Annotated in this window: 113 protein-coding genes (1 of these 113 only partly in view); 52 read left to right on the top strand and 61 right to left on the bottom strand. The window is 68.5% G+C overall.

Going from position 1 to position 112,757, the window contains the following annotated elements; all coding sequences use genetic code 11:
- The 5 genes from ACZ3HV_RS14285 to ACZ3HV_RS14265 all read right to left on the bottom strand — a co-directional run.
- A protein-coding gene (locus tag ACZ3HV_RS14285; RefSeq protein WP_465684307.1) for an ATP-dependent helicase crosses the window boundary here: on the bottom strand, positions 1–230 show its 5' end (the start). Its footprint begins 2,986 nt before the window's first position; 230 of the gene's 3,216 nt are visible here — the first part of the coding sequence; it begins with the start codon at positions 228–230; its stop codon lies off the left edge, out of view.
- Positions 231–365: 135 nt separating this feature from the next.
- On the bottom strand, positions 366–662 hold the full coding sequence (locus tag ACZ3HV_RS14280) for an MGMT family protein (protein WP_465684305.1): 297 nt from the start codon (positions 660–662) through the stop codon (positions 366–368).
- Positions 663–692: 30 nt separating this feature from the next.
- On the bottom strand, positions 693–1,532 hold the full coding sequence (locus ACZ3HV_RS14275) for a TIGR03560 family F420-dependent LLM class oxidoreductase (RefSeq protein WP_465684303.1): 840 nt from the start codon (positions 1,530–1,532) through the stop codon (positions 693–695).
- A gap of 48 nt (positions 1,533–1,580) precedes the next feature.
- Positions 1,581–1,937, bottom strand: coding sequence for a hypothetical protein (locus ACZ3HV_RS14270; protein WP_465684301.1), 357 nt, complete (start codon positions 1,935–1,937; stop codon positions 1,581–1,583).
- Between the two features lie 9 nt (positions 1,938–1,946).
- Positions 1,947–2,213, bottom strand: a complete 267-nt coding sequence (locus ACZ3HV_RS14265; protein WP_360365895.1) for a DUF2277 domain-containing protein — start codon at positions 2,211–2,213, stop codon at positions 1,947–1,949.
- 88 nt (positions 2,214–2,301) lie between these two features.
- On the opposite strand from ACZ3HV_RS14265, the gene ACZ3HV_RS14260 reads away from it, so the two are divergent.
- Together ACZ3HV_RS14260 and ACZ3HV_RS14255 are read left to right on the top strand one after the other, a co-directional pair.
- Positions 2,302–2,943 (top strand): TetR/AcrR family transcriptional regulator, encoded by a 642-nt coding sequence (locus tag ACZ3HV_RS14260; protein WP_465684299.1) that lies wholly within the window; start codon positions 2,302–2,304, stop codon positions 2,941–2,943.
- Positions 2,940–3,233 (top strand): maleylpyruvate isomerase N-terminal domain-containing protein, encoded by a 294-nt coding sequence (locus tag ACZ3HV_RS14255; RefSeq protein WP_465684297.1) that lies wholly within the window; start codon positions 2,940–2,942, stop codon positions 3,231–3,233. Before ACZ3HV_RS14260 ends, ACZ3HV_RS14255 begins: the two co-directional genes overlap by 4 nt.
- A 165-nt stretch (positions 3,234–3,398) precedes the next feature.
- Here ACZ3HV_RS14255 and moeZ read toward each other — a convergent pair whose 3' ends face one another.
- The 3 genes from moeZ to ACZ3HV_RS14240 all read right to left on the bottom strand — a co-directional run bounded on the left by moeZ (position 3,399) and on the right by ACZ3HV_RS14240 (position 8,654).
- Positions 3,399–4,589, bottom strand: coding sequence for an adenylyltransferase/sulfurtransferase MoeZ (moeZ, locus tag ACZ3HV_RS14250; protein WP_360365890.1), 1,191 nt, complete (start codon positions 4,587–4,589; stop codon positions 3,399–3,401).
- A gap of 272 nt (positions 4,590–4,861) precedes the next feature.
- Positions 4,862–7,663 carry a Calx-beta domain-containing protein gene (locus tag ACZ3HV_RS14245; protein WP_465684295.1) on the bottom strand — a complete coding sequence of 934 codons (2,802 nt, stop codon included), beginning with the start codon at positions 7,661–7,663 and terminating at the stop codon, positions 4,862–4,864.
- Between the two features lie 76 nt (positions 7,664–7,739).
- The gene (locus ACZ3HV_RS14240) at positions 7,740–8,654 is read right to left on the bottom strand and encodes an alpha/beta fold hydrolase (protein WP_465684293.1); all 915 of its coding nucleotides are present in this window, start codon (positions 8,652–8,654) and stop codon (positions 7,740–7,742) included.
- A gap of 42 nt (positions 8,655–8,696) precedes the next feature.
- Between ACZ3HV_RS14240 and ligD the strand changes: the two genes are divergently transcribed.
- The 5 genes from ligD to ACZ3HV_RS14215 all read left to right on the top strand — a co-directional run bounded on the left by ligD (position 8,697) and on the right by ACZ3HV_RS14215 (position 11,410).
- Positions 8,697–9,623, top strand: coding sequence for a non-homologous end-joining DNA ligase (gene ligD / locus ACZ3HV_RS14235; protein WP_465684292.1), 927 nt, complete (start codon positions 8,697–8,699; stop codon positions 9,621–9,623).
- Positions 9,624–9,662: 39 nt separating this feature from the next.
- Positions 9,663–9,869: a hypothetical protein gene (locus tag ACZ3HV_RS14230; protein WP_360365882.1), complete on the top strand. Its 207-nt coding sequence runs from the start codon at positions 9,663–9,665 to the stop codon at positions 9,867–9,869.
- A 126-nt stretch (positions 9,870–9,995) separates the two neighbouring features.
- Positions 9,996–10,625: a TetR/AcrR family transcriptional regulator gene (locus tag ACZ3HV_RS14225; protein WP_465684290.1), complete on the top strand. Its 630-nt coding sequence runs from the start codon at positions 9,996–9,998 to the stop codon at positions 10,623–10,625.
- 136 nt (positions 10,626–10,761) lie between these two features.
- Complete coding sequence (locus ACZ3HV_RS14220) at positions 10,762–10,989, top strand: DUF3107 domain-containing protein (RefSeq protein ID WP_132326680.1); 228 nt, start codon at positions 10,762–10,764, stop codon at positions 10,987–10,989.
- A 145-nt stretch (positions 10,990–11,134) separates the two neighbouring features.
- On the top strand, positions 11,135–11,410 hold the full coding sequence (locus ACZ3HV_RS14215) for a GlsB/YeaQ/YmgE family stress response membrane protein (RefSeq protein WP_465684288.1): 276 nt from the start codon (positions 11,135–11,137) through the stop codon (positions 11,408–11,410).
- A gap of 81 nt (positions 11,411–11,491) precedes the next feature.
- On the opposite strand, the gene ACZ3HV_RS14210 is transcribed toward ACZ3HV_RS14215, so the two are convergent.
- On the bottom strand, positions 11,492–12,172 hold the full coding sequence (locus ACZ3HV_RS14210) for a ferritin-like fold-containing protein (protein ID WP_465684286.1): 681 nt from the start codon (positions 12,170–12,172) through the stop codon (positions 11,492–11,494).
- A gap of 320 nt (positions 12,173–12,492) precedes the next feature.
- Between ACZ3HV_RS14210 and ACZ3HV_RS14205 the strand changes: the two genes are divergently transcribed.
- Positions 12,493–14,082, top strand: a complete 1,590-nt coding sequence (locus ACZ3HV_RS14205; protein ID WP_465684284.1) for a DEAD/DEAH box helicase — start codon at positions 12,493–12,495, stop codon at positions 14,080–14,082.
- An 87-nt stretch (positions 14,083–14,169) separates the two neighbouring features.
- Positions 14,170–15,078, top strand: coding sequence for a DUF4349 domain-containing protein (locus tag ACZ3HV_RS14200; RefSeq protein WP_465684282.1), 909 nt, complete (start codon positions 14,170–14,172; stop codon positions 15,076–15,078).
- A 1-nt stretch (position 15,079) separates the two neighbouring features.
- Here ACZ3HV_RS14200 and ACZ3HV_RS14195 read toward each other — a convergent pair whose 3' ends face one another.
- Entirely contained in the window at positions 15,080–15,829 is a 750-nt protein-coding gene (locus ACZ3HV_RS14195; protein ID WP_465684280.1) for a ParA family protein, read from the bottom strand.
- Positions 15,830–15,926: 97 nt separating this feature from the next.
- On the opposite strand from ACZ3HV_RS14195, the gene ACZ3HV_RS14190 reads away from it, so the two are divergent.
- Together ACZ3HV_RS14190 and ACZ3HV_RS14185 are read left to right on the top strand one after the other, a co-directional pair.
- Complete coding sequence (locus ACZ3HV_RS14190) at positions 15,927–17,447, top strand: MFS transporter (RefSeq protein ID WP_465684278.1); 1,521 nt, start codon at positions 15,927–15,929, stop codon at positions 17,445–17,447.
- Positions 17,448–17,466: 19 nt separating this feature from the next.
- Positions 17,467–18,342: an alpha/beta fold hydrolase gene (locus ACZ3HV_RS14185; protein ID WP_465684276.1), complete on the top strand. Its 876-nt coding sequence runs from the start codon at positions 17,467–17,469 to the stop codon at positions 18,340–18,342.
- A 3-nt stretch (positions 18,343–18,345) separates the two neighbouring features.
- Here ACZ3HV_RS14185 and ACZ3HV_RS14180 read toward each other — a convergent pair whose 3' ends face one another.
- Positions 18,346–19,392 carry a hypothetical protein gene (locus ACZ3HV_RS14180; protein ID WP_465684274.1) on the bottom strand — a complete coding sequence of 349 codons (1,047 nt, stop codon included), beginning with the start codon at positions 19,390–19,392 and terminating at the stop codon, positions 18,346–18,348.
- A complete protein-coding gene (locus tag ACZ3HV_RS14175) occupies positions 19,389–19,901 on the bottom strand; it encodes an RNA polymerase sigma factor (protein ID WP_465684272.1) in 513 nt (170 codons plus the stop codon). The genes ACZ3HV_RS14180 and ACZ3HV_RS14175 overlap by 4 nt, the downstream gene beginning before the upstream one ends.
- A 192-nt stretch (positions 19,902–20,093) precedes the next feature.
- Between ACZ3HV_RS14175 and ACZ3HV_RS14170 the strand changes: the two genes are divergently transcribed.
- Together ACZ3HV_RS14170 and ACZ3HV_RS14165 are read left to right on the top strand one after the other, a co-directional pair.
- Positions 20,094–20,924: a hypothetical protein gene (locus ACZ3HV_RS14170; RefSeq protein WP_465684270.1), complete on the top strand. Its 831-nt coding sequence runs from the start codon at positions 20,094–20,096 to the stop codon at positions 20,922–20,924.
- Positions 20,921–21,235 carry a hypothetical protein gene (locus ACZ3HV_RS14165; RefSeq protein ID WP_465684268.1) on the top strand — a complete coding sequence of 105 codons (315 nt, stop codon included), beginning with the start codon at positions 20,921–20,923 and terminating at the stop codon, positions 21,233–21,235. Before ACZ3HV_RS14170 ends, ACZ3HV_RS14165 begins: the two co-directional genes overlap by 4 nt.
- Before the next feature lie 11 nt (positions 21,236–21,246).
- On the opposite strand, the gene ACZ3HV_RS14160 is transcribed toward ACZ3HV_RS14165, so the two are convergent.
- From ACZ3HV_RS14160 to ACZ3HV_RS14130, 7 genes are all read right to left on the bottom strand, one after another.
- Positions 21,247–22,197 (bottom strand): ABC transporter ATP-binding protein, encoded by a 951-nt coding sequence (locus ACZ3HV_RS14160; RefSeq protein ID WP_465684266.1) that lies wholly within the window; start codon positions 22,195–22,197, stop codon positions 21,247–21,249.
- A 2-nt stretch (positions 22,198–22,199) separates the two neighbouring features.
- Positions 22,200–23,015, bottom strand: a complete 816-nt coding sequence (locus tag ACZ3HV_RS14155; RefSeq protein ID WP_465684264.1) for an ABC transporter permease — start codon at positions 23,013–23,015, stop codon at positions 22,200–22,202.
- Positions 23,008–23,805, bottom strand: a complete 798-nt coding sequence (locus ACZ3HV_RS14150; RefSeq protein WP_465684262.1) for an ABC transporter permease — start codon at positions 23,803–23,805, stop codon at positions 23,008–23,010. Before ACZ3HV_RS14150 ends, ACZ3HV_RS14155 begins: the two co-directional genes overlap by 8 nt.
- 236 nt (positions 23,806–24,041) lie before the next feature.
- A complete protein-coding gene (locus tag ACZ3HV_RS14145; RefSeq protein WP_465684260.1) occupies positions 24,042–24,881 on the bottom strand; it encodes an alpha/beta fold hydrolase in 840 nt (279 codons plus the stop codon).
- A gap of 77 nt (positions 24,882–24,958) precedes the next feature.
- Positions 24,959–25,840, bottom strand: coding sequence for a RecB family exonuclease (locus tag ACZ3HV_RS14140; protein WP_465684768.1), 882 nt, complete (start codon positions 25,838–25,840; stop codon positions 24,959–24,961).
- A 10-nt stretch (positions 25,841–25,850) separates the two neighbouring features.
- Positions 25,851–26,468, bottom strand: coding sequence for a MarC family protein (locus tag ACZ3HV_RS14135; protein ID WP_465684258.1), 618 nt, complete (start codon positions 26,466–26,468; stop codon positions 25,851–25,853).
- Positions 26,465–27,349, bottom strand: a complete 885-nt coding sequence (locus ACZ3HV_RS14130) for a PHP domain-containing protein (RefSeq protein WP_465684256.1) — start codon at positions 27,347–27,349, stop codon at positions 26,465–26,467. Before ACZ3HV_RS14130 ends, ACZ3HV_RS14135 begins: the two co-directional genes overlap by 4 nt.
- A 103-nt stretch (positions 27,350–27,452) precedes the next feature.
- Here ACZ3HV_RS14130 and ACZ3HV_RS14125 point away from each other — a divergent pair, with 103 nt between their 5' ends.
- Positions 27,453–27,857 (top strand): NUDIX hydrolase, encoded by a 405-nt coding sequence (locus ACZ3HV_RS14125; protein WP_465684254.1) that lies wholly within the window; start codon positions 27,453–27,455, stop codon positions 27,855–27,857.
- 15 nt (positions 27,858–27,872) lie between these two features.
- A complete protein-coding gene (locus ACZ3HV_RS14120; RefSeq protein WP_465684252.1) occupies positions 27,873–28,643 on the top strand; it encodes a GNAT family N-acetyltransferase in 771 nt (256 codons plus the stop codon).
- On the opposite strand, the gene ACZ3HV_RS14115 is transcribed toward ACZ3HV_RS14120, so the two are convergent.
- Complete coding sequence (locus tag ACZ3HV_RS14115) at positions 28,619–29,026, bottom strand: DUF4267 domain-containing protein (protein ID WP_465684250.1); 408 nt, start codon at positions 29,024–29,026, stop codon at positions 28,619–28,621. The genes ACZ3HV_RS14120 and ACZ3HV_RS14115 overlap by 25 nt on opposite strands.
- A gap of 90 nt (positions 29,027–29,116) precedes the next feature.
- Here ACZ3HV_RS14115 and ACZ3HV_RS14110 point away from each other — a divergent pair, with 90 nt between their 5' ends.
- Complete coding sequence (locus ACZ3HV_RS14110; RefSeq protein ID WP_465684248.1) at positions 29,117–29,674, top strand: TetR/AcrR family transcriptional regulator; 558 nt, start codon at positions 29,117–29,119, stop codon at positions 29,672–29,674.
- A gap of 142 nt (positions 29,675–29,816) precedes the next feature.
- Positions 29,817–30,773, top strand: coding sequence for a hypothetical protein (locus ACZ3HV_RS14105; protein WP_465684246.1), 957 nt, complete (start codon positions 29,817–29,819; stop codon positions 30,771–30,773).
- A gap of 50 nt (positions 30,774–30,823) precedes the next feature.
- Here the strand turns inward: ACZ3HV_RS14105 and ACZ3HV_RS14100 are convergent, their stop codons facing one another.
- The gene (locus ACZ3HV_RS14100; RefSeq protein ID WP_465684244.1) at positions 30,824–31,399 is read right to left on the bottom strand and encodes a histidine phosphatase family protein; all 576 of its coding nucleotides are present in this window, start codon (positions 31,397–31,399) and stop codon (positions 30,824–30,826) included.
- A 128-nt stretch (positions 31,400–31,527) separates the two neighbouring features.
- Here ACZ3HV_RS14100 and ACZ3HV_RS14095 point away from each other — a divergent pair, with 128 nt between their 5' ends.
- Genes ACZ3HV_RS14095 through ACZ3HV_RS14070 form a run of 6 tightly spaced genes read left to right on the top strand, consistent with a single transcriptional unit; the run spans position 31,528 to position 39,043 of the window.
- On the top strand, positions 31,528–32,550 hold the full coding sequence (locus ACZ3HV_RS14095; protein WP_360365836.1) for a LacI family DNA-binding transcriptional regulator: 1,023 nt from the start codon (positions 31,528–31,530) through the stop codon (positions 32,548–32,550).
- A 21-nt stretch (positions 32,551–32,571) separates the two neighbouring features.
- Complete coding sequence (locus tag ACZ3HV_RS14090; protein ID WP_360365834.1) at positions 32,572–33,867, top strand: sugar ABC transporter substrate-binding protein; 1,296 nt, start codon at positions 32,572–32,574, stop codon at positions 33,865–33,867.
- A 5-nt stretch (positions 33,868–33,872) separates the two neighbouring features.
- Entirely contained in the window at positions 33,873–34,814 is a 942-nt protein-coding gene (locus ACZ3HV_RS14085) for a carbohydrate ABC transporter permease (protein ID WP_465684241.1), read from the top strand.
- Positions 34,814–35,626, top strand: coding sequence for a carbohydrate ABC transporter permease (locus ACZ3HV_RS14080; RefSeq protein ID WP_465684239.1), 813 nt, complete (start codon positions 34,814–34,816; stop codon positions 35,624–35,626). Before ACZ3HV_RS14085 ends, ACZ3HV_RS14080 begins: the two co-directional genes overlap by 1 nt.
- 16 nt (positions 35,627–35,642) lie before the next feature.
- Positions 35,643–37,217, top strand: a complete 1,575-nt coding sequence (locus ACZ3HV_RS14075; protein WP_465684237.1) for a glucoamylase family protein — start codon at positions 35,643–35,645, stop codon at positions 37,215–37,217.
- A gap of 17 nt (positions 37,218–37,234) precedes the next feature.
- Positions 37,235–39,043 (top strand): GH39 family glycosyl hydrolase, encoded by a 1,809-nt coding sequence (locus tag ACZ3HV_RS14070; RefSeq protein ID WP_465684235.1) that lies wholly within the window; start codon positions 37,235–37,237, stop codon positions 39,041–39,043.
- Here ACZ3HV_RS14070 and ACZ3HV_RS14065 read toward each other — a convergent pair.
- Positions 38,946–39,710 (bottom strand): FadR/GntR family transcriptional regulator, encoded by a 765-nt coding sequence (locus ACZ3HV_RS14065; protein WP_465684233.1) that lies wholly within the window; start codon positions 39,708–39,710, stop codon positions 38,946–38,948. The two genes, ACZ3HV_RS14070 and ACZ3HV_RS14065, sit on opposite strands and share 98 nt — an antisense overlap.
- A gap of 196 nt (positions 39,711–39,906) precedes the next feature.
- On the opposite strand from ACZ3HV_RS14065, the gene ACZ3HV_RS14060 reads away from it, so the two are divergent.
- From ACZ3HV_RS14060 to ACZ3HV_RS14045, 4 genes are all read left to right on the top strand, one after another.
- Positions 39,907–41,178, top strand: a complete 1,272-nt coding sequence (locus ACZ3HV_RS14060; RefSeq protein WP_465684231.1) for an ABC transporter substrate-binding protein — start codon at positions 39,907–39,909, stop codon at positions 41,176–41,178.
- Between the two features lie 121 nt (positions 41,179–41,299).
- Positions 41,300–42,247, top strand: coding sequence for a carbohydrate ABC transporter permease (locus ACZ3HV_RS14055; protein ID WP_465684229.1), 948 nt, complete (start codon positions 41,300–41,302; stop codon positions 42,245–42,247).
- On the top strand, positions 42,237–43,091 hold the full coding sequence (locus ACZ3HV_RS14050) for a carbohydrate ABC transporter permease (RefSeq protein WP_465684227.1): 855 nt from the start codon (positions 42,237–42,239) through the stop codon (positions 43,089–43,091). The genes ACZ3HV_RS14055 and ACZ3HV_RS14050 overlap by 11 nt, the downstream gene beginning before the upstream one ends.
- Before the next feature lie 18 nt (positions 43,092–43,109).
- Positions 43,110–44,417 (top strand): alpha-L-fucosidase, encoded by a 1,308-nt coding sequence (locus tag ACZ3HV_RS14045; RefSeq protein ID WP_465684225.1) that lies wholly within the window; start codon positions 43,110–43,112, stop codon positions 44,415–44,417.
- A 61-nt stretch (positions 44,418–44,478) separates the two neighbouring features.
- On the opposite strand, the gene ACZ3HV_RS14040 is transcribed toward ACZ3HV_RS14045, so the two are convergent.
- The gene (locus ACZ3HV_RS14040; protein ID WP_465684766.1) at positions 44,479–45,006 is read right to left on the bottom strand and encodes a MaoC family dehydratase; all 528 of its coding nucleotides are present in this window, start codon (positions 45,004–45,006) and stop codon (positions 44,479–44,481) included.
- Positions 45,007–45,105: 99 nt separating this feature from the next.
- Positions 45,106–45,657, bottom strand: a complete 552-nt coding sequence (locus ACZ3HV_RS14035) for a YflT domain-containing protein (RefSeq protein ID WP_360372594.1) — start codon at positions 45,655–45,657, stop codon at positions 45,106–45,108.
- A gap of 76 nt (positions 45,658–45,733) precedes the next feature.
- Here ACZ3HV_RS14035 and ACZ3HV_RS14030 point away from each other — a divergent pair, with 76 nt between their 5' ends.
- Complete coding sequence (locus tag ACZ3HV_RS14030) at positions 45,734–46,843, top strand: magnesium and cobalt transport protein CorA (protein WP_465684223.1); 1,110 nt, start codon at positions 45,734–45,736, stop codon at positions 46,841–46,843.
- Between the two features lie 514 nt (positions 46,844–47,357).
- Complete coding sequence (locus tag ACZ3HV_RS14025; protein WP_465684221.1) at positions 47,358–48,059, top strand: ArsR/SmtB family transcription factor; 702 nt, start codon at positions 47,358–47,360, stop codon at positions 48,057–48,059.
- Positions 48,060–48,129: 70 nt separating this feature from the next.
- Here ACZ3HV_RS14025 and ACZ3HV_RS14020 read toward each other — a convergent pair whose 3' ends face one another.
- Positions 48,130–49,329: an acyl-CoA dehydrogenase family protein gene (locus tag ACZ3HV_RS14020; RefSeq protein ID WP_465684219.1), complete on the bottom strand. Its 1,200-nt coding sequence runs from the start codon at positions 49,327–49,329 to the stop codon at positions 48,130–48,132.
- Between the two features lie 112 nt (positions 49,330–49,441).
- Entirely contained in the window at positions 49,442–50,884 is a 1,443-nt protein-coding gene (locus ACZ3HV_RS14015) for a serine/threonine-protein kinase (protein WP_465684217.1), read from the bottom strand.
- Between the two features lie 120 nt (positions 50,885–51,004).
- On the opposite strand from ACZ3HV_RS14015, the gene ACZ3HV_RS14010 reads away from it, so the two are divergent.
- Positions 51,005–51,655: a peptidylprolyl isomerase gene (locus tag ACZ3HV_RS14010; protein WP_465684215.1), complete on the top strand. Its 651-nt coding sequence runs from the start codon at positions 51,005–51,007 to the stop codon at positions 51,653–51,655.
- 40 nt (positions 51,656–51,695) lie between these two features.
- Complete coding sequence (locus ACZ3HV_RS14005; RefSeq protein ID WP_465684213.1) at positions 51,696–52,316, top strand: VOC family protein; 621 nt, start codon at positions 51,696–51,698, stop codon at positions 52,314–52,316.
- Here the strand turns inward: ACZ3HV_RS14005 and ACZ3HV_RS14000 are convergent.
- Positions 52,313–53,272, bottom strand: a complete 960-nt coding sequence (locus ACZ3HV_RS14000) for an HpcH/HpaI aldolase/citrate lyase family protein (RefSeq protein WP_360372614.1) — start codon at positions 53,270–53,272, stop codon at positions 52,313–52,315. The two genes, ACZ3HV_RS14005 and ACZ3HV_RS14000, sit on opposite strands and share 4 nt — an antisense overlap.
- 100 nt (positions 53,273–53,372) lie before the next feature.
- Here ACZ3HV_RS14000 and ACZ3HV_RS13995 point away from each other — a divergent pair, with 100 nt between their 5' ends.
- Positions 53,373–53,900 carry a hypothetical protein gene (locus ACZ3HV_RS13995; RefSeq protein ID WP_465684211.1) on the top strand — a complete coding sequence of 176 codons (528 nt, stop codon included), beginning with the start codon at positions 53,373–53,375 and terminating at the stop codon, positions 53,898–53,900.
- 21 nt (positions 53,901–53,921) lie between these two features.
- Here ACZ3HV_RS13995 and ACZ3HV_RS13990 read toward each other — a convergent pair whose 3' ends face one another.
- Together ACZ3HV_RS13990 and ACZ3HV_RS13985 are read right to left on the bottom strand one after the other, a co-directional pair.
- Positions 53,922–57,602, bottom strand: a complete 3,681-nt coding sequence (locus ACZ3HV_RS13990) for a S8 family serine peptidase (RefSeq protein ID WP_465684209.1) — start codon at positions 57,600–57,602, stop codon at positions 53,922–53,924.
- A 116-nt stretch (positions 57,603–57,718) separates the two neighbouring features.
- Positions 57,719–58,687, bottom strand: coding sequence for a helix-turn-helix domain-containing protein (locus ACZ3HV_RS13985; RefSeq protein WP_465684207.1), 969 nt, complete (start codon positions 58,685–58,687; stop codon positions 57,719–57,721).
- Between the two features lie 102 nt (positions 58,688–58,789).
- Here ACZ3HV_RS13985 and ACZ3HV_RS13980 point away from each other — a divergent pair, with 102 nt between their 5' ends.
- From ACZ3HV_RS13980 to ACZ3HV_RS13955, 6 genes are all read left to right on the top strand, one after another.
- Complete coding sequence (locus ACZ3HV_RS13980) at positions 58,790–60,064, top strand: magnesium transporter MgtE N-terminal domain-containing protein (protein WP_360372624.1); 1,275 nt, start codon at positions 58,790–58,792, stop codon at positions 60,062–60,064.
- The gene (locus ACZ3HV_RS13975; protein ID WP_465684204.1) at positions 60,054–60,584 is read left to right on the top strand and encodes a DUF1003 domain-containing protein; all 531 of its coding nucleotides are present in this window, start codon (positions 60,054–60,056) and stop codon (positions 60,582–60,584) included. The genes ACZ3HV_RS13980 and ACZ3HV_RS13975 overlap by 11 nt, the downstream gene beginning before the upstream one ends.
- A gap of 49 nt (positions 60,585–60,633) precedes the next feature.
- Complete coding sequence (gene htpX / locus ACZ3HV_RS13970; RefSeq protein ID WP_465684202.1) at positions 60,634–61,533, top strand: zinc metalloprotease HtpX; 900 nt, start codon at positions 60,634–60,636, stop codon at positions 61,531–61,533.
- A gap of 4 nt (positions 61,534–61,537) precedes the next feature.
- Entirely contained in the window at positions 61,538–62,101 is a 564-nt protein-coding gene (gene pspAB, locus ACZ3HV_RS13965) for a PspA-associated protein PspAB (protein ID WP_465684200.1), read from the top strand.
- A 116-nt stretch (positions 62,102–62,217) separates the two neighbouring features.
- Positions 62,218–63,363, top strand: a complete 1,146-nt coding sequence (locus tag ACZ3HV_RS13960) for an Mrp/NBP35 family ATP-binding protein (protein ID WP_465684198.1) — start codon at positions 62,218–62,220, stop codon at positions 63,361–63,363.
- Between the two features lie 69 nt (positions 63,364–63,432).
- Positions 63,433–64,527, top strand: coding sequence for a GNAT family N-acetyltransferase (locus ACZ3HV_RS13955; protein ID WP_465684196.1), 1,095 nt, complete (start codon positions 63,433–63,435; stop codon positions 64,525–64,527).
- On the opposite strand, the gene ACZ3HV_RS13950 is transcribed toward ACZ3HV_RS13955, so the two are convergent.
- Positions 64,500–64,949 (bottom strand): hypothetical protein, encoded by a 450-nt coding sequence (locus ACZ3HV_RS13950; protein ID WP_465684194.1) that lies wholly within the window; start codon positions 64,947–64,949, stop codon positions 64,500–64,502. The genes ACZ3HV_RS13955 and ACZ3HV_RS13950 overlap by 28 nt on opposite strands.
- 91 nt (positions 64,950–65,040) lie before the next feature.
- On the opposite strand from ACZ3HV_RS13950, the gene ACZ3HV_RS13945 reads away from it, so the two are divergent.
- On the top strand, positions 65,041–65,628 hold the full coding sequence (locus tag ACZ3HV_RS13945) for a TetR/AcrR family transcriptional regulator (RefSeq protein WP_465684192.1): 588 nt from the start codon (positions 65,041–65,043) through the stop codon (positions 65,626–65,628).
- Here the strand turns inward: ACZ3HV_RS13945 and ACZ3HV_RS13940 are convergent.
- From ACZ3HV_RS13940 to ACZ3HV_RS13910, 7 genes are all read right to left on the bottom strand, one after another.
- Positions 65,625–65,963 carry a sec-independent translocase gene (locus tag ACZ3HV_RS13940; RefSeq protein ID WP_465684190.1) on the bottom strand — a complete coding sequence of 113 codons (339 nt, stop codon included), beginning with the start codon at positions 65,961–65,963 and terminating at the stop codon, positions 65,625–65,627. The two genes, ACZ3HV_RS13945 and ACZ3HV_RS13940, sit on opposite strands and share 4 nt — an antisense overlap.
- A gap of 101 nt (positions 65,964–66,064) precedes the next feature.
- Positions 66,065–67,537 (bottom strand): S1C family serine protease, encoded by a 1,473-nt coding sequence (locus ACZ3HV_RS13935; RefSeq protein ID WP_465684188.1) that lies wholly within the window; start codon positions 67,535–67,537, stop codon positions 66,065–66,067.
- A gap of 75 nt (positions 67,538–67,612) precedes the next feature.
- Complete coding sequence (locus ACZ3HV_RS13930; protein WP_465684186.1) at positions 67,613–68,668, bottom strand: sigma-E factor regulatory protein RseB domain-containing protein; 1,056 nt, start codon at positions 68,666–68,668, stop codon at positions 67,613–67,615.
- 3 nt (positions 68,669–68,671) lie between these two features.
- On the bottom strand, positions 68,672–69,283 hold the full coding sequence (locus ACZ3HV_RS13925) for an anti-sigma factor family protein (RefSeq protein ID WP_465684184.1): 612 nt from the start codon (positions 69,281–69,283) through the stop codon (positions 68,672–68,674).
- On the bottom strand, positions 69,280–69,948 hold the full coding sequence (gene sigE / locus ACZ3HV_RS13920; protein WP_465684182.1) for an RNA polymerase sigma factor SigE: 669 nt from the start codon (positions 69,946–69,948) through the stop codon (positions 69,280–69,282). The genes ACZ3HV_RS13925 and sigE overlap by 4 nt, the downstream gene beginning before the upstream one ends.
- Positions 69,949–70,098: 150 nt before the next feature.
- On the bottom strand, positions 70,099–70,320 hold the full coding sequence (locus tag ACZ3HV_RS13915; protein WP_360372662.1) for a biotin/lipoyl-binding carrier protein: 222 nt from the start codon (positions 70,318–70,320) through the stop codon (positions 70,099–70,101).
- 105 nt (positions 70,321–70,425) lie between these two features.
- A complete protein-coding gene (locus tag ACZ3HV_RS13910) occupies positions 70,426–73,503 on the bottom strand; it encodes a sugar-binding protein (protein WP_465684179.1) in 3,078 nt (1,025 codons plus the stop codon).
- 99 nt (positions 73,504–73,602) lie between these two features.
- Between ACZ3HV_RS13910 and ACZ3HV_RS13905 the strand changes: the two genes are divergently transcribed.
- Positions 73,603–74,598 (top strand): LacI family DNA-binding transcriptional regulator, encoded by a 996-nt coding sequence (locus ACZ3HV_RS13905; RefSeq protein ID WP_465684177.1) that lies wholly within the window; start codon positions 73,603–73,605, stop codon positions 74,596–74,598.
- On the opposite strand, the gene ACZ3HV_RS13900 is transcribed toward ACZ3HV_RS13905, so the two are convergent.
- From ACZ3HV_RS13900 to ACZ3HV_RS13880, 5 genes are all read right to left on the bottom strand, one after another.
- Positions 74,571–75,440 carry an NAD-dependent epimerase/dehydratase family protein gene (locus tag ACZ3HV_RS13900; RefSeq protein WP_465684175.1) on the bottom strand — a complete coding sequence of 290 codons (870 nt, stop codon included), beginning with the start codon at positions 75,438–75,440 and terminating at the stop codon, positions 74,571–74,573. The two genes, ACZ3HV_RS13905 and ACZ3HV_RS13900, sit on opposite strands and share 28 nt — an antisense overlap.
- Complete coding sequence (locus ACZ3HV_RS13895) at positions 75,437–76,321, bottom strand: carbohydrate ABC transporter permease (RefSeq protein WP_465684173.1); 885 nt, start codon at positions 76,319–76,321, stop codon at positions 75,437–75,439. The genes ACZ3HV_RS13900 and ACZ3HV_RS13895 overlap by 4 nt, the downstream gene beginning before the upstream one ends.
- Positions 76,318–77,268 carry a carbohydrate ABC transporter permease gene (locus ACZ3HV_RS13890; protein WP_360372677.1) on the bottom strand — a complete coding sequence of 317 codons (951 nt, stop codon included), beginning with the start codon at positions 77,266–77,268 and terminating at the stop codon, positions 76,318–76,320. The genes ACZ3HV_RS13895 and ACZ3HV_RS13890 overlap by 4 nt, the downstream gene beginning before the upstream one ends.
- A 1-nt stretch (position 77,269) precedes the next feature.
- Complete coding sequence (locus ACZ3HV_RS13885; RefSeq protein WP_465684171.1) at positions 77,270–78,643, bottom strand: extracellular solute-binding protein; 1,374 nt, start codon at positions 78,641–78,643, stop codon at positions 77,270–77,272.
- Between the two features lie 720 nt (positions 78,644–79,363).
- The gene (locus tag ACZ3HV_RS13880; RefSeq protein WP_465684169.1) at positions 79,364–80,227 is read right to left on the bottom strand and encodes an SIS domain-containing protein; all 864 of its coding nucleotides are present in this window, start codon (positions 80,225–80,227) and stop codon (positions 79,364–79,366) included.
- Between the two features lie 119 nt (positions 80,228–80,346).
- Between ACZ3HV_RS13880 and ACZ3HV_RS13875 the strand changes: the two genes are divergently transcribed.
- The 5 genes from ACZ3HV_RS13875 to ACZ3HV_RS13855 all read left to right on the top strand — a co-directional run bounded on the left by ACZ3HV_RS13875 (position 80,347) and on the right by ACZ3HV_RS13855 (position 85,061).
- On the top strand, positions 80,347–81,129 hold the full coding sequence (locus ACZ3HV_RS13875) for a DeoR/GlpR family DNA-binding transcription regulator (RefSeq protein WP_134108530.1): 783 nt from the start codon (positions 80,347–80,349) through the stop codon (positions 81,127–81,129).
- A 148-nt stretch (positions 81,130–81,277) separates the two neighbouring features.
- Entirely contained in the window at positions 81,278–81,967 is a 690-nt protein-coding gene (locus tag ACZ3HV_RS13870; RefSeq protein ID WP_465684167.1) for an O-methyltransferase, read from the top strand.
- A gap of 128 nt (positions 81,968–82,095) precedes the next feature.
- The gene (locus ACZ3HV_RS13865) at positions 82,096–83,154 is read left to right on the top strand and encodes a Fic family protein (protein WP_465684165.1); all 1,059 of its coding nucleotides are present in this window, start codon (positions 82,096–82,098) and stop codon (positions 83,152–83,154) included.
- Positions 83,155–83,186: 32 nt separating this feature from the next.
- Positions 83,187–83,987 carry a helix-turn-helix transcriptional regulator gene (locus ACZ3HV_RS13860; protein WP_465684163.1) on the top strand — a complete coding sequence of 267 codons (801 nt, stop codon included), beginning with the start codon at positions 83,187–83,189 and terminating at the stop codon, positions 83,985–83,987.
- A 69-nt stretch (positions 83,988–84,056) separates the two neighbouring features.
- Positions 84,057–85,061 carry an SDR family oxidoreductase gene (locus tag ACZ3HV_RS13855; protein WP_465684161.1) on the top strand — a complete coding sequence of 335 codons (1,005 nt, stop codon included), beginning with the start codon at positions 84,057–84,059 and terminating at the stop codon, positions 85,059–85,061.
- A gap of 101 nt (positions 85,062–85,162) precedes the next feature.
- On the opposite strand, the gene ACZ3HV_RS13850 is transcribed toward ACZ3HV_RS13855, so the two are convergent.
- The 9 genes from ACZ3HV_RS13850 to glgC form a co-directional block, all read right to left on the bottom strand.
- The gene (locus ACZ3HV_RS13850; RefSeq protein ID WP_465684160.1) at positions 85,163–85,702 is read right to left on the bottom strand and encodes a GNAT family N-acetyltransferase; all 540 of its coding nucleotides are present in this window, start codon (positions 85,700–85,702) and stop codon (positions 85,163–85,165) included.
- Positions 85,703–85,707: 5 nt separating this feature from the next.
- Positions 85,708–86,430: an alpha/beta hydrolase family protein gene (locus ACZ3HV_RS13845; RefSeq protein ID WP_465684158.1), complete on the bottom strand. Its 723-nt coding sequence runs from the start codon at positions 86,428–86,430 to the stop codon at positions 85,708–85,710.
- Entirely contained in the window at positions 86,423–87,421 is a 999-nt protein-coding gene (locus ACZ3HV_RS13840) for an amidohydrolase family protein (RefSeq protein WP_465684156.1), read from the bottom strand. The genes ACZ3HV_RS13845 and ACZ3HV_RS13840 overlap by 8 nt, the downstream gene beginning before the upstream one ends.
- Positions 87,421–87,939 (bottom strand): 3-hydroxyanthranilate 3,4-dioxygenase, encoded by a 519-nt coding sequence (locus ACZ3HV_RS13835; protein ID WP_360372713.1) that lies wholly within the window; start codon positions 87,937–87,939, stop codon positions 87,421–87,423. Before ACZ3HV_RS13835 ends, ACZ3HV_RS13840 begins: the two co-directional genes overlap by 1 nt.
- Positions 87,939–88,367, bottom strand: a complete 429-nt coding sequence (locus tag ACZ3HV_RS13830; protein WP_465684153.1) for a RidA family protein — start codon at positions 88,365–88,367, stop codon at positions 87,939–87,941. Before ACZ3HV_RS13830 ends, ACZ3HV_RS13835 begins: the two co-directional genes overlap by 1 nt.
- Positions 88,368–88,485: 118 nt before the next feature.
- A complete protein-coding gene (locus ACZ3HV_RS13825; protein ID WP_465684151.1) occupies positions 88,486–89,988 on the bottom strand; it encodes a 2-hydroxymuconic semialdehyde dehydrogenase in 1,503 nt (500 codons plus the stop codon).
- The gene (locus tag ACZ3HV_RS13820) at positions 89,985–91,286 is read right to left on the bottom strand and encodes an FAD-dependent oxidoreductase (RefSeq protein WP_465684149.1); all 1,302 of its coding nucleotides are present in this window, start codon (positions 91,284–91,286) and stop codon (positions 89,985–89,987) included. Before ACZ3HV_RS13820 ends, ACZ3HV_RS13825 begins: the two co-directional genes overlap by 4 nt.
- Positions 91,283–92,530 (bottom strand): kynureninase, encoded by a 1,248-nt coding sequence (kynU, locus tag ACZ3HV_RS13815; protein WP_465684147.1) that lies wholly within the window; start codon positions 92,528–92,530, stop codon positions 91,283–91,285. Before kynU ends, ACZ3HV_RS13820 begins: the two co-directional genes overlap by 4 nt.
- The gene (glgC, locus tag ACZ3HV_RS13810; RefSeq protein WP_465684145.1) at positions 92,527–93,798 is read right to left on the bottom strand and encodes a glucose-1-phosphate adenylyltransferase; all 1,272 of its coding nucleotides are present in this window, start codon (positions 93,796–93,798) and stop codon (positions 92,527–92,529) included. The genes kynU and glgC overlap by 4 nt, the downstream gene beginning before the upstream one ends.
- Before the next feature lie 230 nt (positions 93,799–94,028).
- On the opposite strand from glgC, the gene ACZ3HV_RS13805 reads away from it, so the two are divergent.
- Both ACZ3HV_RS13805 and glgA read left to right on the top strand, forming a co-directional pair.
- The gene (locus ACZ3HV_RS13805; protein WP_465684143.1) at positions 94,029–94,574 is read left to right on the top strand and encodes a GNAT family N-acetyltransferase; all 546 of its coding nucleotides are present in this window, start codon (positions 94,029–94,031) and stop codon (positions 94,572–94,574) included.
- Positions 94,575–94,592: 18 nt separating this feature from the next.
- Positions 94,593–95,750 (top strand): glycogen synthase, encoded by a 1,158-nt coding sequence (gene glgA / locus ACZ3HV_RS13800; RefSeq protein WP_465684141.1) that lies wholly within the window; start codon positions 94,593–94,595, stop codon positions 95,748–95,750.
- A 347-nt stretch (positions 95,751–96,097) separates the two neighbouring features.
- On the opposite strand, the gene ACZ3HV_RS13795 is transcribed toward glgA, so the two are convergent.
- Positions 96,098–96,958, bottom strand: coding sequence for a helix-turn-helix domain-containing protein (locus ACZ3HV_RS13795; protein ID WP_465684139.1), 861 nt, complete (start codon positions 96,956–96,958; stop codon positions 96,098–96,100).
- Positions 96,959–97,061: 103 nt separating this feature from the next.
- Between ACZ3HV_RS13795 and ACZ3HV_RS13790 the strand changes: the two genes are divergently transcribed.
- Entirely contained in the window at positions 97,062–97,922 is an 861-nt protein-coding gene (locus tag ACZ3HV_RS13790) for an oxidoreductase (protein ID WP_465684137.1), read from the top strand.
- A 132-nt stretch (positions 97,923–98,054) separates the two neighbouring features.
- Here the strand turns inward: ACZ3HV_RS13790 and ACZ3HV_RS13785 are convergent, their stop codons facing one another.
- Together ACZ3HV_RS13785 and ACZ3HV_RS13780 are read right to left on the bottom strand one after the other, a co-directional pair.
- On the bottom strand, positions 98,055–99,572 hold the full coding sequence (locus tag ACZ3HV_RS13785; RefSeq protein WP_465684135.1) for a leucyl aminopeptidase family protein: 1,518 nt from the start codon (positions 99,570–99,572) through the stop codon (positions 98,055–98,057).
- 138 nt (positions 99,573–99,710) lie between these two features.
- Positions 99,711–99,878, bottom strand: a complete 168-nt coding sequence (locus ACZ3HV_RS13780; protein ID WP_012923066.1) for a DUF3117 domain-containing protein — start codon at positions 99,876–99,878, stop codon at positions 99,711–99,713.
- Between the two features lie 165 nt (positions 99,879–100,043).
- On the opposite strand from ACZ3HV_RS13780, the gene ACZ3HV_RS13775 reads away from it, so the two are divergent.
- The 3 genes from ACZ3HV_RS13775 (at position 100,044) to ACZ3HV_RS13765 (ending at position 103,915) form a co-directional block, all read left to right on the top strand.
- Complete coding sequence (locus ACZ3HV_RS13775) at positions 100,044–100,883, top strand: PaaX family transcriptional regulator (protein ID WP_465684133.1); 840 nt, start codon at positions 100,044–100,046, stop codon at positions 100,881–100,883.
- Positions 100,884–100,915: 32 nt separating this feature from the next.
- Positions 100,916–101,707, top strand: coding sequence for an enoyl-CoA hydratase/isomerase family protein (locus ACZ3HV_RS13770; RefSeq protein WP_465684131.1), 792 nt, complete (start codon positions 100,916–100,918; stop codon positions 101,705–101,707).
- An 87-nt stretch (positions 101,708–101,794) separates the two neighbouring features.
- On the top strand, positions 101,795–103,915 hold the full coding sequence (locus ACZ3HV_RS13765) for an alpha/beta hydrolase-fold protein (protein ID WP_465684129.1): 2,121 nt from the start codon (positions 101,795–101,797) through the stop codon (positions 103,913–103,915).
- Positions 103,916–104,451: 536 nt separating this feature from the next.
- Here ACZ3HV_RS13765 and ACZ3HV_RS13760 read toward each other — a convergent pair.
- The 7 genes from ACZ3HV_RS13760 to ACZ3HV_RS13730 all read right to left on the bottom strand — a co-directional run bounded on the left by ACZ3HV_RS13760 (position 104,452) and on the right by ACZ3HV_RS13730 (position 111,873).
- On the bottom strand, positions 104,452–105,012 hold the full coding sequence (locus tag ACZ3HV_RS13760) for a DNA-3-methyladenine glycosylase I (protein ID WP_465684128.1): 561 nt from the start codon (positions 105,010–105,012) through the stop codon (positions 104,452–104,454).
- The gene (locus ACZ3HV_RS13755) at positions 105,009–105,566 is read right to left on the bottom strand and encodes an SRPBCC family protein (RefSeq protein WP_465684126.1); all 558 of its coding nucleotides are present in this window, start codon (positions 105,564–105,566) and stop codon (positions 105,009–105,011) included. The genes ACZ3HV_RS13760 and ACZ3HV_RS13755 overlap by 4 nt, the downstream gene beginning before the upstream one ends.
- Before the next feature lie 12 nt (positions 105,567–105,578).
- The gene (locus ACZ3HV_RS13750; protein ID WP_465684764.1) at positions 105,579–108,503 is read right to left on the bottom strand and encodes a DivIVA domain-containing protein; all 2,925 of its coding nucleotides are present in this window, start codon (positions 108,501–108,503) and stop codon (positions 105,579–105,581) included.
- Positions 108,504–108,599: 96 nt separating this feature from the next.
- Entirely contained in the window at positions 108,600–109,469 is an 870-nt protein-coding gene (locus ACZ3HV_RS13745) for an LOG family protein (RefSeq protein ID WP_465684124.1), read from the bottom strand.
- A gap of 64 nt (positions 109,470–109,533) precedes the next feature.
- Complete coding sequence (gene dapE, locus ACZ3HV_RS13740) at positions 109,534–110,595, bottom strand: succinyl-diaminopimelate desuccinylase (protein WP_465684122.1); 1,062 nt, start codon at positions 110,593–110,595, stop codon at positions 109,534–109,536.
- Positions 110,595–111,281 (bottom strand): VOC family protein, encoded by a 687-nt coding sequence (locus ACZ3HV_RS13735; RefSeq protein ID WP_465684120.1) that lies wholly within the window; start codon positions 111,279–111,281, stop codon positions 110,595–110,597. Before ACZ3HV_RS13735 ends, dapE begins: the two co-directional genes overlap by 1 nt.
- Before the next feature lie 10 nt (positions 111,282–111,291).
- The gene (locus tag ACZ3HV_RS13730; protein ID WP_465684118.1) at positions 111,292–111,873 is read right to left on the bottom strand and encodes a CGNR zinc finger domain-containing protein; all 582 of its coding nucleotides are present in this window, start codon (positions 111,871–111,873) and stop codon (positions 111,292–111,294) included.
- Positions 111,874–112,037: 164 nt separating this feature from the next.
- Between ACZ3HV_RS13730 and ACZ3HV_RS13725 the strand changes: the two genes are divergently transcribed.
- Positions 112,038–112,742, top strand: coding sequence for a maleylpyruvate isomerase family mycothiol-dependent enzyme (locus tag ACZ3HV_RS13725; RefSeq protein WP_465684116.1), 705 nt, complete (start codon positions 112,038–112,040; stop codon positions 112,740–112,742).
- Positions 112,743–112,757: the final 15 nt, after the last annotated feature.

Below are 112,757 nucleotides of genomic sequence, written 5' to 3'. Positions count from 1 at the left end.
CCGAAGGTCAGCACGAGCACCTCGTCGGGACTCAGCCCGCGATTCCGCACCCGGTCGACGACCGCCTCCACCAACGTCGTCGTCTTCCCGGTCCCGGGTCCGGCCAGCACCAGCAAAGGTCCGCCGGGATGATCCACCACCGCTTGCTGATCCGCATCCAGAACCGGCGCCGACGCGCTTCGCTCCTCCGCCCGGACGAGCCGGTACCGGGACCCCTGTCTGCCGACCATCGCACCATCCCAGCAGACCCCACCGACAATCCCGATCGCCCACTCCGGCAAGTACTTCAATAGCCGGAAAGCGGACAGGGCATGGGTAATCCCGCGCTAACTCTCCGCCCAGTCGAACGGCCGATCAACGGCGAACTAGTCCTGCGGATCCCAGCGAACTTCGCGCAGATTGACGCGGCCGTGGGTGACGCGGACGCCGTCCGAGCGGAGGTTGTGGAGTTGCTCGTCGCCGACCTCGTCCGCCGGTACGCCGGAGGCCCGGATCACCCGCCACCACGGCACGGACGCGCCGTACTCGCGCATGATCGCACCGACCTGACGCGGTCCGCCCTGACCGACGTACTCCGCGATGTCGCCGTACGTCGCGACGCTGCCCGGCGGGATCGACTCGACCGCCCGCAACACCGCCTCGACGTACTCCTCTCTATCCACGCCCCAAACCTAGCGGCGACCGTGGACAGATCAGGCGAGCGGGGCGACGGCCTTGGCGAGCGGCTCGAGGACGGACGGTGGCGCGTCGAGCGGGAGGTTCAGGACGACCAGGTCGACACCTGCTTCGCCGTACGCCGCCGCCGTTGCGACCGCGGTGTCCAGCGGCTCGTCGGGATCGATACGGACGTTGACCGAGCAGGTGATCTCGTTGACGTCGCGACCGACCTCTTCGCAGCGCTGGACCAGCACGTCCTTGAGCGCCTTCCACTCCTCCGGACTCTGGACGATCACGTTCCACTGCTGGGCCCACTTCGCCACCGCGCGCAGGGTGCGCTTCGGCCCCTTGCCGCCGATGGTGATCGGCGGGTGCGGGGTCTGCACGCCCTTCGGCTCGCAGTACGCATCGGTGAGCTTGATGTACTTCCCGTCGAAGTTCGCGACCTTCTCGGTGAGCAGCGCGATCATCGCCTGGGTGCCCTCGTCGAACCGGTCGAAGCGTTCCTTCAGCGGATAGAGATCGATGCCGTAGGCGGTGGTCTCCATCTCGTTCCAGCCGGCGCCGATGCCGAGCTCCAGCCGGCCGTTCGAGATCACGTCGGTGGTCGCGGCCATGTTCGCCAGTACGGCGGGATGCCGGTAGATCATGCCCGTCACCTGGCAGCCGAGCCGGATCCGCTCGGTCGCCTGCGCCAGCGCACCCAGGGTGGTCCACGCCTCGAGGTTCGGGCCGGCCATGTCACCACTGAGCGGGTAGAAGTGGTCCCAGTGCCAGGCGGACTCGAAGATCTCGAACTGATCCGCCGCGACCCACACGTCCCGCAGTTGCTGCCAGGTGGTGTGCTCGGGCCTGGTCTTGATCGCAAACCGCATTCCGGCCTCCTAGGTAACCGTTTCCCCCGGTGACCTTACCCCCGTGAACTAGCCGAAGCAGAGGGCGTTGATCGGGCGGCCTTCCTGGAAGGCGGTGATGACGGCGACGATCTCGAAGACGACCGCGGCGGTTGCCGTGGTGAAGAGGACCAGGGCGATCGGCTGACGGTTGTGACGGAACCAGCGCCGCATGAGGAACAGCGCGATCGCGCCGACGACAAGGCCGGCGAAACCGAGGAGGTACGCACTCGTGGGCAGTGGAAGCGTGCCGTCGCAGGACGCGTGACGGCGGCGGCTCAGCTCGCTCTGGGCGTTCGTGTTCGTCAGCGCGAGCAGCAGGCCGACGATGATCAGCGCGAACACCACCCCCTGCCGGCGGCCGGCCGGGCGAGCCTCCTCCCCCACGGAGGGCTCTTAGTCCAGGCCGAGCCGGGCGCGCACCTCGGGACGCCGCAGCGGTGGCACCGTCTGCGGCGGGACCCGGCGCTCGGGCATCTCCGCCAGCAACTGCTCGGTGATCCGCGCGACCTCGGTCGCGGCCCGCTCGATCGGGCCGCGGGTGGTCGCACTCAGTGAACCGACGCCGCTCACCTTGCGCACGTACTGCAATGCGGCCGCGTAGACCTCCTCAGAGGTCGCGGCCGGCTCGAGTCCCCGGAGAACCGTGATGTTTCTGCACATGCCAAGACAGTAGTCGGCCGGAGGGACAAACCAACGAGAAACCTACGGGGTATTGACTTCCCTAATGGTCTTAGGTTTTCCTCAGAGCATGAGCACTGCTGGGCTGGACCGCCGCACTCGCCGCCGTCAGGAGACCATCGAGGAGATCCTCGATGTCGCCATCGACCTGATGGAGATCGAGGGCGTCGCGGCGCTCAGCCTGTCCGCCGTGGCCCGGCACCTGGGTATGCAACCGCCGTCGCTGTACCAGTACTTCCCGTCCAAGATGGCCATCTACGACGCCCTCTTCGAGCGCGGCGCCCGACGGCTGCGCGACGCACACCGAACCGCGCTCGCGACGGCGACCTCCACCGACCCGTTCGCCAACGACCTGATCGCGATCAGCGCGTTCTGCCGGTGGTGCCTGGAGAACCAGGTCTACTCGCAACTGCTGTTCTGGCGGACGATCCCCGGCTTCGAGCCGAGCCCGGAGGCCTTCGCACCGGCCCAGGATTCGCTCCAGGATCTCCGCGACCACCTGCAGGCGGCGGTTGACGCCGGCCGCCTGCACCCGGACGCGACGAGCGACGACGGCATCGCACTCTTCACGTCCATCACCGCCGGATTGCTCTCGCAGCAGATCGCGAACGAGCCGGACGCGTCCTTCGAGGACGGACGGTTCATCCGGCTGCTGCCCGCCGTACTCGAGATGTTCTACCAGCGCTATGCACCAGCCAGGGGGAAGAAATGACAGCTGTACTCGCGGAACAGATCGGACGCGCCGACCGGCCACGATGCCGGATCCACCGGGACTCGGAGCTCCAGGCGTGGCACGATCTGCTGGCGTCGATCGAGGGGACCGAGTGGCAGCGCCGTACGGTCTGCGACGCGTGGGACGTCGCCGACATCGCCGGGCATCTGATCGGGCAGGCCGAGGACGTCATCCGACCGTGGTCGTTCCCGCGCCGGTTCCGCAAGGGCAAGCGGGTCTACCCCGGCACCCCTCGGTTCGACGCGCACATGGCGCCGTCGGGTACATGAGGACGCTGTCCGGGCGCGACAACCACCCGGTGATCGCTGGCGATCCTGCTGCCGTCGAAGCGGTCGGCAGCTGCCGGATGGACTTCTGACAAAGGAGTGGGGGCTGAGGTCCAAGACCCCAGCCCCACTCCTTTGTTCAGTACAGCGCCGAAGGCGCGGTGCCTGTCAGTACGACGGCTGGCTCGGGTCGATCTGGTCGACCCAGGCGACGACGCCGCCGCCTACGTGGACCGCGTCGGAGAAGCCCGCGCCCTTGGCGATCGCGAGCACCTCGGCCGAGCGGACGCCGGACTTGCAGTGGAAGACCAACTGCTTGTCCTGCGGCAGCTTCTCCAGCGCCACACCGGTCTGGAAGTCGGCCTTGGGGATCAGCACCGAGCCCGGGATCCGGTTGATCTCGTACTCGTTCGGCTCGCGGACGTCGATGAGTACGAAGTCCTTCTCGCCGTTGTCCTTCAGCTTGATCCACTCGCTCAGCTGCTTCACCGAGATGGTCGAGCCGACGGCCGCGTCGGCCGCCTCCTCGGTCAGGGCGCCGCAGAAGCTCTCGTAGTCGATCAGCTCGGTGACGGTCGGGTTCTCGCCGCAGATGGCGCAGTTCGGGTCCTTGCGGACCTTCAGCGAACGCCAGTTCAGGTCGAGCGCCTCGTAGATGTTCAGCCGGCCCAGCGAGGGGTCGCCGATCCCGGTGAGCAGCTTGATCGCCTCGGTCACCTGCGCCGCGCCGACGGACGCGCAGAGCACGCCCAGGACGCCGCCTTCCGCGCAGGACGGAACCATGCCGGGGGGCGGCGGCTCCGGGTACAGGCAGCGGTAGCACGGGCCGTGCTCGGCCCAGAACACGCTGATCTGACCGTCGAAGCGGAAGATCGAGCCCCAGACATAGGGCTTGCCGAGCAGGACCGCGGCGTCGTTCACCAGGTACCGGGTGGCGAAGTTGTCGGTGCCGTCGACGATCAGGTCGTACTGCTCGAAGATCTCGAAGACGTTGTCGTTGTCCAGCCGGGTCTCGTGCAGGACGACGTTCGTGTTCGGGTTGGTCTCGAGAATCGACTCCTTGGCCGACTGCGCCTTCGACTTGCCCACGTCGGACTGGCCGTGGATGATCTGGCGCTGCAGGTTGGACTCGTCGACGGTGTCGAACTCGACGATGCCGAGCGTGCCGACACCGGCCGCGGCCAGGTACAGCAGCGCCGGGCTGCCGAGACCGCCGGCGCCGATCACCAGCACCTTGGAGTTCTTCAGCCGCTTCTGTCCGGCCATCCCCACCTCGGGGATGATCAGGTGCCGCGAGTACCGGCGCACCTCGTCGATGGTCAGCTCGTCGGCCGGTTCGACCAGCGGTGGCAGTGACACGTGTCGGCTCCTCAGGAAGACGTCGGACGGGATCTCCGGTTTTCAACCATCCGTCCCTCCTCCATGTTCCCGCACTCTTCCAACACCCCACCCGTCGGTCCACATCCCGGTCCCCCCGTCTCACGGTCGGATCGCGGACCTCCAGCACTCACCAACCGGGTTCCGGGGCGTGGCCGCACGCTCACCTCCCACCCGCCAGGCCCAATTGATGAGTGCTGCAGGTCCGCCCACACAACCGCCTGCCGGGCCCCCAGGGCGCCCGCACGCGGCTTTCAGTCGTTGGCGGTGATGGTGACCGTCGCGGTGACCGGGAGCTTCATTTCCGCCCCGTCGACCGCCTGGATCACTGCCGAGAACGTCTCCGCCGGCTCCTTCAGCTTGTCGTCGAGGATCTTGACGGTGAGCTCCCCGGCGGTCTTGCCCGGCTCGACGAACCCGTTGACAGCCCGATCCACCGCCCCCGAGCCGTCGTCGTCCGGTCCGGTGTAGTCCTTCCGGATCACCGCGGTGCCGTCCTTCAAGACCCCGGAGAACGTCACGTACTTGTCGCTCGGCGCGGACAGCGTGACCGGGATATTCACCAACCCGGCCTTCTCGACTGTCTTGAGGTTCCCGACCGTGAGCGTCGGCGGCGGATCGTCATCGACCACGAGCCCGTGCCCGAACGACGCATCCAGCAGCCCTTCACGAGGCGCCGACAGGACCAGGTTGAACGGCAGGTCATAGCTGTCCCGAGTGTTCCCGGTGACCGGCACACTCACCTTCTGCCGCACCTGCCCTGGCTTGAAGACCAGCTTCCGCGCCACCTCCCCGACGGATTCACCGAGCTCACCGTTCGACTCGACGTACACGCTGACCGGACGGATGCTCGGCCGCGACATGGTCACCCAGAAGTCCATGGAACGAGTCCCCGAGTCCCCTTCGCGAACCGTCACGTTCGACGCGGACAGCTTCGGCAGCAACGCCGCCGGCGCCGAGAAGCCGAGCCCAGGCGACGAGAACGCCAGATCACTCACGTACGCCGACCCACGCGCCACCTTGTCGGTCCGCCACTCGACCGCTCGCACGTCACGCAGGTTCACGCCCTTGAGCGACGTCAACGGGATCCGCACCGTCCGCAGCAGGTTCTTCGGCAACCCGCTCTCGCTGTTCCCCGGCATCCGCACCAGCGCGTCACTGACCGCGGACACCGGTACGACGGCCGCTCGTCCGTGCCCATCGACCACGCGAACGCTCAGATCGGTCTTCGGCGATCCAACCGGGTCCGGAGCCGCACGGAACGACAGTGCGGCAAACCGCCGTACGTCGCGTTGCCGAGCGGGCACGTTGACCCGCACGACCCCGTTGGTCCCGCTCCAGGTCAGCTTGGTGACCGCAGTGGTCGGTGTCTTCGCGGCGTACCACGCTGTACCCCAGTGCGGCGCGTTAGCCCAGTCGTCAGACGTCATGCAGGTCTGCACAGCGGCCAAACGACCAGATGGCTGACTCACACCGGCACACACCGCGGCAGTCACCTTCCCGGTGACCGATCCGGCCGGCAGCGGCTGGTCCAGGTGATTCACATCCCGCCGCGACCGCACCGGCGCCTGCGACACCACCCGTACGACGGCCCGCCCGGCAGATGCCGCCCGTGAGTCGGACCCGTCCAGCAGCGGCAGGAACTTCGTCTCATGCCCCAACTGCAATCGGAAGAACCCGGCGATGTACGCCGTACCGACGGCCTGCTGCTCCTTCGCCGTCAACCGGCCCGCGTACTTCGCACCGCACGGCGACTCCTTCTCGTCACCGAACCAGTCGTCGTTGGACGGCGCCTCGGACTGCCCGGGCGTCCACTCGGTGTTGAAGAAGTTGTGGTTGGTACCGAGCACGGTGATGGTCGACCGCGGCGCGGCGTCTCCGGTGACGGAGTATCGGGTGTCGTCGTAGAACTTCTGGCCCTGCAGGTCCGAGACGTCTCCGTCGCAGTACGGCAGGAGCACGCTCATCGCGACGCCGGGAACGGTGGCCCGGGCGAAGTCGGTCGGTGCCAGTGGCAGAACGGCGCGGATACCGTACTGGCCGCCGCGGTCCGCGTTCAGCACCGCCGCCCGCGCGACACCCTCGCCACCACGCGAGTGCCCCATCAGACCGATGTTCCGCAGGTCGATCTTGCCGGCAAATGCACGCCCGAACGGCCCGCCGCCGATCGTCGACCATCTCTTCCACAGCGCCAGATGGTCGAGGATCAGCTCGGCCCGCGCCTGTGCACCTGAGTCGTAGACCCCGCCGTCGTACGCGTTGACCGCGTTGGCGCTGATCGACACGACCTGGTACCCGTTGCTCGCCAGCGCGGTCGCGGGAGCGTCGTACCCACGGAAGCTCGGGACCGGCTTCATCCCCTGCGGGCACGGCCAGGGCTTGTCGACCTCGCCCGGGTCCTGCCCGTAGCAGAACTCGTGCCGGCCGTGCAGGAAGATCACCAGCGGCCGCGGGCCGATCGCGCCCTTCGGCGTGTACACCTTGCCCCGGAGCTCCGACCGTTGCCCGAGACCCGGCAGGTAGACGGCCTCGTCACCGAGGTTGTACTCCGACGTCTCGACCTTGTATTTGCCCAGCGCGCCGGGATCCGAAGGCAGCACCGGCCCGCGCCGCGCCTTCAGCCAGTCGGCGTCGGTCGGCCCGGTCGCCCGGCCCCGGTTCCGCCCGGCGTCCTTGCCGAGGTCGCCGGACCAGATCAGCCGTAGGTCGCGAGCCGTCAGGACGGCCCGGTTGGTACTGGTCAGGGTGAGCGTCCGCCGGTCCGGCGACTGCTTGGCGACGCCCAGCGGTACGCCGTCGGCCGCGAGCAGCGGCAGCGACGCGCGCATCGGCGCCGCCGTATCGAGGTGCAGTGTCAATCGGTAGCCACCGGCTACCGGTTCAATGCTCCAATTGTTGCCTGTAGCAACAGATGGCGGCGGGGCGGGCGGAGCGGCGGTTGCAGTCAACGTCCCCACACCCAGCAGTGCGACCATCCCCAGCGACAGGCTGCGTACGGCTCTGTCGATCACTCGCACAGTGGTCCTCTCGTTCGTGACGAACAGGTCGTTCGTCATGACTTCTCGGGCGAGAGGAAAGTTGATCCGATGGGCCGCTCAGCTGCGTCTCAGTCCTGCGACAGCTTCGAATCGATCAGGAGATGAGTTGGCGGAACGCCCGCTCGACCTGTTCGGGGTGTTCCATCTGTGCGACATGGCCGGACTGCGGCAGGTAGAGCAACCGCGCGTTCGGGAAGGTGCGCTGCGCCTTGGTCCGGATCCGGGCGTCGACCAGCCGGTCCTTGCCGCCGTAGATCAGCAGCACCGGACACTCCACCTTGGCCGCGTCCGCCCACAACGAGCGCCGCGGCGGCGCCAGCGACGACCGCAGGACGCTCCGCGCTCCGTCCAGGGTCGCCCGTCCGACCCACGGATCGGTGTCCCGCCGCCGCAGCTCGGCCTCGTACGCCGCTCGCACCTCAGGCGGGAGCGACCGCGGGTCGCCGAACACCATCGCCAGCGACGCCTGGAACCGCCGATCGAACGGCAAACGCCGGCTCCGCTCCAGCACAACCGAACCCAACCGGGGCGTCGCGAGCGCGGCGAACCACAACGCGCTGGCGGACACCCGCGGATGCGGCAGGGCGGGAGAGATCAGTGTCAGCGACGTCACCAGATCCGGACGCTGGGCGGCCAGTGCGACCGCGGACGCCCCACCCATCGAGTTGCCGAACAGGTGTACCGGTCGCTTGACCTCTCGCTCCAGCAACTGGATCAGTACGGCGGCCTGCTCACTGATACCCGCCGCCCCGGACAGCGGCGTACGGCCGAACCCGGGCAAGTCGGGCGCTATGCCCCGGACTGTGTCGTTGAGCAGGAGCCCGAGGGCGGTCCAGTTCAGTGAGGACCCGCCGAGGCCGTGCACGAACAACGCCGGCGGCAGGTCGGTCGCCGCCCCGGGCGCATCTCTGACCAGCAGATCCACGCCAGCGACCGGCACTCGCCGTGCCGGCCATTCCTGTGCCCCCAACGGCACCCCATCCCCGGTTACTGCCGCGTAACTCTCCACGAAACCCATGTTAGGTCGCTCTGAAGCTGGACACTGGAACACATGGCAGGCGCGCCGCAGCAGCTGACGACCGAGGTCGACGGGCAGACGATGAAGCTCACCAACCTCGGCAAGGTGCTGTACCCACAGACCGGCTTCACGAAAGCCGAAGTGATCGACTACTACCACCAGGTCGCGGAGCTGCTGCTTCCCCACCTGTCCGACCGCCCGCTGACTCGTAAGCGCTGGCCGGACGGCACGGCGGCGGCGTACTTCTTCGAGAAGAACGCACCACGCGGTACGCCGGCCTGGGTGCGGATCGTGACACTCCCGACGCCCGGCAGCTCCACCGGCCGGGACGAGGCCGACTTCGTGGTCGCCGACGACATCCAGACCGTGGTGTGGCTGGCCAACCTGGCCGCACTCGAGTTGCACGTGCCGCAGTGGCGGATCGGGCTGTCGGACAACGGCAAGGACCCACAGGCCGACCTGATCGTGTTCGACCTCGACCCCGGGCCGGGCGCGACCATCGTGGAGTGCTGTGACGTCGCACTGGCCCTGCGGGAACTGCTCGGCCACTACGGACTCGAGGGCTGGCCGAAAACCTCCGGGAACAAGGGCATGCACCTGTACGTGCCGATCGAGCCCGCGTCGTCCCGCCGTACGAGCGCCTTCGCGAAACAACTCGCGGAGCAGCTCGCCGAGGCCCTGCCGGAGAACGTGACGGCGAACATGACCAAGGCGCTCCGGCCAAACAAGGTCTTCATCGACTGGAGTCAGAACGCCAGCGCCAAGACCACACTGGCGCCGTACTCGCTCCGGGGATCGGACGAGCCGCGGGTGTCCACCCCGATCGACTGGGACGAGGTGGCGTCGGCCACCACGCCCGAGGACCTCAGGTTCCTCCCGCACGACGTCCTGGCCCGGATCGAGGAGTACGGCGATGTGCTGGAGGGGCTGTACGACGACCCGCAGCCGCTACCGTCGTAGGTGTCATTCAGATCGCAGTCCGAAAGGAGAGCGAGTCGCATGACCAGTGAGACCGACTACGAGGGCCCTGCCGCCGGCAGCGTTCCGGACGACGCCCCTGAGGCCGACGTCCTGGACCAGCGCCAGAGCTCGACCGTGGTGGACGACCGGCCCGAGGACTCCGGCGTACTGCTGGAGGCCGACCCAGCCGATGTGGAGGAGCAGCGCCGCGAGATCGGCGACTCCGGCGAGGACGACTACCGGTAAACGCTCTCACGTTGGAACGCCGTTCGGCGGGGAAGCTACTGGCCGGGAGGACTGCTGGGTAGGATTCGTGGAACGACCCGGCGGTCGAGCCCGAGCCGCCGGTGCCGAACCACCGAAGGAGCCGACGTGTCGACGACACCCGAGACCGCGCCCAAGCGCGGCAGCCGCCTGCCGCGGCTGGCCCGCCGCGCGCAACTGCTCGAGGCGGCCCAGGAGGTTTTTGTCGCCAACGGTTATCACGCCGCCGCGATGGACGACATCGCCGACCGCGCCGGCGTCTCGAAGCCAGTCCTGTACCAGCACTTCCCCGGCAAGCTCGAGCTGTACCTGGCGCTGCTGGACACCTCCTGCGACGCGATCATCGCCTCGGTCCGGGACGCGCTGAAGTCGACCGAGGACAACAAGCTCCGGGTCGCGGCGACCATGCACGCGTTCTACGACTACGTGGCGAACGCTCAGGGCGCCTTCCGGCTGGTGTTCGAGTCGGATCTGACCAACGAGCCGGCCGTCCGGATACGGGTCGACCGGGTCACCCACGCGTGCGCCGAAGCGGTCTCGGAGGTGATCAGCGCCGACGCCGGCCTGAGCCGCGAGCAGTCGATGGTGCTGGCCGTCAGCCTGGTCGGGATGGCCCAGGTCAGCGCCCGCTACTGGCTGGCCTCCGACGATCCGACGCTGGCCCAGCAGCAGGCCGCCGACCTGGTCGCCTCACTGGCCTGGCGCGGTATCCGCGGCTTCCCCCGCACCGACGGCTGAACTCGTCCGGCGGCTGCGCGTCCGTCGTACCGGGGGTTCTGCTCTCGGCGGACGGGTGAGAGCTGACGGCCGGCAACGGATAGGCTCGAAGCGTCACCGGCGAGAGCCGCCGGTCGGAACGTGCCCGGAGGGTTTCGTGGAGGTCAAGATCGGCGTGCAGCACGCCAATCGTGAATTGGTGCTGGAGAGCGAGCAGAGCCCGGACGAGGTGCAGCAGGCCGTCGCCGACGCGCTCAGCGGCAAGTCCGGTCTGTTGCAGCTGACCGACGACAAGGGCCGCCGGGTGATCGTCCCGGCCGACCGGCTCGCGTACGTCGAGATCGGCGAGGTGTCGATCCGCAAGGTCGGATTCGGCGCGATCTGATCCCGGTCCGGACACAGCCGCGCGTGTCCCGGTTGCGGAGTGCCACCGAGGGGGCACGATGGCCGTAAGACCTGCGTTGCGGTGGTCTGGTTGCTTCGGGGCGCCGGACCGGAGCGCAGGTCGGCCATCCCTCAAAGGAGGAACCGTGTACTGGGTCTGGATGCTCATCGTCAGCCTCATTGCGGGCATCATCTTCGGGCCGCTGGCCCGGCTGGTGCTCCCCGGCAAGCAGAACATCAGCCTCGGCTGGACCATCCTCGGAGGCGGCATCGGCGCCTTTATCGGTGGTCTGATCGCCTACATCCTCGGCGTCAAGGACACCAGCGGCCCGGACTGGATCCAGTACCTGATCCAGATCATCTGCGCCGCGATCGTCGTCGCGTTCATCTCGTCCCGCAACAGCAAAGCCACAGCCGCCTGACCTCACCCGCCCGCGGGGCGAGTGTTCCCCGTGCACTCCAACGGCCGCCACCCAATCCTGGGCAGGCGGCCGTTGTGTGTCTCAGGCCTGGAGGCCGAGGGCGGTCATGCGGGCGGTGTGGGCCTCGGTCAAACGGGTGAACATGCGGCCGATCGCGGCCAGGTCCAGCCCGGGCCGGTCGACGCTGCCGGCCAGCAGTGAAGCCAGCGAGTCCCGGTCCGCGGCGATCCGCTGCGCCTGGCTGAGCGCCTCACCCACCAGGCGGCGTCCCCACAGCGCCAGCCGGCCACCCAGCTTCGGGTCCTCCTCGATCGCCGACCGGACCCGGTCGACGACGAACGACGCCTGCCCGGAGTCCGCGAACACCTCGAGCACCAGGGCCCGGGTCTCCGCGTCCACGAACGACGCGATCTCACGGTAGAAATCGTTCGCCAGACCGTCCCCGACGTACGCCTTGACGAGGCCCTCGAGCCAGTCCGACGGCGCGGTGTGGTCGTGGAACGCCTCCAGCGGGGTGACGAACGGCGTCATCGCTGCCATCGGATCCACGCCGAGCGCGACCAGGCGGTCCCGCAGTTGCTGGAAGTGGCCGAACTCGGTGGTCGCCAGTGCGGCGAGCTCCGCCTTGTCGTTCAGCGTCGGCGCCAGTTTGGCGTCCTCGGCCATCCGCTCGAACGCCGTCAGCTCGCCGTACGCGAGCACTCCCAGCAGATCCACCGCCGCGGCCCGGTAGGCGGGATCATCAAAGGCCGTCTGCTCCATGCCCGGCACCCTATCCGGCCCGGAGTGCGAGTGGCGCAAACCACACGAAGCGGGCTTGACGACTGTTGCGGTTACACTGGTGAGCGATTCGCCGGTGACGCGCCCAGATGGGCAAGCTGGTGCGAGGTGCTTGCACAGTGTCCCCGCGCCTCACGATCGGGGCTGAAAAGCCCCAGGCGCCCGGCCACTGAGCACACCTGTCCGCACCAAGCATGTGAGAGGCGATCAGCCTGACCACCTTCCGAGAGCTCGGGGTCCTACCCGAGATCTGCGACGCGCTCGAGCGCGTCAACATCATCGAGCCGTTCCCGATCCAGGAGATGACGCTCCCCGTCGCGTTGATGGGCACCGACCTGATCGGTCAGGCCCGCACCGGCACCGGAAAGACGCTCGGCTTCGGCATCCCGTTGCTGCAGCGCACCATCTCCCCCGGCGAGGCCGATTACGAAGAGCTTGCCGCCCCCGGCAAGCCGCAGGCTCTGGTCGTCACCCCGACCCGTGAGCTGACCATCCAGGTCGCCAAGGACCTGGTGACCGCCTCCACCGTGCGTACCGTCCGCATCCTGACCGTGTACGGCGGCGTCGCGTACGAGCCGCAGCTGGACGCGCTGAAGACCGGCGTCGACGTCGTCGTCGGTACGCCGGGACGCCTGCTGGACCTGGCGAACCGCGGTGTCCTCGACCTCAGCCACATCAAGGTGCTGGTACTCGACGAGGCCGACGAGATGCTCGACCTCGGGTTCCTGCCCGACGTGGAACGCATTCTGCGCAAGACGCCCGAGCTCCGCCAGACGATGTTGTTCTCGGCAACGATGCCGTCGGCCGTGATCGCGCTGGCCCGCACCCACATGCGGCATCCGCTGAACATCCGGGCGGAGTCGCACGAGGACACCCAGATGGTGCCGACCACGGCACAGTTCGTCTACCGGGCGCACGATCTGGACAAGCCCGAGGTGGTCGCGCGGATCCTCCAGGCCGACGACCGCGGCCGGGTGATGATCTTCTGCCGGACCAAGCGCGAGGCCTCCCGGCTCACCGACGACCTGCAGGACCGCGGGTTCAAGGCCGCCGCGATCCACGGCGACCTGAACCAGCAGGCCCGCGAGCGCGCGCTGACCCGGTTCCGCGGCGACAAGATCGACGTCCTGATCTGCACCGACGTCGCGGCCCGCGGGATCGACGTCGAGGGCGTCACGCACGTCATCAACAACACCTGCCCCGAGGACGAGAAGGCCTACATCCACCGGATCGGCCGGACCGGCCGGGCCGGTGCGAGCGGGATCGCGGTGACGTTCGTCGACTGGCCGGACGTGACCCGGTGGAAGACGATCAACAAGGCGCTCGACCTGCCGTACGACGAGCCGCAGGAGATCTACTCCACCTCGCCGGAGCTGTACCACGACCTCGGCATCCCGACCGAGGCGAAGGGCCGGATCAAGCCGGTCCGCGAGCCGCGCGAGTCCGGCGCCGAGTCCGGCGAGGACAAGCCGGCCCGCGACCGTCGCCGGGGCGAGGGACGCACCGAGGACGGCGACCGACCGGCCCGGAAGCGGAACCGGACCCGCAAGCGCACCCGGTCCGGCCAGGTGCTCGACGAGAAGTCCGAGTCCGACGTCACCACCAAGACCCAGGTGCCGCCGACCGAGGAGTCCTCCACCGAGGCCGCCGAGGCGCCGGTCCCCGAGCGGAAGCCGCGCAAGCGCACCCGCAAGGTCGCCGAGCCGACCGAGGCCAAGGCAGAAGCCAAGGCCGAGGCCCCGGCCGAGGACGCGCCGCCGGCTGAGGCGTCGACCGAGGCACCGGTCAAGCGGGCGCGGACGCGCACCCGGAAGACAGCGGAGTCTGAGACGGCTGCGACCCCGGAGCCGGGCGCGGCGCCGACGATGCCGCTGTTCACCGCTCCGGAGTGAGTGTTTCCAAACGGTGATCTGAGCCTGCAACACCCTGCCCCTCGGGGACCGTCCTAGGACGGAAACCACAAGAGAGGGGCATGGGTGATGAGGCCGATCAACGGTGTGGTGATGGCGGCGCTGGGGTTGGCGCTGCTGGCGGGGTGTGGGGCCAGTGGCAACGACAGCGCCGGCACGAGCGAGGCGGCGCCGGTGCAGAAGCAGGACGCCGCCTCCGGTACGGCGTCCGACGGCAAGGCCGGCAACGCGGCACCGCAAGCCCCCGGGCAGCCACAAGCGCAGCCGTCTATCACGCGCGCGATCATCAAGACCGGTTCGCTCACGATCGAGTCCGAGGACGTCGCCGCCACCCGGCAGAAGGCGATCACCGCGGTCGCCGGCCTGGACGGTCAGGTCGCGTCCGAGGACACCGGCAGCAACGCCGACGGCACGATCACCCAGGCGAATCTCGTCCTCAAGGTGCCGACCAAGTCCTACGACACGGCGATCCAGCGGCTGTCCGACCTCGGTAAGCGACTGCAGATCCACCAGGAGTCCAGCGACGTCACCGAGCAGGTGGTCGACGTGGCGAGCCGGATCGAGTCCCAGCGCGCCAGCCTGGACCGGATGCGCGCACTGATGGCGAGGGCCAACACCGTCGGCGAGATCGTCTCGGTCGAGAGCGAACTCACCCGGCGTGAGGCGGACCTCGAGTCCCTGCTGGCCAAGCAGAAGAACCTCGCTCTGCAGACCGACCTCGCCACCCTCACGCTCACGGTGACCGAGAAGGGGCAGCCGCCGGCAGCGGCCGAGGACCCGGACCGCGGTTTCCTCGCCGGGCTCAAGGGCGGCTGGGACGCGTTCACCGCCACGTTCTCCGCGTTGGCGACCGCGTTCGGAGCGCTCCTCCCGTTCCTGGTGCTGCTCGCGCTGATCGGCGTTCCGCTGTGGCGCTTCCGGCATCGCCTCCGCCGTCAGCCGGCCGCCATCCCGCCGGCTCCGGACGGCGCTCAGTAGGTCAGAGCAGCGCGCCGGCCAACGCCCGGTAGGCCTTCGCACCGGGCGAGGCCGGCGCCGTGCTGAGAATGGTCTCGCCGACCGCCGGCGCCTCCGCGAACCGGATCGACTTCGGGATCGGCGGCTGCAGTACGTCGAGCGAGTACGTGTCCGCGATCGTCTCCAGCACCGCGCGCGCATGGTTCGTGCGTCCGTCGTACAGCGTCGGCAGCACGCCGAGCACCCGCAGGCTCGGGTTGGTCAGCACCTGCACGTCGTGAATCGTGTCAAGTAGTTGCCCTACGCCACGATGCGCCAACGTCTCGCACTGCAGGGGAATCAGTACGTCGGACGCCGCGGACAGCCCGTTCACCGTCAGCAGTCCCAGCGTCGGCGGGCAGTCCACGATGATCCAGTCGTACGACGAGCGCAGCGGACGTAACGCGGTCCGCAAGACCTGCTCCGGGCCGCTCTCCCGGGCCAGCTGCACCTCCGCGGTGGCCAGCTCGATCGTCGCCGGCACCAGGTCCGGTGCGTCGTCGAACTCGATCAGCACGTCCCACGCCGGCACGCCGTCGAGCAGCACGTGATGGATCGACTTGGCGAGGTCCTCGGGGTCGATGCCGACCGAGAACGTCAGGCACGCCTGCGGGTCGAGATCGACCACCAGCACCCGTTGCCCGAGCTCGGTCAGGGCAGCGCCGAGTGTCGCGACGGTGGTCGTCTTGGCCACGCCGCCTTTCTGGTTCGCGACCGCGAGAGTGCGAGGCACGCCGCCATTGTGCCGCACGGCGGAACATCCGGCCTCGGCGACCGGCTGTAGCCGACGGGTTGACTTAAAGCGCTCTTGAACTCCCAGCATGCTGGACATGACCGGAACGACGATCTGCCCGGACCTGCCCGCCCCCGACTGCGACGACCAGCCGGCCGCCAGGGCCGGGCGTCGTGAGTGGCTGGGCCTCGGCGTGCTGGCCTTGCCAACGATCCTGATCGGGCTCGATGGCACCGCCCTGCATCTGGCGGCGCCGGTGCTCAGCGCCGATCTGAACCCCAGCTCTTCACAGCTGCTCTGGATCATCGACGTGTACGGCTTCGTAGTGGCCGGACTGCTCGTCACGATGGGCACGGTCGGCGACCGGATCGGCCGTCGCCGGCTGCTGTTGATCGGCGCCGCCGGGTTCCTGGCCGCGTCGGTGCTGGCCGCGTTCGCTACGAGCGCCGGGCAACTGATCGCCGCCCGCGCCCTGCTCGGCCTCGCGGGTGCCACGCTGATGCCGTCCACGCTGTCGCTGCTCAGCAACATGTTCCGCGATCCCGGTCAGCGCCGGCTGGCGATCGCGATCTGGATGACGAACTTCATGGTCGGCGGCATGGCGGGCCCGCTCATCGGTGGCGTCCTGCTCGAGCATTTCTGGTGGGGCTCGGTGTTCCTGATCGGCGTACCGCCACTAATCGTGTTGCTCGTCGCCGGTCCGCTGCTGCTGCCGGAGTTCCGGAATCCGCACGCCGGCCGGATCGACCGGCTCAGCGTCGTTCTGTCCGTCGCCGCGATCGTGTCGGTGGTTTATTCCGTCAAAGAGACCGCCAAGAGCGGACTCGACGTGAGCACGCTCGCGATCGCGGCCGTCGGGGTCGCTCTGGGTGTGGTGTTCGCTCGTCGTCAGCTTCGACTACGGGAGCCGTTGATGGATCTGCGACTGTTCCGGCGGGCCGCGTTCAGCGCCTCGCTCGGCGCGCAGACGTTCGGGTTGTACGTGCTCGCGGCGATGCAGTTCCTGACCGTGCAGTATTTCCAGCTGGTGCTCGGCATGACACCGCTCGAAGCCGGGATGTGGATGCTTCCGACGATGGTCATGGGAATCGTGGGCACACTCGGCGCGCGGTGGGTGGTCCGCGTGCTCCGGCCCGGTACTGCGATGACCATTGGCTTCGCGGCCGCCGTACCAGGTCTGGCTCTGATGGCGCTGTCCGGACGGTGGCCTGTCGTCGTCGGCCTGGCCATCACCAGCATGGGCGTCCAGGTCGTACTGGCGCTCACCTACGACCTCGTCGTCAGCAGTGCACCGCCTGAGCGCGCAGGAGTGGCATCCGGCATGGGTGAGACGGGCACCGAGCTCGGAATAGCACTCGGGATCGCCATCGCGGGCAGTCTCGTCACGGCGGTCTACCGGGCCGGTGTGACAGTCCCAGCGGGCGCACCCGACTCCGTCCGCGACACGCTGGGCAGCGCGGTGTCCGCTGCGGAGCACCTGCCCGGTCCCGTCGCGCAGCAACTGCTGGAGACCGCACGTGCCGCCTACACCAACGGCGTACAACTAGCGGCGGTCGTTAGCGCGGTCATGATCGCGATCCTCGCCGTCGCCACCGCCAAGCTGGTCCGGGCGGACTGAGCGGTTACCCTCTTTACTTGTGAGTACGCCGCGCACGCTGACGCTGCCCGATGGGGTTCATGCCGCGACCCTCGAGACCGACCGTGGCTCGTTCGCCACGCTGATGGCCGTGCCACAGATCGGTACGCCGCTCGGCACGGTCCTGCTCGTACCGGGGTGGACCGGCAGCAAAGAGGACTTCACTCCGCTGGTGGACCACCTGTGTCGCTACGGCTGGCGGACGGTGGCGGTGGACCAGCGCGGTCAGTACGAAACCGCCGGGCCGGCCGAGCCCTCGGCGTACACACTGGCCGAGCTCGGCGCTGATGTGGTGGCGATGAGCAAGGCACTCGGCGGCTACAGCCAACTGGTCGGGCACTCGTTCGGCGGACTGGTCGCCCGGGAGGCGGTGCTGACCGATCCGTCGGTGTTCTCCACGATCACGCTGCTCTGCTCGGGCCCGTCCGCCTTCACCGACCAGGAAACGCTGCAGGGCCTGCAGATGCTTGCGTTCGGTCTGGACAACCTGCCGATCGAGCAGGTCTACGACCTCAAGCTGCAGCACGACACCAAGAACCCCGGGTACGTCGCTCCGCCGGAAGACATCGCGGCGTTCCTCCGGACGCGCTTCACCAGCAACGGCCCGGTCAGCCTGGCGCAGATCACCCGGCGCCTGATCGACGCCGAGGACAAGACCGACCGGCTCGCCAAGACCGGCGTCCGCACCCAGGTCCTGTACGGCGCCGCCGACGACGGCTGGCCGATCACGGTGCAGCGCGCGATGGCGGAGACGCTGGGCGTCGAGCCGCAGGTCGTCCCCGATGCCGGCCATTCACCGGCCATCGAGCAGCCCGCGGCCACCGCCCGCCTCCTGGTCGACTTCTTCCACGATCGGGACGGGTTCGCTACGGACTGAGCCTCAGCGAACCGGTTTGACGGCGACTTCGAGGTTGAGGTCGTCCAGGCCGATCGGCGTCAGTGCTGTCCTCAGCGTCTCGTCGTACACCAGAGCCGAGACGTTGACCTTGTCCTCCTCGGATGCGCCGCCGGCCGCGTACACCCCGAGTCCCTTCGGGATCAGGTCGCTGACTGCCGTCCCGAGCTGGGTGAGCTCGGTCTCGCTGAACTTGACCTGGTGGACACACAGATTGCCGTCGTACACCTTCTCGAACGCGGTCCGGAAAGCGGCGACATCGCCGTGGGCCACGCCGATCGTGTACACCTCGGGCGCGCCGGGCGCGTGGCCGTTCGGGTACAGCACGCGTGGGTCCGCGGCCTGGTCCTGGCGTCCTTCGAGGAACTTGACGACCGCGGCCTTGTCGACGTTGATCTGCCCCGGCTCCCACCCGCCGGCGGGCGCCGGGCACGGCACCTGGTCCGGCGGGATCCTCTGCTCCAAGGTCGTCGAACGCACCTCCGGCCTCGTCTGCTCCCGGACGTCGATCGTCCGGCCGCTCCAGATCCCGGTCAGCACGGCGTACCCGGACGTGACGCCCTGGGTCTTCGTGACCTGGACGAGCTTGGCCAGGTCGAGGTTCTTCAACGTCACGGCATACTGCGCCGGGCAGGTCGGAGCGGACTCGGCGCCGTTCGCCCAGCCGGGGTCGGTCAGCCTCGGCACCGGTGCGCAGAACAACGGATCCTGGCCGGGCGCGGCGATCACCTGACCACTCACCCGGACCTGATCGCCGTCCCGCACGAGAAGCTCGTCGTACGGCGCTTGGTTGCCTTGAGCAAATGATTGGGACGTGCCGCCGGTGGGTTTGCCGGCACCGTCGGGGAGGACGGTCAGCGCGACGGCGGCGATCACCGCGACGGACGCGGCCGCCAGGGCCGGGACCCAGCGGCGCGGACGGCGGCCGCCGAGGAGCTGCTCCAGGTCGGGCTCGGGGGGTGACGGCTGGTCCGCGCGCCAGCGCGCGCCGGCCCGCGTCAGCAGGTCGTCGACCTCGTCGGTCGGGTTCATTCGCTGACCTCCAGCAGGGTGCGCAGGCGGGCCCGCGCGTCGGACAGGGTGGACTTGACGGTGCCTTCGGAGCAACCCATCACCGCGGCCGTGTCGGCGATCGACAGGTCCGCGAAGTAATAGCAGTCCACGGCGAGACGCTGTCGTGCCGACAAGGAGGTGAGCGCGTCCTCGACGTCCATCCGGGCGTCCAGGTCGGGCCGTGACACCGGGCCGTCGTGGTCGTCCAGCTCACCGGCCGGCCGCAGCCGCCGGGCCGCCTTCCGGGCCTGGTCCGCGGTGATCGCGAGCAACCAGGCCGACGCGGTGCCGCGGGTGGCGTCGTACTGCCCCCGCTTCGACCACGCCCGCGCGAGCGCCTCCTGCACGATGTCGTCCCGGTCCGCGCCCACGGCGAGCCGCGCCGCCAGCCGAGCCATCGACGGCAGGTGCGGCCGCACCCACTCGACGAACCCGGCGCCGTCGGCCGGCGGACCCACCACCACAGGCTCACCCGTCATCGTCGGCATACCCGGTCTACCCCCGAATCCCGCTTCCGGTTGGGTCCCTACCCGAATTCCAACGACCCCACCACCCCCAAGTCACCACCCCACCCGATTCCGTAACCCACCCGAGTTATCCACAGATCCCCAATCCCACCCCACAGCCCCTCCCCGACTCTCTACGGTCGAAAGGACCGATCAACCGAGTCAGGGGGCCAGATGGCAAGCGGTCTGAACGACCTCCCAGAGCCGGCGGACCTGCACGCCCGGCTGTCTACGCAGCGTCCGCTCGACTGGGGAGATCCGATCCCGACCAAGGCGGAGATCGCCGCCAAGTACGGGGTCGGCAAGGCCACCGAGAGTCTCACGATGCTGACCAAGGCCGCCGCGGTCGAGGGGCGGATCACGGACGCAGTGATCGCGGCCATCGGCGACGAGGGAGCGCCGTACCACCTGACGAACCGGTTGAAGTCACCGCAGTCCCTCGCTCGCAAACTGGTCACGCTCGAGGACTACTACCGGCGCTCCCATCAGATCCCGGAGGACGTCCTGCGGTACACCGCAGCGGTGAAACATCCGGACGAGCTCACCACGGCCGCGGTCAGGACAATCGATCGCCTGCGGAACGACGACTGGGAGATGGAATCCGCTCACCACTCGTACGTCGACGGCAGCCGCTACAAGGGATTGCACACCTTCCTGCGCAGCCACGGTGAACGCATCGAACTGCAGATGCACTCGGGTGAGTCCATCGCGGTGAAGGAGAGTACGACTCCGCTCTACGAGATCGAACGCGACACCGATCAGGATCCGGCAGTGCGTGATGCGGCGCGGCGCGAATGCATCGCGTTGTCGGATCGGATGACACAGCCTGCCGGAATCGACGACCTCCGCGAGCTCGGCGGCGTGACGGTGCGGGCCATTAGTTACGGTAGGCAGCGTCCGGCGCACCACTCAGACGCAGCTCAGACCGGCAAGGGCGCGGCCGGCTCCGCATCGCAGCCTGCTCACCAGCCGGTTCAGGATCGACAGAACGGGATTGCACGATGACGCGGTTGTATCTGGTGAAGGACGGCGATCGGGAGCTGTGGGTCGCGGCGTTGGTGGACGAGGATGTCTGGACGTACGTCGGGAACACCGCGAAGTTCCACCGCAACGATGGTGCCCGGCACGACTACTACTTCCTGAAGGAACTGGAGTACGTCGAGATCGGGATCGCGGAGGCTCAGCGCCTGATCCGGGCTGGGGTTGGCACCGTCGACGCGAAGGAATTCCCGGACTCGGCCCGGCGGTGGCGCGAGGACACCAAGGGCATGGACCCCGAAGTGGTCTTCGCCTCCATGGCAGCCGACCTCGCCTGACTGCTCCGGGGCTAGTGGGTGGGGGCGTAGAGCTGGGTGATTACTGATTCGATGGTGGGTTCGGCTACGGAGAGGTCGATCAGGGGGTAGTTGGCGGCTATTTGGGAGAGGAGGGGGGCGGCGCTGGTGGTGGGTGGGAAGGAGAGGTGCTGGCGGGGGCCGTCGACTTTGATGACGGTGGCGCCTTCTACGGTGATGGGTGGGAGTGAGGTGGCCAGGTCGACGACCAGGGTGCGGGGTGCGTTCTGGCTGGCTTTCAGGCCGTCGAGGGTGCCGTCGAAGATCTGGTGACCGTGGTCGATGACCATGACGCGAGTACACAGGGCCTCGATGTCGTCGAGGTCGTGGGTGGTGAGGATGACCGTCGTACGGCGTTCCGCGTTGACCTCGGCCAGGAATTCCCGGAGCCGGGCCTTGCTGATCACATCGAGTCCGATCGTGGGCTCGTCAAGGTAGACGATCTCCGGATCGTGCAGCAAGGCGGCCGCGATGTCGCCACGCATCCGCTGCCCCAGGGAGAGTTGACGGACGGGCACGTCCAGCAGATCGCCCAGGTCCAGCAGTTCGACGAAGGTCGCGAGGTTCTCCCGGTGCCGTGCGATCGGGACGTCGTACATCTTCTGCAGTACGGCGAACGAGTCCTTCAACGGCAGGTCCCACCACAGCGTGGTGCGCTGGCCGAAGACGACGCCGATGCGCTTGGCGAGCTTCAATCGATGCCGCGACGGATCCACCCCGGCCACCCGGATCGACCCACCCGACGGGACCAGGATGCCGGTCAGCATCTTGATCGTCGTCGACTTGCCGGCGCCGTTCGGGCCGATGTAGCCCATCACCTCCCCCGGCTCGACACTGAACGACAGGCCGTCGACCGCACGGACCTCCCGCTTGGTACGGCGAAGCCCGGTCCGCGACGTCACGGTGAACGCCCGGGACACGTCCGACAACTCGATCACTGGCATGTTCAGCTCCCTGTACTGCGGTAACGACGGAGACCACCCCGCCACGCCAGCGACGCCAGCGCGACCATCGCGACGGCGACCAGCGGGGACAGCAGGCCGATCCAGGACGGTAGGCCCAGCGGGGCCGGCTTACCCAGCACGAACAGCACCGGGTAGTAGTTGACGAAGGCAAGCGGTACGACGAACGTGACCGCCCGGACGATCTCCTTGCCGAAGATCGTCAACGGGTACTGGGTCATCGTCTGACCGCCGTATGTGAAGGAGTTCGCCAGCTCGGCCGAGTCGACCGCGATGAACTGGAACGAGGCACCGAGCACGAAGATCGCCCCGAAGATCACCGACCCGGCGACCATCGACACCACCAACACGATGCCCTTGGCAACAGTCCAGTCGACGTCGATGTGCCGGCAGGCGAACACCAGGACGACACCGGCCTGCAACGGACGGCCCAGCCGGCGGAGCGCGAACCCGTCCGCGGCGGCCTGCAGGAACGTCGGCACCGGCCGGATCATGTACGCGTCGAACGCGCCGGTGCGGATCCGCTCGCCGACCCGCTCGATCGATCCGGTGAACAGGTCGGCGATCCCGAGCGTCATCGAGGCCGTTGCGTAAAGCAACGCCATCTCCCCCAGCGTGAACCCGCCGAACGACGAGATGTGACTGAACATGATGACGACGGCCACGAAGTCCATCACCGTGATCAGCATCGAGCTGCACAGCATCAGGACGAACGACGCCGGGTAGGCCAGCGCGGACCGGATCCACATCACGGTCAGCATCCAGTACTGCCCGGGGGCCCGGACGAGTCGCTCAACCACCCTGGATCACCACCTTCCGGGTCGCCAGCGACGTGACGAGCTGCCCGGCCGGGAACAGCACCAGGATCCAGCCCAGCTGGAACACCAGCGCCGCACCGGTTCCTCCCGGGTTCCGGCCGAGCCAGATGTCGATCGGCACCTGCATGGTCGCCGCCCACGGCGTCGCGCGGGCGAACTCACCGATCCAGCCGGGGAACACGACCAGCGGCAGGATCAGGCCGGAGAAGAACGCCGACAGCAGGAACGCGAGCTGCTCCATCCCGCGCGAGTCGGTGATCCAGAAGCCGGACAGTGCGACCAGATAGCGGATCCCGAAGCTCACCAGGATCGCCAGCAGCAGGCCGGCCGCGACCGCGAGCCAGGCGGTCGCTCCGGAAGGGAACTTCAGGTCGAACACCAGCGCACCGACGAGCAGCGGCGCACTGCCGCGGACCAGGAGCTGGAACATCGCCCGGCCGAGATCGACCGACAGCCACCACAGCAGCAGATGCGTCGGCCGGTACAGATCCACCGCGATCTCACCGCTGCGGACCCGCGCGCCCAGCTCGGTGGTGGTGGTCGCGCCGAAGATCCCGACCGGCAGCAGCAACCCCTGCTGCAACCAGACGAACGTCAGCGCGTCGGCTTCGTCGTACCCGCCGAGCCCGGGCCGTTCGCGCCACAGGGTCAGGTAGATCCCGCACAGGATGAACCCGAACACGGTGTTGGTGAACGCGCCGGACGCGGTGGCGATCCGGTACGTCGAGAAGCGCCGGAACGACCGTACGGCGATCGCCCAGTAGACGCCCACGGCAACCTCCTCTCCTACTCGAGAGTGGTGTCCGGATCCCCAGCGGCACGCAGAACTACCCCGAATCTAGAGGACCCGGGGGGTTCGGACACCACTGTGACGGCATGGGTGATCCACGCCGGTTTGTCAAGGCAGGGATCGGACGGTACGCCGCTCTGCGACCAAGCGTCAACCCATATAACCGGTCCGGGCGCGGGACCCCTCAGACCCGCGCCCGGACCGGTGAACCGTGGACGTCAGAGCGTGTCGGCCTTCAGCAGGGCAGCCAGGTGCGTGGCGAACGGCACGGGGTGACTGGCGTACCCGCCGTGGCCGCCGGGGAAGGTGACGACCGGCCAACCGAGATGCTCGGCGATGAGCTGGATCGGCCGCCCGGGAAGGTGGTCGATCGACTCCAACCCGGCCGCGGGGACGATCCGGTCCGCCACGGTCTTCAGCGCTTGCAGATCAGGCTCGTACCGGGTGAACGGGAGGAGCTTGTGCTCGTAGAAGTTCGCCGCGTTGGTCTGCATCCGCTCGGCGAGCTCGCGGTACTCCGGCAGCAGGTCCTCCATCGGCGGCATCGCGTCGTCGTCCATCCCGGTGCCCACCAGGAACAGCACGTCGGCCGCGGCGAGCCCCTCGGACTTGTAGGTGTCGTACACGTCCTCGAAGAACGCCCGCGCGTCGGTGGCATCCGGCAGGATCTCGGTGCACGGCGGCTCGTGCGCGACCAGCATCCGGACCCGATCCGGGTGCCGGGTGATCAGCTCGAGCCCGGTGACCGCCCCGGAACTAGTGCCGAGCACGTACGCCGGCTGGCCACCGGCCACCTCGTTGATCAACGCCAGCGCGTCCTCGGCCGATTGGTCGACACACTCGTCCGACGGCTCACCGTCGTACCGGCTCCTGGAGTTGCCGCGCGGGTCGTACGCCACGACTGTGTACTCGGCGGCGAGCTGCCCGACGATCCCGTCGAACACCGCCGCATCCGTTCCGCCACCCGGGATCAGCAGCAGCATCGGACCCGATCCGGTCACCTCGTAGTGCAGCGTGGCCCCCGGCACCGTCAATTTGTTCACAGTCTTCGCACTCATCAGGCAACCCCTCTCTGGTTGCCTACACTCTCCGGTTCGCCGCTGACATCGCACGCACACGGCGCTGGTACGAGCGCTCAGCCGGCGTCTTCCATCGGTACGGGTGCGTCGTCGTCAAGGGCGGCCCAGGGGTCCCGGGGTGGGGACTCGCGGCGGCCTTGGGGGCAGATGCGGGCGAAGTCGCACCAACCGCACAGCGCGGACGGCTGCGGTGGGAAGGCTTCGTCCGCCTCGGCCGGGGTCAGACCTTCGTACCAGCGCTTCTCGGCCGCGGCCGCATCGTCGGCCATCGCCTCGGCGCGGCGCTGGTGCCGGGCCAGGGACGCGTCGTCGTGGTCGGCCGCGGCGACGGTGTTGGTCGGCAGGTGGTGCAGCTCGACCCGGGTGGACGGCTTGTGCAGGACGCGCCGAGCACCCAGCACGTACAGCGCCATCGCGAGCGACGACCGCGCGTCTGTGGACGTCAGTGGGCGCCGGCCGGTCTTGTAGTCGACGATCACCAGCTCGGTCCCGCCGCTCCCGTCGCGGGCCGGGCGTTCGTCGATCCGGTCGACCCGCCCGCGCAGCGAAGCCCGCTCGGTGGTGAAGGCGACCGTACGCTCGACTCCGCGGGGTTCGTAGTACGGGTCGGAATCGCGCAGGTAACCCAGCACCATGTCGGTCGACCGGTCGCGCCAGTCCAGCGACTGCTGCTCGTCGCGGAAGCCTTCACTGCGCCAGCTCGACCGCATCTTGGCCACCACCTCGTCCGGCGTGCGGCGGGAGGCCGGCCAGCGACCGAAGAAGTCGGCGAGCACCTCGTGGACGACGGCGCCGACCGTATTGTGCGCCCACGGCGGACCCTTCGGCGGCCGCGGCGTCTCCAGGTAGGTGTAGCGGTACTTGCGCTTGCAGTCCGCGAAGTTGAGCAGCTTGGTCGGCGTCGCGACGAACAACCGCGTCGGCATCCCGGGCAGCATGTCGCTCACGTCAGCCCGCCTTGATGAAGTCCGAGACCGCGTCCGCGACCAGCTGCACGGCGATCGCGCTCAGCAGCAGACCGGCGATCCGCGTGACCAGCAGTACGCCGTTCTCCCCGAGGATCCGCATGATCACGCCGGAGAACCGCAGGGTGAGCCACATGATCAGGTGGATCGCGATGATGCCGACCGAGATCGCGACCACGTCCGGCACTGACCCGTTCGCACGCTGCACGAACACCATTGTGGCCACGATCGCGCCCGGTCCGGCGAGCAACGGCGTACCGAGCGGGACGAAGGCGATGTTCACGTTCTTGGTCTGGACCGGGTCCTCGGCGGTGTCGGTCAGCAGCTGCAGCGCGATCAGCAGGAGCAGCAGGCCGCCGGCGCACTGCAGTGCCGGAAGCGTGATGCCCAGGTGGTTCAGAATCTGCTGCCCGAACGCCGCGAACAGGACGATCACGCCGAATGCGACCAGCACCGCCTGCCAGGCGGCCTTCTTCCGGACCGCGCGGGACTGTCCCGCGGTCAGCGAGATGAACACCGGCACGGTGCCCGGCGGGTCCATGATCACGAACAGCGTGACGATGACCTCGGTGAGCAGGCCGATGTTGATGACATCGTTCACGGGAGGTAGGCCTCGGGGACCTGAACATCGGTGGCGGCGGCCGCGTTCGCCTTCGCGACCTCGAGCAGCCGCTCGAACTGCTCCGGGTCGGTGGAGTTCACGCCGAGGTCGTGGTCGATCTTGCCGGCGCCGTGGTGATCGCTCGAGCCGGTGGAGATGATGCCGAGCTCGTCGGCGATCGCGCGCAACGCCACCCGGGACTCGGGCGAGTGGTCCTGGTGGTCGATCTCGATACCGGCCAGGCCGTGGTCGGCGACCAGGCGGCCGATGGTGTCCTTGGTCATCACCTTGTAGCTGGAGCGTCCCCACGGGTGGGCGATCACCGGGACGCCGCCGGCCTCGCGGACCAGGTCGATCGCGCGGCCCGGCTCGATCGCGTAGTGCGGCACGTGCCCGGCGCGGCCGTCGGCCAGGAACCGGTCGAACGCCTCGCCGCGGTTGGCGACCGTACCGTTGGCGACCAGCGCGTCGGCCACGTGGGGCCGTCCGACCGACGGCGTACCGGTGGCCTGGGCCAGCACCTCGTCGACGGTCAGCGCGACGCCGACGCTGTTCAGCCGGGCGACGATCGACGGGATCCGGTCGGTCCGCCCGTCGCGGACGATGCGCAGCTCCTCGGCCAGCGCCGGGTAGGAGGGGTCCAGCAGGTAGCCGAGCAGGTGGACGCTGATCCCGTTCAGCTTGCAGGAGATCTCGATCCCGGGGACGAACCCGATCCCGGTCTCCTCCGCTGCGATCCGGCCCTCGGCCCACCCGTCCGCGGTGTCGTGATCCGTGAGCGCGATCACATCGAGACCCGCCTGCGCAGCATGCGCGATCAGGACGTCCACCGGGTCGGTGCCGTCCGAGCGGTTCGAGTGAGTGTGCAGATCGATGCGCACGAGCGGTCCGGATCCCTTCGAAGGCCTTCTGTCACCGCAGATGCTATCCGCGTTCACCCTCGACCCCTGGCAGTTATCCCCAGAACGCCTATTCTGCGGTGGCATGGATGCGCGGCGTGTCGACTGTGTGGGTGCCCTGGTGTACGACGAGGAGCACCGGCTGCTCGTGGTCCGCCGGGCCAACGAGCCTGGGCGGGGACTGTGGTCGATCCCGGGCGGGCGGGTCGAGCCGGGTGAGGACGATCCGGCGGCCGTGGCGCGCGAGGTCGCGGAGGAAACCGGGCTCACCGTCGAGGTCGGCGCCCTGGTCGGCGAGGTCGAACGCGAAGGCCCGCAGGGCAAGCTCTACGTGATCCGCGACTACGAGGCGACCGCCGTCGGCGGCACCCTCACCGCGGGCGACGACGCGTCGGACGCCCGCTTCGTCACCCGTTCCGAGTTCCTGACCCTGGCCACCACGACACTGCTCGTCTCGACGCTCGAACAGTGGAACGCGCTTCCCGGCTGATCGGAAAGACTGGCGATGGACGACATGGAGATCGCGCAGGCGATCGAGGACAACGCGGCGGAACTGCTGATGGCGATGGGCACCGCGGGTGGTGGCGAGCAGCGCGAGGATGCCCACGCGCGGTGGACGATCGGTGGGTCGCCGATCGACTATCACAATGCCGTGGTTGGTGCATCCGGCAACAACGTGGTGGCGGAATCCCTTGCGGCGTTGAAGAAGCACAACGTCCCGGGGAGCTGGCACGTCGGTCCGTCGATGCGGGTGGACGGGTTGGCGGACCAGTTGACCGCGGCCGGTTTCACATCTGGTGGACCCGAGCCCGGGATGGCAGTGCGGATCCCCGAGCTGATCGCGCCACGCGCCGTACCCGGGCTGCAGATTGCCCGGGTGACCGACGATGACGCGCTAGCTGCGTGGGAGGGAACGCTCGGGCAGGGATTCGGCGAGGGCGAGAAGGAAGCGCGGTGGGTCGCGTCGGTCTACCGGAAGCTCGGGTACGGCGATCCGTGGCGGCACTACCTGGGTCTGCTCGACGGTGCGCCGGTGGCGACGACCACGATCTTCCTCGGCGCCGGCGTGGCCGGGGTGTACTTCGTGATGACGGTCCCCGAGGCCCGGCGGCGCGGGATCGGCGCAGCGATCACGTACGCCGCTCTCCGCGAAGCCGAGGGGGTTGCGGAGTACGGCGTACTGGGATCGTCGCCGGCCGGGCGGTCGGTGTACGCCGGGCTCGGGTTCCGTGAGTACTGCACGATCGACCTCTACGAGTGGACGCCCACCGGCTGAGCTGTCACCTGACGTTCGCGCAGCAGCAGGCAGGCGTCGAAGAGGACGACCACCGCGGTCAGGCCGTGGACGCCGAGGGCGGTGGCGACGGTGCCGCCGTGGGTGAGCACGATGATCATGTCGGCAATCGGGATCATCGCGGTGATCGCCAGCAGTACGCCGGTCGCGCGGCGCTGGCCGAGTGCGAACAGGGCCAGCAGATTGAGCCCGATGGCGATGTCGCGAATGCCCTTCACCGCGAAGTAGCCGGCTGCCGAACCGGTCGGCCACGGGTCGATGCCGAAACCGGCGGCGGCGCCGTGCCCGTCGAGCAGGAACCGCACGCCGAACGTGAGCGGGAAGATGCCGAGCAGGACGGTCAGGACGGTGGTGAAGCGGCGCATCGGGGCCTCCTGTGATCTAGCAGCGCTACGTTTCCTAGCGACGCCAACATTGCCGTTGCTAGATTGTCTAGCGATGCTAATATCCGGTCTATGCCGACACCGTCACGCCGGGAGCGCGCCCGCGAGGATCGTCGCGACCTGATCGTCCGCACCGCCCGGGACCTCGCCGAAACCGAAGGCTGGGACGCCGTCACCACCCGCCGCCTGGCCGAAGCCGTCGACTACAGCCAGCCCGTCCTCTACGGCCACTTCAAGAACATGCACGCCATCGCCGGCGCCGTTGCCCTCGAGGGCGTCGTCGAGCTGACCGCGGCGCTCCACGACGGCCGCACCCGCGACGGTCTCCGCGGACTGGCCCAGGCCTACCTCACGTACGCCGAAGAGCACCCCGCCGTCTACGACGCGATCTTCGTCCGCCGCACAGACCTGGTCTTCGGCGCCGCCGACAGCCCCGCCGCCCTCAATGACGCCTTCAACGAAATCCGAGCCGGTGTAGAACCCTTCGCCGCCACCGACCCCGAAACCCTCACCGAAGTCTTCTGGAGCGCCCTCCACGGCCAAGCCACCCTCAGTCGAGGCGCCCGCCTCCGCCCCACCCACACCCAACTCCGCGCAGACCTCCTGGTCACCCTCATCACCTCCGCCTAACCGCGGCAGCCGAGGTTTGCGGTAACAATTAGCCGCCAAGAGCCCCCATTTATGTTCCGCAAACCTGACCACTCCTGCAGCCGGCGGGGGTTATCCACAAGGGGGTCGGCGGGGTGGAGGGAAATCCGTCAGGCTTGGGTGGATGGACTGGTGGTGGAGGCGGCAACTGGCGGACGTCGGCATTCACGCCCTGATCCACGACCAGAACCGGATCGTGTCCCGCATCCAACTGCAGTCGGCCGGATGGACGGAGGCCAGGATCCGGCAGCCGTTGCGGAACCGGCGCTGGCAGGCGGTTCATCCGGGCGTCTACGCCACGCACACCGGACCGATCGGATATGTCGAGCAGCTGCTGGCGGCCCTGCTGTACGCCGGGCCAGAAGCAGCCTGGAGCCACTACACCGCCGCGGAACAACTCGGTCTGATCAAACCGGACAGCAACCGTCCCGTCCACGTGACGATTCCGGTACGCCGCAAGGTCCGGCCGCGACCGACGGTCGTCATCCACCGCGACGAGTACTGGGCCGACCGCCTCGCCTCGGTCGTACCACCACGGCGAACGCCCGCGGACGCCGTACTGGACATCGTCGGGGTCAGCAGCTCGGTGGACCAGGCAGCCGCTGTCATCGCCGAGGCATGCCAGAGCGGCCGTGTCAGTCCCGCGGAGATCATGCGTGCGCTGGCCGATCGCCCGCGGCTGCGTCATCGGCGGCTGTTGCAACCGATCCTCACCGACGTCGCCTCCGGGACCCACTCGCTACTCGAGCTCCGGTATCTGCGAGATGTGGAGCGACGGCATGCGTTGCCGATCGGTGTTCGGCAGCGGGCGGTGGATCGCGAGTTCACCGACGTCTTCTACGACGGATTCGAGCTCGTGGTCGAGCTCGACGGGCGTCTCCACCTCGCACCTCACCAACGCTGGCGCGACCTGGACCGGGACAACCGCGCAACCCTGCGTGCCGAGTCCACGCTGCGCTACGGATGGTTCGACATCACGTACCGCCCGTGCGCGGCCGCCGTACAGGTCCTCGACGTACTCCGCCGAACCCTGCCCACCCTCACCGCCAACCCCTGCAGCCCCACCTGCCCGGTGCGCTGAGGTTTCCGGAACTTCACTGCCACCCACCGACCACAATGTTCCGCAAAGCGTCAGGCGTTCCAGTGGTGGATGGCGGGGGAGCCTCGTTCCCAGCCTAGGACTGAGACGGTGGCGGTGTTGAGGACGAAGTGGCGGCCTTCGGTGACGTCGAGTTCGAGCCAGCGGGCGGTGAGGGCTCGGAGGGCGTGGGAGTGGCCGAAGACGAGAACGTCGCCGGGGACGGCGGCGATGCGGGTGTTGACGCGGTCCAGGCGGGCGGCGACCTGGGCGGGGGTTTCGCCGTTGGGTACCGGGTCGGCCCAGACCGTCCAGCCGGGCACGGTCTTGCGGATCTCCGCGGTGGTGATGCCTTCGTAGTCGCCGTAGTCCCACTCGACCAGGTCGTTGTCGACCTCGGCATCCGGGAACCCCGCGAGTTCCGCCGTACGCCGGGCTCGCTGCCGGGGTGACGTCAGTACCAGGTCGAACTTCTCCCCTGCCAGCCGCTGCTTCAACCCCGCCGCGACGCGCTCCCCGTCCGGCGTCAGCGGAAGGTCGGTGACGGACGTGTGCCGGCCTGACTTGCTCCACTCGGTCTCACCGTGCCGGATCAGGAAGAGCTGGTCCTCGCGCTCGTGTGTGGTCACGCTTCCATGGTCGCAAATGACAAGCCCGTATGGTCGCAGATCGGCGACGAGGCCTTGACCGATCCACCCGGGACAGGGCAGGGTCTAAAACTGTAAGCGCTTCCACTCTGACCACCAGGAGCGAGCACGTGGCATCTGGAACGACCGGCCGGCCGGCGACGATCTACGACGTCGCGGCCCGGGCGAAGCTGTCGATCGCGACGGTTTCGCGTGTCCTGCAAGGGACTGGACCGGTGTCGGAGAAGGCACGAGCGCGGGTCGACCAGGCGGCGCAGGAGCTCAACTACGTACCGCTGCGCGCCGCCCGCAGCCTGGCGGTACAACGGCACGAGGCGCATGGGCTCGTGCTGCCCGACCTGGCCGGCCCGTTCTACGGCGACCTACTGATGGGGTACGAGCGCTGGGCCGGCGAGCACGGCCAAAGCGTCGTCATCACCGTCACCCACGGCAACCCCGATCCCCGCCGCAGCGTCCGCGACCTGGCCGGGCGGGTCGACGGGATCGTTGTCCACGGCAACGCTTTGGACCTGCCGACGATCCAGGGCCTGCGCAAGGCCGGCGTCCAGCTGGTGCTGATCGCGCATCCGCCGCTCACCGGCTGCGACTCGGTCCGCAGCGAGAGCGCGACCAGCGCGGAGTCACTGACGACACGGCTGCTCGACCACGGTCGCACCAACCTGCTGTTCGTCGGTGATCCGGCCAGCTCGTACGACGTTTCCGAGCGGTACGCCGGGTTCGCGAAAGCTCACGAGTCGCGCGGGCTCGCGGTGCCGAAACCGGAGCGCGTGCCACTGACCGAGGAGGCCGGTCGCGCGGTCGCCGAAAAGATGCTCAAGGCAAACAAACGGCCGGCCGGACTGGTCTGCGCCAACGACGAGCTCGGGCTCGCGGTGCTGACCAGCTTCACGGCCGGCGGGCTCGACGTACCGGGCGACATCGTGGTGACGGGGTGGGACGACGTGATGGCGGCACGGTACGTGTCGCCGGGGCTGACGACCGTGCGGCAGCCGATGATCGAGCTCGGCCGGCTGGCCGCGCAACGACTGCACGAACGCGTGACCGGGGAACGCACCCGGGCGCGGAACGACGTACTGGCGACACAACTCGTGCTGCGGGACAGCTGCGGCACGAACCGGGGGATGCAGAAGTAGTTCCGAGTGAGGAGACAACGAATGTTCACCCACAGCATCCGCCGCCGGCTGGTGATCGGCAGCGCTGCGCTGACGGCCACGGCCCTCGCACTCGCGGGGTGCGGCCGGTCCGAGGATTCTCCCAGCGGAGGGGCACAGGCGACAACCACCGTCAGCGAAGGGCCCGCCACCGGCAACCTGACCGTGTGGGCGATGGGCACCGAGGGCGAGAACCTGCCCAAGCTGCTGGAGCAGTTCAAGCAGGCCAACCCGGGCGTGAACGTGACCGTCACGCCGATCCCGTGGGACGCCGCGCACAACAAGTTCACCACCGCGATCACCGCGCAGTCGACGCCGGACCTCGCGATGGTCGGGACCACCTGGATGGGCGAGTTCGCCGACCTCGGCGCGCTCGACCCGACGCCGCAGGGCTTCGACAACTCCGGCTTCTACCCGGGCGCGCTCGACACCACGAAGGTCGGCGGCACCCAGTACGGCGTGCCCTGGTACGTCGAGACGCGGTTGGTGTTCTACCGCAAGGACCTGGCCGCGAAGGCCGGCTTCAGCACGCCGCCGACCGACTGGGACGGCCTGAAGGCGATGGCCAAGGCGATGAAGGAGAAGGCCGGCGCCAAGTACGGGATCAACCTGCAGCCGGGTGGCGCGGGGTCCTGGCAGACCGTGATGCCGTTCGCCTGGTCGGCCGGCGCGAACATCACCGGCGACGACCAGAAGGAGTTCACCTTCGACACGCCGGAGATGCAGGAAGGGCTGAAGTACTACCAGAGCTTCTTCACCGAGAAGCTGGCCGGTACCGACCTGCCGCCGAACCAGACCGAGGCGCAGTTCGTCAACGGTCAGGTGCCGATGTTCATCTCCGGGCCCTGGATGGCCGGGTCGGTGGCGAAGGCCGGCGGCGAAGCGATCAAGCCGAACATCGGAGTGTTCCTGCTGCCGAAGAACAAGACATCGACGTCGTTCGTCGGTGGTTCGGACTTCGTCGTGTTCAAGTCGTCGAAGAACAAGGACAGCGCCTGGAAGCTGGTCAAGTGGCTGTCGGACGCGAAGACGCAGGCCTCGTGGTTCAAGCTGTCGTCCGACCTGCCCGCGGTGAAGAGCGCGTGGCAGGACCAGAGCATCGCGTCCGACCCGCTGCTGCCGGTGTTCGGCAAGCAGCTCGAGGACGCCAAGGCGCCGCCGGCGATCGTGAACTGGGAGCAGGTCGCGACCGCGTTCGACGCCGAGATCGAGAAGATGGCGAAGGCCGGCCAGTCCCCCGCGGACACGGCCAAGGCCATCCAGACCAAGGCGACGTCGATCGGCACGGGCGGTAGCTGAGCCTGATGTCTACCCTCACGGACACGCGGTCCCAGGCGGTACGGCGTACGCCGCCGCCTGGGCGCCCGCGACGGAGGATCACCAAAGAGACCGCCGCCGCTTGGATCCTCGTTCTTCCCTTCGTGGTGCTCTTCCTCGCGTTTACGGCCGGGCCGGTGCTCGGGTCGTTGGGGATGAGCTTCACCGACATGCGGCAGCGGGATCTGCGGACGCCGTTCGCGGTCGACGGGGTCGGGTTCGACAACTATGTGAAGGCGTTGTCGGACGAGACGTTCCAGAAGGCCGCGTTCAACACGGCGTACTTCGTGGTGGTCGGGGTGCCGTTGACACTGGTGGTCGCGCTGGCCGCCGCGGTGTTGCTCGATCGAGGAGTCAAGCGGTTCCAGGCGCTGTTCAAGGTCGGCTACTACCTCCCCGTGGTGACGTCGATCGTCGCGATCGCGGTGATCTGGCGGTTCGTGCTGTCGCCGGACTCCGGCCTGCTGAACACCGTGCTCGGCTGGGTCGGTATCGACGGCCCGAACTGGCTGGCGTCGAAGACCTGGGCGATGCCGTCGCTGATCGCGATGGCGGTCTGGCGGAACTTCGGTTCCGCGATGATCATCTTCCTGGCCGGGCTGCAGGGCATCCCGCAGTCGGTCGAGGAGGCCGGCCAGATCGACGGTGCGGGCCCCTGGCAACGATTCAGGTTCCTGATCCTGCCGTTGCTCCGGCCGACGATCCTGTTCACCAGCGTGACCACCGGCATCGGCTACCTGCAGTTCTTCGAGGAGCCGTTCGTGATGACCCAGGGCGGTCCGCTGAACAGCACGATCTCGGTGTCGATGTTCACCTACCAGCAGTTCGGCTTCGGCAACTACGGCCTGGCCACGTCGATGGCGTACATCCTGTTCGTCGTCATCGCGGTGATCACGTTCATCCAGTTCCGGCTGTTGAGGGAGAAGTGATGCGCCGCACCTGGTGGATCTACCTGGTCGGCGTGCTCGGCCTCGTCGCCGTCGCGGCGCCGTTCCTCTGGATGGTGCTGGGCAGCTTCAAGACGCAGGGCGAACTGCTCCGTGTCCCGCCGACCTGGTGGCCGCAGGACGCGACCACCGAGAACTACTCCTCGTTGTTCAGCAAGGCGAACTTCCCGCGCTACTTCCTCAACTCGACGATCGTCGCGCTGGTCGTGACCGCCGGGAACCTGACCTTCTGCTCGATGATCGGTTACGCACTGGCCAAGCTGCGGTTCAAGGGCCGCAACGCGCTCTTCGTGCTGGTGATGGCAACCCTGATGATCCCGGGCATGGTCACGTTCGTCCCGCTGTTCGTACTCGTCACCAACGCCGGGCTGGCCAACAGCTACCCCGGCCTGATCCTGCCGTTCCTGGTCTCGCCGTTCGGCGTGTTCCTGATGCGGCAGTTCTTCCTCGGGCTGCCGGACGATCTGATGGACGCCGGCCGGGTGGACGGCAGCGGTGAGCTGGGCATCTTCGCCCGGATCATGCTGCCGCTGACCCGCCCCGCGCTCGCCACGCTCGGCATCCTGACCTTCCTCGGGTCCTGGAACAACTTCCTCTGGCCGCTGGTGATCGCCCAGACCGAGGACAAGTACACCCTCCCCGTCGCCCTGGCGCTGTACTCGACCGGACAGAACGCGCAGAACTTCGGCCTGCTGATGGCCGGCGCGGTCGTGGTCGTCGTACCGGTGCTGGTGATGTTCCTGGCCTTCCAGCGCCACGTCACCCGGGGCATAGCCATTACTGGCCTCAAATAGACCGTCTGGAGACAAGATGACCGCCAACATCAGTCGCCGCACCCTGCTCGCCGCCACCGGCGCAGCCACCCTGATCGGAACCGCCACCCCCGCCTTCGGTGGAACGCCCTCACCCGCGGAGCTGTTGAAGGGAGGATGGACGCCGAGCCGTGAAGACAAAGCCCTGGTCGGGCGGTGGGCGAGAGACACCTGGCGCAGCATGGTCGCGATGACCGACGAGCACACCGGCCTGCCCGCCGACAACATCGGCGAGTCCGTCACGAATCCGGTGCGCAGCAACTACACCTCGCCCACCAACATCGGCGGCTACCTGTGGAGTACGGTCGTCGCCCGCCACCTCGGCATCATCTCGCCGCAGGAGTCGCTGCGCAGGATCACCCAGACGCTCACCACCCTGAAGAACGCCGACCACCACGAGCCGAGCGGCATGTTCTTCAACTGGTACGACGAGGCCACCGGCGAGGTGCGCTACACCGACCCGGACGGGACCAGGGCGATCACGCCGTTCGTGTCGAGCGTCGACAACGGCTGGCTCGCGTGTGCCCTGATGGTGGTCCGCAACGCGGAGCCGCGGGCTCGGGCGCTGGCGGAGTCCCTGCTGAACAAGATGAACTTCGCCTACTACTACAACCCCGCGGCCCGGCCCGGCGGACTGATGCGCGGCGGCTTCTTCGAGACGCCACCGCCGGACGAGGAAACCGACAAGGGCAACCACGCCGGCACCGGTCCGGACGTGTACTACCGCAAGTTCCACTACGACACCTGCAACACCGAGGCCCGGATCGCCGGGTACGTCGGCTTCGCACTCGGACAGGTCCCGCACACGCAGTACTTCGCCACCTACCGGACCTTCCCGGACTCGTGCGACTGGTCGTGGGTGGAGCAGAAGCCCAAGGGCGTGCACCGGACGTACCTCGGCCTGGACGTCTTCGAGGGCACCTACTCCTACCGTGGGATGCGGCTCGTACCGTCCTGGGGCGGCGACATGTTCGAGTCGCTGATGCCCGACCTGTTCGTCCCCGAGTCGACCTGGGCGCCGCGCAGCTGGGGTCTCAACCACCCGCTGACGGTCCGCGCTCACATCGAGCACGGTCTGGACGACGCGAAGTACGGCTACTGGGGCTTCTCCCCCGCCTCGAACCCGAAGGGCGGGTACTCGGTCTATGGCGTCGAGGCGATCGGGATGGACCCGGGCGGCTACCCGTCCGACCTGGAGGCGACGAACTTCGACGCCGGGTTCGAAGGCTGCCGCGAGGGCACCAACCCGAACCCGACGTACGGCGATGGCGTGGTCACCCCGCACGCCGCGTTCCTCGCGATGTCGTACGCCCCGCGGCAGGCGATCGACAACCTGAGCCGGATCGAGACGAACCTGCACGCGTACGGCGGTGGCGGCTTCTACGACTCGGTCGCGGTGAAGTCGGGCCTGATCGCCAAGCGCTACCTCGCCCTCGACCAGGCGATGGTTCTGGGTGCCATCGGCAACGTGTTCGGCAACGACCTGATCCGGCGCAACTTCGCCGGCCGGACGGTCGAGCAACGGATCCGGCCGCTGATCGCGATGGAGCAGTTCGAATCCGGCCTCGAATAACCACAGGAGACCTCTTGATGCAGCACGACGCGAAGACCGACTGGGACGCCCGGATCGCGGTTCGCAGTGACGAGGAACGTGACTTCACCTTCCCCGACCTCGATCCACCCAACGAGGTCACCGCGGTCGGCGGCGTCGGCCAGGTGACGATCGACTGGTCACCGGTGGACGGCGCCGCCGGGTACCTGATCCTGCGGGGCACCGGCGAACGCGGCCCGCTCGAGCCGGTCGATCACCACAGTGGCGACATCCTGTCGGTCCCGGCACCGCCGTACGTCGATACCACGATCACCCCGGGGACGCCGTACCGCTACGCGGTCGCGAGCGTGCCCGAGGTGACGGTCAGCGGCCGGCCGGGCCCGGTCGTCGGCGCCGTACCGTTGGTTGCCGACGGCACGGTTCCCGTGGTCGGCGTGACGGTCGATGCGGTTGCCGAGGGCACCGAGCTGGCCAGGCCGTGGGTGCCGATGGTCGGCAGCGAGCGGCTCAGCCAGCTGCTCTGCACGGACCGCACCGGCGAGCACGAGATCGGTGTCGAGCTCGAGCAGGCGCTGCGGCGGATGCACGACGAGATCGGGGTCCGGACGGTCCGGGCGCACGCGATCTTCCACGACGACACGCACGTGTTCGGCCCGTCAGGGTACGACTTCTCGGTCGTGGACACGGTCTACGACAAGCTGCTCACGATCGGACTCCGGCCGGTCGTCGAGCTCGGTTTCATGCCGCGCGAACTGGCGAGCGATCCGTCCAAGACGGTCTTCGAGTACGGCGCGATCATCTCACCACCGAAGTCGTACGAGGCCTGGCACGACCTGGTGCAGGCGCTCGTCCGGCATCTGGTCGAGCGGTACGGCCTCGACGAGGTGCTGACCTGGGACTTCGAGGTCTGGAACGAGGCCAACCTGGAGGTCTTCTGGTCCGGCACCAAGGCCGAATGGATGCACCTGTACGACGCGACCGCGGCGGCCGTGAAGTCGGTGGACGAGCGGCTCGCGGTCGGCGGTCCGTCGTCGGCCGCGGCCGGGTGGGTCGACGATCTGCTCGCCCACGCCGCGGCTCAGGGCTCACCGGTGGACTTCGTGTCGACGCACACCTACGGCTCACCACCTCTCGACGTACAGGCATCGCTGGATCGGCACGGGTTCGGTGACGCGCGGATCCTGTGGACCGAGTGGGGTGTGACGCCGACGCACTTCAACCCGATCAACGACTCGGTCTTCTCCGGGGTGTTCCTGCTGCGCGGGATGCGATCGGCGGCCGGACGGGTCGACGCGCTCGCGTACTGGGTCGCCTCGGACCATTTCGAGGAGCTGGGTCGCCCACCGAAGTTCCTGCACGGCGGCTTCGGGCTGCAAACCGTTGGTGGGCTGGCGAAACCGCGCTTCCACGCGATGAGCCTGCTGAGCCGGCTCGGGCCGGTCGAGCTGCCGGTGACGCTGAGCGGTGACGGCGGCGGGAGTCTGGTCGAGGCCTGGGCATCACGGGACCGCGACCAGATCGCCGTACTGCTGTGGAATCTCACCCTCGACCAGACCAAGGCCGCCGGGGCTCCCGAACTGTCCAGGAGGGTCCACGTGCAGCTGCCCGCTGTGGATCCGTCCTGGCGGGCCACCGCCACCACGCTCGGTATCGGCGCCGGTGACCTGGCCACCGCCGCCGGCGAACTCGGCGTCGGCGACTGGCCGACCGCCGAGCAACTGGCCGAGCTGGCCGAACGGAGCAAGCTGGTCAGTACTCCACTGGAGTTACGCGACGGAGCGGTCGAACTGACCCTCCCGATGCCTTCCGCAGTTCTGCTGGAGCTGACTCCTCGTCGTCAAGATTGACCGCTTCCTGGATCCAGCGCTCCACGCCGGCGATGTGCACCGTCGCCCAGGACCTGGCCACCTCGGGCTCGCGCCCCTCGATCGCGTCGAGGATGGCCCGATGCTCGGCCAGCGTCCGGGTGACGGCGTCGGTCTGGGTCAGGCCGCGCCAGATCCGGGCCCGGTAGGTCGGCTGGCGCAGGCTGTCGATGATCGAGGCGAGCGCCCGATTGCCGCTGCCGACCGCGACCAGCCGATGGAACTCCACGTCGCTGGTCAGTAGATCCTCCACCGCCGGCTCCGGGCCGAGGTCGTCGAGCAGCTTGCGCAGCGCGGCGATGTCCTCGTCGGCCATCCGCAGCGCGGCCCGGGCGGCCGCGGCCGGCTCGAGGATCCGCCGTACCTCGAAGAACTCCAGCACCGACGCGTCCTGGTGCAGGTCCAGGACGAACCCCATCGTCTCCATCAGCAGCGACGGGTCCAGGCTGGTCACGAACGTCCCGTCGCCCTGCCGGACCTCCAGCACCCGGATCAGCGCGAGCGCCTTGACCGCCTCGCGCAACGAGCTCCTGGACAGGCCGAGGCGCGCGGCCAGGTCGGACTCGCGCGGCAACCGGTCGCCGGGCCGCAGTTCGCCGGTCACGATCATCTGCTTGATCCGGTCGATCGCTTCGTCGGTAACCCGCACACACCCCTCCTCGCACAGCTACGAAACATCCGATGTCCGCTCTTCATACATCGGATGTCTGGGCGTCTTTTCACGCTTAGGCGTGACTTTCGACCCTGAATTAAGGACACGAACTGTTGACTGATGTCAAGGCTTCGGCATATAGATCGGATGACTAGCACGACTTTTGAACCAGATCTGTCCCTGGAGGTCAGCAATGAAAGGAACACCAGCGCGGGCTCGCCGCTGGGCCACCGCCGCCCTGTCGGTGCTGGCACTCACAGCCGTGGCCGCCTGTGGGGGCGGTAACGACGGCAGCAGCAGTAGCTCCGGTTCGGCCGACAAGGCCGATCTGACCTGGCAGTTCTGGATCGGTGGTACCGAGGACCAGGCCGCGTGGCAGAAGGTCGCGGACCAGGCCCATACCGACCACTCCGGCATCACGGTCAAGCTCCAGGGCACGGACTGGAACAGCTACTGGTCCAAGATCGGCACCCTGCTGGCCAGCGGGAAGGCGCCCTGCATCATCGGCATGCAGAGCCTGCGGACCGCGTCGTACGCGAGCGCGATGCTGCCGCTGGACGACCTGATGAAGAAGTACGGCCTGAAGGCCGAGGACTTCGACAAGCCGATCATGGACGGGCTGAAGGTGGACGGGAAGCAGATCGCGATCCCGTACGACTCCGGCCCGATGGTGATCTTCTACAACAAGGACATGTTCAAGGCCGCCGGCATCCCCAATCCGAAGCCGGGCTGGACGATGGACGAGTTCAAGGCAGCCGCGAAGAAGCTCACCGCGGCCGGTAAGACCGGTCTGGTGACAGCTCCTGGTGACCTCGGTGTGACGTCCTGGGTGCGGACCCAGACCGGGGCGGAGCCGCTGGCCGACGGCAAGCTCAACCTCACCGATCCGAAGTTCGAGGAGGGTTTCCAGGGCTACACGGACTTCGTCCGCACCGACAAGATCGCGCCGCAGGTGCCGGCTGGCAACACCGACTTCGAGACCACCCAGTTCGTCTCGGGCAAGTCGGCGATGCAGCTCAACGGTCCGTGGTCGCTGATCGACACCATGGGCAAGGTCAAGTTCGACCTCGGGATCGCGCCGATCCCCGCCGGTCCGGACGGCTCGAAGACCTACACCGCCGGTTCGGGCTTCGGCATCTCCCGGTCCTGCAAGACGCCGGACGCCGCGTTCCAGGCGATCCAGTCGATGACGAGTGAGAAGCCGCTGACCACGCTGGCCGCGGCCGGCCGCGCGTACCCGGCCCGCACCGCCGCGCACCCGGCCTGGTTCACCGCCGCGAAGATCCCGGAGGCCAAGGAGGTCATCGACTATGCGTCGGAGAACTCGGTCGCGCTGGTCACCTCGAAGAACTGGGTCCAGGTCGCCGACCTGCTCAGCCGCTTCGGGACCCAGGCCCTGAACGGTGAGATCCCGCCCGACCAGGCCCTGAAGACCATCCAGGACCAGGCAGGCGCCGGATCCTGATGGCTCTGCACATGGCCGGGCCTTCGGCGCCGGCGGGGTCATGGGGCGTTGCCTCCCGGCCTTCCCTCGTCGCTCCGGTCGCTTCGCTCCCTGCGCTCATCAGTCCAGGCCGGGAGGCCCCATGACCACGAACACCACCACCGTTGCTCCGCTCGGTGCGCCGCCTTCGGGCGACGCCCGGGCGGGGCGGCGGCCCGCGCTACGAAGGGACGGCCGGCACGCCGGGGTCTTCCTGGCCCCGAGCCTGGCCGGGCTGGCCGTGTTCACGCTGTTCCCGACCGCGATGGCACTGGGGATCAGCCTGTTCGACTGGCCGGTGTTCGGCGAGCGCACGTTCCTCGGCATCGACAACTACACCCACCTGCTGCACGACCCGGTGTTCCGTCGGGTGGTGCTGAACACGGTCCTGTTCGTGGTGCTGTACGTGCCTTTGAACGTGGTCGTGTCGCTCGGGCTCGCAACCTGGGTCGGCCCGCACATCAAGGGGCGGCAGGCGTTCCGGGTGCTGTTCTTCATTCCGGTGATGACGCCGATGGTGGCCAACGCGATGGTCTGGAAGCTGCTGTTCCAGCCCGGCGGCCTGATCGACAGCGCGATGCAGAGCTGGTTCGGCATCAACGCGCCGAACTTCCTCGGCTCGTCCACCTGGGCGATGCCGGCGATCGTGGCGATGTCGGTCTGGCAGGGCTTCGGCTACAACTTCCTGGTCTTCTCCGCCGCGCTCGACCAGGTGCCGCAGTCGCAACTGGAGTCGGCGCAGATCGACGGCGCCGGCCCGCTGCAACGGTTCCGGTACGTCACCTGGCCGATGATCACGCCGGCGATCTTCTTCGCCACCACGATGACGCTGATCACCTCGTTCCAGGTGTTCGCGCAGCCGTTCATCCTGACCCAGGGCGGTCCGGGCGTGTCCACCCAGACGATCGTGATGTACGTCTACAACCAGGGCTGGCAGTTCCTCACCATGGGCCTGGCGTCCGCGGCCGGCTGGGTGCTGTTCGTGATCATCATGGCCATCACCGCGATCCAGTTCGTCGGGCAGCGCAGGTGGGTGAACTATGACGTCTGAAACCGCGGTCACAGTGACCGGCCGCCGCATCCGCAGCAGTGTCTCCCACGTCCTGCTGATCATCGTCGCGCTCCTGTTCCTCGGGCCGCTGGTGTACGCCGTGTCCACCTCACTGAAGCCCGCGGACGAGGTGTTCACGCCGACACCGCATCTGTTCGGCTCCGAGATCCGCTGGCAGAACTACGTCGACGCGTTCACGTTCGCGCCGTTCGGCCGCTACTTCCTGAACAGCCTGTTCGTGGCACTGGCCGGGACCCTGGTGGTGGTCATTGCCTCGAGCCTGTCGGCGTACGCCTTCGCCCGGTTGCGGTTCAGGGGCCGTGAGCAACTGTTCGTGCTGTTCCTGGGCACCTTGATGGTGCCGCAGGAGGTGCTGATCGTGCCGATGTACTGGCTGATGCAGTCGCTCGGCTGGGTGGACAGCTACTGGGCACTGATCCTGCCCTGGGCGTTCACCGCGTTCGGCACGTTCCTGCTGCGGCAGTTCTTCCTGACTGTCCCGGCCGAGCTGGAGGAGGCGGCCCGGGTGGACGGGTGCGGACCGTTCGGCACCTTCCTGCGGATCATGCTGCCGCTGGCGCGGCCGGCGATCGCCGTACTGACCGTCTTCACCTTCATCAGCTTCTGGGGCAGCTTCCTGTGGCCGCTGATCATCGTGAACAGCGTCGAGACCAAGGGCACCGTGCCGCTCGGCCTGGCGCAGTTCGCCGGGCAGCAGGGCACGCAGTGGAACCTGATGATGGCGGCGTCGATCATGGCCATGATTCCGACCGTTCTGCTCGTCATCCTGCTGCAGAAACACCTTGTCCGCGGCCTGCTCGTCACCGGTCTGGGCGGCCGTTAACTCTTAAGGAGATCTGAGATGACCGACGCGCCTCCCGCGCATTCCGTCGAGAAGTTCCGCGACTGGCGGTTCGGCCTGTTCGTCCACTGGGGCCTGTACTCGCTGCCGGCCCGGCACGAGTGGGTGAAGAACCGCGAGCGGCTGACCGACGAGGACTACCAGCCGTACTTCGACCACTTCGAGCCCGACCTCTACGACCCCCGCGGGTGGGCCCGCGCGGCCCGCGGCGCCGGCATGAAGTACGCCGTACTCACGACCAAGCACCACGAGGGTTTCTGCCTGTGGGACTCCGAGGTGTCGGACTACACGGTCGCGAAGACGGCGTGGGGCAAGGACAAGGACCTCGTCGCCCAATTCGTCGAGGCCTGCCGGGCCGAAGGGCTCGGGGTCGGCTTCTACCACTCGCTGATCGACTGGCACCACCCGGAGTTCCCGATCGACGTCGTCCACCCGCAGCGGTACGACGAGGAGGCGCAGGCCAAGGCTGCCGGCCGGGACGTCCAGGTGTACGCCGACTACCTGCACGCGCAGACGCGTGAGCTGCTCACCAACTATGGCCCGATCGACATCATGTGGTTCGACTTCTCCTACCCGAACCGCAACCGCGAAGACGGTCTGCCCGGACCGGGCAACGGCAAGGGCCGCGACGAGTGGCGGTCCGAGGAACTGATGGCGATGGTCCGGGAGCTGCAGCCGGACATCCTGATCAACGACCGGCTCGACATCCCGGGCGACTTCGTCACGCCGGAGCAGTACCAGCCGGACGGGCCGATGATGCGCGACGGGCAGCCGGTGCTGTGGGAGGCATGCCAGACGCTCAACGGCAGCTGGGGCTACGACCGGGACAACCTGGACTGGAAGTCACCGGAGACGCTGGTGAAGATGCTGGTCGACTCCGTCTCCAAGGACGGCAACCTGCTGCTGAACGTCGGCCCGACCGGCCGGGGTGAGTTCGACCCGCGGGCGCTGGCCACGCTGTCGTCGATCGGCGAGTGGATGCGGCTGCACGAGCGCTCGATCCGCGGCGCCCGGCCGGCCGAGTACGCCGCGCCTGTCGACTGCCGCTTCACCCAGAAGGGCGACCGGCTGTACCTGCACCTGTTCTCCTGGCCGATGGGTCACATCCACCTGCAGGGCCTGGCCGGCAAGGTCAAATACGCCCAGCTCCTGAACGACGCCTCCGAGATCAAGCGCATCGTCAGCGACCCGCACCAACAGGCCCAGAACACCACCATGGGCGGCGTCTCCACGGAGACCCTCACCCTGAAACTCCCGATCCAGAAGCCCAACACGCTGGTCCCTGTGATCGAGCTCTTCCTGAGCTGACCGTCCGCGGTTGACGACGGCCTGCCCGGTTCCCCCTCACCGGACAGGCCGTTCGTCTGTCTCAGTCGCGGTCGATCGGGACCGGGCGGCCGGGTTGTTCGCCGCCGCGGGCTTCGAGGTAGTTGTTCTTCGGGACCATCACCTTGCGGCGGAAGAGGCAGACGACGGTGCCGTCCTGTTTGTAGCCCTTGGTCTCGACGTGGACGACGCCGCGGTCGTCCTTCGACTTCGACTCCCACTTGTCCAGCACGACGGTCTCGCCGTAGATCGTGTCGCCGTGGAAGGTCGGCGCGACGTGCCGCAGCGACTCGATCTCCAGGTTCGCGATCGCCTTGCCGCTCACGTCCGGGACCGACATGCCGAGCAGGATCGAGTAGATGTAGTTGCCCACCACAACGTTCTTGCCGAACTGGGTGGTCTCGCCTGCGTAGTTCGCGTCCAGGTGCAGCGGGTGGTGGTTCATGGTGAGCAGGCAGAACAGGTGGTCGTCGTACTCGGTCACCGTCTTGCCCGGCCAGTGCTTGTAGACCGCACCGACCTCGAACTCCTCGTAGCTACGCCCGAACTGCATCTCTCGGCTCCTTGTCAGGTGTCCCCGAGGGCCATGCTGCCGAAAGATGAGGTGACTGGGCAGTAGCCCGCGCGTGGTCTAGCTCTCAACCGGGCGAGACCTTGGTCACCCGGCCGCTCAGTCGTGCGGCTGCTGCAGTTGCTGCTGGACGGGCTGCTGGATCGGCTGCTCCGGCAACCGTGGGTTCACCTCGCCCTTGAGTGCCAGCTTGGCCAGGTGGTTGCGTGCCTCCTCGGCGAACTTGAAGTCGCACAGTACGTCGTACGTCGTCGCCACCACCGCGGTCCGGGAGGTGAAGTCCCGGCGGCCGGCCGACTGGGAATAGCTGAGGCCGCCGAACACCAGTCCGAAGAAGGCACCCAGCACCACACCGGTCAGCAGCGCGACCAGCCAGTTACCGGTCGTGAACAGGCCCAGCAGCAGGCCCACGAACAGACCGAACCAGGCACCGCTGGCCAGGCCCGCGGTCAGCGCCCGGCCCCAGGTGAGCCGACCGGTGATCTTCTCTACCTGACGGAGGTTGTTGCCGACGATGGTCGTGTGCTCGACCGGGAACTTCTCGTCCGAGAGGTAGTCGACAGCGCGCTGCGCCTCCCGGTAGGTGTCGTACGTTCCGATCGTCAGGCCGCTCGGCCGGGGGTCCATCGAGGGCATGCCCTGCGTGGTCATCGTCGTTCCTCTCCACGTGCTTCCACCCCCATCATTGCCGACGGCTGGTTACCGCGTCTTGATAGCCTCGCCGGTGATGGCCGGGCGACGGTGGGACATGGGCGCGACACGCCGGATGGGACGAGTCTTCGCCCGGCGTGCGGGCGGTGACGGCCCGGTCCCGGCGGATCTGGTCGCCAGCGGCAAACTGGACGGCGCTCTGGTCGACTGGGGCTTCTACCGCGACGGTCACCGCGACGGCCGGACCAACTCCTACACGGAGGCGCTGGCCCGGGCGCGGCGCGGCCAGGGGTTTGTCTGGATCGGTCTGTTCCAGCCGACCGATCACCAGCTGGCCATCATCGGCAAGGAGTTCGGTCTGCACGCTCTGGCGCTCGAGGACGCCTCGGAGGCCCACCAGCGCCCCAAGCTCGAGCGGTACGACGACACTCTGTTCGCCGTACTCAAGACCGTTCGATACGTCCCGCACGGGGATCTGACCGCCACCAGTGAGGTGGTGGAGACGGGCGAGGTGATGGTCTTCTGTGGGCCGGGCTTCGTGGTCACGGTCCGCCATGGTGAGCACAGTGAGCTGGCGGGCCTGCGGCAGAACCTGGAGAAGGAGCCGAAGCGCCTGTCCCTCGGTCCGGGCGCCGTACTGCATGCCATCGCCGACCATGTCGTGGACAGGTACCTGGAGGTCACGGAGGCAGTCCAGGCCGATATCGACCTGATCGAGACCGAGATGTTCACTCCCCGCGGCTGGCGGAACATCGACCGGGTGTACCAGCTCAAGCGCGAGGTGCTGGAGCTGAAGCGGGCGGTCGCTCCGCTGACCGGACCGATGCGCGCGCTGTCGACGCTGCGGCACCCGCTGATCGCGGACGAGACCAGGAACTACTTCCGCGACGTCGACGACCACCTGCTGCGGGTGAAGGAACAGGTCATCTCGTTCGACGAGTTGCTCAGCTCGATCCTGCAGGCCGGGCTGGCCCAGGTGCAGGTGGCCGAGAACGAGGACATGCGGCGGATCTCGTCCTGGGTGGCGATCCTTGCGGTGCCGACGGTGATCGCCGGCATCTACGGGATGAACTTCGACTACATGCCGGAGCTGCGGCTGAAGTACGCGTACTTCGTCGTCCTCGGCGTGATGCTGACCGCGTGCACCGTGCTTTACCGGTTGTTCAAGCGAAACCACTGGCTCTGAGGCCGGAGTTCCACTACCGCGTAACGCCTGACTTGGCAACCTTCTGCCATGGCCGCGAGTACCACCCGTTTGGAATGTTCAAACGGTTGTGGACCGATTGACCCCTTGGTTGAATGCCCCATCGCGTTCGGTCAGCAGGCCACCACAGTCTGCGACCGACGGTAGCGGGGGATGTCGAGACGCTTCGGCAGCAAGGGAGGGTTTGTGCTCCGGATTCATTTCACGCCACGTGATCTGGCGCGGGTCACGGTCGCCACCACTCCCGCTCCGCTGTGGGAGGTGCTGCTGAGTCTGCACATGCTGCAGCAGTCCGACGGCCGGCTGATCTTCGAGGACTGGCGCCTTCACGTCCGGGCCACGGTGGCCCCGGACCAGATGCGGTTATTGCTGGAGCTGACGCCGCCGAAGGGCTGCTCCCCCGACTTCCTGACGCCGGCCGAGGCCGGCCCGGACTTCGAGACCGCGCTGGAGATGACCCTGGCGACACCGCGCCGGCAGATCCGCGATCAGCTCGATGCTGAGCAAGTACCGGCCGGTGTCGCCGTGGACGCGGGAGCTGGCGCAGGGCAACCGGGCGTCGCTGCAGAAGCTCGGCCGGGCGATCCGGACGTATCACGATGCCGCGATCGCGCCGTACTGGAAGTCGATCGGGACGCATGTGTCCGCCGATCACGCGCACCGCTGGGAGGCGCTGGCCCGGCACGGGGTGGACCGGCTGCTCTCGTCGCTGCACCCGCGGGTGCGGTGGGTCGCGCCGGTGCTGCAGGTGCTCGATCTGAACGACCGCGATCTGTACCTCGATGGCAGGGGGATCGAGTTGCAGCCGTCGGCGTTCTGCTGGCAGGTGCCGACGAAGCTGCGGGATCCGGAACTCACGCCGATTCTGGTGTATCCGATCCAGCACGCTCCCGGCATCCTGCGGCAGGCGTCGCTGGAGGCAACCTCGTCGAACGACCCGCTGTGCTCACTGCTCGGCTCGACCCGGGCCGCCGCGCTGGAGGCGGCGGTGACGGGTTGTACGACGACCGAGCTGGCCAGGCACTGCAAGATCTCCCCGGCCGCGGCCAGCCATCAGGCGACAGTGCTGCGCGGGGCCGGCCTGATCACCACCCGCCGCGCCGGCGCCTCCGTCCGCCACGAGATCACCCAGCTGGGCATCTGGCTGCTCTCCGGCTCCGGCCGCACCCGACCGGCCCCGACCCGCATCACCGCTTAGACCCTGCCCCGCCGCACGCTGGACGCCGACTGGCACCGCCCCGCCCGTCGGCCCAGCGTGCCGGCCGGTTTCAGAGCTTGTAGTCCTCGAGGAGCCGGCGGCCGATGATCATCCGCTGGATGTCCGCCGTACCCTCGCCGATCAGCAGCATCGGCGCCTCGCGGTAGAGCCGCTCGATCTCGTACTCCTTGGAGAACCCGTAGCCGCCGTGGATGCGGAACGAGTCCTCCACGACCTGAGCGCAGTACTCACTGGCCAGGTACTTCGCCACGCCGGCCTCGAAGTCGTTGCGGGAGCCGGAGTCCTTCTTCCGCGCCGCCTTCACCATCAGCTCGTGCGCGGCCTCGACCTTGACCGCCATATCGGCCAGCCGGAACAGCACGGCCTGGTGCTCGGCGATCTTCTTGCCGAAGGTCTCCCGCTGCTGCGCGTACGAGATCCCGAGCTCGAACGCCCGCCTGGCAACGCCGCAACCGCGGGCGGCGACGTTCACCCGGCCGACCTCGACGCCGTCCATCATCTGGTAGAAGCCCTTGCCCGGTACGCCGCCCAGGATCTGGCCGGCGTCGATCCGGTAGCCGTCGAAGACCAGCTCGGTGGTGTCGACGCCCTTGTAGCCCATCTTCTCGATCTTGCCCGGAACGGTGAGGCCCTTGTCGACCTCGCCGAAGCCGGGCTCCTTCTCGACGAGGAACGTGGACATGCGGCGGTAGACCGAGGCTGTGTCTTCAACACCTTCGTCGGTCTTCACGAGGACGGCGACCAGGTTCGACGAGCCGCCGTTCGTCAGCCACATCTTCTGGCCGTTGACGACGTACGCGTCGCCGTCCTTGACCGCCTTGGTCTTGATCGCGGCCACGTCGGAGCCACAGCCCGGCTCGGACATCGAGAACGCGCCGCGGACCTCGCCGGTCGCCATCCGGGGCAGGTACTTCTGCTTCTGCTCGTCGGTGCCGTGCTGGAGCAGCATGTACGCGACGATGAAGTGGGTGTTGATGATGCCGGACACGCTCATCCAGCCGCGGGCGATCTCCTCGACGCACAGCGCGTAGGTGAGCAGCGACTCGCCCAGGCCGCCGTACTCCTCGGGGATCATCAGGCCGAACAGGCCGAGCTCCTTCAGGCCCTCGACGATCTCGGTCGGGTACTCGTCGCGATGCTCGAGCTCGGTGGCGACCGGGAGGATCTCCGCCTCGACGAAGGCGCGGACCGTCTTCAGGATCTCCTCCTGGATGTCGGTCAGCCCGTCGGTCTGCTGCAACCTGCTCATCCTCGGCTCCTTCGCGTCGAGATGCCTTACCCGCGAGTATCGCGAATATCAGCATCCCGGCACGAGGGTGACACCCGCTGTGACTCCGGCCACCTGACGAAGGTCGCGTGCCTCACTCGTTCGCTGATCCGTCCGGGCGCGGCAACGCGCGCCCGACAGTGGCGAAGAGGGCTGCGATCTGCGCAGTGGCCTGCCACCGGTGGCGCTGCTGCGCCTCGACCAGCCGTTGCCTGGCCTCGTAGAAGTGCTTCGCCGCGGCCTCGGTGTCGCCGTGGTCCAGTGCCTCCGCGGCCTGGTCCAGGTCGCGCGCCGCCTCACGCGGGGCCTTGCTCTGGCTCCCCTGCTGCGTCGCACGCACCTGGGCAGCCAGTGTGCGCAACGTCGACACCAGCACCGCCTGGGGATTCGGCGTTTCCTTCGGAGTGGGCTTCGGCGTCGGCTTCTTCGACGGAGTCTTTGTGGGCGTCGGCCTCGGTGTGGTCTTCGGAGCGCTGGTCGCCTGCACGACCGGCGCCGACGGCGTCCCACCGGCCTGCGCGGGCGCATCGTTCGTCACACCCGCCCGCAACAGCAGTGCGCCCACCACACCGGCGACGACCACCGCCGCGGCCACGCCCACCTTCGCCAACGGGAACGTCCGGCCCGGCGCCCGGTGAGTCCCGGTTTCGGCAAGCTCCTCGGGCTCTTCCTCCCACTTGCCCACTCCGAGCACGTCCGCGGCCGCAGGTGGCGTGAACGCCAGCACCTGCGTCCTGCTGGACGCTGTCAGCAGCTCGACGACCTCACCGGAGGACGACGGCCTATCTGCCGGGTCCTTGGCGAGCAGGTGAGCGATGAGGTCGCCCAGCTCAGGCGGTACGTCGGTACGCATGATGGGCGGTGGCGGTGCGTCGAGGTGTTGGCGCATCACCACGTCGACTGTCGGGCCGGTGAATGGGGGTGTGCCGGTCAGGAGTTCGTGCAGGACGCAGCCGAACGAGTACCAGTCGCTGGCAGGAGTGGCGGGCTCGCCACGAACCTGCTCCGGCGAGACGTAGGACGCCGTACCGAGCAGAACGCCCAGACCGGTCGTCTCGGTGCCCGCACTCTTCGCGATGCCGAAGTCGGTGATCTTGAGCGTGCCGTCCGGCGCCAGCAGCAGGTTCCCCGGCTTCACGTCGCGGTGCACGATCCCCGCGCCGTGAGCGGCGTCAAGTGCGCGCGCACCCTGCGTGGCGATGTCGGTGACCAGCTGCGCGCTCGGCAGACCCGCCGTACGCATCAGCTTGGCCAGATCCGGCCCGGACACGAGTTCCATCACGAGGAACACGTGTTCACCCTCAGTGCCGACGTCGTACGTCGCCACCACGTTCGGATGCATCAGCCGAGCGGCCGCCTGGGCCTCGGCCCGGAACCGCGCAACCGCGTCCATCGGGTCGCCTTCGAGCCGGCGCAGCAGTTTGACCGCCACCTGACGGGCGAGAACGGTGTCCTCGGCCTGCCACACCTCACCCGCGCCACCCCTGCCCAGCAGGGTCAGCAACCGGTACCGCCCTGCGAATACCTCGCCGTTCACACACCACACCTTCCGCAGTGGACCGCAACACCTTAGGCAAGCGAGGCGTGTGAGAGCGAGTTCTGGATCGAAAGCTTGCAGAACCTCTGCACAGAGCGACCGAAGTACTACGTTGTGCTGATGAAGCGATCACTTACCGCCCTGATCGCGGCCACCCTGGTCGCCGCGACGCTGACCACGACTCCCGCTTCCGCCGCCCCGGTTTCGAAGCCGGTGGTGAAGTGCGAGTTCACCCCGACCCCGGAGAACCCTGCCGCCAAACCGGTCCGGATCCCGTCCGCGCATGCTCGGGCGAAGGGCACGGTCGATGTGTACTTCGTGACCAACTACGGACCGTTCGTCGTCCGGATGGACCGGGCCAACGCACCGTGTGGCGTGCACAACTTCGTGCACTTGGTGAAGAGCCGGTTCTACGACTTCACGCAGTGCTTCCGGCTGACGAACTCGGCGCGGCTCGGCGTACTGCAGTGTGGTGACATCTACCGCCAGGAGGAAGGCGGTCCGGGGTACAAGTTCCCCGACGAGGTCACCGGCCAGGAGACCTACCCGCGCGGGACCGTTGCCTATGGCAACCAGGGCCCGGGCACCAACGGATCCGAGTTCTTCGTGGTCCACTCCTTCGCCAACATCGCCCCGAACTACACCGTCCTCGGCCACGTGATCGCCGGGATGTCCACCTTCGACCGGATGGTCGCCGCCGGGATCGCCGACCCCGACCAGGACGGCCCGCCGGTCAAGCCGATCCGGATCGACAAGGTCTGGGCGCACTGAGGGGAGGGTAATTCGGGGCCCGCGGCGCTAGCTTGAGGTCGTGGGCAGACGTGGAAGACCGCGGCACCCGGACGTGCTGACACCGGCCGAGTGGCAGGTGGTGGACATGGTGCGGCACGGGATGCCGAACCGGGAGATCGCGCGGCGGCGTGGGGTGAGTGCCGACGCGGTGAAGTTCCATGTCGCGAACGCGCTGATGAAGCTCGGCCTGGAGCGCCGGGCCGAGCTTCGCAGCTGGCGTGGTGTGCCCGCGGACAGTGCTCTGCGACGACAAGGAGACCCGGACATGAGCCTGCAGCTAGGTGCGATCGGGCAGATCGCCCGCCCGGTCAGCGACATCCAGACCGCGGCCGACTTCTACGGCAAGGTGCTGGGGTTGCCGCACCTGTACACGTTCGGGGACCTGGCGTTCTTCGACTGTGGCGGGACGCGGCTGTTCCTGAGCGCGACCGAGGAGTCCGCCGGCGGTGAGCCGTCATGCCTGTACTTCCGGGTCGACGACATCCAATCGGCGTACGACGAACTCCGCGGCCGCGGTGTCGAGTTCGAGCAGGCACCGCACCTGATCCACAAGCACGACAACGGGGTCGAGGAATGGATGGCGTTCTTCCCCGACCCCGACGGTCACCTGCTCGCGATCATGGCCCAGGTCGGCCCTTAGTCGGCCGGTTGCCAGATGTCGGTGCGGGTCATGCCGGCGGCGCGGCCCTTGGCGGAGATGACGAGCGCCATCTTGCGGGAGGCCTCGTCGATCATCTCGTCGCCGAGCATCACCGCGCCGCGGGCACCGCCGGCGGCCGAGGTGTAGTGGTCGTAGGCGTCGAGGATGTTCTCTGCGTGGTCGTAGTCTTCCTGGCGCGGGGAGTAGACCTCGTTGGCGGCGGCGATCTGGTCGGGATGCAGAACCCACTTGCCGTCGAAGCCGAGCGCGGCCGAGCGGCCGGCGACGCGGCGGAAGCCGTCGACCTCCTTGATCTGCAGGTACGGACCGTCGATCGCCTGCTTGCCGTGCGCCCGCGCCGCCATCAGGATCTGCATCAGGATGTAGTGGTACGCGTCGCCGACGTCGTACCCGGGCGGCTGCTCGCCGACCACCAGCGACTTCATGTTGATCGACGCCATGAAGTCGGCCGGGCCGAAGATGATCGTCTCCACCCGCGGCGACGCGGTGGCGATCGCGTTCACGTTGGTCAGGCCGAGCGCGTTCTCGATCTGCGCCTCGATACCGATCCGGCCGGGCTCGTACCCGTGCACCTTCTCGAGCTGGGTGAGCAGCAGATCGAGCGCGACCACCTGCTCGGCGGTCTGCACCTTCGGCAGCATGATGCAGTCGAGGTTCGCGCCGGCTCCGCCGACGACCTCGATCACGTCGGCGTAGGTCCACTCGGTGGTCCAGTCGTTCACCCGGACGACGCGGATCTTGGTCCCCCAGCCGCCCTCGTTCAGCGCGGCGACGATGTTCTTGCGCGCGTCCACCTTGGCGATCGGCGCGACCGAGTCCTCCAGGTCGAGGAACACCTGGTCCGCGTCGAGTCCCTTCGCCTTGGCCAGGAACCGCGGGTTCGACCCCGGCGTGGCCAGACACGACCTTCTGCTCCGCAAGACCTGCTCAGACATCGCTGCGACCTCCGCTCGGTTACCCACCGGTCACCGGCAGCGTACGGCGAAACGCTCGCGTCCTGCCCGGTGACATCGCTCACTGTGACACTCTTGGGCGGTGGATACCGACCAGGCTGTGACCGAGATCGCGGCGGTGATGAAGAAGGCCGGCCTGGTCTGGCTGTCATGGAACGGCGGCCGGCCGGCTCCCGCTTGGTTCGCCACGGTCGAGGGGCAGTACGTCGTACTCGCGGATGCGGCCGACGGAGCGGAGCAGCCACTGCCCGGACTGGCCGCGGCCGGGTCGGCGGAGGTCGTCGTACCGGCCAAGCCGGCCACCAACCGGCTGGCGAGCTGGACGGCGACAGTACGGCGGCTGGAGCCGGACAGCGAGCAGTGGACGGCTGCGGCTCAAGTGCTGCGGACCGAGCGGCTCAACGCGGCTGGACTGGACACGCAGCTCGAGCGGTGGAAGACCGAGGCCGACCTGCTCGTGCTGGAGCCCACTGGCGAGATCAACGAGGCCGCCGGGCGGTACGACGACACTCCGCGAGCCGAGGCGCCCGTGGGGACCAAGGCGACCACCCGGGGCAAGGCACCGACCACCCTGCACCGCCCGATCCGCCGCCGCCCCAAGCTGAGTTGACGCGGCGGCGTCCCGAACGAGCTAGCGGACCCCGAACGCTCGATCCACTGTCTGCGTGATGCTGTTGCCCGCGGAGTCGCGGGCGGTCGCCCGCACGCTCACGAAGCCGGCCTTGGACGGTGCGTCCACCTGCGCCGTCCAACTCGCTCCCTGGCGCTTAAGCCGAGCCGTGTGCCAGCTCGCACCGTCGTCGTAGGACAGCTCGAGCTTCACATCTGCGATCTTTCCCACCCCTGCCGCCCCCGGCAGGTGCGACGGGCTCACCGACAACTCCGTACGCCGGTGCGCGAGGCCGGACAGGTCCGTGGCGACGGCATAGTCCAACTGGATCAGCGGAAGCGTCTCCAGCGCGGTGACGTCGGCTTGGTCGGAGCTGAAGCCCCACTCGGTGTGGGTGCGCGGTGAGTACGGCCGGTCCGGCAACTCGCGCGTGGTGTCCACGACCAGTCGATACGGAAGCCGCTCCGGCGCGACGTCGGCCGAGACGAAGTCGCTGCCCTCGCCGACGAGGGTGTCGCCCTGGAACAGCGAGGTGTTCAGCGTGACACCGCCGTACACGATGCCCTGGTGCCGGCCGGAGTCAGCCCAGCCGGGCATCCCGAAGACGCTGATGATGTCGCCGACCCGCGACGGCGGCGTGGACACCGCGCTGTCGCTGAGCAACCTCGGCCGCTGGATCCCGGCGAACCAGGTTTCGCGAGTCGTGCTGAGGGCCGGATAGGACAGCGATGACCCGATCTCGTTCAGATCCGGCACAGCGGCCTGGCTGAGCCACTTGACCTTCGACCCAGCAGTGACCCAGACGGTGTGATCGCCCTGCGCACGGACCGGGGTCGCCGCGGCGCCGACGGCCCAGGTGAAGTCGGTCGACAGGTCGTAGCGGACGTCGATCGCCTCACCCGGCGACGTGTTGCGGAACGACTCGTGGATCCTCGCCAGCTCGCCGGCTCCGGGCCGGTACGACGGATCGCGCGGGATCGCACCGTCATGGTGCTGGACGAGGTCGTACAAGTACTGCGGATAGGGATGCGACACCAGCTTGAGCGTCTTGGCGCCACGCACGAGCTGGGCGATGAGCCGCTGGCCCTCGTCAGTGCTCAGCGACGCCACCGGCAAGGGAGCCGCGTCCTCCTGCGGAAGATCGGCCCACGCGTCCAGCGGTCCGTAGCCGTCGTTCACGAGCAGCAACAGCTTGGCGCCGGCCTTCGCCGCCGCGGCGGCCTGATCCGACGGGGTCACCGTGTCGTTGCGACGGGTGACAACAATCTTGCCGCGGGCAACGATCTTCGTGAGGTCCTCAGCGAAGACCACGGGATACGTCGTCGTCCCCTCCGGCAGCTTGGGCGAGAAGCTCTGCACCATTGTGTCGTACGAACCCGCCGTCAGCGCGGGCTGGACCTGACGCCATCGGGTCGCGAACGTGTACGAGCCCTGCGTCACCTTGCTGGTCGGAGTGGCCCACAGGCTGTCGTAGAGCCACCACTCGAGCTGGTAGGTGTCGACAAAGCGGTGGAGGGTTCCATAGCTGCGGTACTGGTCCACGCGCAGGTAGCTGTTGACACTGGGCTGCGGGGTGATCGCACTGACCTTGCGCAGTGTGGATGCGTCGAACGTCAACGTCCGGTCGCTGTCCACGACGACTTCAGGTGCACTGAGCACAGCACGGCCGAGCGAGTGCGGTCCGTCGAGTCCCGCGACATCGGCGTACATCCACGCGGCGTAAGTGCTCGGACGCACGTTCGCGTCCAGGCTGCCGCTCTCGTCAACGGCGTACACCTGGGGGACGGTGTCCCGCCGGATGTCCTTCAGTACGACGATGCCCGGCAACGCCGAGCCGTTCCGGTCCTTGGCGCGGAGTGACAGTTTGACCCGCTGGCTCTGCTTGCTGACGCCGAGGGACGTGTGCGCCCGAAGCACACCGCTGCTGTCGGTGGCGGTGAGGACCGAGCTGTAGCCCGCGTCGTCGGCGGCGAGCTCCAAGTGACTCAGTACGCCGACCGTCACGGAGCCGTGGGCGGGCACGGTCACCTGCGGTGCGGTCAGGGTGAGCAGACCCGCTGGAATCCCCTGGGACCGGACGGCGAGGTCCAGTGTGAGGGGGTCAGCGGAGGTGTTGGTGTACGTGACGTCCTTCTGCACCAGTCCGCTCGACGGATACGGCCACTTGACGGCCGCGAACGCCGTACCGGTGGCGAACAGAGTGCTGTTCACCGCGGCAGCCACATCGAGCCGGCCGCTGCCGCCTGAGAACGGGCTGTACTGGACAGTGGTTTTGGTGGTGCTCACCAGCGCGTCCTTGAGTTGCGCGCCGTTCCACTCCGGATGCATGGCGGCGAGCAGTGCGGCGGCACCAGCCACATGCGGTGTCGCCATCGATGTCCCACTCATGGTCAGGTACTGACCCTCCCCTTCCTGGGCGTACTGCGACCGGGCCGCGAGCACGTCGACCCCAGGAGCGGTCAGATCGGGCTTGACGGCACTGTCACCCATCCGTGGACCGCGACTGGAGAACGAAGCCAGCCGGTCGGCAGCGTCCACCGCGCCAACGGTCAGCGCCGCGTCCGCCGCACCGGGTGCGCTGACGCTGAAGGGATCCGGTCCGGAATTGCCCGCCGCGATCACGAACAAGGCGCCGGTCTCCGCGCTGAGCTCGTTGACGGCCTGGCTCATCGGATCGGTGCCGTCGGTCGGCCCGGAGCCGAGGCTCATGCTGATCACCTTCGCGTGCTGATCACGCGCGGCCCACTCCATCCCGGCCAGGATCCAGGAGTCCTGGCCGCTGCCGTCGTCGGCCAGCACCTTGCCGATGTGCAGGGCGGCGCCGGGAGCAACCCCCTTCTCCTTGCCGCCGGACGCGGCGCCGGTGCCGGCGACAGTCGAGGCGACGTGCGTCCCGTGGCCGTTCCGATCGGTGACGTCCGCACCGGGCACGAAGCTGGTCGCCGCGGCGATCCGGCCCTCGAAGTCCGGGTGAGCGGCGTCGATGCCGGTGTCCAGCACGGCGACGTCGACGCCCTGCCCGGTGTCGCCGGTCTGCCACACCTGCGGCGCACCGATCTGCGCGGTCGTGTCGGACAGCGTCGCTTTCGCCTTGCCGTCCAGCCAGACCTTGGCAATCCCGCCTGGGAGTGCACCGGCCGCACTGGTACTGCGAGCGGCCGGACTGCCCGTGAGAGAAGCCCAGAAGGCGGCGGAGTGGTCAGCCGTCAGCGCCGCGCCCTGGATGCTGGTGAGCTCCCGGGTACGGCGTGCTCCGGCCGGTACGGCTTGTTTGCGGGCCTGGGCGGCGGCGTCGGTGTACGAGACGATCAGCGGGAGCTGGTCGCTGTGTGCGTCGTCGTACCCGTCCGCGATCAGTTCGGTGACATTGAAGAGCCGCTGGTCGAGTACGCCGGAGGCCAGGTACGGCAGGGCCGCGTCGGGATAGACGTAAGTGTCGTTGCCCACGGCCATGATGTGTGCGCCGGCCGGAGTGCCGTTGGGCTTCCGCACGGTCGCCGTGGTCCGGCCGTCGGCGGTGGCGGTCACCGTGACCTTGTCCCCCGTGATCAGGGTGACCGTTCGCGACGGGCCGGAAGGAACAGCGGCCTGGTGGCCTGTGGACGGTACGGCGGCGGCCGCGCCGGGCGCGACGGGTACGACGGCCGCGAGCGCCAGTACGGCCGCGATCAACCCGCGCGTGCGGGACGATGACAGGGACAAAGGAGCTCCAGGGGATGCGGGGCGAACTCACAGATCTCCCGCATTACATGTGCGCCTGGTCACCCGAGGCCATCGATTGCGCTGGCGCAAAGCTGACACGGCCAATCCGGCCAGGTTCAGAGCCAGCCGCGCTCGCGGGCGTGCCAGCCGAGCTGCAGCCGGGACCTCGAGTTGGTCTGCTCCATCAGCACCTGGACCCGGCGGGCCACCGTTCGCCTGCTGACCCCCAGTCGCGCACCGGCCGCGTCGTCGGTGAGTCCGGCGACCAGGAGGGACAACAGGTGCCTGTCCTCCGCGGACATCGTGGCCTCGGCGGACAGTCCGTCCGACTCGGTCACCGACAGCGGACTCGCCCTGCTCCAGACGGTCTCGAACAGTGCGACCAGCGCGTCCAGCAGGCTGCACGGATGCACCAGCAGCGCCGCGTCGTGGGCCGGCGTCGCCCAGTCCAGCGGAAGCAGCGCGAGCTCCCGGTCCGCCACGGCCAGTTTGGTCGGCAGATCGTCCGCGATCCGCGCCTGCTCGCCGGCCCGGACATGGCTGACCGCGCTGGCCGAGAGCACCGCGTCGGCCAGCGCCGAACTGTCGTAGACGACCCGGTACACGACGCCGTCGGCCTGCCGGGCGAGCTGGGTCCGATTCACCTCGGCGGATGCGGCGTACGGCGGGGCGACCAGCTCCCGCATGTCCTTGCGAGCCGTCCGCTGCACCCGGTCGAACGCCAGACCGACCGCGGTCTGCCCGGTGACGATCTCGATCAGCTCCTCGGTCCGTCGGTCGCCGGCCTGGTTGAACGCCGCGGCCGTCAGCCGGTACGCCGCCTCCCGGGTGCGCTGCAGCTCCTGCTCGTGCCGCTCGATCATCTGCTCGACGGCGAGATCCGGCGGCACCGGCACGACCAGCTCGCGGGGCGGCGGCGTACGGTGCACGAACCCCTCGATCTGTAGCTGGTCGACCGCTCGGCGCACCTCGTCCACCGGCCGCCCGACCCGCCCGGCCAGTTCCTCGACCGTGGCGGCGCCGTCCCGGACCAGCGCCAGGTACGTCGCCTCGTTCTCCGCCCCGAGCCCACCAGACCCCAGCATGCGCCCGCCCCAGTCTCGAAGGTGCCGAACTCGCCTGGCCGGAAGTCTACGGTTCCGACGCGGTGCCGAGGCCTGGGGAACGTGGCGGGTTAGCCTTCGAACATGAGTGGCTCACCGTCGCGCGTCTATGTCGCCCGGCTGGCCGGTCTCCCGGTGTACGACCCGAATGGGGATCAGGTCGGCAAGGTGCGCGATGTCGTGGCGATGATGCGGCAAGGCACCCAGCCGCCTCGAGTGCTCGGTCTGGTGGTGGAGGTGTTCACCCGGCGCCGGATCTTCGTGCCGATGACCCGGGTGACGTCCGTCGACGTCGGGCACGTCGTGACCACCGGTCTGGTCAATATGCGGCGGTTCGAGCAGCGACAGACCGAAGTACTGGTGCTTGGCGAGATGCTGGACCGCACTGTCACCATTCGCGAGACCGAGGCGACCGCAGTCGTGTTCGACATGGCTATGGAGCAGCGGCGGACGCGGGACTGGGTGCTGTCGAAGGTGGCGGTGCGAGAGCCCACCAAACGGTTCCGTCGGCGCGGACAGTCGCATGTGCTCGACTGGGCCGACGTCAGTGGCTTCGCCCAGGTCGAGGAGGGGCAGGGCGCGACGCACATCCTGGCCGCGTTCGAGTCGATGAAGGCCGCGGACCTGGCCGGCGTACTGCACGAGTTGTCTCCCAAGCGGCGCAAGGAGATTGCGGCAGCCCTGAACGACGAGCGACTGGCCGATGTGCTGGAGGAGCTGCCCGAGGACGACCAGGTGGAGATCCTGGCCGGTCTGGACACCGAGCGGGCCGCGGACGTGCTCGAGGAGATGTCACCGGACGACGCGGCCGACCTGATCGCCGAGTTGCCGACGGACACCGCGGAGCGCCTGCTGACGCTGATGGAGCCGGACGAGGCGGAAGACGTACGGCGGTTGCTCACGTACGAGGAACGCACTGCCGGCGGACTGATGACGTCGGAGCCGGTCATCCTGCCGGCCGACGCGACCGTGGCGGATGCACTCGCCCACGTGCGGAACGCGGAGCTGAGCCCGGCCCTGGCCGCCATGATCTACGTCTGCCGGCCACCGCTGGAGACTCCGACCGGACGGTTCATCGGAGTCGGCCACATCCAGCGACTACTGCGCGAACCACCGTCCGAGCTGGTGTCCGCCGCCTTGGACACCGATCTGGACGGACTGCGGCCGGACGACAGCCTGACCGCGGTCAGCAAGTACCTGGCCACCTACAACCTGGTCGCGGCACCAGTGCTCGACGACGAGGGCCGGCTGCTCGGTGCGGTCACGGTCGACGACGTCCTCGACCACTTGCTGCCCGACGACTGGCGTGAACCGGATCAGCCCAGCGATGCCCAGGAGGTGGACCACGATGCCTCGTGACGACCGCAGCACCGACGACCGCCGCCTCCGCAGTACCGCGCGACTCGATGTGCCGCGGGACTGGCGACGTACGTTCGTACCGCGGCCGACGTACGACGCCGACGCGTTCGGGCGGCTGTCGGAGCGGATCGCCCGTTTCCTCGGCACCGGGCAGTTCCTGGTCTACATGACCGCGACGATCCTGTTCTGGGTCGGCTGGAACATCTTCGCGCCGGCGAGCGTGCGCTTCGACCAGTACCCGTTCATCTTCCTGACCCTGGCGCTCAGTCTGCAGGCGTCGTACGCCGCTCCGCTCATCCTGCTCGCGCAGAACCGGCAGGAGGCCCGCGACCGGGTTCAGTACGAACGCGACCGCGACGTCGACTCGCGGACGCGCGCCGACATGGAGTTCCTGGCCCGGGAGATGGCGTCGCTGCGGATGGCCGTCGGCGAGGTCGCGACCCGTGATTTCCTCCGCTCCGAGCTCCGCTCGTTGCTCGCCGATCTCGACCTGAAGAGCCGCGAGGACGACCGCGTTTGAGCTCTTCGGAGCCGAGCTACGCTCGTTGTCAGGTGAGAGAGGACGTTGAATGAAGACTCGATTCGCGCCGGACCGGGGGCTGTCCAGGCGGATGGTGCTCACGAGCTTCCTGCTCGGTCTGCTGTACGTCGGTTTCGTGGCACTGCTGATCGCGCTGACCAGCAGCGCCGTACTGGCGATCATCATCGCGGGTGGCGCGTTGTTCGTGCAGTACTGGTTCTCCGACCGGATCGCGCTGTACGCGATGCGCGGAAGGATCGTCACGCCGGAGGAGGCTCCGCAGCTGCACGGCGCGATCGACCGGCTGTGCGCACTGGCCGACATGCCGAAGCCGCGGGTCGCCATCGCGGACGTCGACCTGCCGAACGCTTTCGCCACCGGCCGGAACCCGAACAACGCGGTCGTCTGTGTGACGACCGGGATCATGCGCCGGCTGGACGCGGACGAGCTCGAGGGTGTGCTGTCGCACGAGCTCTCGCACGTCGCGCACCGGGACGTGGCCGTGATGACGATCGCGTCGTTCCTCGGCGTCCTGGCCGGCCTGATCACCCGCTTCGGCCTGTACGGCGGCCTGGGGCGGAACCGTGACCAGAACACCGCGGTCATCGTGCTCACGATCATCGCGGTGTCCATCGCCGTGTACGCGATCTCGTTCGTGCTGACCCGGGCGCTCTCGCGCTACCGCGAGCTAGCGGCGGACCGGGCCGGGGCGATGCTGACCGGGAGACCGTCCGCACTGGCGTCGGCGCTGACGAAGATCAGCGGGGACATCGCGCGGATACCGTCACGCGACCTGCGGCAGGCGGAGGCGTTCAACGCGTTCTTCTTCGCGCCCGCGATCTCCGGCAAGGGTGCGAGCCTGTCGTCGCTGTTCTCCACCCACCCGCCGCTGGAGAAGCGACTCGACCGCCTCGGTGTCCTGTCCCGCGAACTGGGCGAGCAAGCTTAGACCTATGGGCCTTCTCGACATCTTGCTCGGCCGGAGCAAAGCCGTCCCGCCGAACCTCGATCAGCTGTTCTCGCTTCCGTCGGCCGCGATCACCCTGGAGACCGCGGCCGGCTACCGCCCGACCGGCAGTGGTTCGGTCTGCTTCAAGGCGGCCGAAGGTGGTGGTTTCTCGACGCTGCGCGAGGAGGTCGACAAGCTGCTCGCCCTCGACAACGGCAAGTTCACCACCCACACGGACTCCTACGGCTTCACCTGGCTGGTCCGCGAGACCTCGCCCGACGACCTCGAGGGCCTCGTCACCGACCTCCACGCCGTCAACACCTCCCTGGTCGACGCCGGCTTCGGCTCAGCCCTGCTGTGCACCCTGATCGCCTTCACCAACGCCTCGAAGTCGATGGGCCTGGTCTACCTCTACAAACGCGGCTCCTGGTACCCGTTCGTCCCCACCGGCGCCGACCGCCGCGACAACGCCACCGAACTCCAACTCCGCTCGATCATCGGCACCGACCTCCGCATGGAACAAGACCTCTCCCGCTGGTTCCCCGTCTACGGCGCCCCCGGCCTCTAACCCCACCGCGCCGTACCGTCCCGCGCGCCGTCCTGTGACCGCGTGGGGTGGGTTGTTGGGGGTATGTCACATGGACCGGGGTCGGGTGGGGGTGTTGGAGCACGTAGCCTTGGGGTATGGCTCCCACTGCTGATCAGGTGACCACGGCGCTCGGTGGTGTGCTGGATCCGGAGATCAAAAAGCCGATCACGGACCTCGGCATGGTCGAGTCCGTCGTTGTGCGCGACGACGGCGTCGTCGCCGTCCGGATCCTGCTGACCGTCGCGGGCTGTCCGATGAAGGACACGCTCCGGCGCGACACCACGGCCGCGGTCAGCAAACTCGACGGCGTCACCGGGGTCGAGATCGACCTGGGCGTGATGTCGGCCGAGCAGCGGGCGGCCCTGCAGACCCAACTCCGCGGCGGCGTCGCGGAGAAGGAGATCCCGTTCTCCCGGCCGGACTCGCTGACCAAGGTGTTCGCGATCGCGTCCGGCAAAGGCGGCGTCGGCAAGTCGTCGGTCACCGTGAACCTCGCGGTCGCGATGGCCAAGCAGGGGTTGTCGGTCGGCGTCCTGGACGCGGACATCTACGGGCACTCGGTGCCGGCCATGTTCGGGGTCGCGGACGAGCGGCCGACCGCGGTGGACGACATGATCATGCCGGTGCCCGCGCACGGCGTGAAGGTGATCTCGATCGGCATGCTGAAGCCGAAGCGGGACCAGGTGGTCGCGTGGCGCGGCCCGATCCTGGACCGCGCGCTCGTCCAGATGCTGGCGGACGTGTACTGGGGCGACCTCGACGTACTGCTCCTCGACCTCCCGCCCGGAACCGGTGACATCGCGATCTCGGTCGGCCAGCGGCTGACCAGCGCCGAGGTGATCGTGGTGACGACGCCGCAGGAGGCCGCCGCCGAGGTGGCCGAGCGGGCCGGCACGATGGCGCAGATGGTGCACCAGCGGGTCGCGGGCGTGGTCGAGAACATGTCGTTCCTGCCGTGTCCGCACTGCGGTCCCGAGCACCGGATCGAGATCTTCGGCACGGGCGGTGGGACGCGAGTCGCGGAGACCCTGTCGGCGCGCCTCGGGTACAAGATCCCGCTGCTGGGTGAGATCCCCCTCGATGAGCGACTGCGCAGTGGTGGCGACCTCGGCAACCCGCTGGTCACCACCGACCCGGACACCCCGGCCGCGCAGGTCCTCGACCAGATCGCCGCCAAACTCGGCGGCCGCCCCCGTGGCCTCCTGGGTCGCCAACTGGGCCTCTCCCCCGCCGGCCGCTGACCCTCGCCGCATCCGCGGAGCCGTACCCGCGGTTCCGCCAAGACCCTCGGTGGTTGTTGACTAGGCCGGGTGCCGACTCCCGCAGAGCACCCGGTCCTGACCGACGGCGTCGTGACGCTCCGAGCGCCGCGCCCTGACGACATCCAAGGCCAGATCGACCGCCAGGCCGAACAGCCCGGACGCCGCTTCGGCGCCGAGGACGCCCGGCGGTGGATCACCTACGGCATCACCGAGGCCTGGGCGAAGCACGAGCGGCTCCTGTTCATCATCGAGTACGACGGCCGGTACGCCGGATCCGTCGCGCTGGAGCCCGACACCGACGGCAACGCGCGGGTGCACTACAGCCTGTCGCGCTGGGCTCAGGGTGCTGGGGTGGTGAGCCGGTCGGTGCGGCTGCTGCTGGAGTTCGGGTTCACCACCTGCGGGTTTCATGTCATCCACTGGTGGGCGCGGGTCGGCAACTGGCCGTCGCGCCGGGTGGCGTGGGCGACCGGCTTCCGGTTCGGCGAGACCATTCCCGCGTTGGCAGAGGAAGGCGGCGAGCGAGTGGATGCCTGGACGGCCTGGATCGGGCCGCAGGATGCGCGGGAGCCGAGGAGGCCGTGGTTCGAGCATCCGGTGCTGGAGACGCCGCGGCTGACGTTGCGCACCTGGCGGGAGGACGAGGTCGCGCGGATCACGACGGCTCGGACCAACCAGGCGACCGCGCACTTCCTGCCGTTCATCCCGCAGCCGTTCACCGCCGAGGACGCGCGGTTCTGGCTGCAGGACATGGCCGAACAGGCCGCCACCGGCCGAAGGTTCAACTGGTGCGTGGCGGACGCCGAGACCGACCAAGGGCTGGGCAACCTCACCCTGTTCGGGATCCACTACGACTCTGTGCGTGACGGCGAGCTCGGCTACTGGTTGCATCCCGACACGCAGGGCCGCGGCGTGATGACCGAGGCGATCGAGCGGGTTGCCGAGTGGTACTTCGCCCCGGAGAACGACGGCGGGTTCGGCGGCCGCAGGCTCTTCATCCGTACGGCGGCCTCCAACACAGCGGCCCGCCGAACCGCGGAGAAGGCCGGCTTCCAGCTGACCGGCACCGAACGCGAAGCCTTCCCCCTCTCGACCCACCTCGACGGCAAGGTCACCTACGACCTCTTGGCCACAGACCGCTGACGGAACAGCTGGGCCACCGCGACCGCGCCGGCCACAGCAGGGAGCAGAGCGAGGACGCCCCAGAGCGGTGTGAACGGGTGCACGCCGTACTCGGAGGAGACCAGCAGGAGTACGCCGAGAGTCGCCGTGAGCAGGACGGCGAGGACGCCGAGGCCAGCGGCGATCAGGCGACGTGAACGGGCGAGGCCCGCCACCAGGAGCCAGAGCAGGGCATCGAGTACGGCGACGCCGTACAGGAGGCCGTAGAGCGCCCCTTCGGACGCGTGCTTGCCGTGCTGCGCGTAGGCGGTGGTGGCGTGGTCTGCCAGCGTCCGGCCGCCGGCCTGGTCGACGACTGCGACCACGGCGAGCACGACCGAGAGTCCGACTGCGAGCCACGCCGTGCGCCGGCCTGCCGGATTTTCAGATAGTGACTGTCTCATGCGAGTGACTGTACGAAAGTGTCCGAGTGACAGTCAACAGCTTTAGATAGTGACTTGCTGAAGCGTGTCACTGTCTCTTAAGGTGCCCGGTATGGCTACTGGTCTGCGGGAACGCCGGCGCGTGAAGGCGCGGCGCACCATCCAGGAGTGCGCGCTGGATCTGTTCGACCAGCGCGGTTTCGCGGCGGTGACGATCGAGGAGATCGCCGCCGCGGCCGAGGTGTCGCCCTCGTCGGTCTACCGCTATTTCGGCACCAAGGAGGGCATCCTGGTCGCCGACGAGTTCGACACGATGAGCGAGGAGGCCCTGGCGGAGATCCTCGACCTGAACGATCCTGTCGGCAGCCTGATCCGGATCGTGCAGAACTACGAGGCCGCCTCACCAGACCCGCAAGCCGAGCCGAGCCCTTGGCGCCGGGTGCGGTACTTCTTCCAGGAGCCGTCCGTCCGGATGGCCTTCTGCGCCACGCTCGACCGCGCGGGCCGGCGCATCACCCCGCTGATGGCGCGCTCCGGCAGCCTGACCGAGATCCAGTCCCGCGTCGCCGCCAACGCGCTTGTCTTCGGCTACTTCGCCGCGTTGGAGCAGTGGTACCTCGACGGCGGCACCCAGCCGATCGCGACGTACGTCGAAGACGGTCTGGCCGCACTCCGACCGATCTGGGCGCCTCTGGACTAGGTCGACTCGGGGTCGTACGGCGGCTTCTGGCCGGCCGGGAGGCGTTGCGGGGAGTCGCTCAAGTCGGCGACGGGCTTGTCGTCGTCGTAGTCGTCGGAGCCCTCGAGCAGGTGCTTGCGGACGAAGTTCTTCGGGTTCAGGTCCTGCAGGTCGAGGTCGGCGAACTCGGGACCGAGCTCATTGCGCAGATCGTTCTGCGCGTTGCTGACCATCTGGCGGACCTGGCGCAGCAGCTTGCCCGCCGTACGCGCGAACTCCGGCAGCCGATCCGGGCCGAAGACGAGCACGGCGACGATCGCGATCACGACCAGCTCGAGCGGCCCGATGCCGAACATGTCCCCACCTCTCTGTACGTCAGCCCCGACGCCGACCAGGGTATCCCGACTGTGGTCACGCCGCCTGCCGGGTCAGCCGATTCCGGACACCAGCGAAGGGCTCAGCCGATCTGCTGCGCCAGCGTGACCGTGGCCTCCCGGGGCTTGCCGCTGCGCTCGAACGTCAGCCGCACGCTCTCCCCCGGCTGATGGGTCCGGATCGCGACGATCAGCGCCTCCGCGGAATCCACCGCCTGGTTGTTGATCGACGTGATCACGTCACCGACCCGCATCCCGGCCCGCGCGGCCGGAGAGCCGGCATTGACCGCGCTCACCCGCGCACCGCCCTCGAACTGCATGTCCACGCTTGCCCCGATCACCGGGTACGACGCCACTCCGTTGGCGATCAGCTGCTGCGCCGTACGCCGGGCCTGGTCGATCGGGATCGCGAACCCGAGGCCGATGTTCCCGCTCTGACCCTCCTCGGCCCCGCGGACGGTGGCGATCGCCGAGTTCACCCCGATCACCCGCGCGTTCATGTCGACCAGCGGGCCACCGGAGTTGCCCGGGTTGATCGCCGCGTCGGTCTGCAGGGCGTTGATGTACGACGTCTGGTCCGCACTCTCGCCCGTGGTCACCGGACGGTTCTTGGCCGAGATGATCCCCGACGTCACCGTGCCCGCCAGCCCGAGCGGCGAGCCGATCGCGACCACGTCCTGCCCGACGACCGCCAGGTCCGACCGGCCGAACTGCACCGACGGCGCGTCCAGCCCGACCACCTGCACGACGGCCAGGTCGTACGCCGGGGACCGGCCGACCAGCCGTGCGGTCGAGGTCTTGCCCTTCTCGGTGAGGACCTGGATCGAGCCGCCCTTGGCCGCGCCGGCGACGACGTGGTTGTTGGTCAGGATGTGCCCGGCGTTGTCGATCACGAACCCGGATCCGGTGGCGTCGGAGTTGTCCGCCCCCTCGACCTTCAGCTGGACGACGCTGGGCAGCAGGGTGGCGGCGACAGCGGAGACGGATCCGCTCCGGATCTTCGGGTTGGCGCCGGTCCCCACCGGCACGTTGGGCTGGTCGGCGACCGGGGTGCTGTTGTGGTCCAGCGCGACGACCGTCGCGGCCGCACCGGCACCGGCGATCACGCCGATCACCAGCGCGACGACGGCGGCGATGACGACGACCCGGTTGGCCTTCGGTGCCGGGGCCGGGGTGTACGCACGGGCCTGCTGCTGGTGCCAGTCGAGCGGCGGAGGCGGTGTGTACGCCGGCCGGTACGCCGGTTGCTGCGTCGGCCACGCCTGTCCCTGATACACCGGCCGGAAGGTCGGCTCCTGCGGCTGCGGCTTGCCGAAGCTCCGCTGCGTCACGGACCGTCCGTTCGTCTGCCGGTACGGCGCGTCACTGCCCGGCGTCCGCAGCGGGGCGCTCCCCGCGCCCGATGCCGGCGGCGCCAGCGAGGTCACCGGTGCGGAGCCGTTGGTCACGGGTGCGGAGCCGTTGGGCGCCGCGGGGGGACCGTCGGCGGTCGGAAGCGCTGCAGTGGGTTCCGAAGTCGGATTCGGAACTGTCGGCTCGGCGTCGTCGCTGCTCACGGTCCCCGCCTCACGTCGTCGTGGTCGTCGGTCGGGAGGTCCTGCTCGGGTGACGAGAGGCACTTCCAGATTCGATTATCCCAGTTTCGGCGAAAGCGCACCCATCGGAGTGAGCCAGGTCGCGATTTTCGCCAGCCCGGTCCCCATCCGCTGGATCGCGGAGAGCTTGACCGGAACGTCGTGCGGGAACGCCTGGACGACCTGCCCGAGCGTGTCCGGCGGCAGGTCCCCGATCAAGGTGTAGACGATCCCTCCGGACGACCAGACGACGTACGACGGCATTCCGTAGCGGAGGTAGACACCCGGGTTCCCGGTGCTGCTGAAGCCGGCCACGGCCGCCGGGTCCAGTGCTCCGCGCTGCTCGAAGAGTGACACGTTGAACAATCCGTCGGAGTACGAGAACTGCAGGGACCCGTTACTCGTGTCCTTGTGAACGTCGTACAGCTGCAGCGATGCGGGCAGCTCCGGCGCGCAGACCCAGCCCTCGGACCGCAGGTTGTCGACCTTGCCCAGACCGAGCGCTTCCACCCCGTTCGGCACCATCGGAGGCAGGTGGCTGATGAACTCCGTGTCCTCGATCTCCAGCTCGGTGAACACGGTCGCCCGGACCATGGTCTTGCCGTCCACGCTGAACAACTGCCGCTGCAGAAGCAGTCCGGTCGCCTTGTCGATCCAGAACCGTGCCGCCAGCGTCTGGTCGGCCCGCAATGCCTCCACCAGTACGGCGCTCCGCCCGATGGTGTCCGTGCAGCACTTGTAGACCAACTGGTACGTCGCCTGCAGCAAAGCCAGCGGTCCGCCGTCGATCGCCGCCCCCGTGGTCGTCGCGCGCTGCACGAAGGCCTTGGCGCCCGGTGCGGGTGACGAGCCGACCACACTGATCTCGGAACCTTGTGACGCCGCGTGCACGATGTCGAGCATGGCCGAGCTCGCGCCCTGCGGTCCCCAGGCGGTGATGATCTGCGTGCCGTGGTACGAGACCTGGTTCGGCGCCGCGGCGGCGCGCTTCAGCCAGCTGATCGCCAGCGGCGAGTCCGCACGCGTGGCGGCCGGCGCGGCGGAGGCGGGCATGGGCAGGCCGAAGCCGATCAGAGCGGTGCTGACCAGTACGGCGAGCCGGGAGAGGCTCACAGCTCAGCGTCCTGTCAGGGCCACCGGCTGCAGCGTCGGGTTCAGCCCTGCATACCCGGTCCCGTTGTAGGAGTTCAGTAGCGCGACCGGGTCGGCGAACGGCGCTCCGCCCGTCGTACTCGCGTGGTCGGAGGAGAAGCTCGCCACCGGCGGCTGCAGTGCGGGCGGCTGCTCGGATCGGGCCGGATCTCCGACGACGAACGCCGTACCGAGCAGTGAGGCGACCGCGGCGGCCGAACCGGCCGCACCAAGCACGCCGGTGCGCCGCCGGGACCGCGTGGTGCGCGGTGCGCCCGGCCGGGTGCCACCTGTACGCCCGGCCGGGAACGCGGACCGCTGCGGGAAGAGGGTGACGGCCGGCGTGAGCACCGGACGAACCTCCTCACGCGGCTCTGGGGAGAACGACGAGACGCCCATCAGGCGCTGCATCAGGTCAGTGGAAGGCTCAGGCTGCTCCAGCGCCGCCATCCGGGCCTTGAGCCGGCGCTGTGCGTCCACCTCGGCGCGACAGGTGTCGCAGCCGACCAGGTGGCTCAGCACCTTGTCCCGGGAATCGTGGTCGAGCGCGCCGTCGACGACGGCACTGAGCTTGTCCATCGGGTGCTGAAGGCTCACCGGTGCTCACCTCCAGCGTCCACGTGCCTTTCGGCGGGCGGGCCGCCGACCCGGGTCTGACCGGACCGCGGGGCCCGGTGCTCCAGGTGCTTGCGCAGCATCGACCGGCCGCGGTGGATCCGGCTGCGGACCGTGCCGAGCTTCACGTCCAGGACGTCCGCGATCTCGTCGTACGTCATGCCCTCGATGTCGCAGAGCACGACCGCGGCGCGGAAGTCCTCCGGCAGCGCGTCGAGCGCGTCCTGCACGTCGTGGTCGAACAGGTCGGAGTCCAGCTTCTCGGCCGGGCCCTCACCCTTGGCCGGCAGCCGGTCGTGCGCGTCCTCCGGCAGGCCGTCGAAGCGGATCCGCTGCTTGCGGCGGGCGCCATCCAGGAACAGGTTCGTGGTGATCCGGTACAGCCAGCCCTCGAAAGTGCCCGGCGTGTACGACGACAGCGAGCGGAAGACCCGGACGAAGACCTCCTGGGTCAGGTCCTCGGCGTCGTGCTTGTTCCCGGTCAGCCGGTACGCGAGCCGGTAGACCCGGGCGGAGTGGGTGCGGACGATCTCGTCCCACGACGGCAGCGCGTCCGGAACGGGCTGCAGCGCGGGCACCACTGAGGTGTCGGCCGGCTTCACCGCAACGCCTCCCTGGGTCCTCTCGGCAATAAGCGTGAAGGCCATGGTGCCGCGGTCACCGTCCTCTGCGCACGTCGGGAAGACCCGGGGAAAACCCTGAGTTCTTCGTACGACGGCTCAACGCGGCGCTCCAGCCGGAAGTTCCCGGCGGGTGCCCTCACCGGTAAAGACGCGTGGGCGGCCATTTCGGTTTGATCACTTCTCTTCTATGACAGCGATCGGGTCGCCGTCGCGGACCACTTCGCCCTCGACGACCCGCAGCTCGACGATGGTGCCGGAGACCTCGGCCAGCACCGGGATCTCCATCTTCATGGACTCCAGGATGACCAGGGTGTCGTCCGGCTCCACCGTGTCGCCGGCCCGGGCGGTGACCTTCAGCACATTGGCCACCAGCTCGGCCACCACGGTGTGACTCAACTCGCACTCCTCCGGTCCGGAACTCCCGCCTCGATCCTAGGCGGGGCGGACCAGACCGGCGTAGGTACCCCGGGGGCAGCTTCCGGGGCACCTACGCCGAGTTACTCACCCTGCACAGTTGATAGCCGGGTAGTTGAGGGTCAGGCGGGTGTACTGCGGTGATCCGTTGTTCCAGCGGTACGCCGCTGTGGTGAGCGATCCCGCGGCCAGCGACGTGCCGCCGGCCGGGAACGCGTGGTAGGCGCCCTTGCCGGCCGCGACCGACGAGATCTTCTGCTCACCGAGCGGAGTGGTGAAGCGGACGTCCATCGGCGCTGAGCCTGCGTTGTACGCGTACACCGGAAGCACTGCCGAGCCACTCCAGCACTGCGGCCGTACCGTCGTGGTGATGCCGAAGATCGCGTCCGTCGCGCTCGCCGGTGCCGCTGGTGTGGCGTCCAGCCGGATCGCGTTGAAGCCGGCCGGGTTCTTCGCCTCCGCGACGCCAGTCCCCCACGTCAACCAGCCACGGCGGCCCGTGCCGTCGTTCTCGTTGACCACCACCGTCGTGGACAGCAACCGGTCGGCCGGCGCGAACTCCAGCGTGCTGAAGGGAATGGCGACCTCGTACGTCGTGGTGTGGGCCTCTGCATCACGCACAACCTTGGCCTGGACGCCCGGCGGCGTACCGGCGAGCTCCACCGGAGTCCACCGCCATGTGTCCACTGTGCCTGCGTCTGTCAGGGCGGCACCGATCTCCTGGGTCCTGGTCGCTTCCCCCGGCGCACCGGCTGTCATGCCGATCTGCAGACCGTCCCCACCCCAGATGTTGCCGTTGCGGTTGGGCTGCGAGAACACGTCGTCGGTCACCTTCGCCGACAGGTAGAGGTTCTGATCGTCGTGGGTGAGCCACAGTGATCCGGACAGGTCGCTCGGTCCGCCCCATCCAGTCACCGGTGGTGTGCCCGTGCCTTCCAAGGCGATCGGCGTGACCTGACTCAGCTCCGGATCGATCACTCCGTCGAGTGCAACGGTGTGCTCGGTCGCGACTGTCGGCGTACCGACGGGCTTGAGCTTGCCGGATGCCTTGAAGAAGCCGACGCCCGAGATCCGCAGGCTGGCTGCCCAGTCCGACGCCGCCGTGACTGTGAGCGGTACGTCGGCCGACGCCGTACCGTGCGCTGCGATCGTGGTGCCACCTAGGAGCGTTCCCGATCCGGGACCGGACGCCCAGTCGAGTCCGGCGACCGTGTACGAGTGGGACGACGCGTTGGTGACGCGGAGCCGCAGCAGGTCCTGTCCGCTGGTGCTCAGCACGTGTGACCCGGTGACAGTCAACGGTGGGGTCGCCGTACCGCTGGTGCTCAGGAGTGCGGCCGGAACACCGTCCACGGTGACCTTGGCGGTGTACGTGCGGGCTCCGGTCGAGTTCTGAGCCGGGTAGGTGACCGGTGCGGACGCCGTACCAGCCGCAGGGACGTTGCCACTCGTCTGGCTTCCGCCCGCGTCGACAGTGAAAGCGTGTGCGGTCGAGTCAGGGTTCGTGAAGGTCAGGCTGCCGCTGACCGGGTCACCGGCGATTTCAGGAGTGACCGACAGGGCAAAGCGGTTCGAAGGGGCCACGCCGCTGATGGCGCCGCGCAGGTACACCGGCTCGGGTCCTGCAGTCACCCACACATGGCCGCCCGCATCCGCCGTCAGGTTGGTCACAGCGCCGTACATGCTCGTCACCTGAACGGTCGAGCCTGGCGGCGCCGCGGCGTTCACCAGTCCGGGTGTGGTGGACCAGACGGCGTGCACACTCTGCCCGCTGCCGGCGTTGAAGGCGACGTCGTAGCCGTTGGTGCCGAACTTGGTCTGACCGATCAGCGGCAGCTCGTCGATCTGCCGGGCCAGTACGGCGGTGGCGGTGTACGACGGCTTCGGTACCAGGGCACCGCGGGTGTCCTGGCGGTTGCGGACCAGTCCGAAGCGGTGCTCGATGTTGGCCGGGTCGGTGCCCGAGTCCATGAAGTTGTAACCGCTGTAGCGAGCAACACCGTTGCCGAAGGCAAGCAGCTCACCGCGGACCAGGTCACGCGCCTGGACCGGCTCGCTGACCGCACTGGGGTTCGTTCCGGTCGCCCAGCCCTGCTCGGAGATGTAGATCGGCTTGGTCGAGCCGTGCGCGGCCATGATGCCGCGGATCGTGTTGACGTACGCGACCGACGCCTCCGGGTCGTTCGGCTGCACGTACGGGTGGATGGTGACCGCGTCGACGTAGTCCAGGCCACCCAGGTCCGCGAACCGGGTGAACCAGGCCTGCCAGTCCGAGATGACTGCCAGCGACGGACCGGTGAGCTTGACGTCCGGGTGCGTCGCCCGGATCGCCGGGCTGACCATCTTCAGCAGTGCGACGTAGTTGTCGGCGGTACCACCAGCAGCGCCGTCCAGGTCACGCCAGTTCCACTCGTTCCACAGCTCGTACGTCGTGTGCGCCGTACCGAACTCGTCGACCGCGGCCACGGCGTACCGGGTGAAGGCCTGTCGCTGCTCGTCGGTCGACGGCGCCTCATCCGGGTAGTAGAGCGTGTTTCCGTAGTCGAGGATGTTCAGGAAGTCGACGTTGTTCGCGTCCAGCGCGGCCTTGTAGTCCTTGACCTTCTGCGGGAACTGGATCACCCCCTTCGTGGTCTCAGCGCTGGCCCAGAACGCCTCGTCCCGCGCGGTCGAGATGCCACCCATCGCCAGCAATGGCACGGAGTCGAGGCCCGGGTTGGCGCCCCTACTGAAGCCCAGACCGGTGGCGACACCGATCCGGGTGTCGGTCGAGGTGGAGAAGTCGTGCGGCGTGAGTACGGAGAAGTCCGTGCCGCCGTTGGTCACCCAACCGTCGGAGGCTGTCGCAGTGAGGTCGACCTGGTACCAGCCCGGCGTACCGATCGAGAGAGCGAGTTGGCCGTTCAGCGACGCGGCCGAGGCCGAGCCCTTGGCGACCTCGGTACCGGTCGCGTCCCGCACGGTCCAGCCGACCGTTGCGGCGTCAGTGGTGAAGCCGAGCTTGACCTGCTGACCGACGGTGAACGCGTTGCCGACCGTGGTCGGCACGATGGTCAGCGCCGGGGCCGCAGCGGCGGCCGGCAGGGCGGTGGGGATCTGTACTACGGCGGCCAGCAACAAGCCGGCCGTGAGAAGACCGACTGCGCCGGAGCGGCGACGGGTCATGGAGTTCTCCTCCCAGGTATGCGAAAGCGGTTTCGCAAATCACACCTTGATACCCGGCGGGCCCGCTGTCAACGGCTCGAAGCTGACTAGGATGAGGGAATGGCCGACCAGCTGATCACTCTCTCGGACGTCGCCGCCGCGGCGGGAGTGTCGCTGTCGACGGCCTCCAAGGCCCTGAACGGCACCGACCGGATCTCGGAGGCGACCCGCCAGCACGTCCGCGTCACCGCGGACCGGCTCGGGTTCCGGCACAACGCGCTGGCCCGGTCCTTCGCCCGCGGCCGGAGCCAGACGATCGGCGTCCTGACGCACCGCGCCTCGAACCCGTTCACCCGGGTCGTCCTGGCCACCGCCGCCACCGAGCTCGGCGCCAAGGAACAGGCGATCCTGCTGTACGACGCCCGGATGGACGAGCAGGACGTCACCGAGAGCATCCTGCAACTGCGGGCCCGCCGGATCGACGGCGTGATCGTGATCGGTACGGGTACGTCGTTCCCGACCCCGTCACTCACCAGCCGGTTCGAGGTCCCGGTGATCTACGCGTTCACCTTCACGGAGGACCCGGACGACGTCACCATCACCTCGGACGACATCGCGATCGGCCGGCTGGCCGCGACCCACCTGCTGTCGACCGGCCGTCGCCGGATTGCCCACATCACCGCGGAACCAGGCGACAACGCCGCGCAGCGCCGGGCGGCGGGCGCCGGTGAGGTCCTCGCCGACGCCGGACTCGAGTGGGCCACGCCGGTGCGCTTCGGCCGCTGGCGGGAGGACTGGGGCGAGGAGGCCGCCGGCGAGGTGCTGGCCGAGGTGCCCGACGTCGACGCGATCTTCTGTGGCAGTGACGCGATCGCCCGCGGTGCGGAGCGCGTCATCCGCGCGAGCGGCCGGCAGGTGCCCGGCGACGTGGGCCTGATCGGCGTCGACAACTGGGAACGCCTGATGCACGATCAGCGCGTCCGCCGCCACCTGACCACGATCGACGTCGGACTCGAGGAGATCGGCCGCCTGGTCGCCGCCCGCCTCCTCGAACCCGACCCCCAGCCCGGCATCCAGTACGTCGCCCCTCAGCTGGTCATCGCCGAAACCGTCTGACCGTCCTCGTGGATGGAGTAGTGCGGGGTGAAGCCGAGGAGGTCTCTGGCTCGGGACGTGTCGACCAGGGCGGTTCGTCCGGGGACGGGACGGCGTACCGGGACTGTGGGGGCGTACTCGCGCAGTAGCTCATTCGTCGGCCGGTCGATCAGGATGTCGTCGGCGGCCAGGCCGACCACGTGGGCGCCGGTCGCCGGTGACTCGAGCGCCGCGATGATCGCCCGGACGCCGTCCCGCAGGTCGAGGTAGGCCCAGCCCTCACGCGCCATCGTGGACGGATCGCGTTCCGCGTCGGCCGCGAACTTGAACAACTGCTCGCGCGTCTTCACCAGCGGAAAGCGCAGCGCGATCACGTTGGTCCCCCACCGCCGCCAGGCCATCCGGGCACTCTGCTCGTCGACGCTCTTCGACAGCGAGTACGCGTCGGAGATGTCGGCGTGCACGTCCTCGTCGATCGGGTAGTACGCCGGCACCACCGGGTTCACGTTCATCGGTACGCCGAACGCGTTGATACTGCTCGCGATCACGGCCCGGCGGATCCCCCGCTGCCCGGACTGCGCGAGTACGTTGAACGTCGCCGCCACATTGTTCTCGAAGACCTCCTCCGGCGTCCCCAGGCTCGGATGCGGGATCGCGGCCAGATGCAGTACGGCGTCCACCTCGTCGAGCGCGGCCGCGACATCGGCCGATGATCGGGCGTCGCCGACCAGCGGGCGGTCCGCCGGACTCGCCTGGTCGTAGCGCAGTGAGAGGCCGGTGACGTCGTACCCAGCCTCGCGGAGACCGGCCACCGCGGCCCTGCCGATCGATCCGTCCGCGCCGGTGACCAGGACTCGCCTCACGCCTTGATCCCTCCGGACAGGCCGACGCCACGCAGAAACGCCCGCTGGAAGACCAGGAACAAGGCCACCGGGATCAGCAGGGCCAGGAACAGGCCCGCCAACTGGATGTTGAGTTCCGTCACCTTGGCGATCTTCGGCAACGCCACCGAGACCGGCTGCAGATCCGGATTGGTCAGCACCAGCAGAGGCCACAAATAGTCCTTCCAGGAAGAGATGATGCTGAGCAGCACGACCACACCGAGGATCGGACGCGACAGCGGGAGCACGAGCGAGGTGAAGACCCGCAGCGACCCGGCCCCGTCGATCCGGGCCGCCTCGAAGTACTCGCGCGGGATGCCGTCGAAGAAGCGCTTCACGATCAGCACGTTGAACGCACTGGCCGCGGGCGGCAGCCAGACCGCCCAGAACGTGTTGGTCAGGTTGGTGTGCACCAACGGCAGCTTCAGCACGGTCAGGTACAGCGGGACCAGAGAGACGATGTGCGGCACGAACAGCGTGACCAGGATCGCCGCCGACAACAACGTTCCCCAGCGCGGCCGGAGCACGCTGAGCACGTAGCCGGCCGTCGTACAGATGATCAGCGACGCCAGCGCCGTACCCGCCGCGATGATGGCGGTGTTGCCGAGGTAGTAGCCGATATGGCCTTGCTGCCAAGCGGTTGCGAGGTTCTGCCACTGCACCTCACCGGACGGGAACAACGCGAGCGGGTGCCGGATGCTGTCCTGGGTCGGCGAGATCGCTGCCTTGAGCAACCACAGGAACGGTCCGAGGCCGGCCACCAGGAGTCCGGCGAACACCACGACCTGACCGATGACGAACGGCACCCGGATGCGAGTCTCTTTGCGGTCGGCGTTCGACAGCGCACCGCGTTCGTCACTCACTCGGAGCTCCAACCACGCGTCGCGAACTGGAAGACCGCCGACATCACACCGAGTGCCACCGCCAGGAGCACACTCAACGCCGTGGCGGCGCCGTAGTCACCGTTGACGAAGGCGTAGTTGTAGATCAGCAGCAGGATCGTCATGGTCGCGCCCTGTGGCCCTCCCCCGGTGAACAACAGGGGCTCGGTGAACAGCTGCATGGTGCCGATGACCTGCAAGAGCAGCATCAGGAGCAGTACGCCGCGCAGGTGCGGCAGCATTACGTGCCACACCCGCCGGAACACGCCGGCACCGTCCAACTCGGCCGCCTCGTAGAGATCGGCCCGGACCGAGGTCAGTGCAGCCAGGTAGATGATCACTGCGTTGCCCGCACCGGCCCATGTCGCCTCCAGCACGATCGACGGCATCGCCGACGACGGACTGTCGAGCCAGAGGTACGGTCCGAGCCCGAACACCCCGAGGATGCTGTTGAACATCCCGTTCGAGGACGGGTCGTAGAAGAACCGCCACAACAGGATCGCCACCACCGGCGGAGTGATCACCGGCAGGTAGGCGAGCGTCGTGTAGGCCCAGGACCGGCCGCGCAGCTCGGACAGGAACATCGCCAGCAGGATCGGCAGCGGGAAGCCGAACAGCAGCGCCAGCAGGGTGAACCAGACCGTGTTCACGGTCGCCTGACCGACCGCGGGATCGGTCAGGACATACCGGAAGTTCTCCAGACCGACCCACTTGACCGGGTCGATCAGGTTGGTCTGCTGCAGGCTCATCACCAGCCCGCGGACGATCGGGCCCCAGGAGAAGACCAGAAAGATCAGGAGCACCGGCAGCGCGAACAGCACTGCCGGGATGCCGTTCCGGGCCCGGCGGAGCAGGATCCAGGCCGGCCGCCGGGCCACGCTGCGGGAGCGCAGCCCGGTGGTCGTGCCGGTTGTCGTTGCGGTGGGCAACTCAGCGCCCGAGCTTGGCGTTCACCGTGGCGGTGGCCTTGGTCAGCAGCGCCGGGATATCGGCCTTCGCGTTGCCGAGCACGGTCTGCACCACCGGGTCGAGGGCGGCGTAGACCTCCTGCGCCTTCACCGGCGGCTCGGGGATGATCTTCTGGTCGGCCGCCACCTTCGTGTACGGCGCGAAGTTGTCCAGCGGCACGTTCACGTACGGCTTGATCCACGACTGGTACGTCGTCCACTGGTCGGCCGCGACCACGGGGAGACCCGGCACCCCGACCGGCAGCTTCGCCGCCACACCGTTCTTGGCACTCGTCACCGCCGCGTCCTGGTTCACGTACTTGTTCAGGTAGGCGAACTTGATCCACTTGACCGCGGCCACCCGCTCGGCATCCGTCGTACTCGGGCTGACGATCTGGACGCTGCCGCCGCTGAGGGTGCCGTGATCGCCACCCTGCTGGGGCATCGGGCCGATACCGAACGCCGACGCCTTGAGCCCATTGGTCTGGACCAGGGTGCGATAGGCGTCCGGCGCGGACATGTACATCCCGATCTTGCCCGCCGCGAACGCCTTCGAGATGCCGTCGATGTCGTAGAGCACCGCCTGGCCCATCGACTTGTCGACCCACTTCATGTCGTGCAGCGCCTGCAGCGCGGCCTTCGAGGGCGCGTCGTCGAAGGACGCCTTGCTGCCGTCCTCGTTCTCGACCGAGCCGCCGAACGCGTAGGTCTGGGTGGTGAACATCCAGCCCCCGGTGTTGCTTGTGGTCATCTGGGCGTAGCCGGCCTGACCGGTCTTCTGAGCGATCTGCTGGGCGTCCGCGCGGACCTCGTCCCACGTCGTCGGCGGCTTGTCCGGGTCCAGCCCGGCCTTGGTGAACAGGTCGCGGTTGTAGATCAGGCCGACCGAGTACGCCGCGGTCGGGACGGCGTACACGTTGCCCGCCTGGTCCTGGCCGATCTTCAGCACGTTCGGGTTCAGCTCGGCCAGCAACCCGTCGTCCTTGAGCGTCTTGGTGAGGTCGGCGACCTGCTTGCGGGCGATCATGCCCTGCGGCTCGGTGAACGGCACGTTCAGCACGTCGGGCAACTGCCCGCCGGCCGCCTGGGCCTGGAACGTGGTCGGATCCCAGAGCGTCTCGACCGGGTTCAGCTTGATGTCCGGGTTCGCCGCCTGGAAGTCGGCCACCTTCTTGTCGTACGTCGCCCGGTTGGCCGGGTCCGAGCTGCTCGGGCGGTCACCGATGGTGATCGTCACCTGCCCGGAGGCAGCGGCGTCACCGGACGCGGACGGTGCGCTGGAGCAGGCCACCAGCCCTGCCAGCGCGAGTGCTGCGGTCGAAAACGCCGCGGTGGAACGGATTGCGGTTCTGGTCATCGGAACTCCTCAGCGGGGATGGCGATCGGCGAGCCGACCGTTCCGCAGAGTAGCGCAAGCGCTTTCGCAAACACCAGACCTCAGCCGATCCCAATTCCGCACCACCACCCCGGACGCACACGACGGAGGGATATCCGGCTCTTGTGCCGTAGGTGTGGGCGCCTGGAGTGACAGTGCACGGGTGACCTGACAGGAGACGGTGACCTGGGACAGGTCCCCCATCCACCAGTTCCTGTCCTGTCCCCACGCCTCCGTCCAAGACACCCTCGCTCCCCGGGCACCCACGGCTTGTCACACTCCCAGGCCGCGAGCACACCAGTCGCGCGCTCCGGGTGCGTGTACCAACGGACAGGTAGTGCACCCCGATACGACGTACATGCGGGATCCGTCCCCGCTCAGCTGCACTACCAGGCACCTGAGCACTACCTGTCGATCAGTACGCCGACGCAACCGGCGGCCATCACGTGACCGGCTGCCCACTGCCGACTCGCCGAGCCCGGGCCGCGCCTCCCGCCGGCCCCGCGTGGACTGGCAGGTGCGGCGAGCGGGTGCCCTCATGGCAGGGGTTGCACATCGAGGTGGAGGGTTGCCCGGTCAGATTCTCAGTGGGCAACCCTCCAACTGAACGGGCAACCCCCTGGGCTGGTGGCATTCCCGCGGACCCAGGAGAGCCGGATATCCCGCGGGGTCGGTCGAGTCAGTCGAGGATGGCTGGTGGGGTCAGTCGAGGATGACTGAGCGGGTGAGGCTTCGGGGCTGGTCGGGGTTGAGGCCTAGGGCGAGGGACTTGGCGACGGCGACCCGCTGGGCTACCACCAGGGAAGCCATCGGGTCCAGGTCCGCGTGGTGTACGACGCTCGCACCGGTGGCGGCGACGTCGTCGAGGAAGTTGGCCGGCGCCTCGCCGAAGATCCAGACGCCGCGGCCGGTCTGGGCGATCGCGATCGGGCCGTGCCGGTAGTCCATCGCCGGGTAGGCCTCGGTCCACGCCGACGCGGCCTCACGCTGCTTCAGCGCGGCCTCGTGCGCCAGACCGACGGTCCACCGGGTGCCGACGTACGTGACCTGCTCCAGCTTCGCCAGCTCGTCCACGTCGATGGTCAGCGCGGTCTGAGCGTCCGCGGCGGCCTGAGTGAGGTCCTGGCCGAGCGAAGCGCGCAGCAACGCCAGCGTGGTGGTCGCGAACCGGGTCTGCACAACGGACTGCTCATCCGCGAAGTCCAGCATGATGATCTGGTCGGCCAGGTCGACGATCGGCGAGCCGGGGGTCGCGGTGATCGCCACGGTCGGCAGGTCGGTCGCACGGATCAGATCCAGCACCTCGGTCGTCGTCCCCGACCGGCTGATCACGACCACAGCGTCGTACTGGCGTCCCGCCGGGAACTCCGAGCCCGCGAACGCGTCGGTCTCCCCCTGACCCAGGTCCTCGCGGAGGGCGGCGTACGCCATCGCCATGAACCACGACGTGCCGCAACCCACCGCCGCGACACGCTGGCCGGCCTTCGGCAATGCACCGCCGTACTGCGCGAAACCGTCCGAAATCTGCCTCCAGAGGTCCGGCTGAGTGGCGATCTCAGTGCTCACAAATGGCGTCTGCGTCATGTCGTCTCCGCACTTGTCATGGTCGAAACTGCTCGAACGTGATCGAATGGTGCCAACCAGCCGCCACCCGGCTGACCGATTGTGTGAAGGAGGAGCCCCGGGTGAAGCGTTATGAACGCCTGAACACCTTGCTCGAGTCGCTCGCCGAGAAGGGCGCCATCGACGTCGATGAGCTGGCCGAGCAGTTGCATGTGTCCGCAGCGACGATTCGGCGCGATCTGGACCACCTCGGCAAGCAGCAGCTCCTCACTCGGACCCGCGGCGGCGCGGTCGCCAACGCGGTGTCGTACGACCTGCCGCTGCGCTACAAGACTGCGCGTTTCGCTTCCGAGAAGCAGCGGATCGCGCAGGCGGCGGCCACGCTGGTACGCCGCGGCATGGTGATCGGGATGAACGGCGGCACCACGATCTCCGAGGTGGCGCGCACGCTGGCGACCCGGCCGGAGCTGTCGGCCGAGCACGGCGAGCCCGCGTTCACCCTCGTCACCAACGCGCTGAACATCGCCAACGAGCTGATCGTCCGGCCGCACGTGAAGATGGTGCTGACCGGCGGCGTCGCGCGGCCGCAGTCCTACGAGATGATCGGCCCGCTGTCGCACCGGATCCTGTCCGACCTGTCCCTGGACATCGCCTTCATCGGCGTGGACGGGATCGACGAGACCGGCGCCACCGCCCACCACGAGGGCGAGGCGAACATCAACCAGCTGATCGTCAGCCGGGCCGCGAAGGTGGTCGTGGTGGCCGACTCCTCCAAGCTCGGGCAGCGGGCGTTCGCCCGGATCTGCGAGCTGAGCGAGATCGACACCCTCGTCACCGACGCCCAGGCCGACGAGTCCCAGCTGACCGTCTTCAAGGAAGCCGGCATCGACGTCATCCGCGCCTGACCTCACTCCGCACCTCCCTCACTAGGCCCGGTTTGCCTGCTGAGGACGATCATATCTGATTCAAGGCCACCTGTAATGAGCAAGAGTGCGCAGTCTCCGCGCGGGAGACACGGAATGCGGACCTCGTGCCGCTAGGCTTCGGTTCAGCATGAGTACCGCAGCCGCAGAACACCCCGCAGATCCTTGGGAGGGCATCATCGCCACCGGCATCGACCCGACGTCCTGGGCGTACGCCGAGGACTACACCGGTGAAGGCGAAGTCGTCACCGGTGCGCGGGCGAGCGCCGCTGAAAGCGGAGTGGTCCCGATCGGACCCGGCTCGTCCGCCGCGCTGAGCATGCTCGCCGCCGGCGTCGGCGCCAAGGCGGTGGTCGAGATCGGCACCGGCACCGGTGTCTCCGGGCTGGCCCTGCTGCGCGGGATGCGCACCGACGGCACTCTGACCACGGTCGACATCGACGCGGAGAACCAGCGGCTGGCCCGCAAGACGTTCCTCGACGCCGGCGTCCCGTCGAACCGGTTCCGCCTGATCGCCGGCGCCGGGCTGGACGTGGTCACCCGGCTCACCGACGGGCACTACGACCTGGTCTTCTGTGACGCCGACCGCCGCGAGAACACGGCGTACCTGCACGAGGCCCTCCGGCTGCTGCGCCCCGGCGGCGTCGTCGTCTTCGCCGGCATCCTCACCGGCGGCCGCGTCGCCGACCCGGCCGTCCGCGACCCCGACACCACCGCCCTCCGCGACCTGATCCGCGCCGTCCGCGACGACGACGACCTCGTCTCCGCCCTCCTCCCCACCTCCGAAGGCCTCCTCACCGCCGCCAAACGCCTCAGCTGACAACTACAGCTAGTGCAAGATCGGCCACTGAGTGCGGTCGGTAGGCGGTAGAAACATGCTAAGGAAACCAACAAATACGCTAAAGTGACCTCCGATTAGTAAATTTGTTGGTTTCTTTGGAGGATCGGATGCGCTCGTTCGCGGACCTGGATCGCGTGATCGGGCAGGTGCCGGCCGGCGTCGTCATGCAACTGCGCTCGATCGATACCGGCAGAGGCAGCGAGGCGCTGTACCGCAACCAGCTTCCGGCCCTCCTTACCGAGCTCGCCAACCGCGCGCGGATCCAGAGCATCACCGCGTCATCGGCAATCGAAGGCGTCGTCGTACCGGACGCTGCACGGGCTGAACGCATCATCGAAGGTCGCGCCGGCGTCCTTCGCACCAGGAGCGAGCAAGAGCTCGCCGGTTACCGCAAGGCGCTGGACTATCTGTTCCAGGAGGACTGGCATCCGCTCAACCTCGGCCTGCTCCTCCACCTGCACCGCCTGCTCTGGTCGGAGACGGCCTACCCCGGCGGTCAGCTGAAGACGGACGACAACCTCGTCGTGGATCGTTCGCCGGACGGAAGTACGACGGTTCGGTTCGTCCCGGTGCCGGCGGCAAGAACCGACGCCTACCTGAAAGACCTGATCGATCGGTACCTGGCCGCTCAGCGGGCGGGCCGGCACCATCCGGTTCTCCTGGTCGGCCTGATGGTCCTCGACCTCTTGGTCATCCATCCGTTCGCGGACGGCAACGGCCGGGTCGCCCGGGCTCTGACCAACGCCGTGCTGGTCGACGCGGGCTACGAGGTCTGTCGATGGGTTTCTCTCGAGCAACTCATCGCTGACTCCGTCGACTCGTACTACGACGCGTTGCTCGATTCGACCCATGACTGGCATCAAGATGCGGCAGATCCCTGGCCATGGCTGTCGTACTTCGTGACCACACTGGCGTCTGCATATCAGGCCTTCGCCCGCCGAGCGGCAGCCGATCGTTCAGGAGGGACGAAGCAGGATCGAGTTCGGCAGCATGTGCTCAAGCATGCGGCCGCGGTCTTCAAGGTTTCGGAGGTTCGGGCAGCGCTTCCGGGTGTGAGCGACCAAACCATCCGATTGGTGCTGGAGCAGCTCAGGAACGAGGGAAAGATCAATTCCACCGGAGCAGGTCGCGGCGCGGTCTGGATTCAAGTCCCCGATCAGGACTGACCTCCGACGCGACTCAACAGGCAGGAGCAACCATGGGCACCGGCGGGCTGGGCGAGTATTTGCGGGCCAGGCGGGGGCGGTTGCGGCCTGAGGATGTTGGGTTGGTGTCCGGGGGACGGCGGCGGGTGGTGGGGTTGCGGCGGGAAGAGGTCGCGCTGCTTGCGGGAATCAGTCCGGAGTACTACCTGCGGCTGGAGCAGGGGCGGGATCTGCATCCGAGTGACCAGGTGCTGGCGAGCCTTGCCGAGGCGTTGCGGCTCGACAGCGACGCGACGGCGTACCTGCAGGCCATCGCGCGCCCGGCCAGGCCGCGGCGGTCGAAGGACACTGCGAGCCGGCATCTGCAGGCGTTGATCGACGGGTGGCAGGCAACGGCGGCGTACGTGCAGGGCCGGGGGTTCACCGTGCTGGCCGCGAACCGGCTTGCGGTGGCGTTGTCGCGGCACTTCTCGGTCGGGTCCAACACGTTGCGGGCCGCGTTCCTCGAGCCGGACCTGCGGGAGCTCTATCGCGACTGGGACGGGATGACCGCGAAGACCGTTCCTTTCCTGCGCTCGCTGACTGCCGCGGACCCGGACGATCCGGAGATCACCGCACTGGTCGGTGAGCTCAGCGAGCGCAGTGAGCGGTTCCGCGCTCTCTGGACCAGCCATGACGTGAAGGTGCGGGACGAAGGCATCACGAAGTTCCTCCATCCGCAGGTCGGCCGGCTCGATCTGCGGTACCAGAAGTTCGTGCTGCCCGAGTCCGATCAGCTCCTGGTCACCTATCACGCCGATCCCGGCGGCCCTTCCGAGGCCGCGTTCCGGCGGCTCGGCGAGCTCAGCACCTGATCCTGTCCCTGCGGACACCAGGAAAACCGCGGCCTGGATGACCTGTCCGCGATCTCCGAGCCTGGATCCATGAAGGTTCTCGTGACAGGCGGCTCCGGCTTCCTCGGCGCCCATGTGATCGTCCAACTCCTCCAGCAGGGCTACCAGGTACGCACCACCGTGCGATCACTGGACCGCGAGCCCGACGTACGGGCGATGCTCGCCGGAGCCGGCGTCGATCCCGGGGACAAGCTCAGCTTCGTCGCCGCCGATCTGAGCGCCGACGCGGGCTGGGACGAGGCGGTCGCGAGCACCGACTACGTGCTGCACGTCGCGTCACCGTTCCCACCCAGCGCCCCGAAGGACGAGGACGAACTGATCGTTCCGGCACGCGACGGAACCTTGCGAGTACTGCGCGCAGCCCGTGACGCGGGCGTCCGTCGCGTCGTACTGACGTCGTCGTTCGCCGCGATCGGCTACGGCCACGACGGTCCCGGGCCGTACGACGAGGCGACCTGGACCAACCTGGAGGCACCGATCGGCGCCTATGTGAAGTCGAAGACCATGGCGGAACGCGCGGCCTGGGAGTACGCCGCCGCCGCGGGGCTCGAGCTGACCGTGATCAACCCGACCGGCATCTTCGGTCCCGCTCTCGGGCCTGACTTCGCCAGTTCGCTCGGCGTCATCACCGCACTGCTGGAGGGCCGCGTCCCGTTCCTGCCCGACCAGCGATTCGGTGTGGCCGACGTCCGCGATGTGGCCGCTCTGCACCTGACCGCGATGACCGACGATCGGGCCGCCGGTCAGCGGTTCATCGCCTCTGGCGGCTATTCGTCGATGGCCGGGATCGCCGGGATTCTGCGGTCCAGGCTCGGGGCCGACGCCGTGAAGGTGCCCACGCACCGGATTCCGACCTGGTTGCTGACGGCGGTCGCGCTCGTCGTACGGCCGTTGCGTGCGCTCGCCCGGGATGCGGGCGTCCGCCGCGAACCGCGGCTCGGTAAGGCGACCCAGGTCCTCGGCTGGTCGCCACGGCCGGTCGAGGACACGATCGTCGACACCGCTCGGAGTCTTCTCCCGTACCTCAGCCGGTGAGGTGTTAGTTCGTGCCAGGCGTCGCAGTGGGGTCTCTGCGGACGTTACGGTGTTCGGGACGGGCGGGTACGCCGGCGCCGCGATGCCTGAGGCCGGCGCCCTCAGCTGTCGACGTGCCAGGGGCGTGGGTCGTCGCGGAGCAGTGAGTAGACGAGGACGTCGAGGTTGCGGCCGGCGTTGAAGAACGCTCCCCGAGCGGTGCCTTCGAGCTGGAAGCCGCATTTCTCCGCGATCCGCCGGCTGGGAGTGTTCTCGGGGACGATCACCAGGGAGAGGCGGTTGACCTTCTTCGAGCCGAACAGGTAGTCGACCAGCAGGCAGACCGCCTCGGTCGTGTAGCCCTGGCCGGCGTGCTGCGGGCCGTAGAGCTGGTAGGAGAGTTCGTAGGCGTCCCAGTAGCCCACCGACTTGAAGAACTCGATGTGGCCGACCATGACCTCGCTCCGGTCCCAGATCAGCAAGGTGCCCTCGTCGCGCTCCCAGAATCCGGTCTCGGCGTACGTCCGCCGGAGTACCGGCTCCGACTGGACACCGAGCGGGAAGTACGCACCGCGGGTGGAGATCTCGGTGTGCGCGGTGATGAAGACCTCGAGATCGCGTTCACGCACCGGACGCAACACAATCCGTTGTCCGTTGAGCATGATGTTCAGCTTGTCAGTCGGGTGAGTTCGGTGGTGACCTCGTGCCAGGAGTCGCTCAGAGGGTCGATGAGGTCGTAGTGGCCGGCGTGTTCTACGCGGATCAGGCGGGCGGTCGGGTGGGCGGTGAAGTAGGACTCGGTCAGGGTGATCGGGACGCGGGTGTCGGCGGTGCCGTGGATGAGGGCGACCCGGGCGATCGGGGCGGGCAGGTGCGCCGGGTCGAGGTCGTTGCGTACGCCGCTGCCGATGAAGTCCTGTACGGCGCCGTCGTCGAGGCCGAGGCGGTCAGCCATCAGCAGGTCGGCCACCGGGGCCAGCGCGATCAGGCCGCGGAGGCGAACCGGGTTCAGCGTGGACGCGGCCCACAAGGCGAGTTGCCCCCCTGCGGAGTGGCCGATCATCACGTAGCCGGCGTGAACGTCGACCAGGTCGGGCAGCGCGTCGAGCGCCGTACGGATGTCCGACGTCGTGACATCGGGATCACCGGGCTCGCGGCGGTACTCCAAGGACAGCACCGGCCAGCCGAGGTCGGCGAGCGCTTCACCGAGCGGGCGGGCGTGCGTCCGGTCGTACTCCGGCCGCCAGAAACCACCGTGCACGAACACGACCAGCGGCCGGTACTCCTTCGCGTGCCAGTAGTCGATCACCTGGTCCGCGTGGTCGCCGTACCGGAGCTCCTCGTCGGGCGCACGCGCTGCACGCGACAGTACCGATCGGTCTTCACTCATCAGACCTCCCGAGATAGCGCAATGCGTTCCCGGACAGCAGCTTGTGCTGCTGGTCCGCGGTCAGGAAACCGGCCTTCCGTACCACCTCCCCGACCGGCCGCTCACCCAGTGGATAGGGATAATCACTGCCGACCAGAACGCGGTCTTCCCCCAAGGTATCGACAAGTAGCCGTAAAGGCGCTGATTCGAACACGACCGTGTCGACGAAGAACCGGTCCAGATAGTGCGACGGTGGGTGCTCGGAGCAACCACGGACGATGTCGCCGCGCCGGTGCCAGGCGTTCTCCAGCCGCCCGAGCCAGAACGCGAAACTCCCGCCACCGTGAGCGAAACAGATCCGCAGGGACGGCGGCAGCGTGTCGAAGGCACCGCCGAGGATCATCGCGAGTACGGACAGATGGGTCTCGGCCGGCATCCCGGTCAGCCAGCGAGCCATCCAGCGGTCCAGCCGTGGACCGCCGGGCATGTCCCACGGATGCACCAGCACCGGCGTCCCGGTCTCGGCACAGTGGTTGAGAAAGGCAACGATCCCGGCGTCGTCGAGATCCTTGTCGCCAACGTGGTTGCCGATCTCGACGCCCACATGTCCGGCGGCCCGGCAGCGATCCAGCTCGGCACACGCGGCGTCCGGATCCTGCAACGGCACCTGGCAGAACGGCACGAAACGGCTGTCCCCGGCAAGCGTCTCCAGAGTGAGATCGTTGAAGATCCGGGCCAGCTTGGCCGCCTGATCGGCCGGCCGGTCGTACCCGAAGAACACCGGCGTCGGCGACACCACCTGTACGTCGATGCCGTCGGCATCCATGTCCGCACGACGGGTCGCGGGATCCCAAGCCGGTGGGCCGATCGGGCGGAACTCGGTCGAGCCGACCATGATCATCGCGGCCCGCTCGGAGTCGATCCGCAACCACGGCCAGCCGTCCCCACCGCACGCGACCGAGAGATCCGGCCACCCCTTCGGCACCAGGTGGGTGTGGACATCAACAGCCATCAGCCCTTACCCGGATGCACAGTGCCGCAGTCCGGGCAGGTACGGGCGTCCTCGCTCTCGTAGAAGGCCTTGAACACCGGCGGCAGGTCGGCGACGATGTCGGTCACCTGGAGCTCGACCTCGTGCACGATCGCGTTGCAGTTCTCGCAGTACCAGCGGAACTTCTCCAGCACCCCGGGCTCACGAACACGCTCCATCACCAGGCCGATCGACTCCGGACCGCGCTGCGGCGAGTGCGGCATGTTCCGCGGCAGCACCCACATCTCACCCTCGTTGATGTCGACCCTGGCCGGCCCGTCGTCGGTCATCACGTTGACGTGCAGGTGTCCCTTGATCTGGTAAAAGAACTCCTCGTACGGGTCGACGTGGAAGTCGGTCCGCTGGTTCGGCCCGCCGACCACCATGGTGATGAAGTCGTCCCCGGTCGGGAACATCTGCTTGTTGCCGACCGGCGGCTTCAGCAGGTGCTTGTTCTCCTCGATCCACTGCGGAAAGTTCGTCGACTCCAGATTGACCATCACTCACTCCTTTGCGGGCTGTGTTCTTTTGGAACGGCCGCCACGGCCTGGATTTCGATCAGCAGCTGGGGATGCGGCAGCTGATGAACTGCGACGGTCGTCCGGCTCGGCCCGGACTCGTCGAAGAATTCGCCGTACACCTCGTTGTACCCGCCGAAGTCGTTCATCGACACCAGGTACGTCGTCACGCTCACGACATCCTCCAACCCGGCACCCACCGCAGTCAGGATGTCCCGGATGTTCTCCAGCACCACCCGAGTCTGCTCCCGGATGTCCAGCGAGACCGTCCCCGATGAGTCCACCGAAGCCCCGGCGATCGTGTTGTCCGGCCGCCGGCTCGACGTCCCCGACACGAACGCGAACCCGCCGCTGACCTTCACATGCGGAAACCGCCCCCGCGGCACCGCCTTCCCCGGTACGACGGTCATGGGGCCTCCCGGCCTGGACTGAGGAGCGGAGGGAGCGAAGCGACTGGAGCGACGAGGGAAGGCCGGGAGTTCAAGCCCCATGACCACGCCGGCGCCGAAGGCCCGGCCAAACGCAGGGTCATGTGAGCTCCACGCAGACGTTGGTCGGCTCGGAGTAGAAGTCCAGCGAGTGCCGGCCGCCCTCGCGCCCGACCCCTGACAACTTCATGCCGCCAAAGGGCGTCCGCAGATCGCGGAGGAACCAGGTGTTGACCCAGACAATGCCAACGTCCAGGGCTGGGCCGGCGCGGTGGGCGCGGCCGACGTCACGCGTCCAGACCGTTGCTGCCAGCCCGTAATCGGATCCGTTCGCCAGCGCGTACGCCTCTTCCTCGGTGTCGAACGGAGCGATGTGGCAGATCGGCCCGAAGATCTCCTCCGTGTTCGTCCGCGCGTCCGGCGGCAGCCCTGTGACGACAGTTGGTTGCACGTAGCAGCCACCATCACGGGCGTCACCGAACCTCGGTACGCCGCCACCCGCGAGTACCTCGGCTCCCTCGGTCCGCGCGAGGTCGTAGTACGACAGAACCTTGTCGCGGTGTTGTTTGGAGATCAGCGGCATGTTCATGGTCGCCTCGTCGGCAGGCCACCCGTAGGTCAGCTCGGACGCCCGCGCGGCCAAGCGCTCGACGAACTCCGTGAAGACAGGGCGTTCGACGTACAGGCGTTCGGTGCACAGGCAGACCTGGCCGCCGTTGGTGAAGACCGAACGTACCGATCCCTCGACGGCCGCATCCAGCGAAGCGTCGGCGAAGACCAGCCCGGCGTTCTTCCCACCGAGCTCGAACGACACGGCCTTGACCCGGTCCGCCGCGACCTTGGCGATCGCCGTACCGGTCGCGGACTCGCCCGTGAACGTGATCGCGTCCACACCCGGATGCCGGGTCAGGTACTCCCCCGCCGACGACGGCCCGAACCCGTGCACGAGGTTGAAGACGCCGGGCGGTACGCCGGCCTCCGCCATCACCTCGGCCAGCACGGTCGCCGATGCCGGCGTCTCTTCGGACGGCTTGACGATCACAGCGTTGCCGCAGGCAAGCGCCGGCGCGACCTTCCAGGTCAGCAGCAACAACGGCAGGTTCCACGGTACGACGATCGCCACCACGCCGACCGGTTTCCGGACCGCGTAGTTCAGCGCCCGCCGTCCATCGGCCAGCACGGTCGTGTACGACTCGGTCGGCGCCGTTGTCGCGAAGTCGGCGAACGCCCGGAAGTTGGCCGCCCCGCGCGGGATGTCCAGCGTCCGCGCCTGACTGATCGACTTGCCGGTATCGCCCACTTCGGCCGCGACCAGGTCGTCGAACCGCCGTTCCAGCCCATCCGCGACGCGGCGCAGAACCGCCGCCCGCTCCTGCTCGCTGAGACGTCCCCAAGGCCCACGCAAAGCCGCCCGGGCCGCACTCACCGCCGCGTCCACCGTCGCCGCGTCAGCCTCACACACGTCGAAGATCTGCTCCCCCGTCACCGGCGAGATCTTCGCGAACGTCGACGCGCTCTGCACGAAGTGTCCGTCGACGAAGTGCCGCAACAATCCGACCGAGTTGGGTTGCCCGGTCAGCAACTCAGGTGTCCACAAGCTCATCGCCGGCCCCACTTTCGCGCCAACCCGAGGAGTACACCCGCCGCGGCGACCGCTCCTAGGCCCAGCACCTGGTGCTGCCGCTTCACCCGCTCCTGCACTTCCGCGTACGGCGTGGTGGAGAACGACACGAGCTCGTAGCGGGACACGTACCGGCCGGGTAGCAACCGCTCCAGGGCATGTTCGACGCGCTTGGTCAGCCGGAACACCGGAGACGCCACCTTGTCGCGCATCTCGATGAAGTTGGCCAGCGCCATCCCGGCGATCGCCTCGGTGTTCTCGCGGCGGCGTGCCTCGAACAACGGCAGCGCCCGAGCCCACGAGCCGCCGGTGTCGTCGAGGCACCGGTCCAGCTCGACCACGTCCTCGAAGGCGCAGTTGGCGCCCTGGCCGTAGAACGGGACGATCGCGTGGGCAGCATCTCCGAGTAACGCCGTACGCCCGTGAGCCTGCCAGGGCAACGTGTGGACGGTGCCGAGCACGCCGACCGGGTTGTGCAGATAGTCGTCGACGAGATCCGGTGCCAACGGCAACAGATCCGGGTAGTTCACCCGGAAGTGCTCTTCGATCCCGGCAGCGTCCGTCAACGCATCGAAGGACCCGGCCGGCCAGAACAGCGTGCAGGTGAAGGATCGATCCGGGTTCGGCAGCGCGATCATCATCGAGGTCCCGCGCGGCCAGATGTGCAACGCGCCCGGATCGAGTGCGAAATCGCCGGCTACGGCAGGGATCGAGAGCTCCTTGTAGCCGTAGTCGAGGAAGTCGACGTCCTCGGCAACGACGCCTTCGGCAAGCAGCTGCTCCCGGACCGCGGAGCCGGCTCCGTCCGCACCGAGCACCACGTCAGCCGAAACCGACACCTTGCCCGATGGCGTGGCGAAGACCAGCCGGCCGGCCTGCGAGTCCAGCTCCACCAGCCGATGCTCGAAGACGACGCTGACTCCGGGGGCATCCGAAGCCGCCGACAGCAAGGCGTTGTTCAGTGCGCCCCGGCTGATCGAGTTGATCGCCCGATCGCCGGACGCCGAGTAGGCCTGGAAGTCCAGTGGCCCGGCGACCGGATGGATCATCCGCCCCTTCATCGGCAGGGCGTCCGCCATCACCTGGTCGACCAGGCCGATCCGCCGCAACGCGTCCAGCCCGCGCTCGGAGATCGCCAGGTTGATCGACCGGCCGCGTTCCGCCGTACCGATGCGGGGATCCGGGCGACGCTCGTACAACGTCACCAGCAGTCCACGCCGGGCCAGGAAACACGCCAGCAGACTTCCGGTCAGGCCTGCCCCGACGATCGCGACCTTCATGCCGGCACCACCTCAGCCAGAGCGGACGCGGCGCGCCAGCAGTCGTGGTACGTCGAGTACAACGGCACCGGTGCAAGCCGCAGTACGTCGGGCTCCCGCGCATCCGCGATCACGCCGTGCTCGAACCGCATCCGCCGCGCCAAGTCACCCGCCCGCATCCCATCGATCTTCAAGGACAACTGTGCTCCCCGTCGCGCAGGGTCGGACGGCGTGATCACCCGGAAGGGACAGCCGTTGGCCAAGAGCTTCTCCAGGTACGCCGTCAGCCTCAGACTGCGCTCCCGCAGGACCCCGATGCCGACCTTGTCGAAGATCTCCAGCGACGTCCGGACCGGGCTCATCGAGAAGATCGGCGGGTTCGACACCTGCCAGGCGTCCGCGGACGCGGGCGGCCGCGACTCGGGTGTCATCTCGAACCGGGTCGACGGGTCCGTGCTCCACCATCCCTCGAACCGCGGGAGGTCCCCACCGACGTGCCGCTCGTGCACGAAGGCGCCCGCGAGCGCGCCGGGCCCCGAGTTGAGGTACTTGTACGAACACCAGGCCGCGAAGTCCACACCCCAATCGTGCAACGCCAACGGGACATTTCCGGCCGCGTGCGCGAGATCCCAGCCGACGATCGCCCCGGCCGCGTGACCGGCCTTGGTGATCGTGGGGATATCCATCAGCTCACCGGTCAGGTAGTTCACGCCGCCCAGGAGGACCAGGGCCACATCGCCACCCAGTTGCTCGACGACGTCCGCCGTACGCAGGGAGTCTTCGCCGGGCCGGGGCCGCAGGCGGATGATCGCGTCCTCGGCGTCGTACCCGTGGAATCGAGCCTGGGAGCGGACGGCGTAGCTGTCGGAGGGGAAGGCGGAGTCCTCGATCACGATCCGGTGCCGCGAGCGGGTCGGGCGGTAGAACGACACCATCAGCAGGTGCAGGTTGACGGTGAGCGAGTTCATCACGACGGTCTCACTCGGCAGCGCACCGACCAGGCGGGCCGCGGGACCGGTCAGCAGCTCGTGGTACGGCAGCCAGGGCCGCTCGGCGTCCAGGTGCCCTTCAACGCCGAGGGCAGCCCACGCGTCCAGGTCCTCGAGCAGCTCGACCCTGGTCGCGCGCGGGCGCAGACCGAGCGAGTTGCCGGCGAAGTACGCCACCTCGGGGTAGTCGCCACCCTGCGCCGGCGGTACGTCGAACAGTTCGCGGTGCCCCGGATCCGTGGCATCGAGCTCCAATGCCTCAGCCTCCGCGCTCACGCCTCGGCGACCTCGTTCTCCGACTCCGCGGCCGCGGCAGCGGGCGGTTCGATCACCTGCCCCTTACCGAGCACGGTGACGCCGCCCTTGGAGACGGTGAAGCCGCGCTGGCGGTCGTGATCGGGGTCGACGCCGATCTCGACGCCGTCCGGGACGATCACGTTCTTGTCCAGGATCACGTTCTTCAGCACGGCGTTCGCACCGATCTTGCAGTTGTCCATGATCACCGAGCGCTCGATGAACGCACCCGCGCTGACGATCACGTTGGTGCCGAGCACCGAGTGCTCCACGGTCGCGCCGGTGACGACCGAGCCCTGGCAGACGATCGACTCTCCGACGGTCGCGTCGTCGGTGAACTTGGCACCGGGCAGCTGCGGGTGCGAGGTGAAGATCGGCCAGTCGGAGTTGTAGAGGTTGAACACCGGCTGGATCGAGACCAGGTCCATGTGCGCCTCGTGGTACGAATCCAGTGACCCGACATCACGCCAGTACGAGCGGTCGCGGTCCAGGGCGCCCGGGACGTCGTTGTCCTTGAAGTCGTAGACGCCGGCCTTGCCCTCGGCAACCAGCATCGGGACGATGTCGCCGCCCATGTCGTGCCGGGACGCCGGGTTGGCGGCGTCCTTGCGCAGCGCCTCCACCAGGACGTCGGCGCTGAACACGTAGTTGCCCATCGAAGCGAACGTCTCGTCCGGCGAGTCCGGCAGGCCCGGCGGGTCGGCCGGCTTCTCCAGGAACTCCTCGATCGAATGCCCGTCCGGGCCGGTCTTGATCACGCCGAACTCGGTCGCCTCGACCCGTGGCACCCGGATCCCGGCGACGGTCACGCCGTTCCCGCGCTCGAGGTGCGCCTGCACCATCTGGGAGGCGTCCATCCGGTAGACGTGGTCGGCACCGAACACCACGATCACATCGGGCTTGTGGTCGTTGATCAGGTTCATCGACTGGTAGATCGCGTCCGCGCTGCCCTGGTACCACTGCGGGCCGAGCCGCTGCTGGGCCGGCACGCAGGTGACGAAGTTGCCCAGCAGTGTCGACATCCGCCAGGTGAGCGTGACATGCCGGTCGAGCGAGTGCGACTTGTACTGCGTCAGGACGCAGAGGTTCCGGTAGCCGGCATTGACCAGGTTGGACAGCACGAAATCGATCAGGCGATAACTGCCTCCGAACGGGACGGCCGGTTTGGCCCGGTCCCCGGTCAGCGGCATCAGCCGCTTGCCCTCACCGCCGGCCAGCACGATTCCGAGAACTCTGGGCGCCTTTGCCATGTCCGCACCTTAGGCCATGTGCCCCCCTCATGTGCAGTGCGAGCGGGTGCTCGGTGGAGTGCATCGGGGTGCCGGAGAGGTGACCTCGATGCGGAGCATCGTGGTCGGCTCTCCGGTGCCGCGAGGTGTCCACCGAGTGCCCGATCGTGCTGTGCAGGAGGGGGGTACATGGCCTTTAGCTCCGAGAACCCTCCGGCATAAGCGCTTGCGAGTGTCGCGACACTGTAAAGATGCCGATCCTTGTCGTACCGTCCACTGCTGTTCACCGTGGGTTCCTGGCCGCTTGGGACGAGGCCGGGCCGCAGGAGGAGCGGTGGATGGGCGCGCGGTCGGTGGCCGGTGCCGAGGAGGAGTGGACCCGGCAGCAGGCGGCCGATCCGGCCGAGTTCTCCCGGATGGTCGAGGTGATCAGGACCGAGGCGGAACCGGAGACCGAGCTGCCGGCCGGGATCGTGCACCAGACCGTGCTCTGGTTCGTCGACGGCGTCGAGTGGCTCGGCCGGCTCTCCATCCGGCACGACCTCACCCCCGCCCTGACCGAGGTCGGCGGCCACATCGGGTACTACGTGCGCCCGTCGGCCCGGCGCCAGGGGTACGCGACCCAGATGCTGACCCAGTCACTACCGATCGCGGCGGCCCTCGGCATCGACCCGGCGCTGGTCACCTGCGACACCGGCAACGTCGCCTCGCGCAAGGTGATCGAGGCGGCCGGCGGCGAATTGGAAGACGAACGACACGGAAAGCTGCGGTTCTGGGTGCCGACAGAGCTCAGATGATGTCCTAAGGTCGGCTGCATGAAGGTCGCCATCCTGACGCGTGAGTTTCCTCCGGATGTGTACGGCGGGGCAGGGGTGCACGTGGACTTCCTGGTCCGCGAGCTGCGCCGGCTGATCGACGTGGACGTGCATTGCATGGGCGAGCCCCGGCAGGGCGCGACCGCACACTCCGAGGACGACCCGCGGATGCCGAACGCGAACGCGGCGCTGCGCATCCTGTCCACGGACCTCACGATGACGGCGGCGGTCGGCGACGCACAGCTCGTGCACTCCCACACCTGGTACGCGAACATGGCCGGCCACTGGGCCAAGCTCCTGTACGACGTCCCGCATGTGGTGACCGCGCACTCGCTGGAGCCGCGCCGCCCGTGGAAGGCCGAGCAGCTCGGCGGTGGCTACCGGCTGTCCAGCTGGGCCGAGCAGACGGCGTACGAGGCGGCCGACGCCGTCGTCGCGGTGAGCCGGGGGATGCGCGACGACGTCCTGGCCTGCTACCCGTCGATCGACCCGGCCAAGGTGCACGTGATCTCGAACGGGATCGACGCCGACTTCTACCGCCCGGACCCGAAGACCACGGTGCTCGAGCGGCTCGGGGTCGACCTGAGCCGCCCGTACGTGACGTTCGTCGGCCGGATCACCCGGCAGAAGGGTGTCCCGCACCTGCTCCGGGCCGGTCTGCAGCTGGATCCGTCGGTGCAGCTCGTGCTGCTGGCCGGCGCGGCCGACACGGTCGAGCTGAAGGCCGAGACCGACGCGCTGATCGACGACCTCAAGGCTGCCCGCGACGGCGTGTTCGTGGTCTCCGAGATGCTGCCGCGCGAAGAGGTCCGGCAGGTGCTGACGCACGCGCTGGCGTTCTGCTGCCCGTCGATCTACGAGCCGCTCGGCATCGTCAACCTAGAGGCGATGGCGTGTGAGACGGCCGTCGTGGCCAGTGCGGTCGGCGGTATCCCCGAGGTGGTCGACAACGGCTCGACCGGCATCCTCGTCCCGTACGACGAGCACGACATCGACACCTTCGAGCGCGGACTGGCCGCGGGGATCAACGCGCTGGTCGACGACCCGGCCAAGGCCGAGGCGATGGGCAAGGCCGGCCGGGAACGCGCAGTCTCGCAATTCGGCTGGGACGCCGTCGCGGATCGGACCGTGCAGCTGTACAACAGCCTGCTCGGGTAGGGAAAACCCCACCTCCGCCCGGGGGTTCGCACCATCGTCCAGGCGGCGGCCTGGAGGTTGGGTTGAGGCATGACTTCTCGCCTGACCAGGACGGTCGCCGCCACCCTCGCCACCGCGGCCCTGCTCGCCTTCCCGCTCTCGGCGTACGCCTCGGTCACCGAGCCGACGCTGTCCGAGGCTGCCGTCACCAGCATGCACGCGGTGCGGGGTGCCCTCGTGTCCGCGGTCCCGGTCGCCAAACGCGCACTCCTGCGCCACCTCGCTGCGAGCCCGCGGTGCCAAGGTCACCGTCCACTCGATGGGCGCGGTCGACCACTTCGGCACAGCGTTCGCGGCGTTCCCGCAGATCATTCGGGCTTTCGGTCGGTGGGCTTGATGGTCCGCTCAGGAACCTCGTCGGCGGTGAGGCTCCCCAGTAACGCGAGCGACTCGACGTCGCGGGACCCGGGCACGGCATGGAAGACGACCAGGGTGATGTTGTCGGTGCCACCAATCGTGAGCTTGTCCGAGCGGAGGTCGAGGTCACCGACGGCGGGATGCGTGAGCTGGCTCAACCGACCGCGCCGCGGGCGGACGTCGTGCCGCGCCCACAGTTGCCGGAACCTGTCGCTGCGCAGTGACAGATCTCCGACCAGCTCCTTCAGGCGCGGGTCGTCCACATCAGGCCCAAGCTCGGTGCGGAGGATCGCGACGCCTTCCTCGGTCAGCTCGTCCCAGTCCCGGCGGAGCTCCTGTTCCCTGGGATCGAGTAGGACGGCGGAGAGGAGATTCACGCCGACGGCATAGTTCGGGGACAACGCCGCGCACAAGGCGTTGACCGCGAGGACATCGGTGTACTTGTTCTGCACGTAGGCCGGGTTGTTCGGCCAGCCGTCGATCAGCTCCAGGATGCTGTCCGGCACCTGCGCCCGCGGCCTCGGGGCGACGTGCGGGCGCTCCTGGGCGAGTCCGATCAGGTACGCCGTCGCGTCCGGGTCCAGCCGCAGTACGTCGGCCAGTGCCTCGAGCACCTGCACGGACGGGTTGCGGTCACGGCCCTGCTCCAGCCGGAGGTAGTAGTCCGAGCTGATCCCGGCCATCATCGCGACCTCTTCACGCCGCAGCCCCGGCACCCGCCGCAGCCCGACACGCCGGAGGCCGACGTCCTCGGGCTTGACCTGCTCGCGCCGGGCGCGGAGGAACTCACCCAGAGCGTTCGTGCTCTCCATGGCTTCCACGGTAGTCGGAGCGACGCTGCGGTGACTGGGTCCTGTCACTACCAGGAACAACGGGGTACTCCCTGTCGGCGCGAACCCGACGAACAGTGGAGTCATGACCAACAAAACCATCACCCTCGCCGACGACCTGACCATCACCCGGATGGGGTACGGCGCGATGCAACTCGCCGGCCCGGGAGTCTTCGGCCCACCGAAGGACCATGACCGGGCGATCGCCGTACTGCGGGAGGCCGTGGAGCTCGGCATCACCCACATCGACACCAGCGACTTCTACGGCCCGACCGTGGTCAACGAGCTCATCAAGGAGGCGCTGTACCCGTACCCGGCGGACCTGCACCTGGTCACCAAGGTCGGCGCCCGCCGCGGCGACGACGGGTCCTGGATCCACGCGCTCGAGCCGGACGACCTGAAAGCCCAGGTGCACGAGAACCTCGAGCACCTCGGGCTGGACGTGCTCGACGTCGTCAACCTGCGGACGGCCGCGCACGACGGTGGTAGCGAGGACTCGATCGCCGAGTCGTTCACCGCGCTGGCCGAGCTGCAGCAGGAGGGCCTGATCCGGCACCTCGGCCTGAGCGGCGTCACCGTCACCCAGATCCGCGAGGCGCGGGCCATCGCGCCGGTCGTCACCGTCCAGAACCTCTACAACCTGGTCCGGCGCCAGGACGACGACGTCGTCGACTACTGCGCCGAGCACAACATCGCCTTCGCCTCGTTCTTCCCCCTCGGTGGCTTCAGCCCACTCCAGTCCGAGACCCTCGCCAAGGTCGCCGCTCGCCTGAACGCGACCCCGCAGCAGGTCGCCCTCGCTTGGCTCCTCCAGCGCTCCTCCACGAGCATCGTCATCCCCGGCACCTCGTCGGTCGCCCACCTCCGCGAAAACACAGCCGCCGCCGACCTGCTCCTCCCGGCCGACGCCATCGCCGAACTCAACACCATCGGAACCCAGGCATGACCGTCACCCTGATCACCGGAGCCAACAAGGGCACCGACGCAATGGTGCGCCTAGCAACAATCGGTCCAGACGGCCCCACCGGCACTTTCCAGGACCGCGACGGAGGCATGCCGTGCTGAACTGCCTCGGCGGTTAGCCGATGCCGGAGGTCGGCGTGTCGGAGGTGAGCCAGGTGGTGAGGAGGCGGGCACCGGCGCCGGTGGCACCGATGGAGTACTCGAAGCGGTCGGCGGGAGACTCCGCGATCGACGACAGGTCGAGGTGGGCCCACGGGATGTCGCCGGTGAAGGCCTTCAGGAACAGCGCGGCGGTGATGGAGCCCGGGCCCTTCGAGCTGTTCACCGAGTCGGCGATCGGGGTCGCGATCAGCTCCTCGTACTCCGCCGGCAGCGGCATCCGCCACAGCTCCTCACCGGAGACCCGGCCGGCGTCGGCGAGGTTGTCCGCGAGTGCGTCGTCGGTCGCGAACAGTCCGCCGTACAGCATCGACCCGAGCGACACCTTGATCGCGCCGGTCAGCGTGGCGATGTCGACGAGCACGTCCGGCTTGAGCTCCTGCACGGCGTACGCGAGTCCGTCGGCCATCACCAGCCGCCCCTCGGCGTCGGTGTTCTTCACCTCGGTGGTGCGGCCGCCGTAGTGCCGGATCACGTCGTCCGGGCGGTACGACGTACCGGACGGCATGTTCTCGGCCGAGCAGATCAGGCCCGTCACCTTCACCTGCGCGCCGAGCTCGCGCAGCGCCGACATGGTCGCGATCACCGAGCCGCCGCCGGTCATGTCGCGCTTCATCGACACCATGCCCTCGCGCGGCTTCAGCGACAGGCCGCCGGTGTCGTACGTGATGCCCTTGCCGACCAGGACGACGTACGGCGTGTCCTTGGCGGCACCGTCCGGCACATAGTCCAGCCGGATGAACCGCGGCGGCCGGGTCGATCCCTGGCCGACCGCGAGGATGCCGCCGAACCCGTCGGCGGCCAGCTTCTTCTCATCCCAGACCGTCACCTCGACACCGGTGGACGCGGCCAGCTCGGTGGCGCGGGCGGCCATCCACGCCGGGTCCTTCTCGTTCGACGGGGTGATCGCGAACTGCCGGGCCAGCCAGCCCGTCCGCCCGATCACGACGCCACGGTCCAGCACCGGCTGCCGCGCCGCCTCCGAGCCGTCGGTCAGGGTGAGGCGGGTCAGCACCGGCTCGCCCGCGTCGACCGTCTTGAGGGTGTAGGTGAACGATCCCAGGACGACACCCTCCGCGAACGCCTGCAGCGTCGCGTCATCGATGCCCTCGGCAACGACCGTGGTGAGCTCGTCCTTGCCGCGACCGAACCGGGAGATCGCCGCCCCGGCGTGTCGCAGGTCCTTCGCACTGCCGTCACCGGCACCGACCAGCAGGATCTCGGTCGCCTCGCCGGTCAGCAGCGGGTACGCCGCTGTCGCGCCGGCTGCTGCGGTGAACCCGGTCGCCTGCTGTGCCTCGAGCAGTCGGCCGAGATCGACACCGAGGCGCTCACCGGCTTCCTTCGCGGCGGCCGGCAGACCGCCCTCGCCGACCACGATCACCCAGGTCGGGGCACCGTGCACCGGCAGACCTGGCTGCCAGGCCACGGCCGGAAGAGTCGGGAACGCGAACGTGCTGCTGCGGCGAGCCACTAGGACGACCTCACTGGAGTCTGATCAAAAGGGAGTTGTGCCGGGCCAACCGTAACGACCCCGGCCGGTGCCGAAAAATGGCACCCACCGGGGTCGGAATCATTGGCAGAGGTGCGAGGGCACCCCGGGAGGATCCGGTCAGCCGACGACTGCTTTGAGCGCGTTACCGAGCTCGGTCGCTTCGTCCGCGTTCAGCTCGACGACGAGCCGGCCGCCGCCCTCGAGCGGAACCCGCATCACGATCCCCCGGCCCTCCTTGGTGACCTCGAGCGGACCATCGCCCGTCCGCGGCTTCATCGCCGCCATGCGCGCACCCCTTCCCAGTGTCGGTGTTGAGCGACGACACCACGCGGGAACCGTCGTCGGCACCGTTGCGGTGATGCGCCGTCGGCGCGTATCGCAGTGTGTATCGGACCCCATTATTCCCGATCGCAGGCCAGAGCCGTGCACCATACGGCAGACTCAAGTCTTGTGCACGCCCGTTCAGCCCTTTTCGACCTGTACGGCGACCACTTGCGCGCCCGTGGTGCGCAGGCCCCGGTCGCGGCCCTGGTCCGGTTGCTCGCGCCGCTCGGCGTCCATCCGCCGGCCGTGCGCACCGCGGTCTCCCGGATGGTCCGGCAGGGCTGGCTGGAGCCTGTCCGGCTCGATGGCCAGCCCGGCTACGCACTAACCTCCCGGGCGCGTCGCCGGCTCGACGACGCGGCCGCCCGGATCTACCGCACCGCCCCCGACGGGACCCCGATCGGCACCGGCGCCGAGGGCTCCGAGGGGTCCGGCGACTGGGACCGGCACTGGCATCTGGGCATCCTCCGCGAGGTGCCGAACGCGCGCCGCCGCGAGCAACTGGCGAGCCAACTCGCCTTTCTGGGTTGGGCTCCGCTGTCCGACGGCGCCTGGGTCGGACTGCGGAACGATGCCGAGGTGGACCAGATCCTCGGCGTGGAAGGGATCGCCGCGGACCGGTTCCGCGCACCGGTCGACTCCCACGCGGTCGAGTTCGCCCGCCGGGTCTGGCGGCTGGACGAGCTCGGCGCGTCGTACGACGCCTGGCTGATCGAGGCCAAGGCGCTGGTGGACGGTGCCGGCGATGACACGACCACTGATACGACCGACGAGCAGGCGTTCGCGGTCCGGTCCGAGCTCGTGCACGAATGGCGCAAGTTCCTGTTCCGGGATCCGGGGCTGCCGGCCGAGCTGCTGCCGGCCGACTGGGCCGGCACCCGGGCCGCCGCGTTCTTCGATTTCCACGCCGAACGACTGAGCCCCGCGGCCGGGCGTTTCGTCGACGACTGCCTGACGCTGCACTGAAAATCTCACCGAATGTCAAGGAGCTGACCACGATGAGTGACTCCGTCACCTACGCCATGACCGACGGCGTGGCCACCATCACGCTGAACCGGCCGGACGCGATGAACTCGCTCGACACGCCGACCAAGGTCCTGCTCCGCGACACCGTCCAGGCCGCCGCCGAGGACGACGCCGTACGGGTCGTCGTCCTGACCGGGACCGGCCGGGCGTTCTGCGTCGGTCAGGACCTGAAGGAGCACATCGGGCTGCTCCAGGCGAACGACACGGACGCGCTGTGGAGCACGGTGCCGGACCACTACGCTCCGATCGCGCTCGCGCTGGCCGAGATGCCGAAGCCGGTGATCGCGGCGGTGAACGGGGTCGCGGCCGGCGCCGGCGCGTCGATGGCGTTCGCGTGCGACTTCCGGGTGGTGGCGGACACGGCCGGCTTCAACCTCGCCTTCACCGGCATCGCCCTGTCCTGCGACACCGGCATCTCGTGGACCCTCCCCCGTCTGATCGGGCACGCCAAGGCCGTCGAGCTCCTCTACTTCCCCCGCACCATCCCGGCCGCCGAGGCCCTCGACCTCGGGCTGGCGACCTCGGTCGTTCCTGCTGCCGAGTTCTTGTCCGCTGTCTCCGATCTGGCCGGCAAGCTCGCCGCCGGTCCGACGGTCGCGTACGGCGCGGTCCGCCAGTCGCTCGGGTACTCGGCGACCCACACGCTGGCCGAGTCCCTCGTCTTCGAGGCCGGCAAGATGCAACTCACCGGCGACACCGAGGACCACCACAACGCGGTCGCCTCTTTCGTCGCGAAGCAGAAGCCCACCTTCAACGGCCGGTAGCTAGACCCGCTCCGTCGTCGCTCGACCTGCATGGCTGCCTGCTTCCAGCTCTTGTAATCGTTTACGTAAGCGATTACAACCTGACCTGTGAGGAAACTGCTGCTGCCTGCCGCCCTGACGGTCGCCACGCTGGTTGGGAGTCTTGTCGTGCCTGGTTCGAGTGCTCAGCCGACCGCTGCGCCCGGAGTGATCAGCCCCGCCGGCGTGCGGTCGGCCACCCTCGGCGAGAACATCAACTACAACGTCTATCTCCCCGCCGGGTACGCCGACTCGACGCGGCGCTACCCGGTCCTCTATCTCCTGCACGGGCGCGGCGACTCGATGGCGGCCTGGACCCAGGTGAAGAGCCGGCTCGACGAGATGATCGGGTCCGGCGAGATCCCGCCGACGATCGCGATCATGCCGGACGCACCGTGGAGCAGCCGCGCCAGCTGGTACGTCGACTCCACGTATCGGGGCGCGGATCCCGGCCGGCCGGTCGAGACGGCGTTCTTCCGCGATCTGATCCCGCACGTGGACGCGTCGTACCGGACGATCGCGGATCGCACCGGGCGCGCGATCGCCGGGTACTCGATGGGCGGGTCGGGCGCCCTGCGCTACGCGCTGGCCCATCCGGAGATCTTCGGCGCGTCGATCGCGCTCAGCCCGGCGGTGTACTTCCCGTTGCCGCCGGCGGACTCGAGCACCCGGGAGTTCGGTGCCTTCGGCAAGGGGAAGGATCCGTTCTCGGAGGCGACGTACCTGCGGTTGAACTGGCCGGCCGCGTTGAAGTCGTTCGCGGCCACCGGACTGCAGTCGCACCTCTACATCGCGGTCGGCGACGACGAGTACAAGAACCCGAAGGCGATCGACGCGACCCACGACCTCGACTTCGAGGCGCACGTCGTGTTCAACCAGGCGGTCCGGGTGCCGACGCTGACCTCGGAGTTCCGGGTCGTCGACGGCGGGCACGACTGGGACGTCTGGGGGCCGACGTTCGCCGAAGGAGCGAAGTACATCTTCCAGTACATCGGGAAGCCGCCGGCCGTGCCGATGACCGCGACCATCACCGGTACGGCGGGCGAGGACCGGGCCGGCGGGATCGCAACTGATGCCTCAGGCAACGCTTATCAAGCGATCGCGGTCGAGGGGGCGCTGGACGGTCAGTCGTACGCCGGCGCGAAGGACGTCGCGCTGATCAAGACTCGCGCGGACGGGACACGGGAGTGGACGCGGTCGCTCGGGACCGCTGGGACAGAACGCCCGTACGGCGTTGCCGTCGATGCTGATGGACGTGTTGTGGTGACTGGGTACACCACTGGTGATCTCGACGGCTCGCATGCGGGGAACGCTTCGGACGATGCGTTCGTGGCACAGTTCGACGCTGATGGGAATCGCCGTTGGTTGACGCAGCTCGGCGTGCCCGGGGTCGCGGATCGGAGCTACTCGATCGCTGTCGACGGGTCAGACATCTATGTCGGTGGTTACACGAAGGGCTCGCTGGGCGGCACGAACCAAGGCGACAAGGATGTCTTCCTCGCCCGGCTCGACGCCGATGGTCGGCAGGTCTGGCTGCGGCAGGTCGGGAGTGCGGGCGAGGACAAGGGGATGGCGATCGCGGTCTCCGGTGGCGCTGTCTACGTCGCCGGAATGACGGCTGGCTCCCTTGGTACGCCGGCGGGCGGGATCGACGGATTCGTCGCGCGGTACTCACCCTCCGGCGAGCCGGTGTGGATGAAGCAGTTCGGCACTCCCGCGTCCGACGAGGCCTGGGCGCTCGCTGCTGATCCGGCGGGTGGCGTGTACCTGACCGGCTACACCGCTGGCGATTTCTCCGGTTCACTCGCCGGCGACAAGGACTTCATCGTCGCCCGCGTCGACGGCGACGGCGTACTGACCTGGCGGGACCAATTCGGTACGAGCGGCAACGACAAGGGCGCCGCACTCGCGGTCGACGACTCAGGCAACCTCTACGTCGCGGGCTTCACCGACGGAGCTCTCGAATCTCCCCTCGGCAAGTTCGACGCGGTCCTCACGAAGTACTCCACCGACCACACCCGAACGTGGACCCGCCAGTTCGGCACCCCCAACGACGACGCCGCCGACCCCTTCGCCGAAGCCAACCTCTACCTCACTGCGACCCCGACCCGGATCCACCTCTCCGGCCTGACCAACACCGACACGTTCCATACCACCTACACCCGCACCGGCACCAACGAGACCCCGTAAACGTTGGTGGTCCGCAGAACTTGACAGGTCCGCGGACGTAGGTGGCCCATCGACGTTGGGGAGCCCGTGAACGTCGGTGGCACATGAGCGGTTTGGAGGCCCATAAACGTTGGTGGGCCCCCCGACCGCGTTCCGGCCGGGCGAGTCACGGCCGGACAACCACCTGACAGCCGGGGGTGCCCGGAGAACACCTCATCACGTTAAGTACCCAAAGCACAACTCGTTCAGCCGTTTGTGTTTCACCCATTTTCACCATCCCCCCGCACCCCTTGCAGATGCACATTCCACCTGCACGTGCAGGTGCTTCGCGCACCCAAAAACCACCCACCCCACACACGCCGATCGGGCCCCAAACAACCACCTGAACCACCCACCAGGACCAGTCCACAACGCACCCCACCCCGCCCACCACGGATCAGCGAGCAGTGCAGGCCGGCCCTACCTGCGGATCTCCCCCAACCAGCAGCTCAGGTCAGCGGGCGATGCAGGTGCTCGCCACCCCTCCTGCACTTCTCGTCCTCAACAACCGACCGGAATCAGCGCGCGATGCAGGTTGAGAGGTGGTCGTTGACTATGCCTGTTGCCTGCATCAACGCGTACGCGGTGGTCGGCCCCACGAAGACGAAGCCCTTCTTCTTCAAGGCCTTCGACATGGCAACAGACTCCGGCGTCGTCGCAGGCACATCGCCCAGCGTCTTCGGAGCTTTGTGCTCGGCAGGCCGGAACGACCACAGCAGTTCGGAGAACTCACCCTCGTCGAGCTCGAGCAACGCCCGCGCGTTGTTGATCGTCGCGTTGACCTTGAGCCGGTTGCGAACGATGCCGGGATCCGCCATTAACCGATCGAAATCGGCAACGTCGTACTTCGCGATGATCGCCGGATCGAAGTGCGCGAACGCGGCCCGGAAGTTCTCCCGCTTCCGCAGGATCGTGATCCACGACAACCCCGACTGGAACCCCTCCAACGTCATCCGCTCGAACAGCGCGACGTCGTCCCGGATCTCCTTGCCCCACTCGTTGTCGTGATACTCGACGTACTCCGGCGCCGAGGTCGCCCACCCGCACCGCGGCTGCCCGTCCGCCCCGATCACCGTCATCCCGCCACCTCCCGCACCAGCCGCCGCAACGAAACCCGCATCAGCCACTCGAACCCCGGCCGAACCACCGCCCAAGCAACAACCCCCACCCGCCCCAACGGCGGCACAACATCCTCCGCCCAAGTAAACGTGCACCCACCACTCCCCAAACCCGCAGCAGACGCCGCGGAGGACGCCGGCGGGGTCGTGGGATCCGGGGTGGTGGAAGCCGGCTTCGTACTCGGCTCAGGCGTGGTGCTGGATGCCGAGGTGGTGGGGGTGATGGTGAAGGTGCCGGTGCCGCGGACTAGTTTGCCAAGGTGTTTCACCGTGCATTCGCGCGGTGGGTCCCAGTGTGTGATGACCATGTTGTCAGTGAACCCGATGGCACCGACAGAAGTACGGGCCGCGACGCCGCCGCCTACACCGGTACCGTCCTGTTCGGTTGCCCAGACGCGGGTGAGCAGCATCCAGCGTGACTGCCGATCCCAATCCATCACGACATCCCACGCGGTCTGCGGGTCGAGGTCCAGCTCGATCGACGCCTCCGCGTGGCACCTGCCCTCGGAATCCATCACCCGAGTAGATCAGTTGGGACGCTGATAAGCACCCTCACCAGGCGGCGAGCTGTGCCGCCCGGGCGTACTGTCGCCTGCCGGGTCGTCCTGGTCCGTCGGCTGCCCGTTCCCCGCCTGGGCGTTCCCCGACTGGACCGGCCACACCGGCGCGACCTGCTGATCCGCCGGCGGCCAGAACTGCCACCCCTCCCCCGCCTGCTGCGCAGCCTCGTACGGGTAACCAGCCTGCCCCTCAGGCCGCTCGGAGCCAGCCTGCTGCTCCTCCTGGTAGGCAGGCGACTCCTGCTGGTCGCCGTACTGCTGCTGGTGGGCGTACCGCTGCTGGTGGGCGGGCTGCTGCTCTGCCTCGTAAGCAGGCTGCTGCTTCTCCTGGGTGCCGGGGTGCTGCTGCTCCTCCTCGTAGGCAGGCTGCTGCTCCTGCTGGTGCTGCTCCTGGTAGGCGGTCTGTGGCCGTTGCGGCGACTGCGCCTGCTGGTTCGCGGGCTGCTGGTGCGACGGCTGGTACCCGGGCCGCGGCGCCTGCTGGTGGCCTGGCTGCTGCTGCCGTGACAGCTCCTGCTGGTAACCAGGCTGCTGTTGCTGCTCCCGCTGGTAGCCGGGCTGCTGCTGCCGCGGCTCCTGCTCGTAGGCGGGCTGCTGCTGCGCTTGCTGGTAGGCCGACTGCTGCGCGGTCTGCTGCTCCTGCTCGTACGTCGCCTGGTCGTAGATCGGATGCTCGGCGGTCGGCGGTTCCTGCTCGTCGGACGGTTGCTGCTCTTGTTGGTAACTGGACTGCACGGGCTGTTGTTGCGGAGGCTGCTGGGCGGGCGGCTGCGCGGATGCGGCCGGTTGCTGCTGCCACGGGGCCTGCTGAGTGCGTGGCTGTGAAGTCGAGTCAGACGGCTGCTGCCACTGGAGCTGCTGGGCAGGCGGCTGTGGGGACGGGTCCGACGGCTGCTGCCACTGCGGTGCCTGCTCAGGCAAGGCCCAGTGCGGGGTAGGCGTGGGCTGCGCGCCACCAGAAGATGCGGACGGCTGAGGCCAGTCGGCTGACGCTGCAGCCGACTCCCGCGGATCCACGCTCGGCTGTGGCTCGCCGGCGAACTGCTGCGCCGGGTTCTCGTAATGCTGCGCGGGCCGCGACGCTGCCGAGTGCTGCTGCCCGGGCGACTGCTGCTCCACCGGGTACTGCTGAGCCGGCGGCTGCCGCTCTCCCTGTGGCTGCTGCACCGAGGGCTGCTGCGTCGCTGGCTGCTGGTCCGCGGCGTACGGCTGAGCAGGTGGCTGGTGGTCTGCCGGGGACTGCTGCGCTGGTGACTGCTGGTCTGTCGGGGGCTGCTGGTTCATGGAGAACCGGAGTACGGGCTGCGGCTGCGCGGAGGCGGACTCCTCGCGGGGCTGCGCCTGTGCGGGGTTGGACTCTGCCTGCTGGTGCGCTGTGAACGGCTGCTCCGCCGAGGGCTGCTGCAGTCGGATCTGCGGCCGCGCGGGGGGCTGCTCGGAGGCCTGGGGTTGTTGTAGGCGGATTTGCGGGGCCACCGGGGGCGGCTGGTCTGTGGGGAACTGCCGGGTTGGGGATTGCGGCTGGGTGGGGGCGGGGTCTGGGTGGGGGCGGTCTTGCAGGTGTACGGGCGACTGCTGCTGGGGAGGTGCTGAGTGCGACTGGATGTCTGTGGTGGGCGCAGACGGCTGGAACCAGGGCTCGGATGCGGGCTGCTGGGGTTCGTAGGTCTGGGCCTGGGGGTGCTGGGGTGAGTACGCCTGCTGCTCCGGCTGCTGGGAGAACGCCTCGGGTTGCGCGGGCGGGTGGGCCTCAGGCAACTGGGGTGAGTAGGCGTCGGGGTGCCGCTGCGAATAGGGCTCGGGCTGCTGGGGTGCGTCAGCGTTGGGCTGCTGGGGCGCACGGGCCTGGGGCCGCTCAGGCGAGTAGTCCTCGGGCTGCTGAGGTGAGGAGGTCGGCGGGGGACGGTGCGGGGTGGTGGGTTGGGATTGGGCTTCGAGCATGGCGCGGGCTTCGGCTTGGAGGCGCTCGTACTCGTTGGCGGCTGCCGAGTGGCTGGTCTGGGGGACCTCGCGGGTGTCCTGGTCGTCGTCCTCGGTGGGCGAGGAGGTGCCAGGGTCGGTTGGGCGCTGGCCGGCGCCTGACTGCTCCACGCCTGACTGCTCGACGGCCGACTGCTCGGCGGTGAGCGGGTCGGCAGTGAGCGGGTCGGCGGCGGGCTGCTCGGCAGTGAGCGGGTCGGCGGGCGCCTCGGCCACGGCCGGTTGCTCGGCGGTGATCGGCTCGGAGGCATCGGTCGGCGCCGAGTGGGCCTGGCCGGGCGAGGTGGACGCAGCGCCGGGCGAGGTTGCGGCAGGAGTCGGCGAGGTCGAGCCAGGGCCGACCGCAGACGAATCAGGGCCACCTGAGGTCGAGGCGGCGGCAGCCGAAGCAGCGGCAGCCGCGGCAGCGGTTGAGGCAGCAGCGGTCGGGGCAGCAACGCCGGCTGAAGGCGACGCTGCGTCTGCCGACGGGGAGCCAGCGCCTGCGTCAGGTGAGGGACCGGGCTCCGGGGATGCGGAGTCTGGGAAGTTGCCGCCGACGAGGATGGGCTTCTGGGTGCCGGTGTCGTCGAAGTCGGCAGGGTCGTAGGTGCTCCGGGACGTGAACCCCGCACCGTCCGGGGCGTCCACGATCGGGGCGACCGCGCGTTCGAGGTCGGCGATCCGGCGGTCGCGTTCGGCGACCTCCTTCGCGACGCGCTCGAGCAGCGTGTCGACCTCGTCCATCCGGTAGCCGCGCAGCCCGACGGCGAACCTGGCCGACTCGATGTCGGTCGAGGTGAGCGCCTGCCGGGCCGGGACGGTCATGTCGGGCCGGTCGTCGTACGCCGTACCCATGGCACCCCAACGACCCGAGGCCACTACCGCGACAGCCCCGATCAACAGCACCACGATCAGCCCGAAGAACCACATCACGGGACCGATCGTGCCATGCCGAGGAAGTCACCCGCACAGTCGGAGTCCGATTCGGCCGACAGCGAAGCGCCGGCAGGCCGCAACAGGACCGCGTCAGCTCCCGTCGGAGCCCAGGCGGTGCGCCTCGCGCCGCGCCCGGGCCTCCGGGCTGTCCGCCTCGGCCACCTCGCGCGCGGCCTCCGCGGCAGCCTCCTCCGCGGCGGCGTCGGCGAGCTCACCGGCCTTGACGATGTAGCTGATCGCCTCGTCCACGTCGTCGGTGATCGTGAACATTTCCAGGTCGGCGGCCGAGATCTTCCCGTCCGCGAGCATCGTGTCCCGCAGCCAGGACGCCAGGCCGCCCCAGTACGACGTACCGAACAGGACGACCGGGAACGACGTGACCTTCCGCGTCTGCGCCAGCGTGAGCGCCTCGAAGAGCTCGTCGAGCGTGCCGAACCCGCCCGGCATCACCACGAACCCCTGCGCGTACTTCACGAACATCGTCTTGCGGGTGAAGAAGTACCGGAAGTTCATCCCGATGTCGACCCACTCGTTCAGGCCGTTCTCGAAGGGCAGTTCGATCCCCAGCCCGACCGACACCCCGCCGGCCTCGGACGCGCCCCTGTTCGCCGCCTCCATCACGCCCGGCCCGCCGCCGGTGATCACGGCGTACCCGGCCTCGACGAGCTTGCGGCCGGTCTCCTCGGCGGCGGCGTACATCGGATCGTCCGACTTGGTCCGCGCCGAGCCGAACACGCTGATCGCCGGCCCGAGTTCGGCGAGCATGCCGAAACCCTCGATGAACTCCGACTGGATCCGCAGTACCCGCCACGGGTCGGTGTGCACCCAGTCCGACGGTCCGCGGCTGTCCAGCAGCCGCTGCTCGGAGGTGGATTGCTGCACCTGGTTGCGCCGCATCACGACCGGTCCGCGCTGCTGCTGGCCGATCGGGCGGTCGGGGTGGATCCCGGCTTCTTCCATACCTCTACATTAGTGCGGACATTCCGGACGGGCCCGCCGACGCGAGGCCCGCCACGAGGAGTACCTACGCCGTCAACCAGGCCCTCAGCCGCTGTTCACACAGCTCGATCTCCGCCTCCGGCACGAACTCGTCCTGCTTGTGCGCGTACAGCGGGTCCCCCGGCCCGTAATTCACCGCCGGTACGCCGAGCAGCGTGAACCGCGCGACGTCGGTCCACCCGAACTTCGGCTTCGGCTCACCCCCGACCACCTCCAGGAACGCGGCCGCGGCCGGCCGCTCCAGCCCGGGCAGCCCACCCGGCGCCGAGTCCGTCACGACCACGTCGTACCCCTCGAACACCTCGCGCAGGTGCGCCTCGGCCTCGGCCTCCGACCGGCTCGGCGCGAACCGGTAGTTGATCTCCACCGTGCACAGATCGGGTACGACGTTCCCCGCGACGCCGCCGCGGATCCCGACCGCGTTCAGCCCCTCGCGGTACTCGAGCCCGTCGATCGGCACCCGCCGCGGCTCGTACGCCGCCAGTCGCGCGAGCACCTCGCCCGCGGCGTGGATCGCGTTCGTCCCCATCCAGGACCGGGCCGAGTGCGCGCGCTCGCCGCGGGTGGTGACCTCGATCCGCATGGTGCCCTGGCAGCCGGCCTCGACCACCGCGTTCGACGGCTCCATCACGACCGCGAACACGCCCTCGAGCAGCTCCGGGTTGGACCGGGTCAGCCTGAACAGGCCGTTCCGCTCCGCCTCGACCTCTTCGCAGTCGTAGAAGACATAGGTGACGTCCCGGTTCGGCTCGTCCAGGGTCGCCGCCAGCCGGAGGCCGACCGCGACACCGCCCTTCATGTCGCAGGCGCCGAGCCCGTGGATCAGGCCGTCGGCGCGGCGAGCCGGGAGGTTGTCGTTCAGCGGGACGGTGTCGAGGTGCCCGGCGACGACGATCCGCTCGTCCAGACCGAGGTCGGTCCGCGCGACGACGGTGTTCCCGTGCCGGAAGACCTTCAGGTGCGCGTACGTCGACAGCGCCGCCTCCACCTCGTCCGCGAGCATCTCCTCGGTCCCGCTGACCGATGAGATGTTCACCAGCGCCTCGGTCAGATCCGGGGCGGACATGGTGAGGTCGAGCTTGGGCATCAAGACTCCTCCGCTGGTGGTACGAATACACAGAACTCGTTGCCTTCGGGGTCGGCGCAGACATGCCAGCCGATCTCGTCGTCCTTGGGCCGCAGCAGTGTCGCACCTGCGTCGAGCACGGGCTGCAGTGCGAGCGCGGTGACGTCCCAGTGGACCCGGTTCTTGACGGTCTTGGGCTCGGGAACCGGCACGAAGACCCAGTACGGGAACGGGAGCCCCGGTACGTTCTCCAGCCAGCGCCAAGGCTTGCCCGGCGTACTCGCGATGTCTCCGCCGACCACACCCGCCCACCAGCGCACCTGTGCCTCCGGATCGGCCGAGTCGACCACGAGCTCCATCAGCCGGTACGCCGGGACCGTGGCGCGGACGAATCCGCAGAACTGACCGCCTTCCGGGTCCTCCATCACGGTCCAGTGCTGCTCGTCGGTCGCGGGCAGTTGCACCGTCGCACCCTCGCGCTCGAGATCACCGATCGCGCCGGTGTGCACGTCCAGGTGCACCCGGTGCTTCACCGTCTGCGGTTCGTCGACCTTGTTGATCCAGATGGTCTTCTCCGGTACGTCTCCGACCAGCACGTTCGGGTGGTCGGCCGGCGAGGTCAGCCCGATCACCCGGCCCCAGAACGCCGTCATCGCGCTTGGGCATGTCGCGTCCACACACAAGTCCTTGAAACGCGCGATGGTCATAACGCAAAGGCTATCGGCCCTGCCGGCGACGGTAGTGGCGGTTCACCCGCTCTCGGTTGCCACATTTCGGCGAGCACCACAGCTGGCGTGGATCGTCCTGCAGGAAGTACTTCACGCACCGCGCCGCCGGGCAGGCCCGCAGGCGAGCCCGGTCCGGACCGGACAGGAAGTCGATCGTGGACCGCCCGACCGCACCGACCAGCAACGCGACCGGATCGTCCGTCCGACCCGCCCACCGGGTGACCGGTCCACCCTCGGGCCACGCCAGCTGCAGAGTCCCGAGCAGATCCGCTGCCCGGTTCACCATCCGCACTGCGGCCTCTGCATCCAGCAGCCGATCCGTATCCGCCTTGCTCGGCGGCCCAGGCTCGACTGCCCGCGCGAAGAGCGCTCGTACGGCGCGCCGGATCTGCACCAGCTCGTCGTGAGCGTCGTCCACTCCTCCGAGCGGCCGGCCGAGCACCTGGGTGATCAGGTCGTCGTGCTGATCGAGCCAGGCAGCGGCGTCGGCGGGGCTCGCCAGCAGGTCGGCGACACCGCCGTGACCGTCGTGCCGAATGGTCACCGCGAGGGCGAAGGCCAGCGTGCTCACGAACGCAGTCTAATGGGATAAGCATTTGCTGCCATGTGATTGCTGGCCTAGGGTCACTACCGCGACAGGCCGCACGCGGAGATCGGCACGGTCGTTGCCGAGCAGACCGAGCGGCTGACGACCGAGCCGGGATTGATCGCACCGAACTGGAGCAAGGAGCGCTTGTGGCCCTGACCGATGTGAAAACCACCGCCAACCGGCTGAACACCCTGCTGGCCGACCTGGACGACGACACCGCCCGGGCGGCGTCCGGCCTGCCCGGCTGGTCCCGCGGTCATGTGATCACCCACATCGCCAACTTCTCCGAAGCCATGACCCGCCAGGTCGAGGAGGCCCTCCAGGGCCGCGTGATCGAGGTGTACGACGGCGGCCGCCCAGCCCGGGACGCCGGTATCGAGGCCGGCGCCCACCGTCCCGCCGCCGAGCTGACCGAACACCTCGCCCAAGCAACCACCGCTCTGCTGAACGCCTGGGACAAGGTCGGGCCGGACGACTGGACCCGCCCTGTTCTGCACCGCAACAGCAACCTCGCGGCCGCCATCGACGCCTGCTGGCGCGAACTCGCGATCCACTCCGTCGACCTCGAGCTGGGCATCACCCCGGCCAGCTGGCCCCCCGACTTCTGCCTACACCTCCTCGACTTCCTCCGAGCCCGCACCCCCGAAAACATCCACCTCGTCCTGCAATCCAACGACGGCCCCACCTGGGAGAACGGCGCCGGCGAGACCCAGGTCCTCACCGGCAACCTCACCGACCTGACAGCCTGGTACGCCGGCAGGACGGCGGGGGGGGGGAACAACCCACCAGGAACCCACCCCGCCTCCCCTTCCGCAGGGGGGAACCCCCCCCCCCCCTCCCCCCCCCACTAGAGCAGCTCACGAGGG

It is taken from the genome of Kribbella sp. NPDC020701 (assembly GCF_055562215.1).
The sequence above is the reverse complement of the archived record's forward strand: the minus strand, read 5'-3'. Positions and strand labels throughout refer to the sequence as shown.

Bases quoted from the DNA above. Each gene is read 5' to 3' on its own strand.
- ACZ3HV_RS14275 (WP_465684303.1), bottom strand. From the start codon at position 1,532: ATGCGGTTTGCGATCAAGACCAGGCCCGAGCACACCACCTGGCAGCAA.
- ACZ3HV_RS14265 (WP_360365895.1), bottom strand. From the start codon at position 2,213: ATGTGCAGAAACATCACGGTTCTCCGGGGACTCGAGCCGGCCGCGACC.
- ACZ3HV_RS14260 (WP_465684299.1), top strand. From the start codon at position 2,302: ATGAGCACTGCTGGGCTGGACCGCCGCACTCGCCGCCGTCAGGAGACC.
- ACZ3HV_RS14255 (WP_465684297.1), top strand. From the start codon at position 2,940: ATGACAGCTGTACTCGCGGAACAGATCGGACGCGCCGACCGGCCACGA.
- ACZ3HV_RS14245 (WP_465684295.1), bottom strand. From the start codon at position 7,663: ATGACGAACGACCTGTTCGTCACGAACGAGAGGACCACTGTGCGAGTG.
- ligD (WP_465684292.1), top strand. From the start codon at position 8,697: ATGGCAGGCGCGCCGCAGCAGCTGACGACCGAGGTCGACGGGCAGACG.
- ACZ3HV_RS14230 (WP_360365882.1), top strand. From the start codon at position 9,663: ATGACCAGTGAGACCGACTACGAGGGCCCTGCCGCCGGCAGCGTTCCG.
- ACZ3HV_RS14210 (WP_465684286.1), bottom strand. From the start codon at position 12,172: ATGGAGCAGACGGCCTTTGATGATCCCGCCTACCGGGCCGCGGCGGTG.
- ACZ3HV_RS14205 (WP_465684284.1), top strand. From the start codon at position 12,493: ATGACGCTCCCCGTCGCGTTGATGGGCACCGACCTGATCGGTCAGGCC.
- ACZ3HV_RS14200 (WP_465684282.1), top strand. From the start codon at position 14,170: ATGAGGCCGATCAACGGTGTGGTGATGGCGGCGCTGGGGTTGGCGCTG.
- ACZ3HV_RS14190 (WP_465684278.1), top strand. From the start codon at position 15,927: ATGACCGGAACGACGATCTGCCCGGACCTGCCCGCCCCCGACTGCGAC.
- ACZ3HV_RS14180 (WP_465684274.1), bottom strand. From the start codon at position 19,392: ATGAACCCGACCGACGAGGTCGACGACCTGCTGACGCGGGCCGGCGCG.
- ACZ3HV_RS14175 (WP_465684272.1), bottom strand. From the start codon at position 19,901: ATGCCGACGATGACGGGTGAGCCTGTGGTGGTGGGTCCGCCGGCCGAC.
- ACZ3HV_RS14170 (WP_465684270.1), top strand. From the start codon at position 20,094: ATGGCAAGCGGTCTGAACGACCTCCCAGAGCCGGCGGACCTGCACGCC.
- ACZ3HV_RS14165 (WP_465684268.1), top strand. From the start codon at position 20,921: ATGACGCGGTTGTATCTGGTGAAGGACGGCGATCGGGAGCTGTGGGTC.
- ACZ3HV_RS14160 (WP_465684266.1), bottom strand. From the start codon at position 22,197: ATGCCAGTGATCGAGTTGTCGGACGTGTCCCGGGCGTTCACCGTGACG.
- ACZ3HV_RS14145 (WP_465684260.1), bottom strand. From the start codon at position 24,881: ATGAGTGCGAAGACTGTGAACAAATTGACGGTGCCGGGGGCCACGCTG.
- ACZ3HV_RS14140 (WP_465684768.1), bottom strand. From the start codon at position 25,840: ATGCTGCCCGGGATGCCGACGCGGTTGTTCGTCGCGACGCCGACCAAG.
- ACZ3HV_RS14125 (WP_465684254.1), top strand. From the start codon at position 27,453: ATGGATGCGCGGCGTGTCGACTGTGTGGGTGCCCTGGTGTACGACGAG.
- ACZ3HV_RS14120 (WP_465684252.1), top strand. From the start codon at position 27,873: ATGGACGACATGGAGATCGCGCAGGCGATCGAGGACAACGCGGCGGAA.
- ACZ3HV_RS14115 (WP_465684250.1), bottom strand. From the start codon at position 29,026: ATGCGCCGCTTCACCACCGTCCTGACCGTCCTGCTCGGCATCTTCCCG.
- ACZ3HV_RS14110 (WP_465684248.1), top strand. From the start codon at position 29,117: ATGCCGACACCGTCACGCCGGGAGCGCGCCCGCGAGGATCGTCGCGAC.
- ACZ3HV_RS14105 (WP_465684246.1), top strand. From the start codon at position 29,817: ATGGACTGGTGGTGGAGGCGGCAACTGGCGGACGTCGGCATTCACGCC.
- ACZ3HV_RS14090 (WP_360365834.1), top strand. From the start codon at position 32,572: ATGTTCACCCACAGCATCCGCCGCCGGCTGGTGATCGGCAGCGCTGCG.
- ACZ3HV_RS14085 (WP_465684241.1), top strand. From the start codon at position 33,873: ATGTCTACCCTCACGGACACGCGGTCCCAGGCGGTACGGCGTACGCCG.
- ACZ3HV_RS14080 (WP_465684239.1), top strand. From the start codon at position 34,814: ATGCGCCGCACCTGGTGGATCTACCTGGTCGGCGTGCTCGGCCTCGTC.
- ACZ3HV_RS14075 (WP_465684237.1), top strand. From the start codon at position 35,643: ATGACCGCCAACATCAGTCGCCGCACCCTGCTCGCCGCCACCGGCGCA.
- ACZ3HV_RS14070 (WP_465684235.1), top strand. From the start codon at position 37,235: ATGCAGCACGACGCGAAGACCGACTGGGACGCCCGGATCGCGGTTCGC.
- ACZ3HV_RS14060 (WP_465684231.1), top strand. From the start codon at position 39,907: ATGAAAGGAACACCAGCGCGGGCTCGCCGCTGGGCCACCGCCGCCCTG.
- ACZ3HV_RS14055 (WP_465684229.1), top strand. From the start codon at position 41,300: ATGACCACGAACACCACCACCGTTGCTCCGCTCGGTGCGCCGCCTTCG.
- ACZ3HV_RS14050 (WP_465684227.1), top strand. From the start codon at position 42,237: ATGACGTCTGAAACCGCGGTCACAGTGACCGGCCGCCGCATCCGCAGC.
- ACZ3HV_RS14045 (WP_465684225.1), top strand. From the start codon at position 43,110: ATGACCGACGCGCCTCCCGCGCATTCCGTCGAGAAGTTCCGCGACTGG.
- ACZ3HV_RS14035 (WP_360372594.1), bottom strand. From the start codon at position 45,657: ATGACCACGCAGGGCATGCCCTCGATGGACCCCCGGCCGAGCGGCCTG.
- ACZ3HV_RS14030 (WP_465684223.1), top strand. From the start codon at position 45,734: ATGGCCGGGCGACGGTGGGACATGGGCGCGACACGCCGGATGGGACGA.
- ACZ3HV_RS14025 (WP_465684221.1), top strand. From the start codon at position 47,358: ATGCTGAGCAAGTACCGGCCGGTGTCGCCGTGGACGCGGGAGCTGGCG.
- ACZ3HV_RS14020 (WP_465684219.1), bottom strand. From the start codon at position 49,329: ATGAGCAGGTTGCAGCAGACCGACGGGCTGACCGACATCCAGGAGGAG.
- ACZ3HV_RS14010 (WP_465684215.1), top strand. From the start codon at position 51,005: ATGAAGCGATCACTTACCGCCCTGATCGCGGCCACCCTGGTCGCCGCG.
- ACZ3HV_RS14000 (WP_360372614.1), bottom strand. From the start codon at position 53,272: ATGTCTGAGCAGGTCTTGCGGAGCAGAAGGTCGTGTCTGGCCACGCCG.
- ACZ3HV_RS13985 (WP_465684207.1), bottom strand. From the start codon at position 58,687: ATGCTGGGGTCTGGTGGGCTCGGGGCGGAGAACGAGGCGACGTACCTG.
- ACZ3HV_RS13980 (WP_360372624.1), top strand. From the start codon at position 58,790: ATGAGTGGCTCACCGTCGCGCGTCTATGTCGCCCGGCTGGCCGGTCTC.
- ACZ3HV_RS13975 (WP_465684204.1), top strand. From the start codon at position 60,054: ATGCCTCGTGACGACCGCAGCACCGACGACCGCCGCCTCCGCAGTACC.
- htpX (WP_465684202.1), top strand. From the start codon at position 60,634: ATGAAGACTCGATTCGCGCCGGACCGGGGGCTGTCCAGGCGGATGGTG.
- pspAB (WP_465684200.1), top strand. From the start codon at position 61,538: ATGGGCCTTCTCGACATCTTGCTCGGCCGGAGCAAAGCCGTCCCGCCG.
- ACZ3HV_RS13960 (WP_465684198.1), top strand. From the start codon at position 62,218: ATGGCTCCCACTGCTGATCAGGTGACCACGGCGCTCGGTGGTGTGCTG.
- ACZ3HV_RS13950 (WP_465684194.1), bottom strand. From the start codon at position 64,949: ATGAGACAGTCACTATCTGAAAATCCGGCAGGCCGGCGCACGGCGTGG.
- ACZ3HV_RS13945 (WP_465684192.1), top strand. From the start codon at position 65,041: ATGGCTACTGGTCTGCGGGAACGCCGGCGCGTGAAGGCGCGGCGCACC.
- ACZ3HV_RS13940 (WP_465684190.1), bottom strand. From the start codon at position 65,963: ATGTTCGGCATCGGGCCGCTCGAGCTGGTCGTGATCGCGATCGTCGCC.
- sigE (WP_465684182.1), bottom strand. From the start codon at position 69,948: ATGGCCTTCACGCTTATTGCCGAGAGGACCCAGGGAGGCGTTGCGGTG.
- ACZ3HV_RS13910 (WP_465684179.1), bottom strand. From the start codon at position 73,503: ATGACCCGTCGCCGCTCCGGCGCAGTCGGTCTTCTCACGGCCGGCTTG.
- ACZ3HV_RS13905 (WP_465684177.1), top strand. From the start codon at position 73,603: ATGGCCGACCAGCTGATCACTCTCTCGGACGTCGCCGCCGCGGCGGGA.
- ACZ3HV_RS13885 (WP_465684171.1), bottom strand. From the start codon at position 78,643: ATGACCAGAACCGCAATCCGTTCCACCGCGGCGTTTTCGACCGCAGCA.
- ACZ3HV_RS13870 (WP_465684167.1), top strand. From the start codon at position 81,278: ATGAGTACCGCAGCCGCAGAACACCCCGCAGATCCTTGGGAGGGCATC.
- ACZ3HV_RS13865 (WP_465684165.1), top strand. From the start codon at position 82,096: ATGCGCTCGTTCGCGGACCTGGATCGCGTGATCGGGCAGGTGCCGGCC.
- ACZ3HV_RS13860 (WP_465684163.1), top strand. From the start codon at position 83,187: ATGGGCACCGGCGGGCTGGGCGAGTATTTGCGGGCCAGGCGGGGGCGG.
- ACZ3HV_RS13855 (WP_465684161.1), top strand. From the start codon at position 84,057: ATGAAGGTTCTCGTGACAGGCGGCTCCGGCTTCCTCGGCGCCCATGTG.
- ACZ3HV_RS13850 (WP_465684160.1), bottom strand. From the start codon at position 85,702: ATGCTCAACGGACAACGGATTGTGTTGCGTCCGGTGCGTGAACGCGAT.
- ACZ3HV_RS13845 (WP_465684158.1), bottom strand. From the start codon at position 86,430: ATGAGTGAAGACCGATCGGTACTGTCGCGTGCAGCGCGTGCGCCCGAC.
- ACZ3HV_RS13840 (WP_465684156.1), bottom strand. From the start codon at position 87,421: ATGGCTGTTGATGTCCACACCCACCTGGTGCCGAAGGGGTGGCCGGAT.
- ACZ3HV_RS13835 (WP_360372713.1), bottom strand. From the start codon at position 87,939: ATGGTCAATCTGGAGTCGACGAACTTTCCGCAGTGGATCGAGGAGAAC.
- ACZ3HV_RS13830 (WP_465684153.1), bottom strand. From the start codon at position 88,367: ATGACCGTCGTACCGGGGAAGGCGGTGCCGCGGGGGCGGTTTCCGCAT.
- ACZ3HV_RS13825 (WP_465684151.1), bottom strand. From the start codon at position 89,988: ATGAGCTTGTGGACACCTGAGTTGCTGACCGGGCAACCCAACTCGGTC.
- ACZ3HV_RS13820 (WP_465684149.1), bottom strand. From the start codon at position 91,286: ATGAAGGTCGCGATCGTCGGGGCAGGCCTGACCGGAAGTCTGCTGGCG.
- glgC (WP_465684145.1), bottom strand. From the start codon at position 93,798: ATGGCAAAGGCGCCCAGAGTTCTCGGAATCGTGCTGGCCGGCGGTGAG.
- ACZ3HV_RS13805 (WP_465684143.1), top strand. From the start codon at position 94,029: ATGCCGATCCTTGTCGTACCGTCCACTGCTGTTCACCGTGGGTTCCTG.
- glgA (WP_465684141.1), top strand. From the start codon at position 94,593: ATGAAGGTCGCCATCCTGACGCGTGAGTTTCCTCCGGATGTGTACGGC.
- ACZ3HV_RS13795 (WP_465684139.1), bottom strand. From the start codon at position 96,958: ATGGAGAGCACGAACGCTCTGGGTGAGTTCCTCCGCGCCCGGCGCGAG.
- ACZ3HV_RS13790 (WP_465684137.1), top strand. From the start codon at position 97,062: ATGACCAACAAAACCATCACCCTCGCCGACGACCTGACCATCACCCGG.
- ACZ3HV_RS13780 (WP_012923066.1), bottom strand. From the start codon at position 99,878: ATGGCGGCGATGAAGCCGCGGACGGGCGATGGTCCGCTCGAGGTCACC.
- ACZ3HV_RS13770 (WP_465684131.1), top strand. From the start codon at position 100,916: ATGAGTGACTCCGTCACCTACGCCATGACCGACGGCGTGGCCACCATC.
- ACZ3HV_RS13760 (WP_465684128.1), bottom strand. From the start codon at position 105,012: ATGACGGTGATCGGGGCGGACGGGCAGCCGCGGTGCGGGTGGGCGACC.
- ACZ3HV_RS13755 (WP_465684126.1), bottom strand. From the start codon at position 105,566: ATGGATTCCGAGGGCAGGTGCCACGCGGAGGCGTCGATCGAGCTGGAC.
- ACZ3HV_RS13750 (WP_465684764.1), bottom strand. From the start codon at position 108,503: ATGTGGTTCTTCGGGCTGATCGTGGTGCTGTTGATCGGGGCTGTCGCG.
- ACZ3HV_RS13745 (WP_465684124.1), bottom strand. From the start codon at position 109,469: ATGGAAGAAGCCGGGATCCACCCCGACCGCCCGATCGGCCAGCAGCAG.
- dapE (WP_465684122.1), bottom strand. From the start codon at position 110,595: ATGCCCAAGCTCGACCTCACCATGTCCGCCCCGGATCTGACCGAGGCG.
- ACZ3HV_RS13735 (WP_465684120.1), bottom strand. From the start codon at position 111,281: ATGACCATCGCGCGTTTCAAGGACTTGTGTGTGGACGCGACATGCCCA.